Raw genomic sequence first — 89,235 nt, 5'->3', positions numbered from 1 at the left:
GTTCGGCGCCTGGCGCGCGGGCGGTCAGCGGCGACGGACCCGCAGCACGGCCGAGTCGACGCGCGGCGGCGGATGGAACGCGCGCCGCGGGACCGGCGGCCCGACGTCGAGCACGAACCGTCGCGCGTGGCGGGCCCCGGGAGGGGCGGCAGCGAGCCGGCGGGCGGCGCCGGCCTGGAGCACGAGGTCGGCCGAGAGGAGCCGGTCGGTGCTCAGCAAGGTCCGCAGCACGGCGGTGGACAGCTGGTACGGCGGGTTGGACACGACGCGGAAAGGGCGCCCGGGCAGTCGGAGGTCGGCGAGGTCGTGCGCGACGACGCGCACCGGGGCGTCGGCGAACCGGCGCCGCAGGGCGGCGGCCCGGCCCGGGTGCAGCTCGACCGCGACCACGCGCGCCCCGGCGTCGAGCAGGGGGGCGGTCAGCGCCCCGGTGCCGGCACCCAGGTCGAGCACGAGGTCGCCCGCGCGCACGGGAGCGCCCTCGACGACGCGCGCCGCCCAGTCAGCGCGGAGCGGGTGCCATCCCCAGTCGCGTCGCGACGCCCGCCGTCCCTGCTCGGACGCGGGCACGACGGACCACCATGAAGATCGACATGGCCACGACCGTACGGGCGGCGCCCGGCGTCGTGCACGCGATTTTCGGCCGCACCCTGGTGCCCGCTCGGCGCCCGGCGCCCGACGGGTGGGTCGGGGGAGCGGGTGGGAACCTGGGCACGTAGGGCCGGTCGTCCGCTCGGGCGCCCGCACCGTTCGCGCCACCGTCCGACCCCGAGGAGAGGCCCGTGACCACCGAGGACGCGCCACCCGTCGAGCCTGCCGGGGGCCGTGAGGCCGCGGTGGACCGGTCCTTCCTGGGCCACCCGCGCGGACTCGCGACGCTGTTCAGCCTCGAGGTCTGGGAGCGGTTCTCCTTCCTCGGGATGCAGGCCATCCTGGTCCTGTACTTCACCGCGTCGGTCGCCGACGACGGTCTCGCGATGGACCCGGGCGCCGCCGCGTCCATCGCCGCCGGCTACGGGACGATGGTCTACCTGGTGTCGGTGGGCGGCGGCTGGATCGCCGACCGCGTCCTCGGGTCCTACCGCGGCGTCCTGTGGGGCGGCATCCTCATCGCCGCCGGGCACTACACGATGGCGGTGCCGGTGGAGATCTCCACCTGGATCGGCCTGGTGCTGATCAGCCTCGGCACCGGGCTGCTCAAGCCCAACGTCTCCACGCTCGTCGGCAAGCTCTACGCCACGGACGACGACCGGCGCGACGCGGGGTTCGCCCTGTACTACATGGGCATCAACGTGGGCGCCTTCTTCGGGCCGCTCGTCACGGGCTGGCTGGGCGCCGAGGTCGGCTGGCACTGGGGCTTCTCCGCCGCCGCGATCGGCATGACGGCGGGGCTGATCCAGTACGTCGTGGGCCGCCGCCGTATCCCCGGCTACGGCCGGCCCGCTGAGGCGCCGCTGCCGCCGGACGCCGCGCGCCGCACGCGGTGGCTGCTGGTCGGCGCCGCCGCGGCCGTGGTCGTCGTCCTCCTCGTCCTCGCCCTCGTGGGGCGGCTCAGCGTCGAGGGGGTCGTGAACTCCCTGACCGTGATCGCGATGGTCGCGCCGATCGTCTACTTCACGGTGATGTTCCGCAGCCCGCGCGTGACGGGGGAGGAGCGGGGACGGCTGCGCCCGTTCCTCGTGCTGTGGACGGCGTCGGTCGCGTTCAACTTCGTGCTCTTCCAGGCGTACTCGGTGCTCATCCTGTTGGCCGAGGACCACGTGGACCGCACCATCTTCGGCTGGGACGTGCCGTCGTCCTGGTTCAGCTCGTACCTCGGCGCCGCCGAGGTGCTCGTCGCGCCGCTGGTCGCCGCCCTGTGGACCTGGCTCGGGCCGCGGCAGCCGCACGCGTCGAAGAAGGTCGCGATCGGCGCCCTCCTCGGTGGCCTGTCGTACTGGGTGCTCGTGCCGGCCGTGACCGGGCAGACCGGGGACTGGCAGATCGCGATCTGGTGGATGCTGGTGTCGCTGCTGCTGCTCGGCCTGGGCGACGTGCTGCTGCAGACCACCGGCCTGTCGGCGACGACGAAGCTCGCCCCCGTCGCGTTCTCCAGCCAGTCGATGGCCGTGTGGTTCCTGTCCATCGCGCTGGCCAACGGCATCCAGGCGCAGACCGTCCGCTTCTACGGCGTCATCCCCGACGGCGTGTACTTCGCGGTGAACGGCGCGGTCGCCGTCGCCGCCGCCGTCGTCGTGCTGTCCCTGTCGCGATGGATGAAGCGCACGATGCACCCCGTCCACTGAACGCTCGACCCAGGAGGCACCCGTGCGCCACGTCACCGACCTGCCGGTGGAGACCACGACCGAGGATCTCTGGATCCCGCTGCCCGACGGCACCCGCCTGGCCGCCCGCGTCTGGCGGCCCGTCGACCCGACGCCCGTCCCGGCGATCCTCGAGTACCTGCCCTACCGGCTGTCCGACTGGACGGCGCCCCGCGACGCGCAGCGCCACCCGTACTACGCCGGGCACGGGTACGCGTCGGTCCGGGTCGACATCCGGGGCAGCGGCAACTCCGACGGGTACCAGGACGACGAGTACTCGCCCACCGAGCTCGCGGACGGCGTCGCCGTCGTCGAGTGGCTGGCGGCGCAGCACTGGTGCGACGGGTCGGTCGGCATGTTCGGCATCTCGTGGGGCGGGTTCAACTCGCTGCAGGTCGCGGCGCTCGCCCCGGAGCCGCTCAAGGCGATCGTCACCGTCTGCTCCACCGACGACCGGTACGACAACGACGTGCACTTCACCGGCGGCTCCGTCCTCGCCGTCGACATGCACGCCTGGGCCGCGACGATGCTCGCGTTCTGCTCCCGCCCTCCGGACCCGGCGTACGTGGGGGAGGGCTGGCGCGAGCAGTGGGTCGACCGGCTCGAGCACACCGAGCCGTTCGTCCACACCTGGCTCGACCACCAGACGCGCGACGACTACTGGCGTCACGGCAGCGTCATCGAGGACTACTCGACGATCTCGGCGGCCGTGCTCGCCGTCGGCGGCTGGAACGACCCCTACCGCGACACCGTGCTGCGCCTGGCCGCCGCCGGCGACGACGGCGCCCTTCGTGCGCCCGTGCGCGGGATCGTCGGGCCGTGGTCGCACCAGTACCCTGACCGCGGGCTGCCGCCGGGGCCGGCCATCGGCTTCCTGCAGGAGACGCTGCGCTGGTGGGACCACTGGCTCAAGGGCGCGGACCGCGGCGTGCTCGCCGACCCGCCGCTGCGCGCGTGGATCAGCGAGTCGGTGCCGCCGGCCACGGTGTACGACGAGCTGCCGGGCCGGTGGGTGGGGGAGCCGTCGTGGCCGTCCCCGCACGTCTTTGACCGGACGCTGCCGCTCGTCGCGGACCGCGCGGCCGACCAGCCCGAGGTCGCCCTGTGGACGACGGCGCCGACGGTCGAGACGCTCGCCGGCGGCCACCCCGTGCCCACGTCGTGGCTCGTGGACTCGCCGTCGCACACGGGTGTCGACGCCGGCCGGTTCTTCCCGTTCGGGAACGACGCCGACCTGCCGCCCGACCAGCGGGAGGAGGACGGGCGCTCGCTCTGCTTCGACTCGGCGCCGCTGACCCAGCCGCTCGAGATCCTCGGGCGGGCGCGCGTCCGGCTGCGCCTCACGTGCTCCGGGACGAAGGGGCAGGTCGTGGCCCGGCTGTGCGACGTCGGTCCCGACGGCTCGTCGACGCTGGTCACCCGCGGCGTGCTCAACCTGTCGGCACGGCACGGCCGCGACCGGGCGGTGCGGTGGACGCCGGGCGCCACCGAGGAGGTATCGTTCGAGCTCACCGGGACCGGCTACGCGCTCGCGCCGGGCCACCGGCTGCGGCTCGCGCTGTCGTCAGCGTACTGGCCGTGGGTCTGGCCGCAGCCCGGTGACGCGGTGCTGGCCGTCGCGGTCGGCGACGGCGCCCTCGAGCTGCCGGTGCACGACCGCGCGGCGTCGCACCCGCCGGTCGAGTTCGAGGAGCCGGAGCAGACGCCGCCGCTGGGCGTCGTCTTCGGCGAGGCGGCCGAGGCGCGCCCCGAGCGCCGCGTCGTGCGGGACGTCGCGGAGGGGCGGTGGCTGCTCGAGGTCGACCCGCGGTACGGCGGCACCCGCACCTACCCGGACGGCCTGGAATTCACCGAGGACGCACTCGAGCGGTACTGGATCGGGCCGGACGCGACGAGCGCGCGCACCCGCTCGGACTGGACGGTCGGGCTGCGTCGCGCGGCCGGCGCCCCGTTGCCGGAGGGCATGACCGGCGGCTGGGACGCGAGCATTCGCACCCGGTCGGAGATCACCTGCGACGACGAGCACTTCTTCACCGACGACGAGGTCGTGGCCCGCGACGGCGACGAGGTGGTCTTCGAGCGCCGCTGGCGTCGGACGATCCCGCGCACCGCCGGCTGACGGGCCGGCCCTCTCGACTGCTGCCGAACACGGGGTGGGGATCGCTATCGAGGCCGATAGCGATCCCAACCCCGTGTTCGGCAGCGCGGGTGGCGGGGTGGAAGGCGGCGGGGTCAGAGCGGGACGACGGTGCCCTCGAAGTGCTTCTGCCGTCGCCCGCCGTTCCAGCCCACGTACCCGAAGCCCGGCCCGTCGGGGTCGCGGGTGATCGCGACGTCGACCGTCGTGGGCAGGAGCACCGGCTTGGCGAACTCGACGGTCCATCGGTAGGCGTCGCCGCGCGCGTGCCCGACGTCGGCCAGCGCCCTCGCGGCGGTGTACATGCCGTGCGCGATGGCGCGGGGGAAGCCGAAGGCCTTGGCCGACAGCGCCGACAGGTGGATGGGGTTGCGGTCGCCGGACACGGCGCCGTACGCGCGCCCGGTCCCGGGGCCGAGCGCCCAGCGGCCGGTGGGCAGCGGCGGCACCCACGTGCCGGCGGGAGCGCGGTCCTCGCCGTCGACGGCGTCCGCCGCAGCCGCGTTCTCGTCCTCGCTCCAGGGCAGGTGGAAGCCCTTGGCGAGGTAGGTCGAGACCCCTCGCCACACCGGCGTCCCCGCGGGGTCGTCCGCGCGCCGCACCTCCGCCACGAGGTCCACCTGCACCCCGCGCCGGTGGGGGCGCAGGTTCTCCGACCAGGCGCGCACCTCGAGCACCTCGCCGACGCGCACGGGCCCGCGCAGCTCGACGTCGTTGGCGAGGTGCACCATGCCCAGCAGCGGCAGGGGGAAGTCGCCGCGCACCATGACGGCGGTGGCCAGCGGGAACGCGAGCACGTGCAGGTACCCCGCGGGCAGCACGTCGGTCACGGGCTCGTGCAGCAGCCGCTGGTAGTCGTGCAGGTGGCCGGCGAGGCCCGCCGTCGCGACGCCGGGGACGCGCAGGACGACGTCGGGCAGGACGAGCGACCGCTCCGGGGCCGGCTCGCCCTCCGCCCGGCCCGCGCCTATCCCGGGCAGGCCGGGCAGGGCACGCCCGGCGGCGATCCGGCCCGACGACGCCGCGCCGCGCGCGTACAGCGCGGCGAGCCCCGGCAGGGCGGGCAGCGTCTCGACGCGCAGCGGGTCGCCGGCGCTGGTGGCCGGGGCGCTCGCCGTCACCGGCCCACCAGGTGCTGGCCGCACACGCGCAGCACCTGACCGTTGATGCCCGCGGCGGCGGGGGAGGCGAGGAACGCGACGGCCTCGGCGACGTCCACGGGCTGGCCGCCCTGCTGCAGGGTGGGCAGCCGCCGCGCGACCTCGCGGGTCACGAACGGCATGGCCGCCGTCATGTCGGTCTCGATGAAGCCCGGGGCGACGGCGTTGGCGGTGCCGCCCAGGGCGGCGACGAGCGGCGCCGTCGCGCGCGTGTGCCCGATGACCCCGGCCTTGGAGAAGCCGTAGTTCGTCTGCCCCTTGCCCCCGGCGATGCCCGACGTGGAGGCCAGGGACACGATGCGCAGGCCCTCGACCCCGGCACCCCCGTCGGCACCGAGCAGCTGCGCGTTGATCCGCAGCTGCGCGTCGAGGTTGACCGCGACCACGGCGTCCCACTGGGCGGGCCCCATGTTGGCGAGCAGCTTGTCGCGCACGATGCCGGCGTTGTGCACGACGATGTCGAGCCGGCCGTGCCGGGAGCGCGCGTGCTCGAGGATCCGCGTGCCGGCGTCGTCGGCGGTGACGTCGAGCTGCAGGGCGGTGCCGCCGACGGCGTTGGTGGTGCGGGCGAGCGCCTCGCCCGCGGCGGGCACGTCGACGCAGACGACGGTGGCGCCGTCCCGGGCCAGGGTCTTTGCGATGGCCGCGCCGATGCCGCGCGCGGCGCCCGTGACGACGGCGACCCGGCCGGCCAGGGGGCGGTCCAGGTCGGCCGGGGAGTCGGCGGCGTCCGACGGCGTCGCACCGACCCGGAGCTGCTGGCCGTCCACGTAGGCGGAGCGGGCCGACAGGAAGAAGCGCAGCGCCGCGAGCGCCGACGTGCCGTCGGCGGCGGCGCCGTCGGTCAGCACGAGGCCGTTCGCGGTGGCGCCGTAGCGCAGCTCCTTGGCGAGCGAGCGCAGGAACGCGTCGACGCCGCTGCGGGTCGCGGCCAGCTCCGGCGCGTCGCCGTCGGTCGCCGCCCGGGAGACCACCAGGACGCGGCCGTTCGGCGCGAGCCGCCGGAGCACCGAGCCGGCGGCCAGCACGGCGCCGGACACGTCGGTCGGTCGGGCGGACTCCGTGAGCACGAGCAGGACGGCGCCCCAGCGGGCGTCGTCGGTGGGCTCGCGGCGCACGTCGAGGCTCCAGCCGAGCAGCTCCTTGGCCAGGCTGTCGGCGTCGCCACGGGACGCGTCGTCGGACAGCACGAGCACGGGGCCCACGGTCAGCGGGTCGCCCGCCCGGTAGCGGCGCAGGATCGCGGGGCGCGGCAGGCCGAGCTTCTTGGCGAGGGACTTGGTGAAGCCGGAGTTGACGGCCTTGGTGTAGGAGTCGGTCATCGGTGGTTCCTCCGGGATCAGACGGACTCGACGATGGCGGTGGCGCCGAGGCCGCCGGCGGCGCAGACGGAGATCAGGGCGCGGGCAGGCTGCCCCGTCTCGGCCGCCTTCGCCGCGACCAGCTTGGCGGCGGTGGCGAGGATGCGCCCGCCGGTGGCGGCGAACGGGTGCCCCGCGGCGAGCGAGGAGCCGTTGACGTTGACCTTGGCGCGGTCGACCGAGCCGAGCGCGCCCGACAGACCGAGCTCGTTCTTGCAGTAGTCGGCGTCCTCCCAGGCCGCGAGCGTGGTGAGGACGGTCGAGGCGAACGCCTCGTGGATCTCGAGGAAGTCGAAGTCCGCGAGCGTCAGGCCGTTGCGGGCCAGCAGCCGGGGCACGGCGTGGGCCGGCGCCATGAGCAGGCCCTCGTGGCCGTGCACGAAGTCCACCGCCGCGGTCTCGGCGTCGACGAACCGGGCGAGCACCGGCAGGTCGCGCGCGGCGGCCCAGTCGGCGGAGGCGAGCAGCACGGCGGAGGCGCCGTCGGTCAGCGGGGTCGAGTTGCCGGCGGTCATGCTCGCCGGCTCGTCGAGGCTCTTGCCGAAGACCGGCTTGAGGGACGCGAGCTTCTCGAGCGACGTGTCGGCGCGCAGGTTGTCGTCGCGGACGAGGCCGCGGAACGGGGTGACGAGGTCGTCGAAGAACCCCGAGTCCCAGGCGGCGGCGAGGTGCTGGTGGCTGGCGAGCGCGAGCTCGTCCTGGGCCTCGCGGGTGATGCCCCACCGTGCGGTGGTGATGGCCTGGTGCTCGCCCATGGACAGGCCGGTGCGCGGCTCGTCGGTGCCGGGCGTGAGCGGCTTCACGTCGCCCGGGCGCAGCTTGGCGAACGCCTTGAGGCGGGCTTGGAGGGTCTTGGCGTGCGACGCCTCGAGGAGCACGCGGCGCAGCCCCTCGCTCACGGCGACGGGGGCGTCGGAGATCGTGTCGGCGCCCCCCGCGACGCCGGAGTCCATCTGGCCGAGCCGGATCTTGTTGGACACCGTGATGGCGGCCTCGAGGCCGGTCGCGCACGCCTGCTGCAGGTCGAAGGCCGGCGTCTGCGGGGAGAGGGAGGAGCCGAGCACGGACTCCCGCACGAGGTTGAAGTCGCGGGAGTGCTTGAGGACGGCGCCCCCGACGACCTCGCCGAGCCGCTCGCCCTGCAACCCGAAGCGGGCCACGAGGCCCTCGAGCGCGGCCGTGAACATCTCCTGGTTGGAGGCGTCGGCGTACTTCTTGCCGGCGCGCGAGAACGGGATGCGGTTGCCGCCGACGATCACGGCGTCGCGGACGCCGGAAGGACGGGCCCCGGGAGCGGCACTGGACGTGGCCCGGCTGGCGGACCCGGACGGCTTGCGTGTAGCCACAGCGATAGTTCCTTCACTCCGTCGGTCAGGTAGGACTCACAGTACCTGATACTCTCAGTCTCGTGAGACGAGTCACAGGGTGCGGCCGATGACGGCCGCAGGGCGCGAGCTCGACGGTCGTTCGGCACAGGACGGTCGCTCCACGAGGTGGGACGACCATCGTGCCGCGCGCCGGGCGCAGCTCGTCAACGCCGCGCGCAAAGCCGTGCACCGGAGCGGGCCGGGGGTCTCCATGGACGAGATCGCGTCCGCGGCGGGCACCTCGAAGTCCATCGTCTACCGGTACTTCGACGACAAGGCCGGGCTGCGCCTCGCCGTCGCCGCCCACGTCGTCGCGACCATGCACGACGCGCTGCGCGAGGCGGCCGAGGCGGCGCCGACGCCGAACGCCGCGCTCCGCGCGATGGTCCGGGTGTACCTCGAGATGATCGAGCACTCGCCGAACGTCTACTGGTTCGTCACCCGCACCGCCATCGGCGGCAACGAGCCCGCCGCGGAGGCGGGGCTGCCCGGCGGGGCGTCGGGCCCCGTCGAGGCGCTCGGCGCCTACCTGGACTCCGTCATCGAGCTCGTCGCCGAGCCCTTCGCCCGCGCGGTCCACGTGCCGGCGGCGACGGCGGCCGCCTGGGCCGCGGGGGCCGTCGGCTTCGTCCGCGGCGCCGGCGAGTGGTGGCTCGGCCACGGGTCGGATCCGTCAGCCCCCGACCGGCTCACCCGTGAGGAGCTCACCGAGCAGGTCACGCTCTGGCTGTGGACCGGGCCCGTCGGCGTGCTGCACCACGACGATCCCGCTCCCCCCGACACCTCAGGAACCTCCCACCCAGCACGCACGCAGGAGAACCGATGACCGCCACGTCCGACCGTCCCGCGACGCTCACCGCCACCGTCACGAGCGGCGCCGACGCCGCCAAGCCCGCCCCTCGCGTCGACGTCGCGGGGCTCTCCGAGCAGCTCCTCGGGCGCTGGCCCGATTGGCGCCGCCACGCCCGTGACCGCTCCACCGACCCGACCTTCTGGAAGGACGAGTCGCTGTCGATGGACGAGCACCGCGAGCGGGTGCTCGATCAGATGCGCCTGCTGGCGTGCGCGGACGAGAAGCACCAGGTGTGGCTCGCGTTTCCCGAGCGGCTCGGCGGTGGCGACTCCCCCGGTGCGAACCTCGCAGGCTTCGAGGAGCTCGTCGTCGCCGACCCGTCGCTGCAGATCAAGGCCGGCGTCCAGTGGGGGCTGTTCGCCTCGGCGATCCTGCACCTCGGCACGCCGGAGCAGCAGGACCGCCTGCTGCCGGGCGCGATGGACCTCTCGGTGCCGGGCGCGTTCGCGATGACGGAGGTCGGCCACGGCTCGGACGTCGCGTCGGTCGCCACCACGGCGACGTACGACCCGGAGACCGAGGAGTTCGTCATCCACACGCCGTTCCGGGCGGCGTGGAAGGAGTTCCTCGGCAACGCGGCCGTGCACGCCACCGCGGCCACCGTGTTCGCGCAGCTGATCACGAACGGCGTCAACCACGGGGTGCACTGCTTCTACGTGCCCGTGCGGGAGACGACGGGCGACGGTCGGGCCGGAGCCTTTCTGCCGGGCGTCAGCGGCCTCGACGACGGGCTCAAGGGCGGCCTGCGCGGCGTGGACAACGGACGCCTGGCGTTCGACCACGTGCGCGTCCCGCGCACCGACCTGCTCGCCCGGTACGGCGCGGTCGCGGCCGACGGCACGTACACGTCGTCGATCGACAGCCCCGGACGCCGCTTCTTCACCATGCTCGGCTCGCTCGTGCAGGGGCGCGTGTCGCTCGACGGCGCGGCGTCGACCGCGTCGAAGCTCGGCCTCGCGATCGCTGTGCGGTACGGCGCCGAGCGGCGGCAGTTCACGTCCGCCTCGCCCGTCGAGGAGACGGTGCTGCTCGACTACGCGACGCACCGCCGTCGCCTCTTCCCGCGCATCGCCGAGACGTACGCGACCCACTTCGCGCACGACCGGCTGCTCGACCTGTTCGACGACGTGTTCTCCGGCGAGAAGGACACCCCGGAGCAGCGCGAGGACCTCGAGACCATGGCGGCGGCGCTCAAGGCGACCTCCACGACCTTCGTCCTGGAGACGCTGCAGGAGTGCCGGGTGGCGTGCGGCGGCGCCGGCTTCATCACCGAGAACCGGATCACGAGCCTGCACCACGACCTGGACGTGTACGCCACGTTCGAGGGCGACAACACGGTGCTGCTCCAGCTCGTGGCCAAGCGGCTCGTGGGCGACTACGCCAAGCACCTCAAGGGCACGACCTCGTCGCCCGCCGGCATCGCCCGCTTCGTCGTCGACCAGGCCACCGACGCCGCGCTGCACCGCACGGGGCTGCGCCGGTTCGGTCAGGCCATCGCCGACGCCGGCGACCCGCGCCGTGCGGCCGGGCACCTGCGCGACGCCGAGACGCAGCGCGAGCTGCTGGCCGACCGCGTCGCGACCCTCGTCGAGGACGTCGCGATGGCGCTGCGCCCGGCCCAGAAGGCCGACCCGGTCACCGCCGCGCGCATCTTCGACCAGAACCAGGTGCAGCTCGTCGAGGCGGCGAGGGCGCACGCGGACCTGCTGCGCTGGTCGGCGTTCACGGAGGCGCTGGAGCAGGTCGCCGACCCCGGCACCCGCCGCGTCATGACCTGGGTCCGCGACGTCTTCGGGCTCACGCTCATCGAGCGCAACCTCGCCTGGTACCTCGTCAACGGCCGGCTGTCGGCGCAGCGCGCCCGCACGGTGACGTCGTACGTGGACCGGCTGCTCGAGCGTCTGCGCCCGCACGCCGTCGACCTGGTGGACGCGTGGGGCTACGGCCCCGACCACCTGCGGGCCGTCATCGCGTCGGGCGTCGAGGCCGAGCGGCAGGACGAGGCGCGCGCCTACTACGCCGCGCAGCGGGCGGACGGCTCCGCGCCGATCAGCGAGAAGTCTCTGAAGAAGTCGCGCTCCTGACACCGAACGCCGGTCGAGCCTGTCGAAACTGGGTTTCGACAGGCTCGACCGGCGTTGCTGTGCGTGGGGTCAGGCCGCGGCCGGCGTGGGCTCCGGCGCGTGGCGCAGCGGCTCGATCTCGGCAGGCTGAACGGCCGTCTCGAGGGGCTCCGGCTCCTCGACGGCCTCCGCGTCGCGCAGCGGGAGACCGAGCGTCACGGTGGACGGTCGGGGCGCGGCCCGTGGCGGCGGCGTGGCCAGCGCGACGGCGACGGCTCCGGCGAGCCCCGCTACCAGGGCGACGACCGCCACCAGCGTCCAACCGAGGGCCGCGAACACCCCGAGCGCCGCTCCGTCGATCGTCGCGACAGCGAGCCCGACGACGAGCACCCGCCTCATGCCTACCTCCCACGGTCCGCCTCTTCCGTGCTCTTCCAGGAGACGACACCTCGGGCGGTACTGCATCCGCAGGGCGCAGTTGATCCGGTCACAGGTGCATCACGGTTGGGCGCTGACGCCACGACGAAGGTGCCGTCAGGCGTGGTCAGGGGAGGTCAGGACCAGGGGGAGGGCGCGCCCGAGGGCATCGCCAGGTGCCCGAGCAGGAGGGCCTCCGGGACGGCCCCCGACTCGCGCCGCAGGGCGAGGTGCAGGTCGCCGGTCAGCCGCAGCGCGAGCTCGAGCCGGACCGGCGCCACGTGGTCGGCGTGCAGTCGGCCGCCGACGGCGGGGTGCGGCGCGAAGGTGAGCACCTCGTCGGGTGCCGGGGCGACCCCGCGGGAGTGGACCTCGTGGCACAGGTCCTCCAGGAGCAGGTCCGCGCGCCCGTCCGGCGAGTCGAGCTCCGCGTACATGTCCACGGCGCTGGGCCAGCGCAGCTCGAGCGACCCCTCGATCGTGTCGAGGAACCACCAGCCCTCGAGGGATTCCAGGAAGACGTCGCCGAACGCCGTCGTGAAACGGGGCGTCTTGCCGTGGACCCCCGACCACGACCAGGACGCCAACCCGTACGCGAACGCGTCGGGAGAGAAGGCACGGAGGAGTTCCACGAGCGCATCAAACCATCTTGTGGTAATCGGCAACAGCCCCCCGCTGGACAGGGATCGCGGTGGGTTCGCTCACGGACAGACGTCACTGTGGTCAGCAGCAACCCCGTCTACCTTCCTCAGAAGATGATGAAAGCATCAGGAAATCGTCATCACCGCTGGTCGGAGGTGCGGCTGGCCCGGACGGGCGTCCGGGGCGGAACGATGCCGGGGGGCCGGGCGTTCCTCACAGCGAGGCGGTGGACGAGCCGCACGGCCGCCCACGACGACCTCGACGACCACGACGACCTGGAGGTGGGATGACGTACGACGCCGCCGCGCCGACGTCCGGACGCGACCCGCGCGGCATGAGCAAGGCCGGCCCCGACCCGCGGAGCGTCGCGGTCACCGGGCTCGCGACGCTGGCCTGGTACGCCGTCCCGGACGTGGTCGGGCCCCGGTGGGGCCGGGCGGTGGCCAAGGCCGCCGTGCTCTCCACCGCCGTCGGCCTCGTGCTGGCGGCCACCGACGAGGGCAGGGAGGCGCGCGAGGGCGTGCGCGCGACGCGCGACGAGCTGCGCCGGATCGCCGACGACGCGAGCGAGGCGCCGGCCGCCGCCCGCGGGGCGGACGAGAACACGCTCGGCCGCGACGTCGAACCTGACGGGCCCGCGGGCGCCGTGCGCCCGGCCGTCGTGGGCGGCGCGGTGCTCGGGGCGGTGGCCGCGGTCGGCACGCTCGCCGTCGTCGGGGAGCGGTGGGCCTACCGGCTCGGGGAGCGCTGGCGTGGCCGCGGGGTGCGGTGTCCGCACACCCGGGTCGGCCTGATCCTCGGGACCGTGGCGGCCGGGCTGACCTGCCTGGAACCGGGGCTGCGCGGCGGCGGGGGCGCCCGGTCCGTCGGCATCCCGGCCCGCCGGTAGACTGGCCCGGCGCCGTGTGGGCGCCATGCCCGGGCCGATGCCGGATGCCGGCACCGCGACGCGGTGCGGCGATCACCCGGTCCGAGCATCCGGAGCATTCCGACCACTCGCGCATGTCGAGTACTCGTGCGACCCGAGGGAAGTTCATGACCGCCGCAAGCGCCGACGCCGCAGTGCCCGCCCGCCCGGAGCCCGACCAGCACCTGGACACGGTCTCCCGCGCCGCCGCCACGCCGGACGAACCCCAGCCGTTCGCGGAGCTGGGCCTCAAGCCCGACGAGTACCAGCGCATCCGCGACATCCTGGGGCGTCGCCCCACCGCCGCCGAGCTCGCCATGTACTCCGTCATGTGGTCGGAGCACTGCTCGTACAAGTCCTCCAAGGTGCACCTGCGCAAGTTCGGTGAGCGCGTCACCGAGGAGATGACCGAGCACCTGCTCGTCGGCATCGGCGAGAACGCGGGCGTCGTCGACGTCGGCGACGGCTGGGCGGTGACCTTCAAGGTCGAGTCGCACAACCATCCGTCGTTCGTGGAGCCCTACCAGGGCGCCGCGACGGGCGTCGGCGGCATCGTGCGCGACATCATCTCGATGGGCGCGCGCCCTGTGGCCGTGATGGACCAGCTCCGCTTCGGCGCCGTCGACCACCCGGACACCGCGCGCGTCGTGCACGGCGTCGTGTCCGGCGTCGGCGGCTACGGCAACTCCCTCGGCCTGCCGAACATCGGCGGCGAGCTCGTCTTCGACGCCTCCTACCAGGGCAACCCGCTGGTGAACGCGCTGTGCGTCGGCGTGCTGCGGCACGAGGACATCCACCTGGCCAACGCCTCCGGCGTCGGCAACAAGGTCGTGCTCTTCGGGGCGCGCACCGGCGGCGACGGCATCGGCGGCGCCTCCATCCTCGCGTCCGAGACGTTCGAGGACGGCGTCCCGGCCAAGCGCCCGAGCGTCCAGGTGGGCGACCCCTTCATGGAGAAGGTGCTCATCGAGTGCTGCCTGGAGCTGTACGCGGCCCAGGTCGTCGACGGCATCCAGGACCTGGGCGCCGCCGGCATCTCCTGCGCCACCTCCGAGCTCGCCTCCAACGGCGACGGCGGCATGCACGTGTGGCTCGACGACGTGCTGCTGCGCGACCCCACGCTCAACGCCGGCGAGATCCTCATGTCGGAGTCGCAGGAGCGGATGATGGCCGTCGTCCGGCCGGAGAAGCTCGACGAGTTCCTCGCGATCACGGGCAAGTGGGACGTCGAGACCGCCGTCGTCGGCGAGGTCAACGACTCAGGTCGCCTCACGATCGACCACCACGGGCAGCGGATCGTCGACGTCGACCCGCGCACCGTCGCGCACGAGGGCCCGGTCTACGACCGTCCCTACGCCCGTCCGGCGTGGCAGGACGGCCTGCAGGCCGACACCACGGTGGCTGCGGGGCTGGCGCGCCCGGCCTCGGCCGAGGAGCTGCGCGCCACCGCGCTGCGCCTGCTCGCGTCGCCGAACCTCGCCTCCAAGGCGTGGGTCACCGACCAGTACGACCGCTTCGTGCAGGGCAACACCGCTCTCGCGCAGCCCGACGACGGCGGCGTGGTGCGCGTCGACGAGGCCACCGGCCGCGGCGTCGCGCTCGCGACCGACGCCAACGGGCGCTACGGCAAGCTCGACCCGCGCGCCGGCGCCCAGCTCGCCCTCGCCGAGGCGTACCGCAACGTCGCGACGGCGGGCGCGACGCCGATGGCGGTCACCGACTGCCTGAACTTCGGCTCGCCCGAGCACCCCGACTCCATGTGGCAGCTCGTCGAGGCCATCGAGGGCCTGGCGGACGCGTGCCAGGAGCTCGGTGTCCCGGTCACCGGCGGCAACGTGTCCCTGTACAACGGCACCGGCGAGCCCGGGCAGATCGACTCCGCCATCCACCCGACGCCCGTCGTCGGCGTGCTCGGCGTGCTCGACGACGTCCGCACCGCCGTGCCGTCCGGCTGGCAGCGTGCGGGCCTGTCGCTGCTGCTGCTCGGCGCCACCGCCGACGAGCTCGACGGCTCCGCGTGGGCCGAGGTCGAGCACGGCCACCTGGGCGGCCTCCCGCCCCGCGTGGACCTGGCCGCCGAGAAGGCGCTGGCCGGGGTGCTGGTCGCCGCCCGCGAGCAGGGCCTCGTGGAGGCCGCGCACGACCTGTCCGAGGGCGGCCTGGCCCAGGTGCTGCTCGAGTCGTCGCTGCGGTTCGGCGTCGGCGCCCGCGTGGCGGTCGACGGCGTCACCGGCCGCGACGGCGTGAGCCCGTTCGCGGCGCTGTTCAGCGAGACCACGGCTCGCGTGCTCGTCGCGGTCGACCCCGAGCACGAGCTGGAGGTCGCCGGCCTGGCCGAGGCCGCGGGCGTGCCGGTGCTGCGCCTGGGCACCACGGGCGGCGAGACGGTCGTCGTCGCCGGCGGGTTCGACGGCGACTCGTTCGAGCTGCCGCTCGCGGAGGCCCGCGACGCGCACGAGGGCACGCTGCCGCGCATCTTCGGCTGACCGACGCTCATGGGGTCACGTCTCGGGGCGTGAGACAGCGTCTTGCTCTGTGGTGAGGGTGCGATAGTTGCCGGTGTCGTCCGTGTCGCGCGCCAGTGCGCCGGCGGGCGCCAGTCGTACACCTGAGCCCGAGGGAGCACCGATGGAAGACCGCCTCCAGCCCGCCTTCGCCGAGGTGCTGCGCCGCAACCCGGGCGAGGTGGAGTTCCACCAGGCCGTGCGCGAGGTCTTCGAGTCGCTCGGACCGGTGCTGCGCAAGAACCCGCAGTACGCCGAGGCGGCCGTGCTGGAGCGGATCTGCGAGCCGGAGCGTCAGATCATCTTCCGCGTCCCGTGGGTCGACGACGCCGGCCGGGTGCGGATCAACCGCGGCTTCCGGGTCGAGTACAACTCGGCCCTCGGGCCGTACAAGGGCGGGCTGCGCTTCCACCCGTCGGTGTATCTGGGCATCGTGAAGTTCCTCGGCTTCGAGCAGATCTTCAAGAACGCGCTCACCGGCCTGCCCATCGGCGGCGGCAAGGGCGGCTCCGACTTCGACCCGCGCGGCCGGTCCGACGGCGAGGTCATGCGGTTCTGCCAGTCGTTCATGACGGAGCTCTACCGGCACATCGGCGAGCACACGGACGTGCCGGCCGGCGACATCGGCGTCGGCGCCCGGGAGATCGGCTACCTCTTCGGCCAGTACAAGCGGATCACCAACCGCTACGAGTCGGGTGTGCTCACGGGCAAGGGCCTCACCTGGGGCGGCTCGCTCGTGCGACGCGAGGCCACCGGCTACGGCGCGGTCCTCTTCGCGCAGAGCATGCTCGGCACCGCGGGGGAGAGCCTCGACGGCCTCCGGGTGTCGGTGTCCGGTTCGGGCAACGTCGCCATCTACGCGGCGGAGAAGGCGCGGCAGCTCGGCGGCCGGGTCATCACCTTCTCGGACTCGTCCGGGTACGTCGTCGACGAGGCGGGCATCGACCTCGACCTGCTCAAGCAGGTCAAGGAGGTCGAGCGGGGCCGGGTCGCCGACTACGCCGCGCGGCGGCCCGGCGCGCGGGTCGTGACGAACGGCCCCGTGTGGGACGTGCCGACCGACGTGGCCCTGCCGTGCGCCACCCAGAACGAGCTCACCGAGGCCGACGCCAAGCAGCTCGTCGCGAACGGCGTCCGCGCCGTCGCCGAGGGCGCGAACATGCCGTCGACGCCGGGGGCGGTCGCGCTGCTGCACGACGCCGGCGTCCTCTTCGGGCCGGGCAAGGCCGCGAACGCGGGCGGCGTGGCGACGTCGGCGCTGGAGATGCAGCAGAACGCGTCGCGCGACTCGTGGAGCTTCGGCTACACCGAGCAGCGGCTCGCCGAGATCATGACCGGCATCCACGACCGCTGCCTCGCCACCGCCGACGAGTACGACGCCCCCGGCGACTACGTGGCCGGGGCCAACATCGCCGGCTTCACGCACGTCGCCGACGCGATGATCGCCCTCGGCGTCGTATGACCCGATTCTGCGGGCTGTCGGGCTGATTCCCCGCAGGGCTGGGACGCCAGACCCGACTGCCACCCTCCGAGGCCTAGGCTGACCGCATGCGGTGGCTGCCGGTCCTGTTCGGCGTCCTCGGCGTGCTCGCGAGCCTGGTGGTCGTGGTGGTGCTGGTGGAGCGGCTCGCGAACGCGCGCCGGCCGGAGCCGCGCGAGGGCGGCGAGAGCGCGGGCTCGGGGATGCTGGGCGAGCTGGTCGAGATCTTCCAGCCCTCCCGCGCGCACGTGACGGCGGAGAAGGAGCGGCAGCGGCTCGACATCGTGCAGACCCCCGCCGAGGGAGCGCCGTTCGGCGTCGACCTCGACGCGGGCGTCGCCTACCTGCCCGCCCCCGACGCGGCCGCCGCCGTCGGGTCGGCGACGACGTCGAGCACCCCGTGGGCGAACGCGTCGCCGAGGGACGGGGAGTGCGAGCCGCCGTCGATCGTCCACAGCTCGACCCGGGCGCCGGCTGCGCACCCCGCGTACGACGCCACCGACGTCTCGGCGCCTGCCAGCCCGGTGTCGAGGTCGAGCGCGCCCGCGGCATCCCGCGGCTCGTCGGCGCAGCCGTCGAGCCGCGCCCAGGCCGCGGCCGAGCCCGGCGCGGACGTGTAGTCGCCGCCCGGGGTGCCGCCGCCGTCGAACGCGATCACGGTGTCCGCGGTGCCGTGCGCCTGCACGACGGTCACCGGCTCGGACGGGGAGCACGCGCCGTCGTCGGCCGGCATCGCCCCGGCGAGCGAGACCGCCACCGTCACGAGGTCGGCGTGGTCGCATGCCATCCGGTACGCCATGAACCCGCCGTTGGAGTGGCCGACGACGGCGACGCGCGCGGGGTCGACCGCGTACGCGTCGGCGATCGTGCGGATCACCTCCGCGAGGTACCCGGAGTCGTCCACGGGTTCGGCGTCGAAGCCGCAGCAGGCGTCGGCAGCGTCCCAGAACAGCCGGCCCGCCGGGTCGGGCGTGCCCTCGGGCAGCGCGTACAGCATCCCGCGGCGCGCGGCCTCGTCGCGCAGCCCGAGCCCCTCGTCGACGCCGGCGGGGGAGTCGCCGAAGCCGTGCAGCGCCACCAGGAGCGGGGCCGGGTCGGACGCGTCGTAGCCGGCGGGGACCGCGAGCTCGACGGGTCGCCCGTCGACCTCGAGGTCCGCGGAGCTCCCCGCCGCGACCGGCGGCTCAGCGTCGGGAGCGGGCGCGGTCGACGACGGCGCTGCGGACGACGGCGCTGCGGACGACGGCGCTGCGGAGGGCGGTGACGACGACGGTGCGGACGTCGGCGCGTCGGGCGGTCCGTCCGTGGCGGGGGACCCGCAGGCGCCGAGCAGCAGCGGGCCGATCAGCAGTGCGGTCAGGAGCGCGAGGGCGGACACGCGGCGCGACGACATGCTCCGAGTGTCGCGCGACCCGCCGCCCCACGGGTGCCGGCCGCGGTGTGCGCCGGTCACGCGGAGCCGGTCAATCGACGCCGGTCACCAGGTCCAGGACCGCCGGCGCGAAGGCGGGGCCCAGCTCGGGGGCGTGGTCCCCGCCCGCGATGGTCCACAGCTCGACCCGGGCTCCGTCGGCGCAGCCCGACCAGGCGGCGACGGTGGTCTCCGGGCCGGGGACGCTCATGTCGAGGTCGCGCCCGGCGGTCGTCACGGCGGGCCCGTCGGCGCAGTCGTCGAGCCGCGCCCAGGCGAGCGCGGTCTCCTCGGCCGAGGGGTAGGCGCGCCCGTCGCGCCGGCCGCCGCCGACGGCGATCACGGGATCCTCCGTACCGTGCACCTGGACGACGCTCACGGGCGCGGACGGGCGGCACGCGTCGTCGTCCGCCGCCGTCGCGCCCGCGAGCGACACCGCGACGGACACGAGGTCGGCGTGGTCGCACGCGGTCCGGTGGGCCATGAACCCGCCGTTCGAGTAACCCACGACGGCGACGCGTCCGGGGTCGACGGCGTACGTGACGGCGAGCTCGCGGACCACGGTCGCGAGGTAGGCGGAGTCGTCGACTCCGGTGGCGTCCCGGTCGCAGCACGCGTCGGTGGCGTTCCAGAAGCGGCGGCCGTCCGAGCCCCGGGTGCCCTCCGGGAGGACGTACAGGACGCCGCGCTCCGACGCCTCGTGCCGGAGCCCCAGCAGGGCGTCCACGCGGGCCGGGTCCGAGCCGAGGCCGTGCAGGACGACGAGCAGCGGCACCGGGTCGGCCGGGCCGTATGCCGGCGGCACGTGGACCTCCACGGGGCGGCCGCCGATCTCCGAGACCCCGGACGTGCCGGCCGCGAGCGCGACGGGCGCCGCGAGCACCACGGGAGGGCCGGGGGTGCCGTCGGGGATCGGGGCCCCGCAGGCCGACAGCAGCAGCGCCACGATGACGACGAGCGACGGGAGGATTCCGCGGGGCACGGGCATGCCGCCGATTGTCGCGTGCGCAGCGCTCGCGGCCTAGGCTGAAACCGATCGGTGGTGGTGCTCCGGTGACGTGGCAGCTGGCACTCGTGGCGACGACGGCCGTGGCGATCGCGGCCCTCGCCGTCCGCTCGTGGCTGTGCTCCGACTCCCACCGGGAGGCGGTCGCGCGGCGTGACCTGCGCCGGCGGGCAGCCCTGGCGGACCCGCTCGTGACGCTCGCCGTCCAGGTGCGGCTCGGCGAGCTCGCCCGAGAGCTGGTCCGGCTCACCGACGACCCGGACGTCTACGCCCGGGCCCACCACTGGCGCGCCGTCCAGGGCGCCTACGACGCCCTGCTGCGCGAGGCCTGCCGGCTGTCCGGGCTGCCGGTGGCGGAGGCGCCGTTGCGTGCGGACGAGCGGGCCCAGGACGACGAGCGCCTGCGCGAGGAGCTGGAGCTCAGCTCCCGCGGCTGGTCCTGGTAGTGCTCTTCGAGCACGCCGTCATGGACGGAACTGTCCCGCGAGACGTCCGAGACGACGTTCTCGAAGAGGACCCGCCCAGACGACGACGTCCCTCCACCCGGGCCGGGCGGAGGGACGTCGTCGTGCGGCTCGCGCTACCTCGTCGCTACAGGGAGGCGAGAGCGGCGTTGAACGTCGCGGACGGGCGCATCACCGCGGCGGCCTTGACCGGGTCGGGGCGGTAGTAGCCGCCGACGTCCGCGGGCGAGCCCTGCACGCCGACGAGCTCGGCCACGATCGTCTCCTCCTGCTCGGCGAGCGCCGCCGCCAGCGGGCCGAACGCGGCGGCCAGCTCGGCGTCGTCGGACTGCGCGGCGAGCTCCTGCGCCCAGTAGGACGCGAGGTAGAAGTGCGACCCGCGGTTGTCGATGCCGCCCACGCGGCGGGTCGGCGACTTGTCCCGGTCGAGGAACGTGCCGGTGGCGCGGTCGAGCGTGTCCGCGAGGACCTGCGCCCGCGCGTTGCCCGTGGCGCCGGCCAGGTGCTCGAACGACGCGGCCAGCGCGAAGAACTCGCCGAGGGAGTCCCAGCGCAGGTAGTTCTCCGCGAGGAGCTGCTGCACGTGCTTCGGGGCGGAGCCGCCGGCGCCGGTCTCGAACAGGCCGCCACCGTTCATCAGCGGCACGACCGACAGCATCTTGGCCGAGGTGCCGAGCTCGAGGATCGGGAACAGGTCCGTGTTGTAGTCGCGCAGCACGTTGCCCGTCACCGAGATCGTGTCGAGGCCCTGGCGGATCCGCGCGAGCGAGAACGCCGTCGCCTCGGCCGGCGCCATGACGTGGAGGTCGAGGCCCTCGGTCTCGTGGTCGCCGAGGTACTCCTCGACCTTGGCGATGAGCTGGGCGTCGTGGGCGCGCTGCGCGTCGAGCCAGAACACCGCGGGGGAGCCGGTGGCGCGGGCACGGGTGACGGCGAGCTTGACCCAGTCACGGATCGCGACGTCCTGCGTCTGGCAGGCGCGCCAGATGTCGCCGGCCTGCACGTCGTGGCGGATCAGCACCTCGCCGGCCGCGTTCACGACCTCGACCGTGCCGTCGGCGGGGATCTCGAACGTCTTGTCGTGCGAGCCGTACTCCTCGGCCTTCTTGGCCATGAGGCCGACGTTCGGCACCGAGCCCATCGTGGCGGGGTCGAGGGCGCCGTTCGCGCGGCAGTCGTCCACGACGGTCTGGTAGACGCCCGCGTACGACGAGTCGGGGATGACGGCGAGGGTGTCGTGCTCCTTGCCGTCCGGGCCCCACATGTGGCCGCCGCCGCGGATCATGGCCGGCATGGAGGCGTCGATGATGACGTCGGACGGCACGTGCAGGTTCGTGATGCCCTTGTCGGAGTCGACCATGGCGAGCGCCGGGCCGTCCGCGAGACCCTGCTCGACGGCCGCCCGGATCGCGGCGCCGTCGGGCAGTCGGTCGACGGCGGCGAGCAGCCCGCCGAGGCCGTCGTTGGCGGAGACGCCCGCGGCCTTGAGCTGGTCGCCGTACTGCGCGAACAGCGCGGGGAAGAACGCCTTGACCACGTGGCCGAAGATGATCGGGTCGGAGACCTTCATCATCGTGGCCTTGAGGTGCGCGGAGAACAGCACGCCCTCGGCCTTGGCACGCTGCACCTGCTCGGCGAGGAACGTGTTCAGCGCGGCGACGGACATGAACGTCGCGTCGACGACCTCGCCCGCCAGGACCTTGAGCCCGTCCTTGAGCACGGTGGTGCCCGCGGGGGTGACGAGGCGGATCGTGAGGGTGTCGTCGGCGGGCAGGACGACCGACTTCTCGTTGGAGAAGAAGTCGTCGTGACCCATGGTGGCGACGTTCGTCCTCGAGTCGGCCGACCACGCGCCCATGCGGTGCGGGTGCGCCTTGGCGTAGTTCTTCACCGACGCCGGGGCGCGGCGGTCGGAGTTGCCCTCGCGCAGCACCGGGTTGACCGCGGAGCCCTTGACCTTGTCGTACCGGGCGCGGACGTCCTTCTCCTCGTCGGTCTGCGGGTCCTCCGGGTAGTCGGGGATCGCGTAGCCGGCGGCCTGCAGCTCGGCGACGGCGGCCTTGAGCTGGGGCGCGGACGCCGAGATGTTCGGCAGCTTGATGATGTTGGCCTGGGGCGTCGTCGCCAGCTTGCCGAGCTCGGCGAGCGCGTCGCCGATGCGCTGGTCGTCGGTGAGCCGCTCCGGGAACTGGGCGAGGATGCGCCCGGCGAGGGAGATGTCGCGCGTGGTGACGGCGACCCCGGCCTTGGCGGCGTACGCCTCGACGATCGGGAGGAACGAGTACGTCGCGAGCAGCGGCGCCTCGTCGGTGTGGGTGTAGATGATCGTGGCGGCCTCGGGCCGGGACTCGGTGGTCATGCGGCGGTGCTCCCTGGGCGAGAGTGGAAAGCTGGAGATTGTTTGACATCAAGATATCTGGCCCCCCGCGGGTGTGTCGAAAAGCCCGGCGGGCGGCGCGGGCCGCGGCGAACTACGGTCGACGCGTGCCGTCGCGTCAGCTCCACCTCGCGCTCACCCCGTCCGACGACGTCGCGGACGCCCTCGCGGCGCTCCGCGCCGAGGCCGGCCTGCCGGCGATGTTCCCCACCGCTGCGCGCGCCGAGGCCGAGGAGGCCGCCGAGTCGGGCGGGACGGACGAGGAGCGGGAGCGGGCGCGGCAGGACCGCCGCGACATCGACCTCGTGACCATCGACCCGCCCGGCTCGATGGACCTGGACCAGGCCGTGCACGTCACGTCGTCGGGGCGCGGGTACATCGTGCGGTACGCGATCGCCGACGTCGCGGCCTTCGTCCGGCCCGGTGGGGAGCTCGACGCCGAGGCGCACCGTCGCGGCACCACGGTCTACGGCCCCGACACCCGGACCCCGCTGCACCCGCCGGTGCTCTCCGAGGGCGCGGCGAGCCTGCTGCCCGACGAGGACCGGCCCGCCGTCCTGTGGACCATCGGGCTCGACGGGGACGGCGAGATCACGAGCGCCTCGGTGGCCCGTGCGCTGGTGCGCTCGCGGGCGAGGCTCACCTACGGGGAGGTGCAGGGAGCGCTCGACGCCGGGACGGCGCCCGAGCCCCTGACCCTGCTCGCCGACGTCGGGCGCCTCCGGCAGGAGCGGGAGCGGGACCGCGGCGGGGTGTCGCTGGAGGTGCCCGAGCAGGAGATCCTGCCGCGGGCCGACGGGTCGTTCACGCTGGAGCTGCGCCGCACGCTGCCCGTCGAGGGCTGGAACGCGCAGATCTCCCTGCTCACGGGGATCGCGGCGGCGGCGATGATGCGGGAGGCCGGCGTCGGCCTCCTGCGGGTGCTGCCGCAGGCCGACGAGCGCGACGTCGCCCGGCTGCGCCGCACGGCGGCCGCGCTCGGTATCAGCTGGCCCGACGACGTCCCCTACGCCCGGCTGATCCCCATGCTCGAGTCGCGGCGGCCCGCGCACGCCGCCTTCCTCGCGGAGGCGACCTCGCTGTTCCGCGGGGCGGGGTACCTGGCGTTCGGGGTCCCTGCGCCCGACGGCGGGGCGCCGGTGGCCCTGCCGGCCGACGCCCGGCACGCCGCGATCGCCGCCGAGTACGCCCACGTCACGGCGCCCCTGCGGCGCCTGGCCGACCGGTACGCCGCCGAGGTCTGCCTCGCGCACACGGCCGGACACGACGTGCCCGGGTGGGTGACGGACGCGCTGCCGGGACTGCCCGCCACGATGACGGAGGCCGGCCGCCGTGCCGGCACGTTCGAGCGCGGGTGCGTCGACGTCGTCGAGGCCGCGCTGCTCGCCGGCCGCGAGGGCGAGTCGTTCGACGGCGTCGTCGTCGACGTGCGGGACGGCGACGAGGGCGCCGAGCGACGCGGCGAGGTCATGCTGCGCGAGCCGGCCGTGCGGGCCCGGGTGCAGGGCGCCGAGCTGCCGTTGGGGGAGCGCGTCCGGGCGACGCTGGCCGAGGTGTCCGTGCCCGACCGCCGCGTGCTGTTCACGGTGGACTGACCCCAGGGTCCCCGCCCACCCCGGCTCCCGCCCGCGGCGCGTCGCCGCGCCCACGGACGCGGCCGGCCGGCCGCGCGGGCGACCTGTGCCGCAGCGCGAGATGACAGTTTGGTAACAGTCCTGCCTTATAACGATTCAAGGTCTAGCGGCAGCCCTGGAGGTATTCGTTAGGTTTCCTTCCCTACGGCTCGACGAGGTACCGCCGCGGCGTGAGGACGCGCCGCCGACTGGAAGGACCAACGATGATCCGAGGGAAGATCCGCGGCCGATGGCTCACCGCCGCCGCCGCGCTGACGAGCGTGACGCTCCTGGCCGCAGGGTGCTCGGGTGCGAGCGAGGGGAACGAGGGCCCCGAGGATGGCGGCGGGAGCTCCGCGAGCGCCGAGGGCGCCGCCACCGAACGCGAGCTGGTGATCTGGGCCGGCTCCCAGACGCCGATCACGGCCAACTTCAACCCGTACAACCCCGCGTCCGTGCTGCACCTGGCCAACGGGGGCATCTACGAGCCGCTCTTCGTCTACAACAAGATCGCGGACGAGCCGCCGACCCCGATGCTCGGGCTCGAGTCGGAGTGGAACGCCGACGGCACCGAGCTCACCGTCACGCTGCGCGAGGGCGTGCAGTGGAACGACGGCGAGCCGTTCACGGCGGACGACGTCGTGTACTCCTTCACCAACGACACGGCCAAGCCGCCGTACCTCGAGGACGCCGTGGCCTCCGACGACGCCACGGTCGTCTTCTCGTTCGACGACCCGCAGTTCACGAACGAGTTCGCCATCCTCGGCAGCACCCTCATCGTGCCCGAGCACGTGTTCGCCGAGCACGAGAAGGACAAGGGCGAGGACGTGGACGGCAACGCGCTGAGCGGCCTCGTCGCGTGGCCCAACGCCGAGGCCCCGGTGGGCACCGGCCCGTACATGGTCGACACCACCTCCGACGCCGCGTACACGGCCAAGGCCAACCCGACCTACTGGGGCGGCGAGCCGAAGGTCGCCTCGCTGCGGTACATCGGGATCGACTCGAACCAGTCGGCGGAGGACCTGCTGACCACCGGCCAGATCGACTGGGCCACGATGTTCGTGCCCCAGCCCGACCGCATCACGTCCTCCGGCGTCTACGGGTACTGGAACACGCCCAAGGACCCGACCGTGCTGTACACCTGCGCCAACGCCGACCGTGGCTGCGAGGGCGAGCAGACCGACGTCGCCGTCCGCCAGGCGCTCAACCTCGCCGTCGACCGCGGCGCGATCGACGAGAAGGCGTTCGTCGGCCTCGCCGAGACGGTCTCGCCCACGTATGCGCTGCTCGGTCGCGACGACAAGTGGATCGCCGAGGGGATGCCCGCCGAGGCGGCGCAGACCGCCGACGCGGCCGCGGCCGCGTCGGTTCTCGAGGACGCCGGCTACACCAAGGACGCCGACGGCTTCTACGGCAAGGACGGCGCGGCGATCGAGCTCACGCTGGCCTCGCCGGACGGCTGGACCGACTACAACAACGCGGCGAAGCTGATCGAGGAGCAGGCTCGCGAGGCCGGGCTCAAGGTCGTCGCCACGACGATCTCCGAGGCCGAGTACGGCGACCAGCGCTTCTCCGGCAAGTTCGAGCTGCTCGTCGGCGGCGTCGTCGGCACCTCGATCGCCGACCCGTACCAGATCTACCGCGACTGGTTCACCGGCGACTTCACCCAGGACGTCGGCACCCAGCTCGGGTCGGGCGAGTGGAACTTCTCCCGGTACGACGACCCGGAGGTCAACGAGGCGGTCGCGAAGGCCGGCCAGACGAACGACGAGGCCGTCAAGAAGGAGGCCTACGCCGTCGTCCAGGAGCACCTGGTCGAGGACGTGCCGTTCATCCCGCTGGTCGTGAACGCCACCCAGACCTTCTACAACACGAAGGACTACGCGGGCTGGCCCACCGAGGAGAACCCGTACGCCTTCCCGCCGGCCTGGGAGAACCCGTCGTCCGGGCTCGTCCTGGGCAAGGTCGGCGGCACCGGCCAGTGAGCCGGTAGCCGGACCCGCACGACCGACTCGAGGAGGAGCCGAATGCTCTCGACGCCGAAGGGTGGCGCACACCCATGACGTTCTACCTGCGACGACTCGCGTTCTACGCGATCACGCTGTGGGCGGCCATCTCGCTGAACTTCCTCATCCCGCGCATGCTGCCGGGTGACCCGTTCACGATCCTGCTGGCCAAGCTGCAGCGCAGCGGTGGGGTCACGCCGTCCGTCGAGAACAGCATCCGGCTCCTCCTCGGGGCCGTGGAGGACCAGACGCTCTGGGAGCAGTACGTCCACTACTGGGGCAACCTGGTCCGGGGCGACCTCGGGGTCTCGGTCACGCAGTTCCCCACGCCCGTCACGGAGCTGATCGCCGGTGCGCTGCCGTGGACGATCGGACTGGTCGGGACGGCGACGGTCATCTCCTTCGTGCTCGGCATCGGCCTGGGCGCCTTCGCCGGCTGGAAGCGCGGCACGTGGGTGGACAGCCTGATCCCGAGCACCACCATGATGCAGTCGCTCCCGTACTTCTGGGTCGCGCTGCTGCTGATCTTCGTGTTCAGCGTGACCCTGGGCTGGTTCCCCATCATCGGGGCGTACGACGTCTTCGAGTTCAACGGCCCCGAGTGGAGCTGGGCCTTCGTGGGGTCGGTGCTCTACCACGCGTTCCTGCCGGCGCTGACGATCGTCATCTCGTCGGTCGGCGGCTGGTTGCTCGGGATGCGCAACATGATGGTCGCCACGCTGTCGGAGGACTACATCACCACCGCCGAGGCCAAGGGGCTGCGCCCGCGGCGCATCTTCATGACCTACGCGACGCGCAACGCCGCCATGCCCTCCCTGGCGGGGTTCGGCGTCTCGCTCGGGTTCGTCGTGGCGGGCTCCCTGGTCATGGAGCAGGTCTTCACCTACCCCGGGGTGGGCAAGCTCATGATCCAGGCGGTGCGCAACAACGACTACGCCTTGATGCAGGGGGTGTTCCTGGTGATCACCGTCGCCGTGCTCGCGGCGCTCTTCATCATGGACCTGATCTACGGCTTCATCGACCCGAGGACGCGGAGCAACAATGGCTGATCGACGCACGCGCTCCGCGCTGACCTGGTCGGGCAAGCTGATCACCGGGGTCGTCTTCCTCGGCGCGATCGTCCTGTTCGCACTGATCGCCCCCCTGCTCACGCAGGACCCGCGCGACTCCGACAACCCGGCCATGCTGCCGCCGGGCCCGGACCACCTGCTCGGCACCACGTCCCTGGGGTACGACGTCCTGGCCCAGCTCGCCGAGGGCGCGCGCGGCTCGCTGATCGTGGGGGTGACCGCCGGGCTCGTCGCCATCGTGCTCGCCCTGGTGTTCGGCGTCGTCGCCGGCTACCTGCGCGGGTGGACCGACGAGGTCCTGTCGCTGGTCACCGGCATCATGCTCGTGATCCCCGGGCTGCCGCTGATGATCGTCATCGCGAGCTACCTCGAGGTGCGCAGCCTGTGGGTCGTCGCGCTGATCCTCGGCGTCACCGCGTTCGCCGGGCCCGCCGTCGTGCTGCGGTCGCAGGCGCGCTCGCTGCGGGTGCGCGACTACGTCGCGGCGGCGCAGGTGGCCGGCGAGAGGGCGCCGCGCGTGATCCTCGTGGAGGTGCTGCCCAACCTGCTGCCGCTGCTGGCGGCGCAGTTCCTGTTCGCCATCCTCATCGCCATCCTCGGCGAGGCGGGCCTGTCCTACCTGGGACTGGGGCCGAACGGCTCCATCACCTGGGGCACGATGCTCAACGACGCGCAGGGCGGCGGCGCGCTGACCCGTGGCGCCTGGTGGTGGTTCGTCCCCCCGGGCCTGATGATCGCGCTCTTCGGGTGCGGGCTGTCCCTGGTCAACTTCGCGATCGACGAGGTCGTGAACCCGAAGCTGCGCCTCGCGCCGGCCGCGGCCAAGCGCGTGCGCAAGGCGCGGCGGTCGGGCCGGGACAAGCTGGGCGCCGCCCGCGACCACGAGCCCGCGCCGAGCACGGCAGCGGGGGAACCGTCGACCAGCCGGTCGGCGGAGGAGCCGCGGGACGGCGCGGCCGACCAGAAGGAGAGGGTCGACGTATGACGGCGACCACGACGGCGGGTCCTCTGACGTCGCCCACGCACGCCGCGTACCTCGCGGGCCAGGACCCCGTGCTCACGGCGAGCGACATCTCGATCACGTACGAGGTCGACCCGCCCGTGCACGCGGTCAAGGGAGCGTCGCTGACGCTGCACCGCGGCGAGATCCTCGGGCTGGCCGGCGAGTCCGGGTGCGGCAAGACCACCCTCGCCTACGGCCTCAACCGGTTGCTCAAGCCGCCGGCGATCCTGCGCTCCGGCGAGGTGACGTTCCACGACGCGGACGGCGCGGACGTCGACGTCGTGGGCCTGCGGGGAGACGCGCTGCGCGCGTTCCGCTGGGACAAGGTGTCGATGGTCTTCCAGGGGGCGATGAACTCCCTCAACCCCGTGATCAGCGTGCGCGACCAGCTGCAGGACGTGATGACCACCCACCGGCCGCAGATGTCGAGGGCCGCTCGGGGCGCGCGCTCCGCCGAGCTGCTCGAGCTCGTCGGGGTCGACCCGGTCCGGCTCGACAGCTTCGCCCACGAGCTCTCCGGCGGCATGCGTCAGCGCGTCATGATCGCCATGGCGCTCGCGCTGAACCCGCAGGTCATGATCATGGACGAGCCGACGACCGCGCTCGACGTCGTCGTCCAGCGCGGCATCCTGCGGGAGATCATGAAGCTCCGCGAGCAGTTCGGCTTCGCCGTCGTGTTCATCACGCACGACCTGCCGATGCTCCTGGAGATCAGCGACCGCATCGCCGTCATGCGGGACGGCGAGATCGTCGAGATTGACACCGCCGAGTCCGTCTACGCGCGCGCCCAGCACCCGTACACGCGCACGCTCCTGGCGTCGTTCCCGAGCCTGACGGGGGAGCGCGGCGCGTTCGTGCGCGGCGGCGGCCCCGCGACCGAGGAAGGGGAAGAGTCGTGAGCACCCTCGAGGTCCGCCACCTGGTCAAGGACTTTCGGCTCAGGCGGGGGAAGCTCCGCGCGGTGAACGACGTGTCGTTCACGCTGGAGCCGGGCAAGACGATCGCGGTCGTCGGCGAGTCCGGGTCCGGCAAGTCCACCGTGGCGCGCATGATCGCGCAGCTCGAGACGCCGACCCGCGGCGAGATCCTGCTCGACGGCGAACCCATCGGCCGCCGCGGACGGGCTGCGGCCGAGTACCGCCACCACGTGCAGATGGTCTTCCAGGACCCGTTCGCCTCTCTCAACCCGTACCACTCGGTGGCGCACCACCTGGAGCGGCCCCTGAAGATCCACGGGGTGGCTCGGGGCGACGCGCTGACGCCGGCCGTCCACGGGCTGCTCGAGCGCGTGAACCTCACGCCTCCCGAGACGTACGCGGCCAAGCGGCCGCACGAGATGTCCGGCGGGCAGCGGCAGCGGGTGGCCATCGCGCGGGCCCTGGCCCCGGGGGCCCGGTTCCTCGTCGCCGACGAACCCGTCTCGATGCTCGACGTCTCCATCCGGCTGGGCGTGCTCAACCTGCTCGCCCGGCTGCAGCGCGAGGAGGACCTCGGCGTCCTGTACATCACCCACGACCTCGCCACCGCCCGGCACTTCAGCGACGAGATCATCGTCATGTACCGCGGGGACATCGTGGAGCGAGGACCGTCCGACCAGGTCATCCTCGACCCGCAGCACGAGTACACGCGGACGCTGCTCGCCGCCGCCCCCGAGCCGTCCCGGCACGGGCACCTGCGGGAGGAGGTGCGGGCCGAGCTCGCCGGCGCGTAGCCGGGTTCGCTCAGGGCCTCCGCGCGGCCGCGACCCGCTGCCGGTGGGCCTCGTACAGCACGATCGCCGCCGCGTTCGAGGCGTTGAGCGAGCTGGCGGAGCCCGCCATGGGGATGCGGATCGTGACGTCGGCCGCCTCCAGCCACGCCCGGGAGAGGCCCGCCGTCTCGTTGCCCGTCAGCAGGAGCGACGGGCGGGTGAGGTCGAGGTCCGCGGCGTCGACGTCGCCGTGCTCGTCGGTGGCGACGACCACGAGCGGCTGCCCCTGGGCGCGGCGGTCCGCCACCCAGGTCATCACCTCGCGGTGCGAGGGGGCGCGCACCACGGGCACGGCGAAGAGCGATCCCGTCGAGGCGCGCACGGACTTCGGGTCGTACGCGTCCGCCGCATGGCCGGTGGTGATGAGCGCGCCGGCGCCGAAGGCGTCGGCGGAGCGGGCGATGGCGCCGATGTTCCCGGGCTGTGTGGGCCGGTCGAACACCACGCCGAGGAACGACCCGTCCACGCGGACGCGCGCGAGGTCGTCGGCAGGCATCTCGACCACCGCGAGCAGCTCGACCGTCCCGTCCGCCTTCTCGGACAGCTCGGCCAGCAGCTGGGGCGACATGGCCACCAGGTCCGCCCGGGTGGACCGCAGCAGCCCCTGTGCCCAGTCGGAGAGCCGCGCCTCGGCGTCGAACAGGAGCTCACGGACCGTCCAGCCGTGCTCGACGGCCAGGGAGATCGGCCGCACGCCCTGGACCAGGAACTCCCCGGCCCGGCCCCGCTTGGTCCGGTTGGTGAGCAGGGTCTGGAGCTGCTGGAACCGGGCGTTGCGGGTGGTGATCTGGCGGGTCGCCACGGAGCCTCCGATGCCTTTCGTCGCGCTGGACGCGCCGGCACACCGCCGGCTCCGAACAGGATGCCCTATGGTGCCGCCATGCCTGCACGACGACGGACGGAGCCGGCGGCGGGCCGCGCGGCGGTTGCCGCCTGGCTGCGCGGCGACGCCGCCCGCGCGGACGTGACCGCGGCGGTGCGGTTCACGCTCGAGGAGCTGGCCGACATCGCGCCCGGGAACGCCGTCGAGGTGCGGGTGCCGCCGGCGGGGGCCGTGCAGGCGGTCGCCGGGCCGCGGCACACACGGGGCACGCCCCCCAACGTCGTGGAGACCGACGTCGAGACGTGGCTCGGGCTCGCCACCGGCAGGCTCCCGTGGTCCGAAGCGGTGTCCGCCGGGCGCGTGCGCGCGTCGGGGGAGCGGTCGGACCTCTCGGGGCTGCTCCCGCTGCAGGCGGCGCGCGAGCGTCGTTGAGATTCACCCCGGCGGCTCCGTGCGAGCGTCGGTGCGTCCAGCTACGTTCGGCGGTATCCGGCATGCCCGCCGGGAGCACGGACGGTGTCGGCCCGTGACCTGGGGTTCGACCATGGTTCGCACGGTCCTGCCCGGGCGGGCCTCGCAGCACTCCACCAGTGCGCCCCGCGCGAAGGAGCCTCCGTGAGCAGCAGCCGTCCCGCCCCACGTCGAGGACCGCTCGCGGCCGCCGTCGCGGTCGCGCTCGTCGTCCCCCTCACGTCCGCCCTGGCCGGCCCTGCGGCGGCCGCCGTCTCGCCCGACGCCGCCGTGATCATCGACGAGGTCTACGGGGGCGGCGGCAACAGCGGCGGCGCGTTCAACCAGGACTTCATCGAGCTGCACAACCGGACGAACCAGTCGATCGTCCTCGACGGCTGGTCGGTGCAGTACGGCTCGGCCACCGGCACCTGGTTGGCGAGGACGATCCTCTCGGGCGTGATCCCCGCGGGTGGGTCGTTCCTGGTCGCGCAGGCGACGGGCGCGAACACGTCGCTGCCTGCGCTTCCGACGCCGGACGTCACCGGCACCGTCGCGATCTCCGGGACCGGCGCCAAGGTCGCCCTCGTCTCTTCGACCTCCCTGCTCAGCTGCTCGACGCCCGCCTCGTGCTCGTTCGCGTCCGACGTCGTCGACCTCGTCGGCTGGGGCTCGACGACGACCGTGTATGCCGGGGGCGGCCCCGCGCCCGCCACGACCAACGCGACATCGGTCGCTCGGGTCGCCCACGCGCACACGGCCGACAACGCCGCCGACTTCGTGACCGGTCCGCCGACCCCGGCGGCGAGCGGCACCGATCCTGGCCCCGACCCGGCCGTGCCCGCGAGCGTCGCGGAGATCCAGGGCACGGGCGCCGCGTCCCCGCTGGCCGGGCGCGCGGTCACGACGCGCGGCGTCGTGACCGCCGCCTATCCGACGGGCGGTCTCGACGGCTTCCACCTGCAGACCGCGGGCACGGGCGGGGGCCCGGCCGCCGACGCCACCCCAGGCGCGTCCGACGGCGTCTTCGTCCGCCTCGGAGCCGCGTCCGGTGCCCCGCGCGTGGGCAGCCACGTCGAGGTCACCGGCAGGGTGACGGAGTCCCAGGGCCTCACCGAGGTCTTCACCGCCCGCTGGACGACGCTCGACGAGCCCGCGGCGCAGGTGAAACCGACGGGCACCGCCTGGCCCGCGACGGACGCGGAGCGAGAGGCCTTGGAGGGCATGCTGCTCGCGCCGCAGGGCGGGTTCACGGTCACGGACAACTACGACACTCACCAGTTCGGCACCGTCGGCCTCGCGGCCGGCGACGTCCCGCTCACGCAGCCCACCTCCGTCGGCCGGCCGGGCTCCGTGCAGGCCGAGGCCCAGGCCGCCGACAACGCCGCCCGGGCGGTGCGGCTCGACGACGGGGCGTCGACGAACTACCTCGCGGCGGCCAACCAGGACTCCCCGGTGCCGTGGCTGACCGGCGGCGCCCCCCTTCGGGTCGGCGCGGCTGTCACCTTCACGACGCCGGTGGTGGTCGACTTCCGGTTCGGGTCCTGGGGCCTTCAGCCGCTCGCCCCGCTGACGCCCGACGTCGCCGACGAGGTGCAGCCGGCGACGTTCGAGAACACCCGTGAGGCCGCGCCCGACGACGTCGGCGGCACCCTGCGGGTGGGCACCTTCAACGTGCTCAACTACTTCACCACCACGGGTGACCAGCTCGACGGCTGCGCCTACTACACCGACCGCGACGGCGCGCCCGTCACGGTGCGGGGCGGCTGCGACGCCCGAGGCGCGGCCGACGCCGAGAACCTCGAGCGGCAGCAGGCCAAGATCGTCGCCGCGATCAGCGCGCTCGGGGCCGACGTCGTGGCGCTCGAGGAGATCGAGAACTCCGCGGCGTTCGACAAGGCCAGGGACCAGGCCCTTGCCGACCTCACCGCCGCGCTCGACGCGCACGACGGCGCGGGCACCTGGGCGTACGTGGCCTCGCCGGGTGCGGTGCCGGCCGAGGAGGACGTCATCCGCAACGCGTTCGTCTACCGCACGGCGCGGGCCGAGACCGTCGGGGGGTCCGTGATCCTCGACGACGAGGTCGCGTTCGGCAACGCGCGCGAACCCCTCGCCCAGACGTTCCAGCCCGCGGGCGGCATCGACGCCGACACCGGGGACGACGTCGTCGTGATCACCAACCACTTCAAGTCCAAGGGGACTGCCGGCCCGTGGCCGGGGGACGCGGACACGGGCGACGGCCAGGGGGCGTCCAACGAGTCGCGGGTGCGGCAGGCGACGGCGCTCGCGGCCTTCGCCGGCGAGGTGTCCGCCGACGCCGGCACCGACTCCGTGCTGATCGTCGGGGACTTCAACGCGTACGAGCAGGAGGACCCGATCAAGGTCCTCACGGACGCGGGCTACACCGACCTGGGCCCCACCACGGGGGAGCACACCTACCTGTTCGAGGGCATGGTCGGCTCGCTCGACCACGTCCTCGCGTCACCGGCCGCCGCGGGCCTGGTGAGCGGCGTCGACATCTGGAACATCAACGCCGTCGAGCCGGTCGCGAACGAGTACAGCCGGCACAACTACAACGCGACGAACCTGTACGACACGACGCCGTTCCGGTCGTCCGACCACGACCCGCTGCTCGTGGGGCTCGACCTCGTGCCGGCGGCGCCCGCCTGGACCGCGCGGGCCACGTACACGAGGGGCGACCGTGTGGTGTCGGACGGCGCGCTGTTCGAGGCGCTGTGGTGGTCCCGCGGCCACGAGCCGGGGGCCCGGTGGTACGGGCCCTGGGCGGAGGTGGGCGCGCCCGTGGCGACGGCGGACGGGGTCCGCGCCGCCTGGACGGACTCCTGGGTGTACCGGCGCGGCGACGTCGTCGTGCACGACGCACACCTGTGGGAGGCACGGTGGTACTCCCGGCACGTCGAACCGGGCGCGACGCGGTGGGGTCCGTGGAAGGACCTCGGCGCGGCCTGAGGTGACCGTGCTCACCCGCCCCCGGCGCGCGACCGGGCGGTGCCGGGCGGTGGCTTAGGCTCGTGGGGTGACCAGCTCGACCCCCGACCAGCCCGCCGCGACGCCGGACGGCGCCGTGCCCGCGGAGCCGGCTCCCGACGTGCCCGCGAAGCCGGCCGCCGCCGAGAACGCGTCGGCCCCGGATCGTCCCCGGGACGCCACCGAGGACGGCACCGGGAGCGCCACCGCGGACGAGCCGCAGGACCTGACGCTGCTCGTCGACCCGGACCGGGTGCGCCGGGCGCCCAAGTACCCGGTCTTCCTCTGGGTGGGGGCGCTCGTCGGGATCGTCGCCGGGCTCGTCTTCGCCACGTGGCTCATCGACGTCACCGGCTCGGCGGAGAGCCTGATGAAGCCGGGCGTGTACGTCACGGTCGTCGTGCTCGCGACGACGGCGCTCGGCCTCGGCGTCGCGGGGCTCCTCGCGGTCGTCGCGGACCGGCGCAGCCTGCGTCGCCGCTGACACCTCGCCGCGGCACGTCGGCGCAGGTCGGTCGACCGGGCTCCTGTGGGATACTCGGACCATGCCCTTGCGCCCTGACGGCCGCCTGACCCATGACCTCATGCCCGGCGAGAAGGGCCCCCAGGACGCCTGCGGCGTCTTCGGTGTCTGGGCCCCGGGCGAGGAGGTCGCGAAGCTCGCCTACTTCGGCCTCTACGCCCTGCAGCACCGCGGGCAGGAGTCCGCCGGCATCGCCACGAGCAACGGCGAGCAGATCCTCGTCTACAAGGACATGGGCCTCGTGTCCCAGGTCTTCGACGAGACCGCCCTGGACGCCCTGACCGGCCACCTCGCCGTCGGGCACTGCCGCTACTCCACGACCGGCGGCGTCACCTGGGAGAACGCCCAGCCCACGCTCGGCGCGACGGCGGGCGGCACGGTCGCCCTCGGGCACAACGGCAACCTCACCAACTCCGCGGAGCTCGTGAACCTCGTGGCCGAGCGCTACGGCGCGCAGCGGCGCGGCGAGCTCGCGCGCGGCAACACCACGGACACGGCGCTCATCACCGCGCTCCTCGCGGGCGACCAGGACCACACGCTCGCGCAGACGGCGCTCGAGGTGCTCCCGCGGCTGCGGGGCGCCTTCTCCCTGGTCTTCATGGACGAGGGCACCCTGTACGCGGCCCGCGACCCGCAGGGCGTGCGCCCGCTCGTCCTCGGGCGCCTGCAGCGCGGCTGGGTGGTCGCGTCCGAGACGCCGGCCCTCGACATCGTCGGCGCGTCGTACGTGCGCGAGGTCGAGCCCGGCGAGCTCATCACGATCGACGCCGACGGCCTGCGGTCGGAGCGGTTCGCCGAGCCGGAGCGGGCCGGCTGCGTCTTCGAGTACGTCTACCTGGCCCGCCCCGACAACACGATCAACGGCCGCTCCGTGCACGCCTCGCGCGTCGAGATGGGCCGCACACTCGCCCGGGAGCACCCCGTCGACGCCGACCTGGTCATCCCGACGCCGGAGTCCGGCACGCCCGCCGCGGTGGGCTACGCCGCGGAGTCGGGAATCCCGTTCGGGCAGGGGCTGACGAAGAACGCGTACGTCGGGCGCACGTTCATCCAGCCGTCCGACACGCTGCGCCAGCTCGGCATCCGGCTCAAGCTGAACCCGCTGCGGGAGGTCATCCGCGGCAAGCGGCTCGTCGTCGTGGACGACTCGATCGTGCGCGGGAACACCCAGCGGGCGCTGATCCGCATGCTGCGCGAGGCAGGGGCCGCCGAGGTGCACGTGCGCATCTCCTCCCCGCCCGTGAAGTGGCCCTGCTTCTACGGCATCGACTTCGCCTCCCGCGCGGAGCTGATCGCCAACGGGCTCACGGCGGACGAGATCGGCCAGTCGCTCGGGGCGGACTCGCTCGGTTACATCTCGACCGACGGGATGATCGCCGCGACGGAGCAGCCGGCCTCGCAGCTCTGCGCCGCCTGCTTCACCGGCAAGTACCCGATCGAGCTGCCCACCGCGGACCAGCTCGGCAAGCACCTGCTCGAGCAGGCGGAGCTGCCCCTGGGGGCCCCGGAGGACGGCCTCAGGCAGGTCGCCGTCGGTGCCGGCGGGTCCACGGCGCTCGACCACCCCTGACCAGATCCCGGTGGTCGAGCCCGTCGACACCACCGGCCGACGACCGATGGTGGTTTCGACAAGCTCAACCACCGGCCGAGGAGCATCACGTGACGAACGAACCCCTGACCTACGCGGCGGCCGGTGTCGACACCGAGGCCGGTGACAAGGCCGTCGAGCTCATGAAGGACGCGGTGCGGCGCACCCACGGACCGGCCGTGCTGGGCGGCGTCGGCGGGTTCGCCGGCCTGTTCGACCTGTCGGCGGTGCGGCACTACCGGCGGCCGCTGCTGGCCACGTCGACCGACGGCGTGGGGACGAAGGTCGCGATCGCCCAGGCGCTCGACAAGCACGACACGATCGGCTTCGACCTCGTGGGCATGGTCGTGGACGACATCGTCGTGGTCGGTGCCGAGCCGCTGTTCATGACCGACTACATCGCCACGGGCAAGGTCGTGCCGGAGCGGGTCGCGGACATCGTCCGCGGCATCGCCGAGGCGTGCGAGGTCGCCGGGACGGCGCTGGTCGGCGGCGAGACCGCCGAGCACCCGGGCCTGCTCGAGCCGCACGAGTACGACGTGGCGGGCGCCGCCACGGGGATCGTCGAGGCGGACGCGGTGCTCGGTCCGGAGCGTGTGCGCGCGGGCGACGTGCTCGTCGCGATGGGGTCCAGCGGGCTGCACTCCAACGGCTACTCGCTGGTGCGGGCCGTCGTGAAGCACGCCGGCTGGTCCCTCGACCGGCACGTCGACGAGTTCGGCCGCACCCTCGGCGAGGAGCTGCTGGAGCCCACCCGGGTGTACGCCCGGGACGTGCTCGCGCTGGCGGCCGACGACGGCGCGCAGGTGCACGCGGTCACGCACGTCACGGGCGGGGGGCTCGCGTCGAACCTGGCCCGGGTGCTGCCCGCGGGGACGGTCGCGACGGTGGACCGCGGCTCGTGGGAGCTGCCGCCGGTGTTCCGGACGGTGCAGGAGCTCGGCGGCGTGCCGTGGCGCGACCTGGAGAACACGCTCAACCTCGGCGTCGGGATGGTCGCGGTCGTCGCGGCCGACGGCGTGGACTCCGCCCTGGCGACGCTCGCCGCACGGGGTGTGCCGGCGTGGGTGCTCGGTCACGTCGAGGACCTGGACCCCGCCGCCGCCCAGGAGGACCTGGTGTCGGGCACCAAGGGCGTGCAGGGCGGCGCCGTGCGACTGGCCGGCGACTACCGGTGATCCCGTGGCCCGCCTGACGCGGGCCGGGACGCGCGAAGGGCCGGACGGCATGCCGTCCGGCCCAACGCGTCGGAGATCAGAGGGAGCGCGTCAGCGCTCGTCGTCCCACGAGTTGTAACGATTGTCGTACTCGTCCCCGTCGGAGGAGTAGCGGTCCTCCGTGGCGACGTCGGTGCGACCACCCTCGCTGCCCTTGAGCTCTTGCTCGAGCGCGTGGTAGTTCGTCTCGGGGCTGTAGTACTTCAGCTCGCGAGCGACCTTAGTCTGCTTTGCCTTCTGACGGCCGCGGCCCATGGCTGAGACCCCCTCAACGTAGGAGCGGGGCTGGCGACGTCCCAGACGGCGGCCCCGTGCGTAAGTAGTCTGTTCAGATCCCAACGGTACATGCTCGCGCGCCATTCCCTCCACTCCGGAGCGGGGGGAGTGGGGTTCCGCACGGTCCGAACTGCCTTCTCGGACGCGGAACGTGTCCTGGATCACGATGGCGAGCCTCCGGCCGGCGGCTGGAAGGGGGCCGCCGGGCGGCCGCCGGTCGTCGGTGAGACCGGTACGTCCGGCTCGTCCGGGGATCTGAGATCCGTCAGGATTCATCCGGTCCTCAAGTCGCCTCAATCCCACTTTCTGCACACAATGGATGGGCGAGGCCGTGGGACCATTCGGGCGCCGCCCGGGACGGCCGCGCGCCAGGAGGTGCAGGGGATGTCGCTCCACGGTGAGTCCGAGGTTCTGCTGACGCCGGCCGAGGTGGCCAGCCTCTTCCGTGTCGACCCCAAGACGGTGACTCGGTGGGCCAAGGCCGGAAAGCTCTCGTCGATCCGCACCCTCGGTGGGCACCGGCGCTACAAGGAGTCCGAGGTGCGCGCGCTGCTCGGTGCCGCCTCCGAAGAGGCGACCCCGGACAAGTGACCTGCCGGCCGGCGGCCCGCCGCCGGCCGACCGGCATCCGGCGGGTGCGCAGCGTGCCACCGCGGCACCGGGTGCGGTCGAACGGCCCTCAGCGCCTCACGGCCCGGACGACGACGAACGTGGCGAGGGCGAGACCGGCGGCCACGGCGCCCAGGAGGATCTTGGCGTTCCGGCTCCGCCGCGGCTCGGCGTCCGGGAGGCCGCCCCCCGTGACGAACGACCCGACGTCGGCGGCCGCCTGCTTGGTCGACCGTGCGAGCTGGGATGCCTGGTAGGACGGCGAGAGCCGCGTGACGAGCTGGTCGAGGGTGTCCCCGAGCTCCGCGCGGCTGCGCGCGACCTCGGCCTCCAGCTCGTGCTTGGTGGGAGGGGGAGTGGCGTCCCCGGTCGTGGGCTCGCTCACCGCTTCATCCCCTTCTTGATCGTCTCGACGTCGTCCTTGACCCGGTCGACCGTCTCGGGGCGTCGGGCGACGCGCTTGAGCTGCGACACGGCGACCCACACCGCCAGCCCGGCGACGAGGACCAGGAAGACGCCGACGACGAGGGCCGAGAGCCAGAGCGGCCACACGACGTCGAGGCCGAGGATCCCGGCCCAGATGAGCACGCCCACGGCGTACAGGACGATGACGACCGCGACGCTGATCAGCCCGATGGCGATCCCTGACCGCTTCGCCTTGTCGGTGAGCTCCGCCTTCGCGAGCGCGATCTCCGCGCGCACGAGCCGGGTCGCCTGCTCCGAGAGCTGCTCCATGAGCCTGCCCATGGTGGGCGGCTGCTCGGCAGGCGGTGGTGTCCGCCCGTCGTCCCAGTCCGTCATCGGCTGCTCCGATCCCCTGTTCCGATGGTCTGTGCGATCCCACTCAACCCGTACCTGCTGGTCCAGGCAATTCCAGGCGGGATCGCGGGGCATCGGGGCGGGTCGCGCGGCGGCCTGGGAACGACGGAACCCCCGGGCCGCGAGGGCCCGGGGGTTCCGGTGGTGGCTCCGACCGGCGTCGATCCGGTGACCTTTCGATTTTCAGTCGAACGCTCTACCAACTGAGCTACAGAGCCATGACACGAACGCCCGGGCGCCGTTGCCGACGAACCGGGCGCTTCATGCGCGACCCTGACGGGACTTGAACCCGCGACCTCCGCCGTGACAGGGCGGCGCGCTAACCAACTGCGCTACAGGGCCAAGGCGGGGGGTGTTCTCCCTGCCGAGGGGCTCGTTTCGAGCCGAGAAGAAGCGTACCCCATGCCTGGCGGGATCCTGAAATCGGGTCCTGACCAGGGAGAACACCCCAGATTCGCGAGCCTGACGGCCCGCGGACGTACCCCCAACGGGATTCGAACCCGTGCTACCGCCGTGAAAGGGCGGGGTCCTAGGCCGCTAGACGATGGGGGCTGGACGTGCGCAAGCATACCGATCCCGCCGGGCGGGCGGGCGCCGTCGACCCGTGGCCGGGACCGTCCTGCCCGTGCGCGAGGATGGGCCCGTGGTGGAGATGACACGCGCCGACTTCGAGGACGCCGTCCGCGACGGCCTGGACCAGGTGCCTCCAGAGCTGGCCGCGATGATGGACAACGTCGTCGTGCTCGTGGAGGACGACGCGCCGGCCGACGACCCCGAGCTGCTCGGGCTCTACGAGGGAGTCCCCCTGACGGAGCGTGACCTGCACTGGGCCGCCGGGTCGCTCCCCGACCGGATCACCGTCTTCCGCAACCCGACGCTCGCCATCTGCGACGACCGCGACGACGTCGTCGAGGAGGTCGCGATCACCGTGGTGCACGAGATCGCGCACCACTTCGGGATCGACGACGAACGCCTGCACGAGCTCGGCTGGGCTTGACCGCGGGCCGGGCGGCCCAGGACGCACGAGAGCCCGCCGACCACGACGGGTCGGCGGGCTCTCGTCCGGGCGGGCGCCCGGGACGGCAGCGCCTCAGGTCAGCGGGGAGTACTCCCAGTGCCACGCCTCGGGCTTGCGCCCGTCGGCGCGCGCCCAGCCGGGGTTGTCCCATCCGAACTTCGGGGCGTTCTCGCGCAGCCACTCGTACTGCGCGGTGCCGAAGATGTCTACCCCTCCGCCAAGATCGACGGCGACACCCCACCCGTGGTTCGAGTACCCAGGGACGGCGGCGAGGTAGCCCTTCGACGCCTTGACCGCGACCTGTGACTCGTACGACCGGTAGGTGTCGTTGATCTCCAGGTGCGTGCCGAACTGAGCGCGGTACGCGGCGTCGAGCCGCTCGAGCTGCTCTGCCGCGTCCTTGCGAAGCTGCTCGCCGGCGGCGAACGACAACTCGTTCAGGTCGCCCGTGGACAACCGGCCGTTCTCGTAGCCCTCCGTGTCGTCGGCGTACTTCGCGAGGGCCGACGCGGCGCTACGGGCCGCCCGTACCTGGGCGCGCATGATCTCGGCGGGGGTGTCGGGGACGTCGGGGGCAGGCTCGATCTCCACCGTGGCCTGCTGGGACCGGTCGAGCAGGTTCGTCAGCGACTTCGTGGCCTCGGCCAGCTTCTGGCCCGACGCCGGCGCGGCGGCGACCGCCCCGGCGCCCGCGCCGGACCCGGTCGCGGCGTCGGCCGCGGCGAGCGCGCCGTCCTGGTCGGCCAGGAGCGTCGTGTGCACGATGGCGTCACCGACCGCCACCTCGTCGGCGACGGCCACCGCGTCGACGGCCGTGCCCTCCGCGGCGGCCGTGTTCGCGGCATTGTCACCGGTCGCAGTGGCGTCGGCCGGGGCCTCCTCCGCGGACTCCTCCTGCGGCGTCGTGGCGGTCGCGCCCTGGGCGGCGGCGGACGCCTTCCGCTCGTCCAGGGACTCCCGGTCGGCGGAGCGCGACGCCGCGGTCGTGATCGTCGACGCGGCCGACGCGGACCCCGACGACGCCTGCGCGGTCGCCTGTGCGGCGGTCTGGTCGGTCGACTGGTCGGCGACGAGCCCGCGCAGCCGTTCCGCCCGCTTGGCGATCTTCTCGCGCTGCTCGTCCGAGAGGGCAGCCGAGTCGTTCGCCACCGACGTGGCGCGCTCGAGCACTGCCTGCGCGTCGCTCACCGCGGCATCCGGCGTCGACACCTGCGACTGCACGAACGACGCGCCCTCGGCGGTGGTCGGCGTGTCCGTGGGGACGGGCGCCGCGGACGCGTCGCCCGAAGAGCTGCCGGCGGCGGCGCTCACACCCGTGGCCAGCCCGGTGGACAGGGCCATCACGGTGAGTGCGACGGGCACGCCGGCGCGGCGTCCGCGAAGACCGCGGCGCGCGCGACCCGCCGTCGCGGAGGTACGACGAGGCCCGGCGTCCGGGCGGTGGACGTCCCGGCGGCGCGGGAGCGGCGTGGACGCGGGGCGCGCGTCGCGCAGCTCGCCGCGGTCGGTGCCGTCGTGGTCGGCGGCGCCGTGCGGGGTACCGGCCGGAGCCGCGGGGTCGTGGTCAGGGGAGGTCAGATCGTCGTGCTGAGTCAAGGTCGGGGGTCCTCGGGGTGTCGGAAGCTCATTCCATCGTGGGCGGGCCGCGGGGGTGCTCCCGACCGTTCCCGAGAGCAAGGGGCACGAATCCCGTGCGGACCGCGCGCACGAGATGTGAAGGCCCGGACATCACGGGACGACGCCTCGGTGCATCCGGATGCTGGGACGCGGCGTCCCGCACGGCCGTGCGGCGGCCCGCCCGGCGCAGGGCGTCCCCAACACTGCTCGGATGAGCTCCGCACCCGTCACCGTGGCGATCCACCGCGCCGTCAGCCCGGACCGCGTTCCCGAGGTGACCGCGTGGGTGCAGGCCGGCGTGCGGCTGGCGAACCGCTGGGACGGCTTCCTCGGGTCCGGGTGGATCCGCGCGGCGGAGGGGGCGGGCGACTGGATCATGCTCTACCGCTTCGCCGACGCCGCGCGGCTGGAGGCCTGGGAGCGATCCGACCAGCGACTCCGGTGGCTCGCCGACGGCGAGGGCCTCGTCGAGGAGCGTCGCGTGGAGCGGCGCACCGGCATCGAGGGATGGTTCGAGCCGCCGGTGCGCCAGGACGAGCCCACCGGACCGCCGCTGCTGCCCGCCCCGCCGCGCTGGAAGCAGTCGGTCGCGATCTGGCTCGGGTTCTTCCCGGTCAACCTCGCGTTCACGGCGCTCGTCGGCTGGCTCGCCCCGCCGTTCGAGGAGCTGGATGTCGTGCTGCGGGTGCTCGCGTCGACGCTCGTGCTGACGCCGGTCATGTCGTTCTGGGTGCTCCCGTGGGTCACGGGCCGCCTGTCCGGCTGGTTGCACGCCACGTCCCGGCGGGCGTGACGGACGTTCACAGGGCCCGCCCAGCCGGACGTTCCTAGGCTGGGGGCATGCTGCCGCTCGCCGACTCCGACCTCGGGGACACCGCCGAGGCCACCGCCAGCCTCGCCGTCACCCTCGCCTGGGCGGTCGGTGCGCTGGTGGTCGCGTACGTCGTCGCCACCGTGGCGTCGGTCCTCATCCGACGCCTCGGGCGCCGCAACCCGCTGGTGCGGGACATGGGCGTGCGGATGCGGCGGCCCATGCGGGTCGTGCTCATGGTCGTCGCGTTCTGGATCGCGATGCACTTCACCGCCGACCAGCAGGAGCCGTGGTTCGACGCCGTGAGCCACGGCCTGCTGATCGCGACGATCATCTCGGTGGCGTGGCTCATCGGGTCGGTGGCGTTCGTCGTGGAGGACCGCACGCTCGCGCGGTTCAGCGGCGACCGGGTGGACGACAGGCACGCACGGCGGGTCCGCACGCAGGTCAACCTGGTCCGCCGGGTCACGGTCGCGGTCCTGGTGGTCTGCGCGATCGCGGCCGTGCTGCTCACGTTCCCGACGATGCAGACCGCGGGAGCGAGCATCCTGGCCTCGGCCGGCCTGCTCTCGATCGTGCTCGGCGTCGCGGCGCAGTCGTCGCTGGCGAACACGTTCGCCGGCATGCAGATCGCCTTCACCGACGCGATCCGCGTGGACGACGTCGTCGTCCTGAACGGCGAGTTCGGCCGGATCGAGGAGATCACGCTCACCTACGTCGTCGTGCACGCGTGGGACGACCGGCGGCTGATCCTGCCCTGCACCTACTTCACGACCACCCCGTTCGAGAACTGGACCCGACGCGCGGCCGACCTGCTCGGCACGGTGGAGATCGACCTCGACTTCCAGGTGCCGATGGGCGCGATGCGCACGGAGCTCGACCGGTTGCTGGACGCCTCGGCGCTGTGGGACCGGCGCACGGGCGTGCTCCAGGTGACCGACGCCGTAGGCGGGACCGTGCGGGTGCGGGCGCTCGTGAGCGCGGCCGACGCCCCGACGCTGTGGGACCTGCGCTGCTATGTGCGCGAGGGTCTCGTCGAGTGGTTGCAGCGCGAGGTCCCGGGCGCGCTGCCGCGCACCCGCTTCGAGGGCTCGGCGCCGGAGCGGCCGGGCGCGCTCGGCGGCCCCCCGGTCGACGACGGCGCCCCGGAGCCGGAGCGGGCCGAGGCCCAGGGCACGAAGGCGCCCGGGGGCAGCACCGAGGGCACCAAGGCGGGCAGGGGCGGCGCCAAGCCGGGTCGGGGTGCGCCGGCGGTCGTGCCGACGCGGTCTCCGGTGCTGCACCGCGACCTGCCGTCGCCCGTGCGCTCGAGCGTCCGCCCGGCGCCGCCACGCCCCGGGCGCGGGCGGGACCGCACGGTCGTGCTCGGCGCCGTCGAGGGGCCCGACACGCCGTCGAGGGACCGCGGGGACGCCGACGGTCCCGACGCGACGATGCTCCTTCCGGCGGTCGACACCGCGGGGGACGAGCAGGGCAGCACGGCCGAGCGGTCGGCCCTCTTCAGCGGCAGCGCGGAGGCGGAGGCGCGCTCCAAGCACTTCCACGGCCCGGGCAAGGACGTCATCGAGGAGCGCGAGCAGACGGCGCTGCTCCAGCTGGGGGATCTCGACGAGGACGACACCGCCGACACCGACGGCGCCGACACCGACGACGCCGACACCGACGACGAGGCCGCGGAGGCGTCGTCCGGCGGAGCGCGGAAGCGCGAGCGGCTGGCGCCGGACTCCGGTGAGGGAGGGCCCACCCACGGCGACGGCGGTCACGGTCGCGGCGACGGAGGGCACGGGAGCGACGGCGGCGACGGGTCGTAGCGTCGCTCGTCGCGACGCGGCCGACACGCGCCAGAGGTCGGCGATGCCCCCGGCTGGCGAACCACGGTCCGCGGCCCGGCGAAGCAGCGCGGCCCGCGTCAGTCCTCCGCGTCGAGCCAGACGGTCATCGGCCCCTCGGCGCGGTTCGCCCACGCGAAGTACGGCACGAGCTCCAGCGTGGCGTCCACCCACCGCGCGGGTCGCGCGGCGCGGTAGAGCCCGCCGTCGGCGTCGTCGGGCATCCGTCGCCGGGCGGGCAGCGAGACGCGCCCCATCCCGCCGAGCAGGTCCGCGTCGAACCGGTAGGCCGGCTCGGCGTCCAGCCCGACGCGGTAGAGCCACAGCGGTGCCTGGTTGTCGACGCCCTCCGCGCAGTAGACCACCGGTCCGCGCGTGACCGCGACCTTGCCGACGTCGGCGCGGACCCGGTTGTCAGCCTGGACCAGCGTGACGGTCATGTCGAGCTCGAGCTCGACGACCGTGCCCGGCGCCGAGACGTCCACGACGACGAAGCCGTCGCGGGCGGGCTGCTCGCACGCCGCCCCGTCGACGGTGAGCCGGTACGCGTGCGCGGACCACTGCGGGATCCGCACCCCGAGGCGGAGCTCTCGGCCCTCGGGGTTGGCCACGGCGAGCCGCACGCTGCCGCCCCACGGCAGGTCGGAGTCCTGGCTGATTCGGACGCCGCCGTCGAACGTCGCCTCGCTGGCGACGTACTGGGAGACGAGGATCGTGCCGTCGTCGGTGGCGGAGTAGACGTACTGGTCGACGGACGCCACCAGGCGCGCGACGTTGCTGGGGCAGCACGCGCAGCCGAACCAGTCCGCGCGGTGGGTCAGGACGTGCTCGCGGCCGGGGTTGGCGCGCCACGCCGGGTCGGCCTCGAGCGGGTTGACGTAGAAGAACTCCGTGCCGTCCTGCGACATGCCGCTGATCGCCGCGTTGAAGAGCTGGCGCTCGACGACGTCGCCGAACGCGCCGTCGGGCCGGTTGCGCAGCAGCTGGCGGCCGAGGAAGGCCATCCCGACGGAGGCGCACGTCTCGCCGTACACCGTGTCGTTGGGCAGGTCGTGGTCGGCGGTGAACCGCTCGCCGTGCTGGGCGGACCCGACGGCGCCCGTCACGTACATCCGCCGGTCGACGACGTTGCGCCACAGCCGCTCGGCGGCCTCGCGCAGTGCCGGGTCGCCGGTGAGCCGGCCGACGTGGGCCATCCCGGTGACGAGGTAGGCCAGGCGCACGGCGTGCCCGTCCGCCGTCGTCATGTCCGTGACGGGCTCCGCGGCCTGGTAGTAGGACCGGTCGAAGGCGTGCATCCCGTCGATGAGGGCACGGTCGGGGCCGTCCGCGGCGACCTGGCGGTCGAAGAACTCCGGGTCCTGCCCCCGCTCGGTGAGGAAGAAGTGTGCCAGCGCTAGGTAGCGCCGCTCGCCGGTGGCCTCGTGCAGCCGGGCGAGGGCGAGCTCGACCTCGGCGTGCCCGTCGTAGCCGCGGACCTGGCCCGGGCCGGTCCCGAAGGCGTGGTCCAGGCAGTCGCCCATGGCGACGGCGATCGCGAGCGCGCGCTCGTTGCCGGTCGCCGCGTGGTAGGCGACGAGGGCCTCGATGCCGTGACCCATCGTGTACAGCTCGTGGGACTCGCGCAGCCGCGCGAAACGGCGCTCGGGCGCCTCGATCTGGAAGAACGTGCACAGGTAGCCGTCGGGCTCCTGGGCCGCGCCGATCAGCTCGACGACGCCCTCGGTGAGTCGCAGGAGCTCGGCGTCGGGCCGGTAGCGCAGGGCGTAGGCGGCGGCCTCGAGCCACTTGTAGACGTCGGTGTCCTGGAAGACGTAGCCGGAGTGGCGGCCGCCGGCCCGGCCGGCGGCGATCTCGAAGTTCGCAAGGGCGTGGCTCGAGGAGTAGCTGGCCTCGTTGCCGCCCGGCTCGTGGGCGATCTCGACGTCGGCCTCGTCCGCCATGACCCGCCACTGGTAGGGCAGCACCTCCTCGACGACGAGGTCGCGGTAGCGCGACCAGAACGTCGAGGTGATCTCGATCGTGCGGAGCGCGGGGGCGGCGGCGGTGTCGGTCCGGACGGCGGTCATCGGACCTCCTGGTGGGCGGCGCGCTCGGCCAGCTCGGCGAGCACGACGGGCTCGTTCCGCTCGAACCGGCGGTAGGCGAGCATGGGCAGGATCCCGAGGGCGAAGACGATCGCCGGGAGCCACGCGAACGAGAACTGGATGGCGGCGAGTGCCGAGGCGGTCTGGGGCTGGTCGGCGACGTAGCCGGCGGCCTCCATGATCAGCGAGGGCAGGAACGCGCCGATGCCCGCGCCCATCTTGATGCAGAACGAGCTGCCGATGGCGGTGAGGAACCCGGAGGCGCGCACGCCGTTGCGCCACTCGCCGAAGTCCACGGTGTCCGCGACCATCGCGAAGAACAGGGCGCACGCGGTGCCGCTGCCGAGGCAGGCCAGGATCCACGACGTCATCAGCAGCGCCGGGTCGCCCGCGAACAGCGCGATGCCGACCTGGCCGAGTGCCGCGAGGGCGAACCCGAGGATGGTGCTCCCGGACTTCCCGAGGCGCTTGACGAGGAGGGGCACGGCCGCCATACCCGCGACCTGCACGATCGAGACCCCGTTGAACAGGGCGATCTGCCCGGTGCTGCCCTGGTTGTACTGGAAGAAGTACGGCAGCGTCGAGGTGCGCGCCGTGAGCCCGACCCAGAAGATGACGTTCGCGACGACGAGCAGCACCCAGGGCCAGTTGCCCCGCGCGGCCCGCAGGGAGCTGCGCACCGGGATGGGCGTGGTGCGCTCGACGTTCTGCTCGCGCATCGTCGCGAACGCCACGAGCAGCAGCACCAGGGCGACGAACGCGAAGATGCCGACGGCCAGCGACCAACCGGTCTGCGAGGTGGGCGACCCGCCGAGGAGCGTGACCAGCGGCAGGATGAACGTCACGGCGAGGAAGTTGCCGACGTTCCCCCCGACCATGCGGAAGGAGTTGGCGACCGTCCGCTCCTGCAGGTTCGACGTGAGGTTCGGCAGGACCGACGTGATCGGGGTGGACATCCCCGTGTACGCGATGCCCGCGAGGATGTAGACGACGGCCGCGTAGACGACCTTCGCGGTCCCGTCGAGCGGAGGCGTCGTGAACAGTAGCCAGACGAAGAACGAGAACGGCAGCGCCATCCACAGGAACCACGGCCGGCTCTGCCCCCACCGGCTGCGCGTGTGGTCGATGATGAAACCCCAGACCGGGGCGTCGAGCGCGTCGATGACGCGCGCGACCAGGAGGATCGTGCCCGCCGCCGCCATCGTCAGCCCGTACACCTCGGTGAAGTAGTACAGGGCATAGCTCGCGATGATGCAGTACAGCAGGTTGCCCGACAGGTCGGTGAACGAATAGGTCACCTTCCGGTAGAGCGGCATCTGCGCCGTCTCCTTCACGTCGACCGGCTCTGCCGGCCGTTCCGCGACACTCGCCGTCATGGCGTCCGTCTCCCTCTGGTACGTCGATGAACCGCCGTCCACGGTAGGAAGGTCAGGCGCTCGCCGGGAGGCACGCACATCCCACTTTGGTGTCTGATTCCGACCTCGGCGGCTCCGTGTGAGCGGTGCCACAGTCCCGACGGCGCGCTAAGGTGTCGGTATCCGACTCCGGCGCCGACGTGCGCCGGGCCACGCGGAGGCGCCCGTGTTCGAGATCTCCCTCGCCGACCCGATCTTCTTCTTCAAGGCCGGCGAGTTCACCGCACCGCCGGGCTGGCGGCACAAGCGGCTGCACCACGAGCGCGACTTCGAGATCTTCCTGGGTGTCACCGGGACGGTCCCGCTGCTCGTCGACGGCGTGCGGACCGACGTCGGGCCCGGGGACTGCGTCGTCACGCCACCGGGGGCGACCGTCGAGGGTGCCGCCGCGACGACCGAGGACGTCGCCTTCTACTGGCTGCACTTCTTCGCGCGGTGGCGCGAGCCGGGCGACGGTGCCGAGGGAGCGGCGGGGTCTGCGGCCGGCCGGGACGTCGCCCTGCCGGACCCGTACGCCGCCGAGCTCGAACGGGTGCGGGACGGCGAGTTCAGCCCCGCCCTCCATGACGTGTGCCTGCTCCCGCGCGCGTTCCGCCCGGCGCGGCCGCACCGCGCGGTGCTGGCGCTGCGGCAGGTGCTCGACACCGCGAACCGCTTCCGGTACACCCAGCGCGCGTGCGACTTCCTCACCGGCGCGCTGCTGGTCGAGCTCGGCGACGACTTCCTGCGTTCCCGGGCCGAGCGGGTCACGGCGCAGCCCGCCAGCACCGCGCCCGTGGCCGAGTGGATCCGCAGCCACATCTCGGCCGACCTGACCGTCGCCGCCGTGGCGCGCCGGTTCAAGGTCAACCCGGACTACCTCACGCGCACCTTCCGTGCGGAGCACGGCACCAACCTGCGCGACTACATCCTCGACCTCAAGATCGAGGCCGCGAAGGTGCTCCTGGTCCGCACCGACCTCCCGGTCGGGCAGGTCGCGCGCTTCTCCCACTTCCGCGACGGCCGCAACTTCCTCAAGCGGTTCCGCGAGCGCGCGGGGGTGACGCCGTCGGAGTTCCGGACGGCGTACGCCGCCACGCACCTGAACAACGACGTCATCGACCCGCGCATCCCGATCCCGCAGGCGGCGGAGGCTTTTCTCGCCACGGGGTCCGTGGCGCCGGAGGACGGGAGGAGCGCCGTCGCGCCCGAGTGGGCCCCCAGGGGCTCGAACCCTGAACCCGCGGATTAAAAGTCCGCTGCTCTGCCAGTTGAGCTAGAGGCCCGCCGTCGTCCACCCGAGGTGGGTGCGGCGGCTGCGCACAGCGTACGCGGGAGCGTGATCCGGGAGTGCACGACGTGGCTCCCGCGCCGTCGTCGCGCCGGGGACGTGCCTCGTCGAAGGTCACGATCAGGTCACGGGGGGCAACCTATCCAGGTCGCGGTGGCCGTGTCACGCGAGGTCTCACCCACCGGGAGATCTCGTCCCGATCGCGTCTCACCATTGCTTTTGCCCCCCGGGTCCTGTTTCGGTGGACGGGTTCGCCAGGACCGACGAGAGGAGCGCCCATGCTCACCGTGACCGACAACGCCCGCACCGCCGTCCAGGACCTCGCCCAGCAGGCGGGGGTGCCGTCCGAGGGAGGCCTGCGCATCGCGCAGTCCACCGGGCAGCCCGGAAACTTCGAGCTCGCGCTCGTCCCGGCGCCGCAGCCCGACGACCAGGTCGTCGACGAGGACGGCGCCACGCACGTCTTCGTCGAGGCACAGGCGGCACCCGCCCTCGACACCCTGACGCTCGACACCGACCCGGAGGCGCAGGGCCCGGGTTTCGTGCTCACGCCCCAGCCGTGACGACGAGGTAGGACGCTCGCGGGACCCGCGGGCGGCGCGTCGCGGGGCCACGGAGCCCCTCGCGTGACGCCCGGCGTACGACGACGACCGGTCGCGGAAGCTTCCGCGACCGGTCGTCGTGCGTCGGGGCAGGCCGTCGCGGCGGTCCGTTCGTCCACCCTGCCTCGGGACCGACCCGCGGGACCGACCCGCGGAGCGCGGGCCTGGTGCTCGGCCGCGAAGTAGGCCAGGGTGGCCATCGCACCGCGACCTGCGCGGCGCGCACCCGGAGGTGACCCGTGTCTTCCGACCCCGCTCGCACTGCCGAGCGCACCGCACGCCGAGCCCGCCGCAGCTCGGTGCTGCAGACGCTCGCCCGGTCGGGTTACGCCGCGTCCGGCGTCGTCCATCTGCTGCTCGGCTATCTCGCCGTGCGCCTGGCCTTCGGGTCGACGCCCGCCGGCAGCGCCGACCAGAACGGCGTGTTCCAGGAGCTGGCGAGCGCGCCCGGCGGCGCCGCGCTGCTGTGGGTCGTCGCCGTCGGCTTCGGGGCGCTGGCCCTGTGGCAGCTCCTCGAGGCGCTGCTCGGGGTGGCGGGTACCGACACCGCGAAGCAGGCCGGCGCGCGGGCCAAGGCCGCCGCGAAGGCCGTGCTCTACGGCGTGCTCGCCGCCACGGCCGGCCGGTACGCCCAGGGAGGCTCCTCCGGGGGTGGCACGCAGGAGAGCCTCACCGCGGACCTCATGAAGGCACCGGCCGGACGGTGGCTCGTCGCCGCCGTCGGGCTCGCCATCGTCGGCGTCGGCGTCTTTCACGTCGTCAAGGGGTGGCGCAAGAATTTCCTCGACGACCTGCGGGGCACGGGCGGCGGCGCCGTCGGCCAGGCGGTGGTGCGGCTCGGTCAGGTGGGCTACGAGGCCAAGGGGGTGGCGCTCGGCGTGCTCGGTGGCCTGTTCGTCGCGGCCGCCTGGACCTCGGACGCGCAGAAGGCCGGCGGCATCGACGACGCGCTGCGCGTCATCCGCGACCAGCCGTACGGGACAGTCCTGCTCGTCGCGACCGGTGTGGGGATCGCCGCCTACGGCGTCTACTCGTTCGCGCGCGCCCGGTACGCACGGCTCTGAGCGGCGCGGAACCTGGGCGCGACCGTCTCCGTGGCGTCGGCGGCCCCGCGATCAGGCGGGCGTGGCGGGCTCCACGATCCAGGTCGCGCCGAGCACGAGGCAGCCGAGCGTGACCAGCAGGAACGCGACCACCCACACCATCCCGGTGGTGCGCGTGAGCGCCGCGAGCTGGTCGGCGTCGGACCGTCGCGCGCGGCCGCGCGAACGCTGTGCCTGCAGCTCGAAGACCGGGCGGACGGAGCCGAGCAGCAGGAACCACGTCACGGCGTACGCGACGGCAGACTGAGCCGGGGGCTCCAGCCACCAGGAGACGGCGACCAGCGCCGCGCCGCTGACGAGCACCGACCACAGGCCGAACCAGTTGCGGATCTTGAGCAGCAGCAGCGCCAGCAGCAGCACGAGCAGCCACAGCAGCCCGACGGCGTAACCCTGCCGCAGCAACCACGCGGCACCCAGGCCGGTGAGCCCCGGCCCGACGTACCCGGCGAACGCGGTGACGATCATCCCGAAGCCGCGCGGCCGGCCCGCCGACACGGTCAGCCCGGAGGTGTCCGAGTGCAGCCGGATGCCGTCGAGCCGCCGGCCGGTGACCATCGCGGCGACGGCATGCGCGCCCTCGTGGGCGATCGTCACGACGTGCCGGGCGACGCGCCACACCGGCGTCACCAGCACGACGGCGAGCGCCGCCAGCCCGGCCGCGAGCACGACGGCCTGGGACGGCGGGTCGACCGGCGTGGTCGCGGCCGTCCAGATCTGTGCGATCACGTCGCCGGTGGTTGCGAGGAAGTCGTCCACGGCGGTCATTCCACCATGCGCGCCTGGGACCGGTCCGGCAGCCCGGATCGGATCGACGGCTGGAGCTGCTGCCAGGATCCGAGGCTGCCGGTCCGATCGCGCCGCCCGCAGCACGGTCGGGGGGCCCGTTGTCGACCCGGGCGCCCGTCATGAGACAATGGGACCGGAGGCTGCGCGGACCGCGCGCCCCGCGTCGTGGAGATCCCCCCGGATTGCGTGCGGCGGACCCCGACCCGACGTCCCTGACGTCCCCAGCCCGAGAGGCCCTCTTTCTTGACTACCTTTGCCGATTTCGGCCTGCCCGCCCCTGTCGTCCGCTCGCTCGCGGACCAGGGCATCACCACCCCCTTCCCCATCCAGACCGCGTCCCTCGGCGACACCCTCGCCGGCAAGGACGTGCTCGGCCGCGGCCGCACCGGCTCCGGCAAGACGCTCGCGTTCTCGCTGCCGGTCGTGACGCGGCTCGCGACGTCTGCGGCCAAGGCCGCCGCCGCGGGCAAGCCCCGCCGCCGGGCCGGCCGGCCCCGCGCGCTCGTCCTGTGCCCCACGCGCGAGCTCGCCAACCAGATCAACGCCACCATGGAACCGCTGGCGACCACGCTCGGCCTGAAGACCACGACGATCTTCGGCGGCGTCGCGCAGTCCCGACAGGTGACCGCGCTCGCCGGCGGCGTCGACGTCGTCATCGCCTGCCCGGGCCGCCTCGAGGACCTGCTGGGCCAGAAGCACCTGACCCTCGACGACGTCGAGATCACGGTGCTGGACGAGGCGGACCACATGGCCGACCTCGGGTTCCTGCCCGGCGTGAAGCGGATCATGGACCGCACCCCGGCCGTGGGCCAGCGCCTGCTGTTCTCCGCCACGCTGGACAACGGCGTCGACGTCCTCGTCAAGCGGTACCTGAAGAACCCGGTGACGCACTCGGTCGACGATGCCGCCGCCCCGCCGCCGCAGATGACGCACCACATCCTCGCCGTCTCCGACGCCGACGCGAAGAAGGACGTCGTGCACGCGCTCGCGTCGGGCACCGGCCGCCGCGTGCTGTTCACGCGGACCAAGCACCAGGCGAAGAAGCTCGCCAAGCAGCTGACGGGCGCGGGCGTGCCCGCCGTCGACCTGCACGGCAACCTCGGGCAGGGCGCCCGCGAGCGCAACCTCGCGGCGTTCTCCTCCGGCGAGGTCAAGGTCCTCGTCGCCACGGACATCGCCGCGCGCGGCATCCACGTGGACGACGTCGAGCTCGTCGTGCACGTCGACCCGCCGGCCGAGCACAAGGCGTACCTGCACCGGTCCGGCCGCACCGCGCGCGCCGGTTCGGGCGGCGACGTCGTCACGGTGATGCTGCCGGAGCAGCGCGGCGACGTCCGCGACCTGACCCGCAAGGCGAAGATCTCCGCGAGCCCGCAGCCGGTGGCGCCGGGCGACGCGACCGTCGCCGCGCTCGTCGGCGAGGTCGCGCCGTACGTCAAGCCGGCGCCGGCTCCCGCGCCGCAGCAGCCGTCGAGGAAGGGCGGCCAGTCCCGGTCGCGCGCGCCGCAGAAGCAGGGTGCGCAGCGCCAGGGCGCCTCGTCGCAGGGCACGCAGCAGTCGGGCCACCGGCCCGCCGCAGCCGCGGGCGACGGCGCAGCACGACCGGCCCGCCGGCGTCGTCGCGGCGGCCGCGGCCGCGGCCCGCGCGCGGGGGTCTGAGCGTCGCCGTAGGCACCGACGCGCGCCGGAACACGGGCGCGGTTTCGCCGGTTGTGGTCCACGGAGGTGTCAGATGACGTACGAAGTCACGAAGTCCGACGAGCAGTGGCAGGTCGAGCTCGACCCGCAGGAGTTCGCCGTCCTGCGCCAGGCCGGCACGGAGCGGGCCTGGACGGGTGAGCTGCTCGACGAGAAGCGCGTCGGCGTGTACCGCTGTCGGGCGTGCAGCAACGAGCTGTTCCGCTCGGACACGAAGTTCGACTCGCACTGCGGGTGGCCGTCGTTCTACACGCCGCTCGCCGGCGACGCGGTCGAGCTGCTCGAGGACCGGTCCCACGGGATGGTCCGTACCGAGGTGCGGTGCGCGCGCTGCGGGTCGCACCTGGGGCACGTCTTCGACGACGCGCCGCAGACGCCCACCGGCGACCGGTTCTGCATGAACTCGCTCAGCCTGACGTTCGAGCCGGCCGAAGGCTGACCGCGGCAGGCCGTCGGCACGAGGATGGCGAGAGTCCGACCCCGGACTCTCGCCATCTCCGTACCCACGGCGGGACGTGGGTCCGCACGGCTAGGGTCGACGGGTGACCGAACCCGTGCCCGAGTCCCTGCTCCACGACCTCACGGGGTCCCGGACCGCCCCGGCGCCCGCCCCCGACCGGCTCGTGAACCTGCGCGACGTCGCGACCGCGTCGCCCGCGCTGCGACCCGGCGTGCTGCTGCGCTCGGACGCGCCGCGGGCCGGAGACACCCCGCCCGCCGGCGTCGCGTGGCCGCCGCACACCGTGCTCGACCTGCGGGACCCGGGGGAGAGCCGCGAGGCGCACCCGCTCGCCGACGTGGCGCGCGTCGTCCCGCTCCCGGTGCTCGACGGCGCCGCGACCGGCGCGGCGGGCGCCCCGGCGGCGGTCCCCGGTCTCGGGGTGCTGTACCTGCAGATGCTCGACGGCGCCGGCGCGGGCCACCTGGTCGAGGGGGTCGGCCTGGTCGCGACCGGGGACGCCCCGACGCTGGTGCACTGCACGGCCGGGAAGGACCGCACCGGAGTGCTGGTGGCGCTCGTCCTGGCTCTCGCCGGCATCGAGCGGGCCGCGATCGTCGCGGACTACGAAAGGACCGGCCCGAACATGGGCGGGGTGCTGGCCCGCGCCGCCGTCACCGCGCGGCTGTCGGTGCCGGACGCGCACGTGCTCGCCGCGCTGCCGCCGGAGCTGGTCACCGCACCGGGCTGGGCGATCGAGGCCGTGCTGGACCACCTCGAGGACCACGACGGCGGGGCTGAGGGCTGGTACCTGGCGCACGGCGGCGAGACCGGCACGATCGAGGCGCTGCGCCGACGGCTCCTCGTTGGTTGAGCCCGTCGACACGCTGGTCGAGCCCGTCGAAACCCGGTTCCGACAGGCTCGACCACCGATGGGGGCGGTCAGGAGTTCTTGTCGCGCCAGCTCACGACGTCGTCGGAGTACCGGTGCAGGAGGCTCGCGAGCTGCGCGACGTCGGCCTCGTCCCAGTCGTCGAAGGCCTGCTGGTACATCTCGACCCGGCGGCCACGCGCCTTGGCGAAGCGGGCGGCGCCGTCCGTGGTGAGCGTGATCCGCTGCCCGCGGGTGTCCTCGGGGTCGACCTCGCGGTGCACCAGGCCGAGCTCGACGAGCCGGCTGAGCTGACGCGAGACCGTGGCCCGGCCGACGCCGAAGTGCGCCGCCAGGTCGGAGCCGCGGATCCCCGGGTGGGAGTCGATGTGCGCGAGCAGCGGGTACGCCGACGCCTCGAGCTCGGGGTGCAACCGCCGGGCCGTCTGCGCGGCGGAGGACTGGGCCCGTCGGATGAGGACGCGGATCTCGCGCTCCAGCGCACCGAACGGGTCGGTGGCCGGGTCGGGCGTGGTCGGCGTCGTGGCTGCCTCGTGCATGCGCCCATCATGCGGCTCGGCGGGCCCGAGCGGGAGTGCCCGGGGGCATCGATCTCGTCACGATCCGGGTGAAATACCGCGGCGAAGGCCCGTGGGCGCGCCGGATAGCGCTCGCCACGGGCCTTTCGCGGAGATCGTGCGGGTCGTGCGTCCGGATCAGGCGACCTGCGCCTGCTCCTCGCGCTGCTCGTCGAGCACCTGCTCGATGCCGGAGCGCTGGCCGAGCGGGATCTCCTTGATGAACAGGACGGCGATCAACGAGATCACCGCCATCGGCACCGCGTACAGGAAGATCGTCGTGATCCCGTCCGAGTACGCGGACTCGATGACGCCGCGGACAGCGTCCGGCAGCGCGGAGAGGTCGGAGGGGATCGCGCCGCTCTCGCCGCCCATCGCCGAGGCAGGGACGCCGAGCTCGGCGAGCCCCGTGGTCAGGTCCGTCTTGATCTTCGCGGCCATCACCGCGCCCAGCGCGGAGACGCCGATGGCGCCGCCGAGCGACCGGAAGAACGCGACGCCGGAGGTGCCGGCGCCCATCTCGTGCACGTCGAGGGTGTTCTGGGTGGCGAGCACCAGGTTCTGCATGAGCGCACCTACGGAGAGGCCCAGGCCGAACAGGTACACGGAGATGAGCACGAAGCTGGTGTCGACCTCGATCGTGGACAGGCCGAACAGCGAGAGCGTCAGCACCGCGGCGCCGCTGACCATGATGGCCTTGTAGCGACCCGTGTTCGAGATGATGCGGCCGAGCACCAGGCCGGCGAGCATCGTGCCGACGACCATGGGGATGGTGAGCAGGCCCGACTCCGTGGGCGTCTTGCCCCGCGCGAGCTGGAAGTACTGGCTGAGGAACACGGCCGTGCCGAACATCGCGACGCCCACCGAGGCCGATCCGACGACCGCGAGGACGAAGGTGCGGTTCTTGAACAGGTGCAGCGGGATGATCGGCTCCGCGGCCGCCCGCTCGACGAGGCCCGCGGCCAGGAGCGCGACGACGGCGCCGCCGACCATCGCGCCGGTCTGCCACGACGCCCACTCGAACTGGTCGCCCGCGAACGTGACCCACAGCAGCAGCAGCGCGACCGCGACCGCGATGAGGACGGCGCCCGCGTAGTCGATCTTGACGACGCGCTTGTCGCGCGCCGGCAGGTGCAGCGTCTTCTGCAGCACCACGAACGCGGCGACCGCGAACGGGACGCCGACGAAGAACGTCCAGCGCCAGCCGAGGGCGGAGTCGGTGATCACGCCGCCGAGCAGCGGGCCGCCGATCTGGGCGACGGCCATGACGCCGCCCATGAGGCCCATGTACTTGCCGCGCTCGCGCGGGCTGATGATGTCGGCCATGAGCACGGTCGCCAGGGCGGTGAGGCCGCCGGCCCCGATGCCCTGCAGGGCGCGGAAGCCGATGAGCATCTCGATGTTCTGCGACAGACCGGCAGCCGCCGCGGAGACGACCGTGACGGCCAGCGCGACCTGCATGAGGACCTTGCGGTTCGTGAGGTCGGCGAGCTTGCCCCACAGGGGGGTCGAGATCGTCATCGTCAGCAGCATGGCCGTGACGACCCAGGTGTAGGAGTGCTGGGACCCGTGCAGCTCGGCGACGATCTGGGGCAGCGACGTGGACACGATGGTCGTCGCGAGCAGCGAGACGAAGACGCCGAGCATGATGCCCGAGAGGGCCTCGAGCACCTCACGGCGGGTCATGGCGGGGGCGGGTGGAGCGGCGGTGCCCGCTGCGGCGGGCACCCCCGTGGTGGGCTGGCTCATGGGGTGGGGCTCTCCTCGTGCGCGGCTGCGCGGTCGTGATTCGTGGTGAGGGCGGCCGCGACGCTGCGGATCCGGGAGGTGGCGTCCGCGAGGTCCTTCTCCGTCCAGTCGGAGAAGGACTCGGAGACGAGGTCGTCGATGCGGCGGAAGGACTCCTCCGCGAAGTCGCGGCCGGCGTCCGTGAGCTCGAGAGTGCGGGCGCGCCGGTCGTCGTCGTCGATCGTGCGGCGGACGAGTCCGGCGTCGACGAGGGCGCTGACCTGGCGGCTCGCGACCGAGACGTCGACGCGCAGCTTCGCGGCGACGTCGCCGAGCTGGACGCGTCCGCACCGGGTGAGCAGGTGCAGGGCGCCGAGCCCTGCCCGGGGGAGGTCCAGGTCGCGGGCCACCCGCATGGCGGCCTCGCGCTGCGCGCGGGACAGGTCCTCGAGCGACTGCACCAGCTCTCGGGCGGCGGCGCGGGGGACGGGCATGGCGAGGCCTTCGTTCAGGGATGAGGTGGCCCGGGCCGACGGCTCGGGCGGCGCGACCCGATGGGCCGACTGTTGCTTGCAGAGTGCAACTTAACCCTGATGCTTGCAGCAAGCAAGTGTCCAGGTGAGAGGATGCGTGCATCGGCCTCCGGGACCTCGACCGGGTCTCGACAGGATCGACCGGCGGCGGCATCGGGTCTCGACAGGCTCGACCGGCGGCGGCATCGGGTCTCGAAAGGCTCGACCGGCGGCGGCATCGGGTCTCGACAGGCTCGACCGGCGGTAGAACCACGCAGCCCTCGACCGGCGGTGGGACGGCGCCCGGCGGGCGCCGCGCGTCAGCCGCGGTGGTAGGCGTCGCCGGACATGTCCTCCAGCTCGATGCCCTTCGTCTCCGGGATCTTGCCGAGCACGAAGAAGAACGACAGTGCCGCGAAGATCGCGTACATCAGGTACGGGACGGTCGGGCCGAAGGTGTCGAGCATCGGGGGGAACGTCAGCGTGATGGTGAAGTTCGCGATCCAGTTCGCCGCGGCGCCGACGCCGAGCGCCGCCGCCCGGATCCGGTTCGGGAACATCTCGCCCAGGAGCACCCACATCAGCGGGCCCCACGTGGCGCCGAAGAAGACGACGAACCCGTTGGCGGAGACGAGCGCGACGATGTCCCACGGCGCGCCCAGCGTGATGTCCTCGCCGCTGCCCGTGGCCTGCGTGAACGCGACCGCCATCAGGCCGAGCGTCACGGTCATGCCCGCCGAGCCGATGAGGAGCAGCAGGCGCCGGCCCACCTTGTCGATGAGGGCGATGGCGATGAACGTCACGGCGACGTTGGTGACCGCTGTGATCGTCGAGACGAGGAACGCCTGCGACTCGTCGAAGCCGACGGCCTGCCAGAGCGTGGTCGAGTAGTAGAAGATCACGTTGATCCCCACGAACTGCTGGAAGATCGCCATGACGATGCCGACCCACACGATCGGCTTGAGGCCGAGGCGGTCGCCCTTCAGGCTGCCCTGCTCGGCGTTCTTCTCGTCCACCTCGATGGAGCGGTGGATCTCGGAGATCCGCTCGTCGACGTCCTCCTCGGGGCCGAGCACCGACGACAAGACCCGGCGCGCGTCGTCGTCCTGCCCCTTGGTCACCAGATAGCGCGGCGACTCGGGCATTCGTGCCGCGAGGATCCCGTACACGGCGGCCGGGACCACCGCGACGATGAACATCCAGCGCCACGCCTCCCAGCCGAGCCACAGCTCGTTCGCGGCGCCGCCGGCCGCCGTGGCCAGGATCTGGTCGGACAGCAGGGCGGTGAAGATACCCACCGTGATGGCGAGCTGCTGCAGCGAGCCGAGGCGTCCGCGCATCACGGCCGGGGCGATCTCGGCGATGTACGCGGGGGCGATGACCGAGGCGATGCCGATGCCGATGCCGGCCATGAACCGCCACACCGCGAGGTCCCAGGCGCTCCACGCGATCGCCGACAGGATCGACGAGACGAAGAACAGGACCGCGCCGAGCACCATGACGTTGGTGCGGCCCCAGCGGTCGGCGAGCTTGCCACCGGACCAGGCGCCGAGGGCGCAGCCGAGGAGGGCGATCGCCACCACGAGGCCGGTGACCGTCGAGTTGAGCTCGAACTGACCCTCGATCGCGTCGACCGCGCCGTTGATGACCGACGAGTCGAAGCCGAAGAGGAAGCCGCCGACGGCCGCCGCGAAGGCGAGGGCCGTGGCCTTCCGGTGCGCGCTGTGCGCCTCCGCCGACGCCGGAGCCTGGCTCGTCATGATCGTCCTCGATTCTGCACGTGGGGCGTTCGTTCTCGATGCTAGGTCCGACGTCGCTGGTCGGCGCGGCGGGGAATCCTGGACGGGGTCGGAGGGGCGGGTCGGAGGGACATGTCGGCGGGTGGGGGAGGCCTCGGCGAGACCCGGGCCGGGGCCACGGGGGGTTCGTCCGTCGGCGGGCGCGGGGTGACACTGGGCGGGTGAACGACGCTCCGGAGCCCCGCAGGCACCGCCGGCCGGCGATGCTCGACCCGCGCGACGCCGACCAGCTTCCCGGCTCGCTCGACCCTGCCCTGCGCGACGAGGTCGCGCACACGACGGCACGCGCCGTCGTGCACCGGGCGCGAGCTTCCGAGGACCCCCAGGTCGTGGACCGGCTGGTGCGGCTGGTCGAGCGGGAGGGGCTCGACGTGGTCGCGGGTCTCTGGTCGGACGCGGCGCCAGGCACGCTGCCCGGTGCGCTGTGGAGGCTCTACGTCCTGCGCGAGTGGGTGCGGCGCGACCCCCGCACCGTCACGCTGCGGTACCGCCTCGGCGTCGACGCCGCGCCCGTGCACGAGGCCGTCGCCGGCGTGCCCCGCCCGCCGTCCCCCGACGACGTGCGGACCCTCGCCGACGACGTCCTGTCCGGCGTGTACGCGGGTGACCTGGCCGTGGCCCTGGAGCGTGCGGCGTCGTTCTGCAGGATCCTTGCCACGGGCGCGGCGTTCGACGCCGACGCCCGCGAGGTGGCCGACCCGCAGGGCGCCCAACGGATGACGCGCGGTGCCTCGGACCTGCTGCGCACGGCCGAGGAGCTGGAGCGCGCGGCGGGTTCCTGGCGCGCCGGAGCTCTCGACTGAGACGGAGGTGCAGCAGAGGGTGGGGGTCGAGGGACGAGGCACCCGCCCGGCGCGGAACCGCAGGTTCGGTCGATGAGGGCTCGACCGAAGGACGGGTTTTTCCGGTGTGAACAGGGCGTTCGAACCGGGCCGGTCGTGGGGTCTACGATGGGCGGGCGACGTCGGGCCGCGGTAGCCCCGGGCTCCATCTTCAGCCGCTACGAGCGGCCACGCGCCGAGAGGCGCTCCCGGTCCGGCGTCGCTCACCACCAGCACCGACGTGAGCGGGGCGCGGGCGTGAGTTCACCGCATGTTCAACTGGTCGTGCGGTCCGGGCCACCCCTAGTCTGTGAACGTCTCAGCGTCCACGACCACAGGAGCCTCACGTGCGCCTGCGCCTGACACCGCGCGACACCACCTACTTCGATCTGCTGGCCGCGCTCGCGCAGCACAACGTGACCGGAGCCTCCCTGCTGGCGGAGCTGCTCGGCGCGTCGCGCCCGGAGCGGGACGCCATCGCCCAGCGCCTCGTGGAGGCCGAGCACGTCGCCGACGACGCCACGCACTCGATCATGCGGCGCCTCAACCAGACGTTCGTCACCCCGTTCGACCGGGACGACATCTACGGGCTCGCCTCCGCCCTCGACGACTGCATGGACGCCATGGAGGAGGCCGGCGACCTCATCGTCCTGTACAAGGTCGAGGAGCTCCCGCTGCGGGTGTCCGAGCAGGTCCAGGTGCTGCAGCGCTGCGCCGAGCTGACCGCCGAGGCGATGCCGCGGCTGCGGTCGATGGACAAGCTGTCCGACTACTGGGTCGAGATCAACCGCCTCGAGAACCAGGGCGACAAGCTGCACCGCAAGCTCATCGCGCAGCTCTTCGACGAAGTGACCGACCCGGTGCTCCTCATGAAGCTCAAGGAGATCGTCGACATGCTGGAGGAGGCGGCGGACGCCTTCGAGCGGGTCGCGAACATGGTCGAGACCATCGCCCTCAAGGAGTCCTGACGGATGGAGGCGGCTCTCGTCGTCCTCGTCGTCGCCATCGCGCTCGGCTTCGACTACACGAACGGGTTCCACGACGCGGCCAACGCGATCGCGACGTCGGTGTCCACGCGGGCCCTGACCCCGCGCGTGGCGCTGGGCATGGCCGCGGTGATGAACTTCGTCGGCGCCCTGCTGGGCACGGAGGTCGCGGAGACGATCGCGACGTCGATCGTCGACCTGCAGGACGCGTCCAACCACACGGCGCTCGTCGTCGTGCTCTGCGCGCTCCTCGGTGCGATCGCGTGGAACCTCATCACCTGGTGGTTCGGCCTGCCGTCGTCGTCGACGCACTCGCTGATCGGCGGACTTGTGGGAGCCGGCCTCGCGGGCGGGCTGCCGATCTACGGCGAGGCGATCGTCGACAAGGTCGTCCTCCCGATGATCTTCTCCCCGCTGATCGGCTTCGTCGGCGCGTACCTCGTCATGGTCGCGGTGCTGTGGATCTTCAAGAGCTCGGCGCCGTCCCGGGTGACGCGCCGCTTCCGCCTCGCGCAGACCGCGTCGGCCGCGGCCATGGCGCTCGGCCACGGCCTGCAGGACGCGCAGAAGACGATGGGCGTCATCTACATGGCGCTCGTGACGGTCGGCTGGGCGGCCGCCGACGGCACCATCCCGCTGTGGGTGAAGCTCGCCGCCGCCACCGCGATCTCGCTCGGCACGTACTCCGGCGGCTGGCGGATCATGCGCACGCTCGGGCGGCGCATCATCGAGCTCGACCCGGCGCGCGGCTTCGTCGCCGAGTCAGTCTCCGCGCTGATCCTCTACGCGAACGCGTTCATCCTGCACGCGCCCGTCTCGACGACGCACACCATCACCTCGGCGATCATGGGCGTCGGCGCCACGCGCCGGCTGTCCGCCGTGCGGTGGGGCGTGGCGAAGAACATCGGCGTCGCCTGGATCCTCACCATCCCCATGGCCGCGCTCGTCGCCGCCGTCATGACCTGGATCCTGCACCCGCTGCTCGGCTGAGTCGTTGTGAGCATGATCGTGGCCCACTTTCCGTCCCGAAAGTGGGCCACGATCATGCTCACAACGCCTTCTGGGACGCCGGAGGGTCAGAATACGGGCGGGGTGACCTTTTCGACGGCGACCACCCGCGGGCCCTTCGCGGTGGCCGCGGCGTGCGCGACGAGCATCTCGCCGGGCTCGAGGAACGGGTCGCGCTGCGGGAGCACGTTCGCGACCGTGCGGCGCGAGTGCTGGCCCAGCACGTCCAGCACCGTGGGCAGCACCGGCCGGTGCGTGCACAGCACCGACGACCGGCCCGACTCGAGCAGCTCGCGCACGGTGGCGGCCACCCGGGCGGGGGAGCGCTCGTGCTGCGCCTCGCCGAGGTTGTCGCTGTACTCGGGCCGCAGGCCCGCCGCGCGCACGTAGGGGTCGATGGTCGTGGCGCACCGCTCCCACCGGCTGGACACCGCCAGGTCGACGCCGAAGGCCGACAGCACGGGGACGGCCGCGGCCGCCTGCCCGTGCCCGAGCGGCGTGAGCGGCCGGCCCTGCTCCGACCCGTGCCAGTCGCCGCGGGCCACGGCCTTGCCGTGCCGCACGACGACGACCACGTGCGTCTCCAGGCGCCCGGCGCCGTGCGCCTCGACGAGCGCGTCCAGCGGGCCCTGGTCGGCGTCGCGGGTCAGCCGGCGGGCGGCCTCGTCGACGTCGAGCCAGGCTTGCTTGTCCACCTCCGCCCGGGACGGCGGCGCGACGGGGTGCCGGGCGGCCAGCGGGCGGGCGTCGGGCTGCGGGCGCGCCCGTCGCGCCGCCCAGTAGTGCACACGCTTCACCCGGCCCTCCGGCGTGAGGTATTGCAGGCCCGGCAGCGGCAGCCCGAGCACGACGGGCTTGCCGGTCTCCTCCGCGACCTCTCGTGCGGCGGCGGCCTGGAGCGACTCGCCGGGCTCGAGCTTGCCCTTCGGCCACGACCAGTCGTCGTACCGGGGCCGGTGGACGAGCTGCACCTGCAGCCGCTCGCCGCGCACGCGCCAGACGAGGGCGCCGGCGCTCTCGATCACCGGCGCGTGGCTGAGCGACGTCGCCCCGAGGGCGTCGACGAGCGGCGAAGCGGTCGCCGTGACCGCCCGCCGCGTCTGCCCCGACCTCACCGCACCCGCTCCGGCCGGCGCCGGTGGTGGGTCACGAGTCTCGCCTGGAGGTCCTCGAGCGGCTCGCCGTCCGGCCCGACGCTGTGCCGGGTCCAGGCGCCGTCGGGGCCCAGGTGCCAGCTCGAGGTCTCGTCCGACATCGACCGGTCGACGAGGTCGAGCAGCTCCGCCACCTGCGCGTCGTCGGCGATGCGCACCAGCGCCTCGACGCGCCGGTCGAGGTTGCGGTGCATGAGGTCGGCCGAGCCGATGAAGACCTCCGGCCCGGACTCCGGACCCTCGTGGATCGCGGGGCCGACGGAGTTCGCGAACGCGAAGATGCGCGAGTGCTCGAGGAACCGGCCGAGGATGGAGCGGACCCGGATGTTCTCGCTCAGGCCGGGGACGCCGGGCCGCAGCGCGCAGATGCCCCGCACCACGAGGTCGACCTTCGCCCCGGCCTGCGACGCCCGGTACAGGGCGTCGATCGTGGCCTCGTCGACGGCGGAGTTGACCTTGATCTTCACCCAAGCCTCGTGGCCCGCCCGGGCCGCGGCCGCCTCGCGGTCGATCCGCTCGATGAGCCCGCTGCGCACGCTGCGCGGGGCGACCAGCAGCCGGTGGAACCGCGACTGCGGCGCGTAGCCGGAGAGCTGGTTGAACAACCGGGTGAGGTCCTGGCCCACGTCGCGGTCGCAGGTGAGGAGCCCGTGGTCGGTGTAGATCCGCGCCGTCTTCGGGTGGTAGTTGCCGGTGCCGATGTGGCAGTAGCGGCGCAGCCCGTCGGACTCCTGGCGCACGACGAGCGACAGCTTGCTGTGCGTCTTGAGCCCGACGATCCCGTAGACGACGTGCACGCCCGCCTCTTCGAGCTTGCGCGCCCAGGAGATGTTGGCCTGCTCGTCGAAGCGGGCCTTGATCTCCACCAGGGCCAGCACCTGCTTGCCCGCCTCGGCGGCGTCGATCAGGGCGTCCACGATCGGGGAGTCGCCCGACGTGCGGTACAGCGTCTGCTTGATCGCGAGGACCGCCGGGTCGGCGGCGGCCTGCTCCAGGAATGTCTGCACCGACGTGGAGAACGAGTCGTACGGGTGGTGCAGCAGGATGTCGCGCTCGCGGATGGCGGCGAAGACGTTGCGCGGCGTGGCCGACTCGACCTCCGCGAGCTGGCGGTGCGTGGTCGGGACGAACGGCGGGTAGTGCAGGGCGGAGCGCTCGATGTCGGCGATGACGTTGAGGCCGGTGAGGTCGAGCGGGGCGGGCAGCTCGTAGACCTCCGCCTCGAGGACGTCGAGCTCGCGCACCAGCAGGTCGCGGATGCGCGGCGAGATGCCGGTCGCCAGCTCGAGCCGCACCGGCGGGCCGAAGCGGCGGCGCAGCAGCTCCTTCTCCATCGCCTGCAGCAGGTTCTCGGCGTCGTCCTCCTCGACCTCCACGTCCTCGTTGCGGGTGACGCGGAACGTGTGGTGCTCGCGCACCTCCATGCCGGGGAAGAGGTGGTCGAGGTGCTGTGCGATGACCTCCTCCAGCGGGACGAACGACGTCTGCGTGCCGCCCTTCTGCGTGGGTGTCGGGGCGCTGGGCCGGCCGCGGTCGTCGACGGCGATGAACCGCGGCAGCAGCGGCGGCACCTTGACGCGTGCGAAGTGCTCCTTGCCGGTGAGCGGGTTGGCGACCACGACGGCGAGGTTGAGCGACAGCCCGGAGATGTACGGGAACGGGTGCGCCGGGTCGACGGCGAGCGGCGTGAGGACGGGGAAGATCTGCTTGCGGAAGAACTTGTGCAGCCGCTCCTGCTCGCGCTGCTCCAGCTCGTCCCAGTGCACGATGGTGATGGCCTCGGCCGCGAGCGCCGGCTGCACGTCGGAGCGGAAGACCGTCGCGTGCCGCTCCATGAGCTCGTGCGCCCGCTCGCCGATGACCTCCAGCACCTGCCGGGGGCTCATGCCCGACGCCGCGGTGACGGCGATGCCGGTGGCGATGCGCCGCTTGAGGCCGGCCACCCGCACCATGAAGAACTCGTCCAGGTTCGACGCGAAGATCGCCAGGAACCGGACCCGTTCCAGCAGGGGGAGCGTGGTGTCCTCCGCGAGCTCCAGCACCCGCTCGTTGAACGCCAGCCAGCTCAGCTCCCGCTCCGCGAACCGGTCGGCGGGCAGGGGTTCGAGGGCCTCGGCCTCGACCGCGAGCGCCGCGGGGCCGGGTTCCGGTTCCTCCGCGATGTGCTCCGCGATGTGTGCCGCGAGCTGCGGGTCCATCGACCTCGGTGTCGTCGACCGCGCCGAGGTGGGGGCCGTCGTCCGCGTCCGGGTGTCGGTCACCTCGGCCGGGGCCGTGGTGGCCGCGAACCGGCCGCGGCCGTCGCGGGTGCGGGGCGAGCGGGGGCGAGGCGCAGTCATGTGCCCATCGTGGCACCGATGGGTGAACAGCGGGCGACGAGCATCCCTCGCGGACTCCGGCCCGCCGGGCGCGTCGGGGGGCGCCTCACCGCGACGCGCGGGTCAGGACGCGACGGGCGCGTACTGCACGTCGACCGCGGCCTGCTCGAAGCCCGCGCCGGCGTAGGTGGCGCGCGCCGCCGTGTTGTCGCCGTCGACGTACAGCACCGCGCGGTCGCACCCGGAGCCCGCGAGGTGTGCCAGCGCGTGGGCGGTCAGCATGCGGCCGAGCCCGCGACCCTGGGCGGTCGGGTCGACGCCCACGGCGTAGATCTCGCCGTCCCGGGCTGCGCCGGGCCCGGCCGGCTCGATCTTCGTCCACAGGTACGCCACCGGGTCGCCGGGGTGGTGGCCGCCGGAGCGCTGGTCGCCGGGTTCGCCGCCGGGGCCGGCCGCGTCCGTCGTCTCGACGAGGAAGAAGCCGGCCGGGTCGAACCACGGCTCGCGCTGGCGGTCGCGCAGGTCGGCCACCGTGAGGCGGCCCTGCTCGGGGTGGTCGGCGAAGGCGCGCGCGTTGAGCCGCACCCACGCCTCGTCGTCGGCGCCGGGGCGGAACGTGCGGACCCGGAGGCCCGCGGGCGCGCCGGTCGAGCTCGTCGGAACTACGTCGGCCGGGCCGGCGTCGTCCTGAGCCGGTTCACCGGCGTCCGACGGCGTCAGCGGGGCGGCGAGCAGCAGGAGCTCGCGCACGACCTCGTACCCCCGCCCGGCGGCGAAGGCGCGCGCCGCGGGCAGGTCGCCGTGGGCCCAGACGCGCAGGGGAATGCCGCGCTGCCCGGGCGCTCCGGAGACCATCGGCAGCCGCGCGTCCCGCTCGGCCGTGCGCAGCAGCATGCTGCCGGTGTGCTGCCTGCGGTGGTCCGGGTGCACGACGAGCTCCGCGCTCGCGACGTCGCCGCCGCGGTCCACCTGCAGGTAGCCCACGGTCGCGCCGTGCTTGTCGTGCGCCACGACGTGGGTCAGCCACTCGGCGTCGGTGCCCAGGCGCAGCAGCGGCTGCTCGGACAGCGGCGCGACGCCGTCGTGGGCGGCGGCTTGTGCCGCGAGCGCCCGGACGGCGTCCTGGGCGGCGGGGTCGAGGGGGCCGATCTGCAGCGGGGGACCGGTACGCACGCCCCCATCATCGCCGACGTCTCCGCCTGCCGCGCCGGAACCCGAGCGACGCCGGCCGCCGACGACGCGGGGCCGGGACCGCACCGGACCCGGCCCCGCGTCGTCGGCGTCGTCGCCTGCGGTCAGTCGTCGCTGCCGGGCTTGGTCGAGGCCAGGCCGGCGGAGATGAGGTCCATCACCGAGGAGTCCGCGAGAGTGGTCGCGTCGCCCACGGTGCGGTTCTCGGCGACGTCGCGCAGCAGGCGGCGCATGATCTTGCCGGACCGCGTCTTGGGCAGCTCCGGCACGACGAGGATGCGCCGCGGCTTGGCGATCGGTCCGATCTCCTTGGCCACGTGGTTGCGCAGCTCGGCCTGGACCTCCTGCGCCCCCTCCGGCGTCGACGCGCGGTCCGCGTGCTCGCCGCGCAGGATCACGAACGCGACGACGGCCTGACCGGTGGTCTCGTCGGCCGCCCCCACGACCGCCGCCTCGGCGACGACCTCGTGGGAGACCAGCGCCGACTCGATCTCGGTGGTGGACAGCCGGTGGCCGGAGACGTTCATGACGTCGTCCACGCGACCCAGCAGCCAGATGTCGCCGTCCTCGTCCTTCTTGGCGCCGTCGCCCGCGAAGTAGAGGCCCTCGAACCGCGACCAGTAGGTGTCCTTGAACCGCTGCAGGTCGCCCCAGATGCCGCGCAGCATCGCCGGCCACGGCTCCGACAGCACGAGGTACCCACCGCCGCCGTCGGGCACGGAGTGCGCCTCGTCGTCGACGACGTCGGCCACGATCCCGGGCAGCGCGACCTGCGCGGACCCGGGCTTGGTGGCCGTGACGCCGGGCAGCGGGCTGATCATGATCCCGCCCGTCTCGGTCTGCCACCAGGTGTCGACGATGGGGGCGGTGTCGCCGCCGATGACGCGGCGGTACCACATCCACGCCTCGGGGTTGATGGGTTCGCCCACCGAGCCGAGCACGCGCAGGCTCGACAGGTCGAAGCCCGCCGGGATGTCCTCGCCCCACTTCATGCAGGTACGGATGGCGGTGGGCGCCGTGTACAGGATCGAGACCTGGTACTTCTCGACGAGCTCCCACCAGCGGCCGCGGTGCGGGGTGTCGGGGGTGCCCTCGTAGATGACCTGGGTGGCACCGTTGGTGAGGGGCCCGTAGACGACGTACGAGTGCCCCGTGACCCAGCCGATGTCGGCCGTGCACCAGTAGACGTCGGACTCGGCCTTGAGGTCGAACACGAACTTGTGCGTGTACGCCGCCTGGGTGAGGTACCCGCCCGTGGTGTGCAGGATGCCCTTCGGCTTCCCGGTGGTGCCCGACGTGTACAGGATGAACAGCGGGTGCTCGGCGTCGACCTGCACCGGCTCGTGGAACGCGTCGGCGTGCTCGACGGCGTCGTGCCACCAGACGTCGCGGCCCTCGGTCCAGTCGACCTCCTGGCCCGTGCGCCGCACGACGAGCACGTGCTCCACCGTCGTCGCGGGCTGGCCGTCCTTCGGCGCGAGCGCCTCGTCGACGGCGGGCTTGAGGGCGGACGGGGCGCCGCGGCGGTAGCCGCCGTCGGCGGTGATGACGAGCTTGGCCTCGGCGTCGGCGATGCGGCTGCGCAGCGCGTCGGCGGAGAAGCCGCCGAAGACGACCGAGTGCGGGGCGCCGATGCGGGCGCAGGCCAGCATCGCGACGACCGACTCGACGAGCATCGGCAGGTAGACGACGACGCGGTCGCCCGTGGTGACGCCCAGGGCCGTCAGGGCGTTCGCCGCACGGGAGACCTCCCGCTGCAGGTCGGCGTACGTGACGGCGCGGGTGTCGCCCGGCTCGCCCTCGAAGTGGAGCGCGACGCGGTCGCCCAGGCCGGCCTCGACGTGCCGGTCGACGGCGTTGTACGCGGCGTTGAGCTTCCCGTCGGCGAACCATCTCGCCACCGGGGCGTCGGACCAGTCGAGGGTCTGCGTGAACGGCGTGGACCACGTGACGAGCTCGCGCGCCTGCGCCGCCCAGAACCCGAGCCGGTCGGCGGCGGCCTCCTCGTACAGCGAGGGCTGCGCGTTCGCCTGCGCCGCGAACGCGGGGCCGGGCGGGAACGCCCGCGTCTCGTGCAGGAGATTCTCGAGGCTGGGGGCGGTGGTCTCGTTGTCTGGCACGCTTACCTCCGTGGCGCATCGTCGCTGGTGCGGGTCCCGCGAGGCGCGTGGATGCCGGCCTCGGGACGGGCGAGCCCCCGCGGGGGTTGCCGCTCGGGAGTCTAGACCTCGCGGGTGACGCGGGTCACGCCGTCCCAAGGTTCGGCCACAGCCCTTGCAAAATGGGATCTCGCGAGGACCGGGCTGGGACGGGCACGAGGACGGCGCCCGGGAAACTGGTCGTCCGAGCGCCGCTCTCGCCAGCCCGGACGCGGGTATCAGGCGCTAGATCCGATCACTGGGTGGGCTCATCCCCACCGAGTGGGTCCTCAACCGTGGACTTCCTGTGCGTGGGTCCCGCGTCCGGCTGTCTTCCTTCCATGGAACGCCTCGCCGGCCCGGAACGCAACAGCGGCGGCGGGGGTCATCCCCGGCGTCGCCACCACCGACGCAGGAGCCACGCGGCCGCCGCGGCACCGAGCAGCGCGCCGACGGCGAGCACCGCCGTCGGCGGCTGCAGCACCCGCCGCAGCGCCACCGGGCGCGTGAACGTGAGCACGCCCCAGCCGTGCTCGACGGCGGCGCGGCGCAGCTGCCGGTCGGGGTTGACGGCGAAGCCGTGCCCGACCGCCGACAGCATCGGGGCGTCCGTGATCGAGTCGGTGTACGCGAAGCAGCGCTCCAGGTCGTACCCCTGCGCGGCGGCGAGGTCGCGCGCCGCGTCCGCCTTCTGCTCGCCGTAGGCGTAGAACTCGATCTCGCCGGTGTACCGCCCGTCGGCCACGGCCATGCGGGTGGCGACCACGTGGTCGGCCCCGAGCACGGTGGCGATCGGCTCGACGAGCTCCGCACCGGAGGCGGAGACCACGACGACGTCGTGCCCGAGCTCGTGGTGCTCGGCGATGAGCTCGACCGCCTCGGCGTAGACGTAGGGGTCGATGAGCTCGTGCACGGTCTCCGCGACGATCTGCTGCACCTTGCTCACCTCCCACCCCGTCGCGAGCTCGGACAGGTGCTTGCGCATCCGTTCGGTCTGGTCGGCGTCGGCGTTCCCGGCGAGGAAGAGGAGGTGGGCGTACGCGCTGCGCAGCACGTCGCCCCGGGTGATGAGGCCGCCGGCGTAGAACGGCTTGGAGAACGCGGCAGACGAGCTTGTCGCGATGATCGTCTTGTCGAGGTCGAAGAAGGCCGCGACCCGGCCGCCCGGTGTCCCGGGAGTGCGGGGCGACGACGCCGGCCGCCGTGGCGGCGGTGTCGCGGCCGGGTCCTGAGGCTGGGCGCTCACGCAGGTGAGCCTAGCGGTGCGCCCCGACGTCACCGCAGGACCCGCTCGTGCAAAACTCTTGTGCACACTCTCTGTGCAGAGTTACTGTGCACGTATGCCCGACGATGCCGACCGCCCGTACACCCACCTCGAGCTCACCGCCGAGGCCGCCAAGGTCCTCGCCCACCCGCTGCGATCGCGGCTCCTGAGCACCCTGCGTCGCGGGGGACCGGCGTCCGCCACGGCGCTCGCCGCCGAGCTGCACACCAACACCGGTGCGACGAGCTACCACCTGCGCCGCCTCGAGTCCGTGGGGCTGGTGACGGACACCGGCGGCGGCCGCGGCAAGGAGCGCATCTGGCGGGCGACGACCGAGAGCCATGGCTGGCGCGACTCCGACTTCGGCGGCGACGAGGATGCCCGCACCGCGCTCGGCTGGCTCGTGCGCAACTACCACCGGCAGTTCGACGCGGCCTACACGCACTGGCTCGACGTCGAGGAGGAGTGGCCGCGCGAGTGGCGCGACGAGTCCGGCATGACCGACACGTGGGCCGAGGTCACCCCCGAGCAGCTCGCCGCGCTGCAGTCCGAGCTCGAGGACGTGACGAACCGCTACCTGCACGTCGGGTCCGGAGATCCGCGGGCCCGGCGCATCCACCTCTGGCGGTTCGCCTTCCCGCTCGATCCGGACGACGTCCCCGCGGGGGCCGAGCCCGAGACCGACCAGCCCGGGGCCGACGACGAGCCCGAGACCGACGGAGCCTCCCGATGACCACCCTCTCCCCGGCAGCCGCCGGCCGGGTCTTCCTCCTGCTCTCCGCGACCCGATGGTTCCCGGTCGGGCTGGTGGTCGCCGTGACCACCCTGCTGCCGATCGAGCGCGGGCTGTCGATCACCCAGACCCTCTCGCTGGCGTCGATCACGGGTCTCGTCGTGTTCGCGCTCGAGCTGCCGACGGGCGGGACGGCGGACGCGTTCGGGCGCCGGCCGGTGCTGATCGCGGCGGCGTCGATGCAGGTGCTCGCGGCCACGCTGTTCGCCACCGCGCAGAGCTTCTGGGCGTTCGCCCTCGCGTCGGCGGCGATGGGCACGTTCCGGGCGCTGGACTCCGGGCCGATGGAGGCCTGGTACGTCGACACGGTGCACGCCACGACGCCCGGCGCCGACGTCGACCGGACGCTGTCCCGGCAGGGCGGCGTCCTCGGCGTCTCCATCGCGCTCGGGGCGCTGGCCTCCGGCGGGCTCGTGTGGTGGCATCCCGTGACGGCGTGGTCCGCCCTCACCCTGCCGTACGTCGTCTACGCCGTGCTCGCCGTCGTGCACCTCGTCATGGTGTGCGTGCTCCTGGTGGAGGACCGCAGGGACGCGGTCGCCGTGGACGGAGCCGGGGACGACGTGCCCTCCGCCGCGCGCCCCGCCGGGCCCCCGGCTGGGAGCTCCGACGCCCCCGCCCGTCCCGCGACGGTGCGTCGGATCCGGGTCCGGCTGGCTCTCGACTCGGCGCGCCGCACGCCCGGCGTGATCGCCGACGGGCTGCGGCTCGCCGGAGCGAACCGGGTCCTGCTCGGCCTGCTGCTCGTGGAGCTCTTCTGGTCGGTCGCGATGGTCGCGTACGAGTCGCTGATGCCCGTGCGGCTCGCGGAGCTGCTCGGGAGCGAGGAGCGCTCGGGCGCCGTGATGGGCGTCGTGGCGTCCGTCGGGTGGGGCGTCTTCGCCCTCGGCTCGGTGCTCGCGGGCCTGGCCGCGCGCCGCGTCGGGGTGGTGCGTGCCGCGATGGCCACGCGCGTGCTCAACGGCCTCGGCGTGGTCTGGATGGGTCTCGTCGCGGGTCCCGCCGCTCTGGTCGTCGCGTACCTCGTGACCTACGCCCTGCACGGGGCGGGCGGGCCCACGTACCAGACGCTGCTGCACCGGGAGGCGACCTCGCGGAACCGTTCCACGGTGCTCTCGATGGCGTCGATGACGGGTTTCGCGGCGTTCGCGGTCGCGTCGCCCGCCCTCGGCTGGGTGTCCGACCAGGCGTCGACCGCGGTGGCGATGGTCGTCGCGGGCGGGTTCAGCGTGCTGGGCGTCCTGTGCTTCATCCCCGCGCTGCGCCACGAGCGCGCGCTGACCCGGTCCGGCCGGGTCGTCGCGAGCGTCTGACGGCGGGCGAGGCCGTCCCCAACAGGCGCCCGTCCACAGCGCGCAGGGTCGGGGCGCCGCTGGCGTCGCGGGCCGTCCAGCCTGGGCGGCATGGACAAGGCACCCGGGTCGAGCACCCGCCCCCTGGCTCCCACGGCCCTGACCCCAGCGGCCGCGGGCGCCGTCGCCCCACCCGCGCCCACCGGGGTCCCGTGGTTCACGGGGCCCGCCGACCCGCGCCGCGCCAGCCGCACGGTCGCGGTGGTCGGGGCGTGCGGCGGCGCGGGAACCAGCACGGTCGCCGCCGCCGTCGCGCACGGACTGCGTCGCTCGGCGGAGCGCGCGGTCCTCGTCGACCTCGACGTGCCCGGTGGCGGCGCCGACGTGCTGCTCGGCGTCGAGGACGAGCCCGGCGCGCGCTGGCCCGAGCTGGCCGCCGCCCGCGGCGACGTCGACGGCGAGGGGCTGGTGGCGGCCCTGCCGCGCTGGCGCACGGTGCCGGTGCTCTCCGCGAGCCGGCAGCAGGCCGACGGGCCGGACGACGCCGTCGTCGTCGACGTGGCGACCGCGCTCCTGCGGGCCGGGGAGAGCGTCGTGCTGGACCTGCCGCGCCCGACGGCGTGGTCGCCCGCGGCCCGGCTCCTGGCCTCCGCGGCCGACGTGGTCCTGCTCGTCGTGCCCTGCACCGTGCCCGGCGCGGCGGGGGCGGTCTCGACGTGCGCCCTGCTGCGCGGCGCCCAGGTGCGCGAGCCGTGGGTCGTGGCGCGGCGGCCGGTGCCCGGGCGGGTCGACGCCGCCGCCCTCGAGGCGGCCCTGGGGCTCGACGTCGTGGCCGAGGCCCGCTGGGACGCGCGCCTCGCGGACGCCGTCGACCGTGGGGAGGGCCCGCCGCTCGGCCGGCGCAGCCCGCTGGGACGCCTCGCCGCCGGCCTGGCCACGGCGCTGCAGGACGCGCCGTGAGGCCCGGGACGGTGGACCGGGGGCTGCTCGACGACGTGCGCGCCCGCGTCGGGGTCGCCGGCGGGGCCGTCGACGACGAGGCCGTCCGCGCGGCGCTGCGTGCCAGCGGACGGGTCATCGGCTCGTCCGCCCTCGCGGACCTCACGCGCGCCGCCCGCGCGGAGCTCACCGGCGCCGGCCCCCTGCAGGCGCTGCTCGACCAGCCCGACGTCACCGACGTGCTCGTCAACGGGCCCGCAGACGTCTGGGTGGACCGCGGCGACGGGCTGCACCGCGCGGACCTGGACCTCGGGACGCCGGCGGCCGTACGGGCGCTCGCCGTGCGGATGGCGGCGGTGGCCGGGCAGCGGCTCGACGACGCGGCGCCCACCGTGGACGCACGCATGCCCGACGGCACGCGCCTGCACGCCGTCGTCGACCCGGTCGCGCCCGTGGGCGCGGTGATCGCGCTGCGGGTGCTGCGCCAGGCGGCGCTCGACCTGGACGCGCTCGTGTCGGCGGGCGGCGTGCCCGAGGCGTGGCGGTCGCTCCTCTCGGTGCTCGTGGCCGGGCGGGCGAACCTGCTCGTCACGGGCGGCACCGGCACGGGCAAGACGACGCTGCTGGCCGCGCTGCTCGGCCTCGTCCCGGACCGCGAGCGGATCCTCGTCGTCGAGGAGGCCCGCGAGCTCGCGCCCCGGCACCCGCACGTCGTGGCGCTCGCCGCGCGCCGGCCCAACGTCGAGGGCGTGGGCGAGGTGACGCTCACGGACCTGGTGCGGGGCGCCCTGCGGATGCGGCCCGACCGGATCGTCGTGGGGGAGTGCCGCGGAGCCGAGGTGCGCGAGCTGCTGCTGGCGATGAACACCGGGCACGACGGCGGGATGGCCACCGTGCATGCGAACGCGGCCGAGCACGTCCCCGCGCGGCTGGAGGCGCTCGCGGCGCTGGCCGGGATGCCCCGGGACGCGGTCGCCGCGCAGGCGGCGGCCGCCCTCGACGTCGTGCTGCACCTCCGACGCACCCGCGGTCGGCGGCACCTCGCGGAGGTGGGGCTCGTCGGACGGGGGTCGGACGGCCGGCTCGACGTGCGGTGCGCGGCGCGGTGGGCGGGGGCCGGCCGGCCGGAGACCGGGCCGGCGTGGGACGAGCTCGTCCGGAGATGGTCCGCGTGCTGACCGCGCTGGCAGGTGGCTGGGTCGGGCTCGCCGTCTGGCTCGTCGTCGCCCGGGGCGGGCGGTCGGCCGCGACGGTCGTGCGCGGGCGCCAGGCGCGACGCGGGGCGTGGGCATGGGCGCGGCGCCGGTCCGGCACGTCGGCGGGCGAGGGGAACGAGGTACGCGTCGCCGTCGCGCAGGTGGTGGCGCTGTTGCGGGCCGGCGCGCCGCCCGCTGCCGCGTGGACGCGGGCGCTGGGCGTGCCGGTCGACGCCGCCGGGCTGCCCGGCGCGCGGGAGCTGGCGCCGGTCGTCGGGGGCGAGGCGCACGCCCGGTCCGTGGTGGCGGCCGCCCGGCTCGCCGGCGACGTCGGGGCACCGCTCGGCGGCGTGCTCGACGCGGTGTCCGGCGCGCTGGTGGCGGAGGCGGAGGCGCGAGCCGAGCGGGAGGCGTCGCTCGCCGGCCCGCAGGCCACGGCGCGGGTGCTGATGTGGCTGCCCGTGCTCGGGGCGCTGCTCGGGTGGGTGCTCGGCGCCGACCCGGTCGCGACGGCGACCGACGGTGGCGCCGGGACGGCGGTCGTCTCGCTGGGCGTGCTGCTGCTCGCGGCCGGCCGGGTCTGGACGGGCCGGCTCGTCGCCACCGCTCGCGCGGCGGGGGAGGAGGCGTCGTGAGTGCGCCTCCCGCGGCGGCCGTGAGCGCGGACCCGGTGGACATGAGCGGGGCGCCGGCTGTCGTGCACGGGGAGGCGGCTGTCGTCGCGGCCCCTCCGGCGGGTGAGGCGGGGTGAGCGGCGCGGTGGCAGTCGCGGGAGGCATCGTCGCGCTGCTGGCGGTCGTCGCGACGGCGCCCTGGTGGGCCGCGCATTCCGGCAGCCGGCGGCGGGCGCGCGGAGGGTCCGACGTCGCGGGCGCGCCGGCAGCCGGCGCCGCACCGGACGACCCGACCGCGGTCGAGCTGCCCGTGCTGCTGGAGCTGCTGGCGGCCGCGATGCGTGCCGGTGCAGGCGTGCCGCGCGCCCTCGAGGCGACGGCGGACTCCCTCGACGGGGCCGCCGCCGTGCCGGGGGCCGACCCGGCGGGCGGTCCCGACGGGCGGGCACTGCGCGCCGCGGCCCGGGCGCTGCGGCTGGGCGCCGACTGGGACGCGGCCTGGCGCGGTGCGCCGCCCCGGCTCGGGGCTCTGCACCGGGCGCTGCGTGGGGCGTGGGTGGACGGCGCGGCGTCGTCGGACGCGCTCCGCGCGGCGCGGGACGAGGTGCTGCACGACCGCCGTGCCGCCGCTCGGACCGCCGCGGCGCGGCTGGGCGTGCGGCTCGTGCTGCCCCTCGGGGCGTGCTTCCTGCCCGCCTTCGTGCTGGTCGGCCTCGCGCCGGTGCTGATCGCGTTCGGCGTCGACCTGCTGTCGGGCTGAGGCCGACGCGATGGACCGCACCAGATGTCCGGCCGACCGGCCGGGACGGGAACGCCGGCCGACCGGCCGGCGGAACGAGGAGGAGGAAGAGATGAGGAACGTCGCGAACGACGTGCAGCAGGACAGGGAGCAGGGCGAGCAGAAGGGCGGCGGACGGGGCGAAGTCGGCCCGGGCGCGGTCCTGCCCGGCGCGGTCCCGCCGGGTGACCCGGAGGCCGGGCTGGCGACGGCGGAGTACGCCGTCGCGACGGTCGCGGCGGTCGGGTTCGCGGGCCTGCTCATCGCGGTGCTCAAGAGCGACACGGTGCGCGGTCTGCTGGAGGGCATCATCAGCTCGGCGCTGTCGGTCTGATGGCGCGGCATCGCAGCAGCGGGCCGCCGCCCGGGGCGGGGCCGGATCGCGGGCGGGGGCCGGAGCGCGGCGCGGTCACGGCCGAGCTCGCGGTCGGCCTGCCGGTGGTGGTGCTCCTGCTGGTCGCGGTGCTCACCCTCACGGCCGCGTCCACGGCGCAGATGCGCGCCCTGGACGCGGCCCGTGCGGGCGCCCGGGCGTACGCGATCGGGGAGGACGACGCGACGGTGCGGCAGGCGGTCGCGCGGGTGGGCGGTCAGGACGCCGAGCTGACCGTCGACCGGGACGAGTCCTGGGTCCGCGTCACCGTGACCCGCCCGGTCGTCGGCGGCTGGTTCGCCTCCGCGCCCGTCCGCGCCACGGGCGAGGCGACCGCCTGGGTGGAGCCGTGAGCAGGGAGCGGGGCGCGGGCACGGTGCTCGTGCTCGCAGTGGCGGCCGTGGTGGTGCTCCTGGCGCTCGCCGTCGGCGTGCTGGGCTCGGCACAGCGCGCCCGCGGCACCGCCCAGGCCGCGGCGGACCTCGGGGCGCTGGCCGCCGCGACCGCCGTACGACGGGGCAGCGACTCGTGCGCCGTCGCCGAGGAGGCCGTGCGGCGCAACGGCGCCGAGCTCGTCGCCTGCTCGCCAGAGCCCGGCGGGGTGGTCGGCGTGCGCACGGCACGGGCTGCGGTCGGGGCCGGCGCCGGCCCGTGGGACGCGGTGCTCGGCGACGCCCGGGCGCACGCCCGGGCCGGACCACGTCCCGCGGAGGTCGATGTCGAAGGCTAGCGGCCGACGGACACCGGGCTGGGCGTCACGATCCTGCCCGTCGATGTGCAGCAGGAGCGGCTCGCCGCCGGACGGCCGCAGCGCCCGCCGTCGAGGATCGACGACGGGCGCTGCGGGTGCCGGTCGGAGCTGCGTGTCAGGAGGGGGTGACGTTGAACAGGGCGGCGCGCTCGGTGATCTTGCGGGCGCGGGCCAGGCGCGGCTTGTCGGAGCCGTCGCGGATGACCCCGCCCGACGCCTCGAAGTCGGCGAGGAAGTCGACGGCCCACGCGACGTCCGCGCTCGACGGGCTGAACGACTCGTTGATGACGGCCGGCGTCTCGAGGTCGAGGCACAGCTTGCCGGTGAGGCCGAGCGCGACGCCGTCGGCGGACTGCTCGCGCAGGAGCGCGTGGCTCGTGCCGACAGTCGGGCCGTCGACAGGGCCGGGCAGGCCGCCGATGCGGGATGCGGTGACGAGGCGCGAGCGCGGGTACGCCATCGCGAGCGACTCGTTGGCGGTGCCGGTGTCGCGGCGGTAGTCGCCGGACCCGAACGCCAGGCGGAACGCCCCGGGCGCCCGCGCGATGCTCACGGCGTCCTCGATGCCGAGCGCCGACTCGACCAGCGGGATGACGGGCACGTGCCCGCCGAGCCGCTGCACGGTGTCGATCACCTGGTCGGGGGACTCGGTCTTCGCGAGCATCACGCCGCACAGGCCGTCGGTGTCGCGCAGGGTGCGCACGTCGTCGGCCCAGGCGCGCGAGCCTCGCTCGTTGATCCGCACCCAGGCGCGGCCGCCGCGGGCGAACCAGTCGGTCACCTTCGCGCGCGCCTCGTCCTTGCGGCTGTCGTCGACCGCATCCTCGCAGTCGAGGATCAGCTGGTCGGCGCGGGAGAGCTGGGCGGCGTCGAACGTGTCGTCGCGCAGGGCCGACAGCAGCAGCCACGAGCGGGCGTTGGCGGCGTCGACGCGTGTGTCCTCGCGGGAACGGCGGCGTTCGGCAAGGTCGATCTCGATAGTCACCTCACGATGGTAGGTTCTGCGGCCGCGTGGCTCAGCACGGCATCCAACAAGCGCACCGCCGCCGACTTGTCGAGAGGCGCGTTGTCGCTGCCGCACTTGGGCGACTGGACGCAGGCGGGGCAGCCGTCCGCGCAGGTGCAGGCGGCGATCGCGTCGCGCGTGGCCCGCAGCCAGCGCGCGCCGAGCCGGAAGCCGCGCTCGGCGAAGCCGGCGCCGCCCGGGTACGCGTCGTACACGAAGACGGTCGCCTCGCCGGTGTCCGGGTGCAGCGCCGTCGACACGCCGCCCAGGTCCCAGCGGTCGCAGGTGGCGAGCAGCGGCAGCAGGCCGATCGACGCGTGCTCGGCGGCGTGCAGCGCCCCCGGCGCCTCGTCCTCGCTCACGCCCGCGGCGCGGAGCACGAAGTCGGGTACCGACCACCAGACCGCCGTCGTGGCGAGGGTGCGCGACGGCAGGTCGAGGGGCTCGGTGCCGAGCACCTGCATGTCAGGCAGGCGGCGGCGCTGGAAGCTCACCACCTGGCTCGTCACCTCGACCGGGCCGAGCCCCCACTCGACCGGTCCCCAGTCCCGTCGGTCGCTCCGGCCCCGCGCTGCGCTGCCGGCGGATGCCTCGCTGCGCTCGGCCTCCGCCGTCCGCTGCGCATCGGCCCGACGCTCCAGGATCGCGATCTCCATGACCTCGCGCGACCAGGTCGCGTGGTCGACGTCGCGGCGCACGACGAGCGCCACGCCGTCGTCGAGGTCGAGGCGGTCCACGACGAACGTCGTGCCCTGGTGCGTGTACACCGCGCCGTCGTGCACCTGCCCGTCCGCCGCGCCGGCGTCGACGGTGCCGAGCAGCCGCCCCGTCGTCGCCTCGACCACGCGCACCGGCCGCCCGCCCGTGCCGCGCAGGTCCGCCATGCCCGCGGCGGGCTGCGCGTGCGTCCAGTACCAGCCCGACCGGCGGCGCCGCAGGGCGCCGCGCGCCACGAGCACGTCCAGGACCTCGCGCACCGCGGCCGGGTCGCCGAAGGCCGGCAGGTCGTCGGTGCGCAGCGGCACCTCCTGCGCGGCGGCGCACAGCTGGGGGGCGAGCACGTGCGGGTTGCCGGGGTCGAAGACCGTCGCCTCGAGCGGCGCGTCCAGGAGGTCCTCCGGGTGCGTCACGAGGTAGGTGTCGAGCGGGTCCTCGCGCGCCACGAACGCGACCAGCCCGTCCGCGCCGGCACGGCCCGCGCGGCCGGCCTGCTGCCACAGGGACACCCGGGTGCCCGGCCAGCCGGCCACCAGCACGGCGTCCAGCCCGGAGACGTCGACACCGAGCTCGAGGGCGCTGGTCGTGGCGAGCCCGCGCACGGCGCCCGTGCGCAGCGCCTGCTCCAGCTCCCGACGCTCCTCGGGCAGGTACCCGCCCCGGTAGCTCGCCACCCGGTCCGCGAGGTCGCGCGAGACCGCGCGCAGGTGGTCGCGCGTCTGCTGCGCCACCGACTCCGCGCCGCGGCGCGAGCGCGTGAACGCGAGGGTCCGCGCCCCGTGGGCCGTGAGGTCGGCGAGGAGGTCCGCGACCTCGGCGGTGGCGGAGCGGCGCGGGTGCGGTGCCGCTGCGTCGACCGTGACGACGGCGTCCGCCTCGCGCTCGGTGTGCGCGGGGTCGAGCGGGTCCGGCAGCGCCCACGGGTCGTCGGCCGGCGGCGCGCCGCCGGGCGCGGCCCCCGACCTCTCGAAGCCCGCGATCTCGGGCGGCTGCCAGAGGACGAACGTCCGCCGACCGGCGGGGGACGCGTCGGACGTGACCGTCACGACGTCTTCGGGCGCGACCCCCACCAGGCGCGCGGTGCTCACGGCCGGCTCCGCCGTCGTCGCGCTGGCGACGACGAACGTCGGCCCCGGCGCGCCGGGCGCTCCCGCCGGGCGGTGGTGCGCCACGAGCCGTGTCAGGCGGCGCAGCACCAGCGACACGTGGGCGCCGAAGACCCCTCGGTAGGCGTGCCCCTCGTCCACCACGACGTACCGCAGCGAGCGCAGCAGCCGCGTCCACCGGCGGTGGTTCGGCAGCAGCGAGAAGTGCAGGAAGTCGGGGTTGGTGAGCACCACGTCGGCGTGCTCGACCACCCACCGCCGTTCCTCCGGCGGAGTGTCGCCGTCACAGGTCGCGACCCGCAGCCCGGACGGCGCGGTCGGGCTCACGCCCATCGCGGCCACGAGCCGTTCGAGGCCCGCGAGCTGGTCGGCCGCCAGCGCCTTCGTCGGGGCGAGGTAGAGCACCGTGCCGCGGCGGACTGCGGGCTCGATCCGCCCCGGCTCGGATGCCGCGGCGCCGGCGTCGCCCCGCACCGCGGTGAGGGCCGGCAGCCAGAACGCGAGCGACTTGCCCGACCCGGTCGACGTCGCCAGCGCCACGTGCCGGCCGCGCCGAGCGGCGTCGGCGGCCTCGACCTGGTGCGCCCACGGGCGATCCACGCCGAGCGCCCGGTAGCCCGCGACGACGGCCGGGTCGGCCCACGCGGGCCAGTCGTCCGTGACGCCCTCGCGGGCCGGGAACGTGCGCACGTGCGTCAGCCGGTCGGCGCGCGCCCCGTGCGCGGTCAGCACGTCCAGCAGCGGATGCTGGTCGGCCGGGTCGCGAGGCACGTCGCGGGGCGGGTCGGCGGGCACGCAGACAGTGTGGCACCGGGCGCTTGCGGCACCCGCGCCGGCCGTCCGCCGCCCGAACCCGGTCAGGTCCGGACATGTCGCTCTGCCGCGGGATTCCGGGGCTGTGACGGTTCCTCCGGGCTCGTCCCCCGGCATCCGTGAAGGGCCTGTGGAGGCTCGGTCCACGGCTTTGTTATCTGATCGTGATCATCGTTTCCTGGTACGCATGCCTCGTTCCAGTCCCCGTCGTTCCGTCGTGGCCGCGGTCACCGGTGCGCTTGCCGCCACCGCCGTCGTCGCGCCCGCCGCGGCCGCCTCCGCCACGACCCCCGCCCCCTCGTCAGCCCCCAGCACGGTCTCCGCCGCGCCCGCCGCGCAGCGCGTCGCGACCGCGACGCGCGCCACCGTCCGCTGGGTCCGGACCGACCGCGCCCGGGTCACGAAGAAGAGCGCCCACGACTCGCGGGCCGTCGCCCGTCCCGACGACGGCACCCGCCTGCGCGTCCTCGACCGCGGGAAGTACCGCCTCCAGGTGCGCGTGCCCAGCGGTACCGTCGGGTGGATCAACAAGAAGGCCGTCACGTCCACCCCGCTGCGCGACATCTCCGGCACCCGCTACACGCAGGGCCGCGTGGCCGTGACCAAGAAGGTCAGCGGGTCGTCGAAGGTCGTGGCGCGGGTGCACCTCGGCACGAAGGTGACCAAGCTCGCGCGCACCACGCAGCGCGACGCCGCGCGGATCAAGGTCAAGGTGCCCGGCGGTCGCACGGGCTGGGTCTCGCAGAGCCGGCTCACGAAGCGCAACGTGTGGGGCAGCCTCGCGAGCTGCGAGTCCGGGGGCAACCCGCGCACCAACACCGGCAACGGCTTCTACGGCATGTACCAGTTCACGCACAGCACCTGGCGCGCCGTCGGCGGCGACGGATACCCGCACCGGAACAGCGCCCGCGAGCAGACCAAGCGCGCCCAGATCCTGCAGGACCGCGCCGGCTGGGGGCAGTGGCCGCACTGCACGCGCCAGCTCGGCCTGCGCTGACCGTGTCGGTCGCCGGTTGAGCCTGTCGAAACCCGATCGGCGGTTTCGACACGCTCAACCGGCGAGCACGTGTCAGCCGACGAGGACCGCGCCCATGGCCCGGGACAGGTACCACGGGTCGACGACGGCCGTGAGCTCGCGTGCGGAGTGCATGGACAGGATGGCCGCGCCGACGTCGACCACCCGGATGCCGAGCCGCGTCGCGGTGATCGGCCCGATCGTGGAGCCGCACGGGATGGTGTTGTTCGAGACGAACTCCTGGCTGGGCACCCCCGCGGCGGCGCAGGCCGCCTGCCAGCGCGCGGCGCCGTGCGCGTCGGTCGCGTAGCGCTGGTTCGCGTTGATCTTGAGGATCGGCCCGCCGCCCGCGACCGGGTGGTTGGCCGGGTCGTGCCGCTCCGGGTAGTTCGGGTGCACCGCGTGCCCGACGTCGGACGACACGCACAGGGACGCGGCGAACGCGCGGTGCCGCTCCTCGTCGCCCGCCCCGAGACCGGCCGACACCCGCCGGAGCACGTCCTCGAGGAACGGCCCGGCGGCGCCCGAGCGGGAACCGGAGCCGATCTCCTCGTGGTCGAACGCCGCGAGCACGCCGACGCCGGTGAGCGCCGCGGGGTCGGCGTCGAGCAGGGCAGCGAGCGCGGCGTGCGTCGACAGCAGGTTGTCGAGGCGGCCCGACGCCCACAGCGCCTCGCCCGCGCCGAACGCGCGCGGCGGCTGCGTGTCCGCGACGACGACGTCGTAGCCGAGGACGTCGGCGGGGTCCACGCCGGCGGACTCCCCAGAGCCTGTCGAAGGGTCGGCCGTGGCCGCCAGCGCGGCGAGCACGTCGGCGTCCGCGACGTCGCCGAGGCCGAAGACCGGCTGCGTGTGCCGCTGCTTGTCGAGGGCCATGCCGTCGTTGACCGACCGGTCGAGGTGGACCGCGAGCTGCGGGATGCGCGCGAACGGGCCCGTGCGCACCAGGTGCTCGACGCCGTCCTTCGTCACGACCCGCCCCGCGAGCTCCAGCTCCCGGTCCAGCCACGAGTTGAGCAGCGGCCCGCCGTACACCTCGACCCCGGCCTGCACCCAGTTCGCGCGGCCCGTGGTGGGGCGCGGCTTGAGCTTGAAGCCGGGGGAGTCGGTGTGCGTGCCGAGGATCGTGAACGGCGTCGTCGCGTCGGCCGACGGCGGGACGACGACGGCGATCGCCGCGCCGTCGCGCACGACGACGTAGCGTCCGCCGGCCGCGAGGTCCCAGGCAGCGGCCTCGTCGAGGCGGGTGAACCCGGCGGACTCGGCGCGGCGGGCGATCTCTGCGGCGGCGTGGTACGACGACGGCGACGCGGTGACGAACGCGCCGAGGTCCTCGGCGTGGGCGCGGGCGGCGTCGGGAACAGGCTGGGTCGGCATGCCCGTCATCTTTCCACGCGCCCCCCGCCCCCCCGGCGAACACGGGGTTCTGATCGCCATGACGGTCCAATGCGGTCGGAACCCCGTGCTCGGCGGGCACGACGAGGTCAGTCGCCCCCGTCGGCGGCCCCTGCGTTCGTCCCCTCCGTGCTGCCGGGCCCGCCGGCCACGACCACCGTGACCGGGTCGGAGAGCACCAGCTCGACGTCCGTGAAGTCGGGGGACCACAGCTGGACGGAGGCCCGCACCTCGTACGCGCCGGCGGGGAGCTCGGTCGCGTACGTGTCGGTGGTGACCCCGTCGCGGGTCTCGTGCTCCGGCGCGCACGAGGTGAGGGACGAGTCCTCGGCGGCGCGCTCCGCCGGGGCGTCTCCCACCTGGTCCATCCCGGCCTCGGTCGTGTTCACGCCGAGGTCGACGACGCGCCCGTCCTGGACCCACAGCAGGGTGGGCAGGCTCACCCGGCGCCCGGCGTCCGCCGGGTCCGGGACGGTGAGCCGCGTCCCCGCGCGCCAGGTGTGCACGGTCTGCGTGCCGTCCGCGCTCGTGTCGTCTCCGAGGGCCGGGTCCTCGAGGAGCTCGAGCAGGTTCCCGCCGGAGCTCGCGGGCAGCTCGTCGGCCGGCATACCGCAGGTCACGCCGACCCCCTCGAGCCACGACGGCCGGTAGCCGTCCTCGATCAGCCCCAGCGCCGCGCCCTGCGTGGACGGCCCGTCCGTCGGGCCGGCAGTCGGCGACCCGGTCGGCGACCCGGACGGCGACGGCGTCGGCGTGTTCGCCGGCGCGGGCATGGGCACCGGCTCCGTCGGCAGCAGGCTGGCGCCCCCGACGACGAGGCCCGCCGCGACGACGAGCGTCGTCGCGCCGATCCCGGCCTGCTTGGCCGCGCGCCGTCGCCGGACCCGCCTGCGCACCGTCGCCAGCGCGCCGCCCAGCCCGTCGCCCAGCGCGCCGCCCAGCGCGCCGCCCAGCCCGTCGCCCCCGAGGCCCGACGTCGCGGCCCCGAGCCCGGCCAGCGCGTCCAGCTCGCGGCGCAGCGCCTCGTCGGTGGGGGCGTCTCCCCGGTCGTCCCGCGCGTGGTCGCCCGAGTGGTTCGTGGTCATCGCGCCGCCCTCCCGTCGGTCGTCGGCTGTCGGTGCGGCTGTCGGTGCGGCTGTCCGGCCCGCTGTGCGGCCTCCCGAGCGGGCGGCCCGTCGAGCGGGACCTGCAGCACCTCGCGCAGGGTCGCCGTCGCGTCGGACAGGTACCGCTTGACCGTGCCCTGCGCGAGGTTCAGGGCGTCGGCGATCTGCGGCACCGTCAGGTCCTCGAAGTAGCGCAGGACGACGCACGCCCGCTCGCGCGGGGCGAGCCGGCCGAGGGCCGCGGCGACGTCGGCCCGCGCTGTCGCGCCGGACGCCGCGCCCCGCACCCGGTCGTCGACCGCGACGAGGTGCCGCCGTTCGGCCCACCGCCGTCGTCGCCGGTACTCGTCGAGGTAGAGCGTGAGGATCGCGCGGCGCACGTACGCCTCGCTCGTGCCGCTGCCGCCGTCGAGGGGGTGCACCTCGCTGCCCGCCGCCGTGCCGCGCGGGGCGCGGCGCCGCAGGCGGGAGAACACCTTGACCAGCGCGTCCTGCACCAGGTCCTCCGCGAACCGCTGGTCGCCGCACAGCACGTACGCGTACCCGACGAGGGCGCGTCCCCGTTCGTGCGCGAGCTCCGCGAGCTCGTCCTCCCACTGCGCCATCGGTCCTCCCGGTGTGCGTTCCTACCCACCATGACGCACCGCGCGCCCGAACCGTTGGGCCGCCGTACGGGCGGCCGCGGTCGTCCTGACCGGCCGCAGCGACCGGAACTGCCCCCTGCGGCGTCACGTGGGGCGGGGGGCTCGGCGCACGCCCCGACCGGTTCGTGACGGCCGTCACATGTGGGTAGACTCGCGCGCATCCCGCCGTCAACGGCGCCGGCGGGACCTTCCGGAGCACCGGCCGGGCGTCGACGCGGACGTGCGGGCGAGGCCCCGGCAGGGGTCGAGGCAGCAGCACGTCAAGGAGGACGGATGCTCACGTTCGGATCGAGCAGCATCACGATCGTCGCGGTCATCGGGGTGATCGCGCTGGCCGCACTGGTGTGCGCGGCCGCCCTGCGCAGGCAGGTGCTGGCAGCGCCCGAGGGCAGCCCGGGCATGCAGGACATCGCCCGGGCGGTGCAGGAGGGGGCGTCGGCCTATCTGAGCCGGCAGTTCCGCACCCTCGCGCTGTTCGCCGTCGTGGTCTTCGCGCTGCTCTTCCTGCTGCCCGGCGACGGCGGCGTCCGCGTGGGCCGGTCGATCGCCTTCCTCGTCGGCGCGGGGTTCTCCGCCGCCATCGGCTATCTCGGCATGTGGCTCGCGGTGCGGGCGAACGTCCGCGTGGCGTCCGCGGCGACCCGGCCGAACGGGCGCGCCGAGGGGGCGCGCATCGCCTTCCGCACCGGCGGCGTCGTCGGGATGTCGGTGGTGGGGCTGGGCCTGCTCGGCGCGGCGGCGGTGGTGCTGGTCTACCGCACGGACGCGCCCGCCGTCCTGGAGGGCTTCGGCTTCGGGGCCGCGCTGCTGGCCATGTTCATGCGCGTCGGCGGCGGCATCTTCACCAAGGCGGCCGACGTCGGGGCCGACCTCGTCGGCAAGGTCGAGCAGGGCATCCCCGAGGACGACCCGCGCAACGCCGCCACGATCGCCGACAACGTGGGCGACAACGTGGGCGACTGCGCCGGCATGGCCGCCGACCTCTTCGAGTCGTACGCCGTGACCCTCGTCGCCGCGCTCATCCTCGGCAAGGCCGCGATGGGCGAGCAGGGGCTCGTCTTCCCGCTGATCGTCACCGCGATGGGCGCGTTCGTCGCCTTCCTGGGCGTGCTGGTCACGCGCGTGCGCGGCAACGAGAACGGGCTCAAGGCCATCAACCGCGGCTTCTACATCTCCGCCGTCGTCGGCGCGCTGCTGGCCGCCGTCGCCGCGTTCGTCTACCTGCCGTCGTCGTTCTCCGAGCTGTCCGGCACCGCCGACCTCGGCGACGTCTCGGCCCTCGACCCGCGCGTCGTCGCGTCGCTCGCCGTCGCCGTCGGCGTCGTCCTGGCGGGGATCATCCTGTGGATCACCGGCTACTTCACGGGCACGACGTCGAAGCCGACGCTGCACGTGGCGGCGACGTCGCGCACCGGCGCGGCGACCGTCGTGCTCTCCGGCATCGGGGTGGGCTTCGAGTCCGCGGTGTACACGGCGGGCGTCATCGCCGCGGCGATCTGCGGCGTCTTCTTGCTGGCGGGCGGCTCGATCTGGCTCGCGCTGTTCCTCGTGGCGCTCGCGGGCTGCGGCCTGCTCACCACGGTGGGCGTCATCGTCGCGATGGACACGTTCGGCCCGGTCAGCGACAACGCGCAGGGCATCGCCGAGATGTCGGGCGAGGTCGACGAGGAGGGCGCGCAGATCCTCACCGACCTGGACGCCGTCGGGAACACCACGAAGGCCATCACCAAGGGCATCGCCATCGCGACGGCGGTGCTCGCCGCCACGGCGCTGTTCGGCTCCTACGCGGACGCCGTCCAGCACGCGATGGACGACGTGCAGGAGATCGGGGCCGGCCTGGTCCCCGCGATGCTGAGCTTCGAGATCATCTCCCCCGTGACGCTCGTCGGCGTCATCCTCGGGGCGGCGACCGTCTTCCTGTTCTCCGGCCTGGCGATCGACGCCGTCACCCGTGCGGCCGGGGCGATCGTCTTCGAGGTGCGTCGCCAGTTCCGTGAGCACCCCGGGATCATGACGTTCGACGAGCGGCCGGAGTACGGCAAGGTCGTCGACATCTGCACCCGCGACTCGCTGCGCGAGCTCGCGACCCCGGGCCTGCTGGCGGCGTTTGCGCCGATCGCGGTCGGGTTCGGCCTCGGCGTCGGGCCGCTCGCCGGCTTCCTGGGCGGGGCGATCGGGGCCGGCGTCCTCATGGCCGTCTTCCTGGCCAACTCCGGCGGCGCGTGGGACAACGCGAAGAAGATCGTCGAGGACGGCGCCTTCGGCGGCAAGGGTTCCGAGGCGCACGAGGCGACCATCATCGGCGACACCGTCGGCGACCCGTTCAAGGACACCGCCGGGCCGGCGATCAACCCGCTCATCAAGGTGATGAACCTCGTCGCGCTGCTCATCGCGCCGGCCGTGGTGATGCTGAGCGTGCCCGCCGACGCGAACCAGGTGCTCCGCATCGGGATCGCCGTCCTCGCCGCCGCCGTGGCGTTCGGGGCCGTGATCATGTCCCGCCTTCGCGCGGCGCGCGTCGACCGGGAACAGGCCGAAGAGACCGAGCGCGTCGCCGCGAGGTAGCGCACCGCGCAGCCGACCGAGCCTATCGCCGGTCGAGCCTGTCGAGACCCGGGTCTCGACAAGCTCGACCGGCGATGACCGGTCATGACGGGTCATGACCGGCGGTGACCGGCGACCGCCGTCACTGGCCGGTGCGGCCGTCGATGCACTCGCGCAGCAGGTCGGCGTGGCCGAGGTGGCGGGCGTACTCCTCGACGAGGTGCTCCAGCACGTCGCGCACCGTCGTGGGGTTCCCGTGATGCAGCACGGTGCTCCCCATGTCGTCGTCCGACTGGGTGGCGAGCCACGCGTCCGCCGCGCCCGCCTCGCGGCGCCAGGTCGCCCACGCCTCCTCGACGACCGCGGGGTCGGCAACCGCACCGTCGAAGTCCGCGTCGGGCCCGCCCTCGGCGACGTAGAGCTTGGGCAGCTCGTGATGGCCCTGCAGCACCTGGCGGAACCAGACGTGCTCGACCTTCGCCAGGTGGCGCACCAGCCCGAGCAGGGAGAGCGTCGACGGCGGCACCGACCGTCGGGCGAGCTGCTCGGCGTCGAGGCCGTCGCACTTCATGACGAGCGTCGTGCGGTAGGTGCGCAGGTAGGACCAGTGCGTCTCCAGCTCGCCGACGGGGTCGGCCCACTGCCCGCGGGGGTCGTCCTCGGGGTCCACCCACATGTCGGGGAAGCGTCTGGTCGCGGCATCGGTCGCGGGATCGGTCATGCCGGACATCCGACCTCGCCCGGCCCGGGAGCGCAAGGGAATTGCCCGCGCGTCCGTCGGCGGCCGCCGCTGGCGCCGCGCTGTGCCCGACGGCGACGTCGACCGGGTCGAGCTGGCGGTGGTCGTCCGGGACGCCTACCGCCAGGTGGCGCCCCGGCGGCTCGTGGCCCGGCTCGACGGGAGGGAGGACGGCGGCGGGACGGGTCCGGACGACCGCGTCGCTGGTCGTCCGGTGAACTCTGTGTTTCCGCAGGTGCCGGCGCGCCCGCCACGCGCCATGCTGGGTGCGGGACGGCGCGTCGGCGCACGCCCCGGCGGGGACGACGGCGTCCACCGCGAGACGACGAACCGAAGGAGACCCATGAAGCTCCCACGCACCGTCGCGGTGCTCGGCACCATCACCCTCGCGGCGACGACGTTCACGGGGGCCGCCGCGGCCGCCGACCAGGCAGACGGTTCGGGCCGCGGCGCCGAGCAGGGTGTGCGGGCGGCAGATGTCGCGACGTTCGCCGAGCTGACGCGCGCCGCGCAGGGCGCGCGCTCCGGCCACCACGGCGGGGAGAGCGGCACGACCAGCGGCGCGATCGACATGCCGCGGGCGTACCCGTACCAGCCGGACCTCACGGTGTTCCCCCCGAACGACGACGACGCGACCGACCGCAACGGCACCATCAGCCACGCCGACATCGCCCCGGCCCTCACGGCCCTCATGGGGTCGAGCGACCGGGTCTCCACGCAGGTCGTGGGGCAGTCGACGGCGGGCCGCGACCTCTACCTCGTGACCGTGACCGCGCCGGAGTCGCGCCGCGAGACCGCGCAGCAGACCGACTGGCGCGAGGAGATCCGCACGGCACCGGACCGCGCGGCCCGTGACCACCGGCTGGCCCGGGACTACAAGACCCCGCTCTGGATCAGCGCGAACATCCACGGCAACGAGTGGGAGGGCACGGACGCGGCGATGCAGGTCATCGAGGACCTGGCGACGTCCGACGACCCGGCCACCTCCCGGCTGCTCGAGGATCACCGCCTGTACTTCTCGCTCACCCTCAACCCGGACGGCCGCACGGTCGGGCAGCGCGCCACGACCCTGGGCCTCGACGCGAACCGCGACATGATCACGGGCGCGACGCCGGAGTCGCGGTCGTTCGTCGCGACGGCCCAGGCGCTGCAGCCGCTGTACGCGGCGGACTTCCACGGGTACA

General features: G+C 74.0%; 77 protein-coding genes, 4 tRNA genes and 1 pseudogene (1 of these 82 running past the window's edge). 46 read left to right on the top strand and 36 right to left on the bottom strand.

Translation table 11 applies throughout. The features are described 5' to 3' along the window. Positions 1–24 precede the first annotated feature (24 nt). Entirely contained in the window at positions 25–570 is a 546-nt protein-coding gene (locus ABD254_RS06805; protein WP_344246890.1) for an rRNA adenine N-6-methyltransferase family protein, read from the bottom strand. Between the two features lie 23 nt (positions 571–593). On the opposite strand from ABD254_RS06805, the gene ABD254_RS06800 reads away from it, so the two are divergent. The 3 genes from ABD254_RS06800 to ABD254_RS06790 all read left to right on the top strand — a co-directional run bounded on the left by ABD254_RS06800 (position 594) and on the right by ABD254_RS06790 (position 4,422). Continuing rightward, the gene (locus tag ABD254_RS06800) at positions 594–719 is read left to right on the top strand and encodes a hypothetical protein (protein WP_344246889.1); all 126 of its coding nucleotides are present in this window, start codon (positions 594–596) and stop codon (positions 717–719) included. Between the two features lie 63 nt (positions 720–782). Then, entirely contained in the window at positions 783–2,285 is a 1,503-nt protein-coding gene (locus ABD254_RS06795) for a peptide MFS transporter (protein WP_344246887.1), read from the top strand. Positions 2,286–2,307: 22 nt separating this feature from the next. Continuing rightward, positions 2,308–4,422, top strand: coding sequence for a CocE/NonD family hydrolase (locus ABD254_RS06790; protein WP_344246885.1), 2,115 nt, complete (start codon positions 2,308–2,310; stop codon positions 4,420–4,422). A gap of 113 nt (positions 4,423–4,535) precedes the next feature. On the opposite strand, the gene ABD254_RS06785 is transcribed toward ABD254_RS06790, so the two are convergent. Genes ABD254_RS06785 through ABD254_RS06775 form a run of 3 tightly spaced genes read right to left on the bottom strand, consistent with a single transcriptional unit; the run spans position 4,536 to position 8,313 of the window. Beyond that, positions 4,536–5,561, bottom strand: coding sequence for a MaoC/PaaZ C-terminal domain-containing protein (locus ABD254_RS06785; RefSeq protein WP_344246883.1), 1,026 nt, complete (start codon positions 5,559–5,561; stop codon positions 4,536–4,538). After that, a complete protein-coding gene (locus ABD254_RS06780; RefSeq protein WP_344246881.1) occupies positions 5,558–6,922 on the bottom strand; it encodes a 3-oxoacyl-ACP reductase in 1,365 nt (454 codons plus the stop codon). Before ABD254_RS06780 ends, ABD254_RS06785 begins: the two co-directional genes overlap by 4 nt. 17 nt (positions 6,923–6,939) lie before the next feature. Further along, positions 6,940–8,313 (bottom strand): acetyl-CoA C-acetyltransferase, encoded by a 1,374-nt coding sequence (locus ABD254_RS06775; RefSeq protein ID WP_425553731.1) that lies wholly within the window; start codon positions 8,311–8,313, stop codon positions 6,940–6,942. A gap of 82 nt (positions 8,314–8,395) precedes the next feature. Between ABD254_RS06775 and ABD254_RS06770 the strand changes: the two genes are divergently transcribed. Further along, complete coding sequence (locus tag ABD254_RS06770; RefSeq protein WP_344246877.1) at positions 8,396–9,154, top strand: TetR family transcriptional regulator; 759 nt, start codon at positions 8,396–8,398, stop codon at positions 9,152–9,154. After that, positions 9,151–11,265 (top strand): acyl-CoA dehydrogenase family protein, encoded by a 2,115-nt coding sequence (locus tag ABD254_RS06765; protein ID WP_344246875.1) that lies wholly within the window; start codon positions 9,151–9,153, stop codon positions 11,263–11,265. Before ABD254_RS06770 ends, ABD254_RS06765 begins: the two co-directional genes overlap by 4 nt. 69 nt (positions 11,266–11,334) lie before the next feature. On the opposite strand, the gene ABD254_RS06760 is transcribed toward ABD254_RS06765, so the two are convergent. Both ABD254_RS06760 and ABD254_RS06755 read right to left on the bottom strand, forming a co-directional pair. Further along, a complete protein-coding gene (locus tag ABD254_RS06760) occupies positions 11,335–11,643 on the bottom strand; it encodes a hypothetical protein (RefSeq protein ID WP_344246873.1) in 309 nt (102 codons plus the stop codon). A 155-nt stretch (positions 11,644–11,798) separates the two neighbouring features. Continuing rightward, the gene (locus ABD254_RS06755; protein ID WP_344246871.1) at positions 11,799–12,293 is read right to left on the bottom strand and encodes a hypothetical protein; all 495 of its coding nucleotides are present in this window, start codon (positions 12,291–12,293) and stop codon (positions 11,799–11,801) included. 296 nt (positions 12,294–12,589) lie between these two features. Here ABD254_RS06755 and ABD254_RS06750 point away from each other — a divergent pair, with 296 nt between their 5' ends. The 4 genes and pseudogenes from ABD254_RS06750 to ABD254_RS06735 form a co-directional block, all read left to right on the top strand. Next, positions 12,590–13,192 (top strand): hypothetical protein, encoded by a 603-nt coding sequence (locus tag ABD254_RS06750; RefSeq protein WP_344246869.1) that lies wholly within the window; start codon positions 12,590–12,592, stop codon positions 13,190–13,192. A gap of 146 nt (positions 13,193–13,338) precedes the next feature. After that, on the top strand, positions 13,339–15,696 hold the full coding sequence (purL, locus tag ABD254_RS06745) for a phosphoribosylformylglycinamidine synthase subunit PurL (RefSeq protein WP_344246867.1): 2,358 nt from the start codon (positions 13,339–13,341) through the stop codon (positions 15,694–15,696). A 142-nt stretch (positions 15,697–15,838) separates the two neighbouring features. Continuing rightward, a complete protein-coding gene (gene gdhA / locus ABD254_RS06740) occupies positions 15,839–17,176 on the top strand; it encodes an NADP-specific glutamate dehydrogenase (protein WP_344246865.1) in 1,338 nt (445 codons plus the stop codon). An 86-nt stretch (positions 17,177–17,262) separates the two neighbouring features. Next, positions 17,263–17,484, top strand: a pseudogene (locus ABD254_RS06735) (DUF6191 domain-containing protein); the annotation flags it as partial. A gap of 50 nt (positions 17,485–17,534) precedes the next feature. Here the strand turns inward: ABD254_RS06735 and ABD254_RS06730 are convergent. Together ABD254_RS06730 and ABD254_RS06725 are read right to left on the bottom strand one after the other, a co-directional pair. Then, complete coding sequence (locus ABD254_RS06730) at positions 17,535–18,587, bottom strand: CE1 family esterase (protein WP_344246863.1); 1,053 nt, start codon at positions 18,585–18,587, stop codon at positions 17,535–17,537. Positions 18,588–18,657: 70 nt separating this feature from the next. After that, positions 18,658–19,593 carry a CE1 family esterase gene (locus ABD254_RS06725; RefSeq protein ID WP_344246861.1) on the bottom strand — a complete coding sequence of 312 codons (936 nt, stop codon included), beginning with the start codon at positions 19,591–19,593 and terminating at the stop codon, positions 18,658–18,660. Between the two features lie 65 nt (positions 19,594–19,658). Here ABD254_RS06725 and ABD254_RS06720 point away from each other — a divergent pair, with 65 nt between their 5' ends. Next, positions 19,659–20,057: a hypothetical protein gene (locus tag ABD254_RS06720; protein ID WP_344246859.1), complete on the top strand. Its 399-nt coding sequence runs from the start codon at positions 19,659–19,661 to the stop codon at positions 20,055–20,057. A 145-nt stretch (positions 20,058–20,202) separates the two neighbouring features. Here ABD254_RS06720 and ABD254_RS06715 read toward each other — a convergent pair whose 3' ends face one another. Then, positions 20,203–22,434 (bottom strand): NADP-dependent isocitrate dehydrogenase, encoded by a 2,232-nt coding sequence (locus tag ABD254_RS06715; RefSeq protein ID WP_344246857.1) that lies wholly within the window; start codon positions 22,432–22,434, stop codon positions 20,203–20,205. Positions 22,435–22,559: 125 nt separating this feature from the next. Here ABD254_RS06715 and ABD254_RS06710 point away from each other — a divergent pair, with 125 nt between their 5' ends. From ABD254_RS06710 to ABD254_RS06685, 6 genes are all read left to right on the top strand, one after another. Then, complete coding sequence (locus ABD254_RS06710; RefSeq protein ID WP_344246855.1) at positions 22,560–24,047, top strand: RNB domain-containing ribonuclease; 1,488 nt, start codon at positions 22,560–22,562, stop codon at positions 24,045–24,047. A 242-nt stretch (positions 24,048–24,289) separates the two neighbouring features. Then, positions 24,290–26,050 (top strand): ABC transporter substrate-binding protein, encoded by a 1,761-nt coding sequence (locus ABD254_RS06705; RefSeq protein ID WP_344246853.1) that lies wholly within the window; start codon positions 24,290–24,292, stop codon positions 26,048–26,050. A 74-nt stretch (positions 26,051–26,124) separates the two neighbouring features. Beyond that, positions 26,125–27,120: an ABC transporter permease gene (locus ABD254_RS06700; RefSeq protein ID WP_344246851.1), complete on the top strand. Its 996-nt coding sequence runs from the start codon at positions 26,125–26,127 to the stop codon at positions 27,118–27,120. Beyond that, complete coding sequence (locus ABD254_RS06695; protein ID WP_344246849.1) at positions 27,113–28,126, top strand: ABC transporter permease; 1,014 nt, start codon at positions 27,113–27,115, stop codon at positions 28,124–28,126. The genes ABD254_RS06700 and ABD254_RS06695 overlap by 8 nt, the downstream gene beginning before the upstream one ends. Beyond that, positions 28,123–29,043: an ABC transporter ATP-binding protein gene (locus ABD254_RS06690; RefSeq protein ID WP_344246847.1), complete on the top strand. Its 921-nt coding sequence runs from the start codon at positions 28,123–28,125 to the stop codon at positions 29,041–29,043. The genes ABD254_RS06695 and ABD254_RS06690 overlap by 4 nt, the downstream gene beginning before the upstream one ends. Further along, the gene (locus tag ABD254_RS06685; RefSeq protein ID WP_344246845.1) at positions 29,040–29,855 is read left to right on the top strand and encodes an ABC transporter ATP-binding protein; all 816 of its coding nucleotides are present in this window, start codon (positions 29,040–29,042) and stop codon (positions 29,853–29,855) included. Before ABD254_RS06690 ends, ABD254_RS06685 begins: the two co-directional genes overlap by 4 nt. Before the next feature lie 10 nt (positions 29,856–29,865). Here the strand turns inward: ABD254_RS06685 and ABD254_RS06680 are convergent, their stop codons facing one another. Further along, entirely contained in the window at positions 29,866–30,696 is an 831-nt protein-coding gene (locus ABD254_RS06680) for a TrmH family RNA methyltransferase (protein WP_344246843.1), read from the bottom strand. Between the two features lie 78 nt (positions 30,697–30,774). Here ABD254_RS06680 and ABD254_RS06675 point away from each other — a divergent pair, with 78 nt between their 5' ends. The 5 genes from ABD254_RS06675 (at position 30,775) to purM (ending at position 37,444) form a co-directional block, all read left to right on the top strand. Next, positions 30,775–31,149, top strand: a complete 375-nt coding sequence (locus ABD254_RS06675; RefSeq protein ID WP_344246841.1) for a sterol carrier family protein — start codon at positions 30,775–30,777, stop codon at positions 31,147–31,149. 183 nt (positions 31,150–31,332) lie between these two features. Beyond that, on the top strand, positions 31,333–34,137 hold the full coding sequence (locus ABD254_RS06670; protein ID WP_344246839.1) for an ExeM/NucH family extracellular endonuclease: 2,805 nt from the start codon (positions 31,333–31,335) through the stop codon (positions 34,135–34,137). A gap of 67 nt (positions 34,138–34,204) precedes the next feature. Next, positions 34,205–34,639, top strand: coding sequence for a hypothetical protein (locus tag ABD254_RS06665; RefSeq protein ID WP_344246837.1), 435 nt, complete (start codon positions 34,205–34,207; stop codon positions 34,637–34,639). A 61-nt stretch (positions 34,640–34,700) separates the two neighbouring features. Further along, positions 34,701–36,248: an amidophosphoribosyltransferase gene (gene purF, locus ABD254_RS06660; RefSeq protein WP_344246835.1), complete on the top strand. Its 1,548-nt coding sequence runs from the start codon at positions 34,701–34,703 to the stop codon at positions 36,246–36,248. An 89-nt stretch (positions 36,249–36,337) separates the two neighbouring features. Then, complete coding sequence (purM, locus tag ABD254_RS06655) at positions 36,338–37,444, top strand: phosphoribosylformylglycinamidine cyclo-ligase (protein WP_344246833.1); 1,107 nt, start codon at positions 36,338–36,340, stop codon at positions 37,442–37,444. 90 nt (positions 37,445–37,534) lie between these two features. Here purM and ABD254_RS06650 read toward each other — a convergent pair whose 3' ends face one another. Further along, complete coding sequence (locus ABD254_RS06650) at positions 37,535–37,738, bottom strand: DUF3073 domain-containing protein (RefSeq protein WP_344246831.1); 204 nt, start codon at positions 37,736–37,738, stop codon at positions 37,535–37,537. A 405-nt stretch (positions 37,739–38,143) separates the two neighbouring features. Here ABD254_RS06650 and ABD254_RS06645 point away from each other — a divergent pair, with 405 nt between their 5' ends. Next, positions 38,144–38,350, top strand: a complete 207-nt coding sequence (locus ABD254_RS06645) for a BldC family transcriptional regulator (RefSeq protein WP_344246829.1) — start codon at positions 38,144–38,146, stop codon at positions 38,348–38,350. An 88-nt stretch (positions 38,351–38,438) separates the two neighbouring features. Here the strand turns inward: ABD254_RS06645 and ABD254_RS06640 are convergent, their stop codons facing one another. The 5 genes from ABD254_RS06640 to ABD254_RS06620 form a co-directional block, all read right to left on the bottom strand. Beyond that, positions 38,439–38,753, bottom strand: coding sequence for a DUF3618 domain-containing protein (locus ABD254_RS06640; RefSeq protein WP_344246827.1), 315 nt, complete (start codon positions 38,751–38,753; stop codon positions 38,439–38,441). Next, the gene (locus ABD254_RS06635; RefSeq protein ID WP_344246825.1) at positions 38,750–39,169 is read right to left on the bottom strand and encodes a phage holin family protein; all 420 of its coding nucleotides are present in this window, start codon (positions 39,167–39,169) and stop codon (positions 38,750–38,752) included. Before ABD254_RS06635 ends, ABD254_RS06640 begins: the two co-directional genes overlap by 4 nt. 160 nt (positions 39,170–39,329) lie before the next feature. Then, positions 39,330–39,405, bottom strand: a tRNA-Phe gene (locus ABD254_RS06630). Between the two features lie 50 nt (positions 39,406–39,455). Continuing rightward, positions 39,456–39,529 (bottom strand) — tRNA-Asp (locus ABD254_RS06625). 137 nt (positions 39,530–39,666) lie between these two features. After that, positions 39,667–39,739: transfer RNA gene (locus tag ABD254_RS06620), tRNA-Glu, on the bottom strand. Between the two features lie 100 nt (positions 39,740–39,839). On the opposite strand from ABD254_RS06620, the gene ABD254_RS06615 reads away from it, so the two are divergent. Further along, on the top strand, positions 39,840–40,184 hold the full coding sequence (locus tag ABD254_RS06615) for a metallopeptidase family protein (RefSeq protein ID WP_344248514.1): 345 nt from the start codon (positions 39,840–39,842) through the stop codon (positions 40,182–40,184). Positions 40,185–40,277: 93 nt separating this feature from the next. Here the strand turns inward: ABD254_RS06615 and ABD254_RS06610 are convergent, their stop codons facing one another. Next, a complete protein-coding gene (locus ABD254_RS06610) occupies positions 40,278–41,801 on the bottom strand; it encodes a M15 family metallopeptidase (protein WP_344246823.1) in 1,524 nt (507 codons plus the stop codon). A 232-nt stretch (positions 41,802–42,033) separates the two neighbouring features. Here ABD254_RS06610 and ABD254_RS06605 point away from each other — a divergent pair, with 232 nt between their 5' ends. Both ABD254_RS06605 and ABD254_RS06600 read left to right on the top strand, forming a co-directional pair. Further along, a complete protein-coding gene (locus ABD254_RS06605; protein WP_344246821.1) occupies positions 42,034–42,615 on the top strand; it encodes an antibiotic biosynthesis monooxygenase in 582 nt (193 codons plus the stop codon). 47 nt (positions 42,616–42,662) lie between these two features. Continuing rightward, positions 42,663–44,444, top strand: a complete 1,782-nt coding sequence (locus ABD254_RS06600; RefSeq protein ID WP_344246819.1) for a mechanosensitive ion channel family protein — start codon at positions 42,663–42,665, stop codon at positions 44,442–44,444. A gap of 98 nt (positions 44,445–44,542) precedes the next feature. Here the strand turns inward: ABD254_RS06600 and ABD254_RS06595 are convergent, their stop codons facing one another. Both ABD254_RS06595 and ABD254_RS06590 read right to left on the bottom strand, forming a co-directional pair. Then, the gene (locus ABD254_RS06595) at positions 44,543–46,531 is read right to left on the bottom strand and encodes a glycoside hydrolase family 127 protein (protein WP_344246817.1); all 1,989 of its coding nucleotides are present in this window, start codon (positions 46,529–46,531) and stop codon (positions 44,543–44,545) included. Continuing rightward, a complete protein-coding gene (locus tag ABD254_RS06590; protein ID WP_344246815.1) occupies positions 46,528–47,925 on the bottom strand; it encodes an MFS transporter in 1,398 nt (465 codons plus the stop codon). The genes ABD254_RS06595 and ABD254_RS06590 overlap by 4 nt, the downstream gene beginning before the upstream one ends. Positions 47,926–48,130: 205 nt before the next feature. On the opposite strand from ABD254_RS06590, the gene ABD254_RS21430 reads away from it, so the two are divergent. Then, positions 48,131–49,195 carry a helix-turn-helix domain-containing protein gene (locus ABD254_RS21430; protein ID WP_425553729.1) on the top strand — a complete coding sequence of 355 codons (1,065 nt, stop codon included), beginning with the start codon at positions 48,131–48,133 and terminating at the stop codon, positions 49,193–49,195. On the opposite strand, the gene ABD254_RS06580 is transcribed toward ABD254_RS21430, so the two are convergent. Then, positions 49,157–49,229, bottom strand: a tRNA-Lys gene (locus ABD254_RS06580). The genes ABD254_RS21430 and ABD254_RS06580 overlap by 39 nt on opposite strands. Positions 49,230–49,512: 283 nt before the next feature. Here ABD254_RS06580 and ABD254_RS06575 point away from each other — a divergent pair. Together ABD254_RS06575 and ABD254_RS06570 are read left to right on the top strand one after the other, a co-directional pair. Then, on the top strand, positions 49,513–49,797 hold the full coding sequence (locus ABD254_RS06575) for a HesB/IscA family protein (RefSeq protein WP_344246811.1): 285 nt from the start codon (positions 49,513–49,515) through the stop codon (positions 49,795–49,797). 278 nt (positions 49,798–50,075) lie between these two features. Continuing rightward, positions 50,076–50,900, top strand: coding sequence for a DUF1206 domain-containing protein (locus ABD254_RS06570; protein ID WP_344246809.1), 825 nt, complete (start codon positions 50,076–50,078; stop codon positions 50,898–50,900). Positions 50,901–50,951: 51 nt separating this feature from the next. Here the strand turns inward: ABD254_RS06570 and ABD254_RS06565 are convergent, their stop codons facing one another. After that, the gene (locus ABD254_RS06565; RefSeq protein ID WP_344246807.1) at positions 50,952–51,704 is read right to left on the bottom strand and encodes a M50 family metallopeptidase; all 753 of its coding nucleotides are present in this window, start codon (positions 51,702–51,704) and stop codon (positions 50,952–50,954) included. A 264-nt stretch (positions 51,705–51,968) separates the two neighbouring features. Here ABD254_RS06565 and ABD254_RS06560 point away from each other — a divergent pair, with 264 nt between their 5' ends. From ABD254_RS06560 to ABD254_RS06550, 3 genes are all read left to right on the top strand, one after another. Continuing rightward, entirely contained in the window at positions 51,969–53,384 is a 1,416-nt protein-coding gene (locus ABD254_RS06560; RefSeq protein ID WP_344246805.1) for a DEAD/DEAH box helicase, read from the top strand. A gap of 73 nt (positions 53,385–53,457) precedes the next feature. Beyond that, complete coding sequence (msrB, locus tag ABD254_RS06555) at positions 53,458–53,862, top strand: peptide-methionine (R)-S-oxide reductase MsrB (RefSeq protein ID WP_344246803.1); 405 nt, start codon at positions 53,458–53,460, stop codon at positions 53,860–53,862. Positions 53,863–53,965: 103 nt separating this feature from the next. Continuing rightward, a complete protein-coding gene (locus tag ABD254_RS06550; RefSeq protein WP_344246801.1) occupies positions 53,966–54,736 on the top strand; it encodes a tyrosine-protein phosphatase in 771 nt (256 codons plus the stop codon). 68 nt (positions 54,737–54,804) lie between these two features. Here the strand turns inward: ABD254_RS06550 and ABD254_RS06545 are convergent, their stop codons facing one another. The 4 genes from ABD254_RS06545 to ABD254_RS06530 form a co-directional block, all read right to left on the bottom strand. After that, on the bottom strand, positions 54,805–55,293 hold the full coding sequence (locus tag ABD254_RS06545) for a MarR family winged helix-turn-helix transcriptional regulator (protein WP_344246799.1): 489 nt from the start codon (positions 55,291–55,293) through the stop codon (positions 54,805–54,807). Between the two features lie 156 nt (positions 55,294–55,449). Beyond that, positions 55,450–57,060: an MDR family MFS transporter gene (locus ABD254_RS06540; RefSeq protein ID WP_344246797.1), complete on the bottom strand. Its 1,611-nt coding sequence runs from the start codon at positions 57,058–57,060 to the stop codon at positions 55,450–55,452. Continuing rightward, positions 57,057–57,533, bottom strand: a complete 477-nt coding sequence (locus ABD254_RS06535) for a MarR family winged helix-turn-helix transcriptional regulator (RefSeq protein WP_344246795.1) — start codon at positions 57,531–57,533, stop codon at positions 57,057–57,059. The genes ABD254_RS06540 and ABD254_RS06535 overlap by 4 nt, the downstream gene beginning before the upstream one ends. Positions 57,534–57,871: 338 nt before the next feature. After that, positions 57,872–59,635: a sugar porter family MFS transporter gene (locus tag ABD254_RS06530; RefSeq protein WP_344246794.1), complete on the bottom strand. Its 1,764-nt coding sequence runs from the start codon at positions 59,633–59,635 to the stop codon at positions 57,872–57,874. Between ABD254_RS06530 and ABD254_RS06525 the strand changes: the two genes are divergently transcribed. The 3 genes from ABD254_RS06525 to ABD254_RS06515 all read left to right on the top strand — a co-directional run bounded on the left by ABD254_RS06525 (position 59,554) and on the right by ABD254_RS06515 (position 62,147). Then, the gene (locus tag ABD254_RS06525; protein ID WP_344246792.1) at positions 59,554–60,153 is read left to right on the top strand and encodes a hypothetical protein; all 600 of its coding nucleotides are present in this window, start codon (positions 59,554–59,556) and stop codon (positions 60,151–60,153) included. The two genes, ABD254_RS06530 and ABD254_RS06525, sit on opposite strands and share 82 nt — an antisense overlap. 365 nt (positions 60,154–60,518) lie before the next feature. Then, positions 60,519–61,139 carry a DUF47 domain-containing protein gene (locus ABD254_RS06520; RefSeq protein WP_344246790.1) on the top strand — a complete coding sequence of 207 codons (621 nt, stop codon included), beginning with the start codon at positions 60,519–60,521 and terminating at the stop codon, positions 61,137–61,139. Between the two features lie 3 nt (positions 61,140–61,142). Continuing rightward, positions 61,143–62,147: an inorganic phosphate transporter gene (locus ABD254_RS06515; protein WP_344246788.1), complete on the top strand. Its 1,005-nt coding sequence runs from the start codon at positions 61,143–61,145 to the stop codon at positions 62,145–62,147. A gap of 86 nt (positions 62,148–62,233) precedes the next feature. Here the strand turns inward: ABD254_RS06515 and ABD254_RS06510 are convergent, their stop codons facing one another. The 5 genes from ABD254_RS06510 to ABD254_RS06490 form a co-directional block, all read right to left on the bottom strand. Beyond that, a complete protein-coding gene (locus tag ABD254_RS06510) occupies positions 62,234–63,280 on the bottom strand; it encodes an NUDIX hydrolase (RefSeq protein WP_425553664.1) in 1,047 nt (348 codons plus the stop codon). After that, positions 63,277–65,517, bottom strand: coding sequence for an RNA degradosome polyphosphate kinase (locus ABD254_RS06505; protein WP_344248512.1), 2,241 nt, complete (start codon positions 65,515–65,517; stop codon positions 63,277–63,279). Before ABD254_RS06505 ends, ABD254_RS06510 begins: the two co-directional genes overlap by 4 nt. A 243-nt stretch (positions 65,518–65,760) precedes the next feature. After that, a complete protein-coding gene (gene mshD, locus ABD254_RS06500) occupies positions 65,761–66,810 on the bottom strand; it encodes a mycothiol synthase (protein ID WP_344246786.1) in 1,050 nt (349 codons plus the stop codon). A 122-nt stretch (positions 66,811–66,932) separates the two neighbouring features. Continuing rightward, a complete protein-coding gene (gene acs, locus ABD254_RS06495) occupies positions 66,933–68,948 on the bottom strand; it encodes an acetate--CoA ligase (protein ID WP_344246784.1) in 2,016 nt (671 codons plus the stop codon). A gap of 403 nt (positions 68,949–69,351) precedes the next feature. Continuing rightward, entirely contained in the window at positions 69,352–70,212 is an 861-nt protein-coding gene (locus ABD254_RS06490; RefSeq protein ID WP_344246782.1) for an HAD family hydrolase, read from the bottom strand. A 94-nt stretch (positions 70,213–70,306) separates the two neighbouring features. Between ABD254_RS06490 and ABD254_RS06485 the strand changes: the two genes are divergently transcribed. From ABD254_RS06485 to ABD254_RS06445, 9 genes are all read left to right on the top strand, one after another. After that, complete coding sequence (locus ABD254_RS06485) at positions 70,307–70,963, top strand: ArsR/SmtB family transcription factor (RefSeq protein ID WP_344246780.1); 657 nt, start codon at positions 70,307–70,309, stop codon at positions 70,961–70,963. After that, entirely contained in the window at positions 70,960–72,336 is a 1,377-nt protein-coding gene (locus ABD254_RS06480) for an MFS transporter (RefSeq protein ID WP_344246778.1), read from the top strand. Before ABD254_RS06485 ends, ABD254_RS06480 begins: the two co-directional genes overlap by 4 nt. Before the next feature lie 90 nt (positions 72,337–72,426). Next, the gene (gene ssd / locus ABD254_RS06475; RefSeq protein WP_344246776.1) at positions 72,427–73,275 is read left to right on the top strand and encodes a septum site-determining protein Ssd; all 849 of its coding nucleotides are present in this window, start codon (positions 72,427–72,429) and stop codon (positions 73,273–73,275) included. Next, positions 73,272–74,432 (top strand): TadA family conjugal transfer-associated ATPase, encoded by a 1,161-nt coding sequence (locus ABD254_RS06470; RefSeq protein ID WP_344246774.1) that lies wholly within the window; start codon positions 73,272–73,274, stop codon positions 74,430–74,432. The genes ssd and ABD254_RS06470 overlap by 4 nt, the downstream gene beginning before the upstream one ends. Beyond that, positions 74,426–75,085 carry a hypothetical protein gene (locus ABD254_RS06465; RefSeq protein ID WP_344246772.1) on the top strand — a complete coding sequence of 220 codons (660 nt, stop codon included), beginning with the start codon at positions 74,426–74,428 and terminating at the stop codon, positions 75,083–75,085. Before ABD254_RS06470 ends, ABD254_RS06465 begins: the two co-directional genes overlap by 7 nt. Positions 75,086–75,209: 124 nt before the next feature. Beyond that, positions 75,210–75,824 carry a type II secretion system F family protein gene (locus tag ABD254_RS06460; protein WP_344246770.1) on the top strand — a complete coding sequence of 205 codons (615 nt, stop codon included), beginning with the start codon at positions 75,210–75,212 and terminating at the stop codon, positions 75,822–75,824. Between the two features lie 91 nt (positions 75,825–75,915). Beyond that, a complete protein-coding gene (locus ABD254_RS06455; protein WP_344246768.1) occupies positions 75,916–76,176 on the top strand; it encodes a DUF4244 domain-containing protein in 261 nt (86 codons plus the stop codon). Continuing rightward, positions 76,176–76,568 (top strand): TadE family type IV pilus minor pilin, encoded by a 393-nt coding sequence (locus ABD254_RS06450; protein ID WP_344246766.1) that lies wholly within the window; start codon positions 76,176–76,178, stop codon positions 76,566–76,568. Before ABD254_RS06455 ends, ABD254_RS06450 begins: the two co-directional genes overlap by 1 nt. Next, on the top strand, positions 76,565–76,945 hold the full coding sequence (locus ABD254_RS06445; RefSeq protein WP_344246764.1) for an Rv3654c family TadE-like protein: 381 nt from the start codon (positions 76,565–76,567) through the stop codon (positions 76,943–76,945). The genes ABD254_RS06450 and ABD254_RS06445 overlap by 4 nt, the downstream gene beginning before the upstream one ends. A 136-nt stretch (positions 76,946–77,081) precedes the next feature. Here the strand turns inward: ABD254_RS06445 and ABD254_RS06440 are convergent, their stop codons facing one another. Together ABD254_RS06440 and ABD254_RS06435 are read right to left on the bottom strand one after the other, a co-directional pair. Continuing rightward, entirely contained in the window at positions 77,082–77,951 is an 870-nt protein-coding gene (locus ABD254_RS06440) for an HpcH/HpaI aldolase/citrate lyase family protein (protein ID WP_425553662.1), read from the bottom strand. Continuing rightward, a complete protein-coding gene (locus ABD254_RS06435; protein ID WP_344246762.1) occupies positions 77,948–80,590 on the bottom strand; it encodes a DEAD/DEAH box helicase in 2,643 nt (880 codons plus the stop codon). Before ABD254_RS06435 ends, ABD254_RS06440 begins: the two co-directional genes overlap by 4 nt. Positions 80,591–80,795: 205 nt before the next feature. On the opposite strand from ABD254_RS06435, the gene ABD254_RS06430 reads away from it, so the two are divergent. Beyond that, the gene (locus ABD254_RS06430; RefSeq protein ID WP_344246760.1) at positions 80,796–81,605 is read left to right on the top strand and encodes a transglycosylase family protein; all 810 of its coding nucleotides are present in this window, start codon (positions 80,796–80,798) and stop codon (positions 81,603–81,605) included. A gap of 72 nt (positions 81,606–81,677) precedes the next feature. Here the strand turns inward: ABD254_RS06430 and ABD254_RS06425 are convergent, their stop codons facing one another. The 3 genes from ABD254_RS06425 to ABD254_RS06415 all read right to left on the bottom strand — a co-directional run bounded on the left by ABD254_RS06425 (position 81,678) and on the right by ABD254_RS06415 (position 84,729). Further along, positions 81,678–83,000: a M18 family aminopeptidase gene (locus ABD254_RS06425; protein ID WP_344246758.1), complete on the bottom strand. Its 1,323-nt coding sequence runs from the start codon at positions 82,998–83,000 to the stop codon at positions 81,678–81,680. 107 nt (positions 83,001–83,107) lie between these two features. After that, the gene (locus tag ABD254_RS06420; RefSeq protein ID WP_344246756.1) at positions 83,108–84,103 is read right to left on the bottom strand and encodes a hypothetical protein; all 996 of its coding nucleotides are present in this window, start codon (positions 84,101–84,103) and stop codon (positions 83,108–83,110) included. After that, positions 84,100–84,729 (bottom strand): sigma-70 family RNA polymerase sigma factor, encoded by a 630-nt coding sequence (locus tag ABD254_RS06415; protein WP_344246754.1) that lies wholly within the window; start codon positions 84,727–84,729, stop codon positions 84,100–84,102. The genes ABD254_RS06420 and ABD254_RS06415 overlap by 4 nt, the downstream gene beginning before the upstream one ends. 312 nt (positions 84,730–85,041) lie before the next feature. On the opposite strand from ABD254_RS06415, the gene ABD254_RS06410 reads away from it, so the two are divergent. Further along, the gene (locus tag ABD254_RS06410; RefSeq protein ID WP_344246752.1) at positions 85,042–87,333 is read left to right on the top strand and encodes a sodium-translocating pyrophosphatase; all 2,292 of its coding nucleotides are present in this window, start codon (positions 85,042–85,044) and stop codon (positions 87,331–87,333) included. 121 nt (positions 87,334–87,454) lie between these two features. Here ABD254_RS06410 and ABD254_RS06405 read toward each other — a convergent pair whose 3' ends face one another. Continuing rightward, positions 87,455–88,033 carry a DinB family protein gene (locus tag ABD254_RS06405; RefSeq protein WP_344246750.1) on the bottom strand — a complete coding sequence of 193 codons (579 nt, stop codon included), beginning with the start codon at positions 88,031–88,033 and terminating at the stop codon, positions 87,455–87,457. A gap of 361 nt (positions 88,034–88,394) precedes the next feature. Between ABD254_RS06405 and ABD254_RS06400 the strand changes: the two genes are divergently transcribed. After that, positions 88,395–89,235, top strand: partial view of a M14 family zinc carboxypeptidase gene (locus ABD254_RS06400; RefSeq protein WP_344246748.1) — the 5' portion only. The gene runs 1,817 nt beyond the window's last position; 841 of the gene's 2,658 nt are visible here — the first part of the coding sequence; it begins with the start codon at positions 88,395–88,397; its stop codon lies off the right edge, out of view.

The sequence above is a fragment of the Isoptericola hypogeus genome (assembly GCF_039531145.1).
Taxonomy (GTDB): Bacteria; Actinomycetota; Actinomycetes; order Actinomycetales; family Cellulomonadaceae; genus Isoptericola; species Isoptericola hypogeus.
Note: the sequence above shows the minus strand (reverse complement) of the source record. Positions and strands in the feature narration are given on the sequence as shown.

Coding starts and splice junctions, on each gene's coding strand:
- ABD254_RS06645 (WP_344246829.1), top strand. CDS start 38,144: ATGTCGCTCCACGGTGAGTCCGAGGTTCTGCTGACGCCGGCCGAGGTG.
- ABD254_RS06565 (WP_344246807.1), bottom strand. CDS start 51,704: ATGACCGCCGTGGACGACTTCCTCGCAACCACCGGCGACGTGATCGCA.
- ABD254_RS06515 (WP_344246788.1), top strand. CDS start 61,143: ATGGAGGCGGCTCTCGTCGTCCTCGTCGTCGCCATCGCGCTCGGCTTC.
- ABD254_RS06725 (WP_344246861.1), bottom strand. CDS start 19,593: ATGCCCGTGCCCCGCGGAATCCTCCCGTCGCTCGTCGTCATCGTGGCG.
- purF (WP_344246835.1), top strand. CDS start 34,701: ATGCCCTTGCGCCCTGACGGCCGCCTGACCCATGACCTCATGCCCGGC.
- ABD254_RS06800 (WP_344246889.1), top strand. CDS start 594: ATGGCCACGACCGTACGGGCGGCGCCCGGCGTCGTGCACGCGATTTTC.
- ABD254_RS06675 (WP_344246841.1), top strand. CDS start 30,775: ATGCCTGCACGACGACGGACGGAGCCGGCGGCGGGCCGCGCGGCGGTT.
- ABD254_RS06700 (WP_344246851.1), top strand. CDS start 26,125: ATGACGTTCTACCTGCGACGACTCGCGTTCTACGCGATCACGCTGTGG.
- ABD254_RS06535 (WP_344246795.1), bottom strand. CDS start 57,533: ATGCCCGTCCCCCGCGCCGCCGCCCGAGAGCTGGTGCAGTCGCTCGAG.
- ABD254_RS06730 (WP_344246863.1), bottom strand. CDS start 18,587: ATGTCGTCGCGCCGCGTGTCCGCCCTCGCGCTCCTGACCGCACTGCTG.
- ABD254_RS06415 (WP_344246754.1), bottom strand. CDS start 84,729: ATGGCGCAGTGGGAGGACGAGCTCGCGGAGCTCGCGCACGAACGGGGA.
- msrB (WP_344246803.1), top strand. CDS start 53,458: ATGACGTACGAAGTCACGAAGTCCGACGAGCAGTGGCAGGTCGAGCTC.
- ABD254_RS06635 (WP_344246825.1), bottom strand. CDS start 39,169: ATGACGGACTGGGACGACGGGCGGACACCACCGCCTGCCGAGCAGCCG.
- ABD254_RS06420 (WP_344246756.1), bottom strand. CDS start 84,103: ATGACCACGAACCACTCGGGCGACCACGCGCGGGACGACCGGGGAGAC.
- ABD254_RS06600 (WP_344246819.1), top strand. CDS start 42,663: ATGCTGCCGCTCGCCGACTCCGACCTCGGGGACACCGCCGAGGCCACC.
- ABD254_RS06545 (WP_344246799.1), bottom strand. CDS start 55,293: ATGCACGAGGCAGCCACGACGCCGACCACGCCCGACCCGGCCACCGAC.
- ABD254_RS06540 (WP_344246797.1), bottom strand. CDS start 57,060: ATGAGCCAGCCCACCACGGGGGTGCCCGCCGCAGCGGGCACCGCCGCT.
- ABD254_RS06615 (WP_344248514.1), top strand. CDS start 39,840: ATGACACGCGCCGACTTCGAGGACGCCGTCCGCGACGGCCTGGACCAG.
- ABD254_RS06430 (WP_344246760.1), top strand. CDS start 80,796: ATGCCTCGTTCCAGTCCCCGTCGTTCCGTCGTGGCCGCGGTCACCGGT.
- ABD254_RS06410 (WP_344246752.1), top strand. CDS start 85,042: ATGCTCACGTTCGGATCGAGCAGCATCACGATCGTCGCGGTCATCGGG.
- ABD254_RS06605 (WP_344246821.1), top strand. CDS start 42,034: ATGAGCTCCGCACCCGTCACCGTGGCGATCCACCGCGCCGTCAGCCCG.
- ABD254_RS06780 (WP_344246881.1), bottom strand. CDS start 6,922: ATGACCGACTCCTACACCAAGGCCGTCAACTCCGGCTTCACCAAGTCC.
- ABD254_RS06760 (WP_344246873.1), bottom strand. CDS start 11,643: ATGAGGCGGGTGCTCGTCGTCGGGCTCGCTGTCGCGACGATCGACGGA.
- ABD254_RS06590 (WP_344246815.1), bottom strand. CDS start 47,925: ATGACGGCGAGTGTCGCGGAACGGCCGGCAGAGCCGGTCGACGTGAAG.
- purL (WP_344246867.1), top strand. CDS start 13,339: ATGACCGCCGCAAGCGCCGACGCCGCAGTGCCCGCCCGCCCGGAGCCC.
- ABD254_RS06765 (WP_344246875.1), top strand. CDS start 9,151: ATGACCGCCACGTCCGACCGTCCCGCGACGCTCACCGCCACCGTCACG.
- ABD254_RS06695 (WP_344246849.1), top strand. CDS start 27,113: ATGGCTGATCGACGCACGCGCTCCGCGCTGACCTGGTCGGGCAAGCTG.
- ssd (WP_344246776.1), top strand. CDS start 72,427: ATGGACAAGGCACCCGGGTCGAGCACCCGCCCCCTGGCTCCCACGGCC.
- ABD254_RS06705 (WP_344246853.1), top strand. CDS start 24,290: ATGATCCGAGGGAAGATCCGCGGCCGATGGCTCACCGCCGCCGCCGCG.
- ABD254_RS06505 (WP_344248512.1), bottom strand. CDS start 65,517: ATGGACCCGCAGCTCGCGGCACACATCGCGGAGCACATCGCGGAGGAA.
- gdhA (WP_344246865.1), top strand. CDS start 15,839: ATGGAAGACCGCCTCCAGCCCGCCTTCGCCGAGGTGCTGCGCCGCAAC.
- ABD254_RS06715 (WP_344246857.1), bottom strand. CDS start 22,434: ATGACCACCGAGTCCCGGCCCGAGGCCGCCACGATCATCTACACCCAC.
- ABD254_RS06690 (WP_344246847.1), top strand. CDS start 28,123: ATGACGGCGACCACGACGGCGGGTCCTCTGACGTCGCCCACGCACGCC.
- ABD254_RS06525 (WP_344246792.1), top strand. CDS start 59,554: ATGCTCGACCCGCGCGACGCCGACCAGCTTCCCGGCTCGCTCGACCCT.
- ABD254_RS06750 (WP_344246869.1), top strand. CDS start 12,590: ATGACGTACGACGCCGCCGCGCCGACGTCCGGACGCGACCCGCGCGGC.
- ABD254_RS06485 (WP_344246780.1), top strand. CDS start 70,307: ATGCCCGACGATGCCGACCGCCCGTACACCCACCTCGAGCTCACCGCC.
- ABD254_RS06595 (WP_344246817.1), bottom strand. CDS start 46,531: ATGACCGCCGTCCGGACCGACACCGCCGCCGCCCCCGCGCTCCGCACG.
- ABD254_RS06450 (WP_344246766.1), top strand. CDS start 76,176: ATGGCGCGGCATCGCAGCAGCGGGCCGCCGCCCGGGGCGGGGCCGGAT.
- ABD254_RS06770 (WP_344246877.1), top strand. CDS start 8,396: ATGACGGCCGCAGGGCGCGAGCTCGACGGTCGTTCGGCACAGGACGGT.
- ABD254_RS06575 (WP_344246811.1), top strand. CDS start 49,513: ATGCTCACCGTGACCGACAACGCCCGCACCGCCGTCCAGGACCTCGCC.
- ABD254_RS06425 (WP_344246758.1), bottom strand. CDS start 83,000: ATGCCGACCCAGCCTGTTCCCGACGCCGCCCGCGCCCACGCCGAGGAC.
- ABD254_RS06405 (WP_344246750.1), bottom strand. CDS start 88,033: ATGACCGATCCCGCGACCGATGCCGCGACCAGACGCTTCCCCGACATG.
- ABD254_RS06650 (WP_344246831.1), bottom strand. CDS start 37,738: ATGGGCCGCGGCCGTCAGAAGGCAAAGCAGACTAAGGTCGCTCGCGAG.
- ABD254_RS06455 (WP_344246768.1), top strand. CDS start 75,916: ATGAGGAACGTCGCGAACGACGTGCAGCAGGACAGGGAGCAGGGCGAG.
- ABD254_RS06480 (WP_344246778.1), top strand. CDS start 70,960: ATGACCACCCTCTCCCCGGCAGCCGCCGGCCGGGTCTTCCTCCTGCTC.